This window comes from Sulfuricurvum sp. (assembly GCF_028681615.1).
GTDB lineage: Bacteria > Campylobacterota > Campylobacteria > Campylobacterales > Sulfurimonadaceae > Sulfuricurvum.
Window position 1 is genome coordinate 228184 of the sequence record NZ_JAQUHV010000001.1, and the last position, 115343, is coordinate 343526.

Genomic DNA, 115343 nt, shown 5'->3' on the forward strand with positions numbered 1-115343 from the left:
TCATCCACTCCAGCAATTTTCCGTAAAAGAAACTGTATCCCGGCAATTCGACATCTTCGCCGTAGCGCATCAGCATCCCGTCCCGTCGTAAAAATGAAGCGATACGATAGGTATCCATCAATCCGCCTTTATCAAACGTATCAATCGGAATAAGGGTAGAAGAGAGCCCTTTGGACGAAGCACCCCAATTTTTCTTCTGGCTGATTTTTCCAGCCCCCTCGATGCGGAGAGAACAGTCGTTATACGCACCGAAAAACTTCGGCGTAATAGCGGTTACATTCCCCTCACCATCGTAATCAAGATCGCAAATAAGTGCTACTTCAGGTTCAGGTTGAACATTGCACTCTTCATTCGGGAGGGTAATCGTATCGGCACTGATCGGGTAAATACCGAGTTGGCCTTCACGTTCTGGGATATAGAAAGGGAAGATTCCTTTCGGACCGTTTGGGTCTTCGGTTAGAATATCTTTAAAATCGGCACTCTCACCGGCTTGTTCGAGATGGAGAGCAAAATTGCCCGCTACCCCTAATCCGATAAAGTTTTTATACTCTTTCATCCATCCCTCCGTTTAATTTATAAACTTCCGCTTGCTTTCGCTTCGGCAAACTCTTCATACGTACCTTTGAAATCGGTATAACTTCCGTCGGCATGGAGTTCGATAACACGTCCGGCAAATGCATCGAGCAACTCACGGTCATGGCTCACACAGATTACGTTGCCTTCAAATTCGTACAACGCCTCACCCAATGCGATAATCGCTTCGAGGTCGAGATGGTTGGTCGGTTCATCAAGAACGAGGAAATTTCCCCCCTCCAGCATCATTTTTGATAGCATCATACGGTGTTTTTCACCCCCGCTGATTTTCTCGATACTTTTCTCCTGCTGTTCGCCGTTGAAAAGCATACGTCCCAAACAGTTACGGATTTCCGAGATCTCACGTTTCGGATCAAATGCGCGGAGCCAATCGTACAGCGTCTCGCTTCCTTTGATACGGTCAGCCGTATCTTGCGGGAAATAAGTCGGTTCGATCGTAGCCCCCCATTTGACACTGCCGCTAGTCGGCTTGATCTCTTCCATGATGATTTTGAGCAAAGTTGATTTTCCGACACCGTTGGCCCCGATCACGGCAATTTTCTCACCCGGAACGATTTTAAGATTGATGTTGTGCAATACGTTCAAATCCCCGTAGCTGTGTGATACATCAAGCACATCAAGTGCTTCGTCCCCCATTTGGCGTTTCGCTTTAAAAACGATACTCGGGTCACGGCGGGAAGATGGCTTGATGTCATCAATCGTAAGTTTATCAAGTTGTTTTTGACGTGAAGTCGCCTGTTTTGCTTTAGATGCATTCGCCGAGAAACGACGTACAAACGCTTCAAGCTGCTCTTTTTCTTTGAGTTTTTTATCCCGTTCCAACTGCGCTTGGTTCGCCATAACGGTGGATGCGAGATACCAATCGTCATAGTTTCCGGTAAATTCGCGGATTTTTTGGAAATCGACGTCGAGGATATTGGTCACAACGGCATTGATAAAGTGACGGTCATGCGAGATGACGACCATGGTCCCCTCGTGGCGTTGAAGCTCGTGTTCCAACCATCCGATCGTATCGATATCGAGGTTATTCGTCGGCTCATCGAGGAACAAAACGTCCGGTTTCGGATACAGAACCTGTGCAAGAAGTACTTTAAATTTTTCCGACGACGGAAGAGTCGACATCAAATCGTTATGATGCTCAGCCGGAATTCCGACGTTTTCGAGAATTTTCGCGATCTGGACATCGTATTCGTAGGTCGGATCTTCTTCCACACAGATCATTTCCAGTTCAGCCAGTCGATCGTTGACTTTGTCGTCTTCAAAATCTCCCGTTGCATAAAGATGCTCTTTCTCTTTGATCGCATCATACAAGCGTTTATTACCCCATAAAACCGCATCTGCAATCGTAAAATCTTCAAACGCGAACTGATTTTGTCCCAAAACACCCACTTTGAGACCCGGTTCGATGGAGATATCCCCCTCGTACTCTTTGATCTCACCGCTGAGAATTTTGAGAAATGTTGTTTTTCCGGCGCCGTTGGCTCCGATGAGACCGTAACGTTTGTTGCGGTCGAGTTTGAGGTTGATCCCTTCAAACAAAATCCGACTTCCGAAACGCATTGTTAATTTCGTGACTTGTACCATTGCAAAACTCTTTATATACTAAAATTTCGCGATTATATCCAAATTCTGATTATGCTTTCCTAACATAGAATCAAAGGAAAATTTAAACCATAACAAATTATAATATCACAAAATAATCACGTTTAGGATTCAATGCAAACCGAAGCCCCTCTTTACGATGTACTAAATTATCTTCCGGAGGGAATTTTAATGGTTGATGAACGAGGGGTAATCCTCTTCGCCAACGAAGCATTTTCCGAGATGGTAGGGTATGAAAACGATATTCTCTTAGGTCTCAATATATTAAGCCTTTTAGCAGATATTGATGTTTTCACGGCATGCATTGCAAAAGTCATGAACGAGGGGAAATCCCTTGATGCCGAAACCGACTTTCTTCATAGTGACGGAAGAATCATCCAGGCGATCAAAAGCGTACGGATGATTCGCCATAATGAGCACATCCGTTTCTTTGTAAACATTCGCAACCTCTCCGATATAAATCGTCTGAATAAAGAGTTACGCCTCTCTAAAGAACTCATAGAATATCAGGCTCACGAACTCTCAACGCTGCTCAATTCCAAAAATCAGGAACTTGAAGAGATTTTGGGCAGTATCGACGAAGTGATCTGGTACATTGATAATCAGACCCTCTCACTTCGCTATGTCAACAATGCCGTAGAAGGAGTTTTCGGCTTTACCAAAGAGACGTTTTTAGCCGATCCTTCTCTCTGGCAACAACAGATATATCCCGATGACCGCGAATTGGTTAAAATGTTTTTTGAAACACTTCGCCCCGGACAATCGCAAGAAATTCGGTTTCGAATTCTCCGTAATGACGGTGAATCGCGATGGCTTAACAGCCGTATTCATCATCATCCGACACTCAAACTCTTTATCGGTATCACCTCCGATATCACCTCATCAAAAACACAAAGCGACGAGATTGCATTTTTAGCCTATCATGACCCGCTTACACTCCTTCCCAACCGTGCCAAATTAAAACTCCAGCTTGAAAACCGTTTCGAGCACTCGTCTTCGACCCCTTTTGCCCTGCTTTTTTTGGATTTGGATAATTTTAAAAACATTAATGACACGATGGGGCATGAAGTCGGCGACAAGATCTTAATCGAAGTGAGCCGCCGTATTCTCGCAACTGCGGGAGAACATGACTTTTGTGCCCGTTTCGGAGGGGATGAATTTGTCGTTTTACTCCAAGATACCGACATCTCACACGTTAACATGTTTGCCGAGCGTATGATTCAAATGTTCAAACGCCCTTTCCGGGTCAAAGAGATCGACTTTTTTCTCTCCACTTCTATCGGAATCGTCCTCTACCCGCAAGATGCTCAAAACGGGGAAGATTTGATCAAACATGCCGATACGGCCATGTACGAAGCCAAAAATAAAGGCAAAAACCAATTTGTTTATTATCATTCATCCATGCAGCGCGCTATCCATAACTTTTTATACATCGAATCGTTGGTCCGTGACGGACTCAGACAAAATCTTTTTGAACTCTATTTTCAGCCGCTGATTGATAGCAAAACGCTCCGTTTGGAAGGGTATGAAGCACTTATGCGACTGCCCCATCCGACAGAAGGGTTTGTTTCTCCCGATATTTTTATTACGGTTGCCGAAACCAACGGGGATATTCTTCTAATCGGGGAAGTGGTATTACGGCAAGCCTGTGATTTTATCACTTCAGTACGACAGCTATGCTCACAGCCGTTTTTTGTGGCAATCAACATTTCATCCAAACAGCTGCATCAAATGCATTTTGCCCAGGATCTTTTGGACTATCTCAAAGAACGAGATATTCCTCCCTCCTTTTTAAAAGTTGAACTTACCGAAAGTGCCGTTATGGAAAACATCGATATCGCCGCCGTTCAGCTTAATAAGCTTAAAGAAGGAGGGGTACGGATTGCATTGGATGATTTCGGAACCGGATATTCGTCTTTTGCCTATTTAGCCCAGCTTCCAATCGACACTCTAAAAATTGACAAATCGTTTATCCTTACCCTGTTTGAGGTCAATTCGAATCGCCATATTGTCGAAGCCATGTCGAATCTCGCCCATGTGCTCGGGATGAGTGTTACGGCTGAAGGGGTCGAGGAGAGTGAGCATTTTGACTTTTTAATCCAGAATAAAATTGACACCCTTCAGGGATATCACCTCTCACGGCCACTTCCGCGAAACGTTATCCTCCAAAAACTTCAAAATTCCGATCCATACTTTACGCCCCTCCCCTTATAAGACAAAACGTGAGATATGCGAGTAAGGCGATACACCCTGTTTTGGCACAGTGAACCTGCTCAACCCATTTTTGTAAAGATATGTCACGGTGACGATATTAATAACGGAAATACAATTATTTTTAACATTCCCATAAGATTGTAATGGTTAAAATGTGTCAAGGATTATGCTGGTTATAGTTCGATTTTTTCACGGAGCACAATGTGACACAAATTTATGTCGGGAACATTCCCTACGGCAAAGACGAAAACGATCTTAAAGATCTTTTCGGACAATATGGTGAAGTTAGTTCAGTTAAATTCGTAAATGATAAAGAAACAGGCCGTTTCCGCGGTTTTGGTTTCGTTGAAATGGCGAACAAAGACGAAGCTGACAAAGCGATCACTGCCCTCGAAGGTAACGATTTCGGCGGACGTACACTTCGTGTAAACGAAGCTCGTCCACGCGCACCACGCCCTCCACGCGACCGCTGGTAATCACTCCCATGAAGCCCTCACGGGCTTTCATGCCACTCTAATACAATTTCCCTTTTCTCAAAAACAATTTCTCTATAACTCTTATTTAAAGATGCACAATGACCTATACACTCACCGAGCCTTACATCGAATTGCATAAACTTATTAAACTGTTAGATCTCGTCGACACCGGCGGACAAGCCAAAGTATTAATCGAAAACGGACATGTATTCCGCAACGGTGAATGTGAAACCCGTAAGCGGGCAAAAATCACCAAGGGAGAGACGATCACAATCGGTGATGTGGTTATCGAAGTGATCTAATCCATTGTTTATTAATCGACTTTTGACTATAATCACGTAATACAAAAAGCTTGGAAAAATATAGATGAAAAATATCAAAATGATGGTTGTCGGCTTTGCCAGTGCGGTTGCCGTAACTGTCGCTCTTTCCACCACGCTCTTAGCCAAAAGCGATGCTCCTGTTGTTACCGAACCCTCTGTTGAAGCATCCCGCTTACAGTCGTTAGCCAAATTCACCAAGGTTCTAGGAATCGTTGAGCAATACAATGTCGACGGGCTGAGTATCGATCAGCTGATCGATAAAGCGTTGCAAGGGCTTTTATCCAATCTTGATGCCCACTCGACCTATATGGACAAACAAAGCTATGAGAGCCTCAAAAGCCAAACGGACGGTGAATTCGGCGGACTAGGGATTACTGTCGGTATGCGTGACAACGCTCTTACCGTTATTGCACCGATCGAAGGGACTCCTGCCGATAAGGCCGGTATTAAAGCGGGTGACATTATCCTAAAAATCAATGATAAATCTACGCTAAGCATGACCATTGACGATGCGGTCGGTATCATGCGCGGAAAGCCTAAAACGCCGATCGATCTCACAATCGTCCGTAAAGGTGAAGCGGAACCTTTGAAATTTCATATCATCCGTGACATTATTACCGTCGAATCTGTCTATACCCGTAAGATCGATAACAATATCCTCTATATCCGAATTACCAGTTTTGATAAAAAAGTAGCGGCGGATGTGAGAACGGCAATCAAGAAAAATGCCGCTACCAGTAACGGAATCATTATGGATTTACGGAATAATCCAGGAGGTCTTTTGGATCAAGCGGTTGAATTGACCAACTTATTCGTCAGTGAAGGTGTTATCGTATCGCAAAAAGGGCGTAACAAAGCGGACGATGTCTCGTACAGTGCAACCAAAAGTGCAAAAATTACCGATTTGCCGCTCGTTGTTCTCGTCAATGAAGGGAGTGCCAGTGCGTCAGAAATCGTCAGCGGAGCGCTCCAAGATCTCAAACGCGGTGTTGTGGTCGGAGAAAAAACATTCGGTAAAGGCTCCGTTCAAGTCGTAATGCCGATTACCGAAACCGAAGCGATCAAACTCACGATTGCCCGCTATTACTTACCGAGCGGACGTACCATTCAAGCGGTCGGCGTTATCCCTGATATCGTCGTCGCTTCAGGTGAAGTGAAAAAACATGAGAACCAATTTAACATTAAAGAATCCGATCTCAAAAAACATCTGGAGAGCGAACTCCAAAAAGACGGCGGTATGATCGATGTAACCGAAGTAAATGCCAGCAATAAAACCGTTATCACCCCTGAGCAGTTGGATAAAGACATTCAACTCAAAGAGGGCGTCGATATCATCAAAGCTCTTATCATAGTCAAAGGAAAGTAACAATGGAAAAACGTGATCTCATCTATGAAGGCAAGGCTAAACGCCTCTTTACCACAGACGATCCGAATCTCGTCATTGCCGAGTTTAAAGATGATCTTACGGCGTTTAACGGAGCTAAAAAAGATCAGGAAGCCGGTAAAGGTGCTCTGAACAATAAGATCTCAACCGAACTGTTCAAGATGTTAGCCGCAAACGGAGTGGAGTCTCATTTCGTAGAGATGCTCGATGACAACAATATGCTCTGTAAAAAAGTGGATATTATCCTTATCGAAGTAATCGTGCGCAATATCGCGACCGGAAGTCTTAGTAAAAACCTTGGTATTCCTGATGGAACCGTACTCCCATTCACCCTCGTCGAATTTGATTACAAAAACGATGCACTCGGTGATCCGAAACTGAACGATCAGCATTGTTTGATCCTCGGACTTGTCAAAAATGAAGCCGAATTGGATCAACTCCGCGCTATGGCACGTGAAATCAACTCTATCCTTCGCCCTTATTTCCATGAAAAAGGGCTCAATCTCGTCGATTTCAAACTTGAATTCGGTCGTGACAAAGACGGAAAAATTATCTTGGCAGATGAAATCAGTCCGGACAACTGCCGTTTTTGGGATTTAGCAACAGGTGAGAAAATGGATAAAGACCGTTTCCGTCAAGGTCTCGGCGGGCTTAAAGTAGCCTACGAAGAAGTATTAAATCGAATATTGGGGTAATGATGAAAGCAATAGTAAATGTATTTTTGAAAAACGGTGTTCTTGACTCTCAAGGCAAAGCAGTACATCATGCTCTTAGCGGCCACGGTTTCGGAAGTGTCAGTGATGTTCGCGTCGGCAAACAAATCATTATCGAAATGAACGAGAGCGATGAAGCGGTTGCAAAAGAGAAAGTTGCCCACATGTGCGAAGAGTTGTTGGCCAACACGGTTATCGAAGATTACGAGATCGAGATTCAAGCATGAAAGTAGGTATTGTTCAATTCCCGGGGACAAACTGTGAATACGATACCCAGCATGCGTTTGCCGCATTGGGATGCGAAACACAAATTCTTTGGCATAAAGAAGATACGATTCCGGATGGTACCGATCTTGTTGTCGTTGCCGGCGGTTTCAGCTACGGTGATTACCTTCGCAGCGGCGCGATCGCCAAAATGTCTCCTATCATGAAAGCGTTAAAAGTGTATGCTGATAACGGTGGAAAAGTACTTGGTATCTGTAACGGTTTTCAAGTCCTTACCGAAACAGGGCTCCTTCCAGGTGCACTAAAACGTAATGAAGGTCTCCATTTTATCTCCCGTCATCACCACCTCAAAGTGGTCAATAACGACAATGATTTCCTTCGTCATTGTACGGTCAATCAAGTCGTCAATATTCCGATCGCCCATCATGACGGAAATTTTTATATTGATGAAAACGGTTTAAAAGAGCTTTATGCCAACCATCAGGTATTGCTCCAATACACAGACGCATCAGGGAATATAGATAATCCGAACGGATCAGTCGACAGTATTGCAGGAATTTGCAACAAAGCAAAAAATGTTTTCGGTCTCATGCCGCATCCTGAGCGTGCAATGGAATCTCTTTTGGGTTCAGATGACGGCCGAGCTATGCTTGAAGGGTTTATAAACGCTTGAAAACGCTGATACTTTTCTTTCTCTTTGCAGGATATCTGTTTGCTCTGTCCGAGCCATCCGTACTGACAGATCCTACGCCTCAAGAAGATACTGCTGCGGCACAGGCTCCTGCAACTGAGCAAAACAATGAAATAGGTTCCCTCTTTTCAGGTGTCTCTTCCACACTTAAATTGCAATTCAATGCTCTTCCAACACATCCCTACGTCGGTGAAATCATTGCCGTACCGGTCAAACTGACTCCGGTTGACATCGCATCCGGAAATATTGAGTACACATTGCAAAATGAAGAAGGAGTACGTATTTTCAGCGACACTCCTCGCCGCAGCGTCAAAGAAGACGGTGTATACGATACTTTCTATTTTTTAGTGCAGTCACCATCGATACGACTTCCGGATATTACCGCAACATTGAGCGCTACCGGTGCCAATTCTGAAACTTTGGTCGGTACGTCGCTAAGTGCAACGCCTCTTAATCCGCCATCAACCTTTGCAAAAGTCTTGGCCGATAAATTTGAAATCATCAACTATAAGACTACCCCGTATAACAGCGAAAGCAATGTTGTTATTTTCACCGTAAAAGCATCACGATGTAACATCGGTGATTTTACGATCCCAAATGCCATCAAGCAAGGGTTTGAATCTAAACTTCCGAATGTCGGCGAGTCGCAAATGACCTATTATGCGATTATCCCTAACACCGAGCAAAATCTCAATTTTTCTTTCTTCAATCTTAAAAAACAACGCTTTGAATCGCTTGTGATTCCCATCATTGTTGATGATGATACCGTTTCCACACAAAGCGATCTTTCACCGACCGATTCAGCTCATACCGAACTCAAAATAGGTGCTGCATCCGTTGTCAGTATTATCCTTTTCGGTTTATTCTACTGGAGACGGCAAAAAGGGTATTTGTACGCTTCCGTCGTCCCAATGTTCTATATCGTCTATGCCTTATTACCGAACCAAACGATCTGTATTAAAAAGGATGCATCGATTTATCTGCTTCCAATCAATAACGGAACCATTTTTGAAACAACGACGCAGGAAGAACATTTAGAAGCAGAAAAAGAGGTGGGTGATTTTACTAAAATTCACCTATCTAACGATAAAGTAGGATGGGTTAACAAGCGTGATATTTGCTCGAATTAAATGGATTTACGCGGTCATAGTCATCTTTTCGGGAATGACGCTGATGATCACGATATTCCCTTTCGTCCCTAAACCCTATGCGCAAAAAATCAGTGCATGGTTTATCCGTTTACTGATTTTTACCCCGATCAAAGTCCATGGAACTCCCGATCCCGATGTACAAATGTACCTCATTAATCACCAAAGTGAGCTGGACATCGGTATCATGGAGACAATCACCCCTAAGAATCTGGCATGGGTCGCTAAGAAAGAGCTCTTCAAAGTCCCGTTTTTCAGCCTCGTACTCCGTTTACCCAAAGACATTGCTCTCGAGCGTGAAAGTAAAACGGCTCTTGTCAAACTGATCAAAGACTGCAAAGACCGCCTCGACCATGGGCGCGTCATTACCATATTTCCCGAAGGGACCCGTACTGAAACCGGAAAAATGAAACCGTTTAAGCCGGGGGCGAAAATGGTAGCGGACAAATTTGCCCTCAAAGTTCAGCCGGTTGTTTTTATTGCAACGGCCTGGCATTTCAGCAATAAACGAAAAGACTTCCATCCGGGAACGATTCACGCCATTTATCTGGATTCTTTCATAGCCGATAAAAGCGATCCGGATTGGCTTAAAAATCTCCAAATCAAAATGCAAAAGGCGTATGACGATGAGCTGGCAAACCATCCTCGCTATCGGTAGCGGTGCCTTTATCGGTGCAGTTCTTCGAGCCTATATCAACGGGGTCGTAAATCACCATTTTCCCCACACTCTCCCATTCGGTACTCTCTCGGTTAACTTGATCGGAAGCTTTTTAATCGGTGTATTATTCGCCTATTTTGCCTATACGACATTCTTTAGCATCCATATGAAATCGTTTCTAACCACCGGCTTGTTGGGTGGACTCACTACCTATTCTACATTTGCGATGGAAACCGTTTTCTTGCTCGGCGGAGGAAATATTCTACTGGCTGCGGCCAATATGGCCCTGAATCTTTTCGGTTCGGTTCTTATGGCAGGAGGGGGATATTATCTCTTTCGACATTACCTAGGGTAATAATCTCATCGGCACACCAAGCTGCCAAATCACCGTCATGGGTGATCAATAATACTCCCATCCCCTTGATTTCCTTCACGATCAGTTTCATGATATCGAGCTGATTGAGATTATCCAATGCGGAAGTCGGCTCATCCAGCAGCAATAATTTCGGTTTCATCAACACTGCCCGCAATATCGAACACCGCTGTAATTGTCCGCCTGAAAGCTTATGGGGAAGCGAATCCAAATGTGCTTCTTCTAACCCCATCTCTTCCAACAACGATTCATACCCTTCCATCGATGTCACCTCGCGGATTTGTTCGCGTATCGTATAGGTAGGATGAAATGAGCTGTACGGGTCTTGAAACACCTGTGAAAAGGTAGAGGATCGGATGGACCCGGATGAGGGTTTTCGGTGTCCCAGGATCAGTTCAAAAAGGGTCGATTTCCCGACACCGCTGGGGCCGACAATCGCTTTGATCTCCCCTTCTTTGAGTGAAAGGGAAAAATTATTAAATATTTGGATATCTTTTGTATATCCAAAAGATATATTTTTTATATCTAATACAGAGTTCAACGAATCTGACCTTTTCCGTACACTTTATATTTATAGGTAGTCAGACCTTCTACACCCATCGGTCCGCGTGCATGAAGTTTGTTCGTACTGATCCCTACTTCTGCACCGAAGCCGAATGCGCCTCCGTCGGTAAAACGGGTAGACGCATTGACATAGACACACGCTGCATCGATCGCATCCATAAAGCGCTCTGCCGTCGTAATGTTTTCGGTAATGATTGCCTCAGAGTGACCGGAACCGAAACGGATGATATGGCTGATTGCACCCTCTACTCCGTCTACTACCCGGATATTAAGGATATTGGCCAAATACTCCGTATCAAAATCCTCTTCGCTCGCAGTCGAAACATTGATGATTTCTCGTGTCTGTTCACACCCTTTTAATTCCGTATGCGCCCGATCAAATGCATCTTTTAAGACCGGTAAAATCTCAACCGCAATTGATTCATCGACTAACAGGGTTTCCATCGAATTACATACGCCCGGGCGCTGTACTTTGGCGTTAAGGGCAATCGCAATCGCATTCTCTATATTGGCCGCTTTATCGATATAGGTATGGCAGAGTCCTTTGTCGTGTTTAACAACAGGAACACTGGCGTTTTGGCTCACAAAACGGATCAACGCCTCTCCGCCGCGAGGAACGATCAAATCGACGTACTTATCCATCTTGATCAGTTTTGCTACCCCTTCGCGTGTTGCATCCGGCAAAAGAGCGATCAATTCATGCGGTAGATTATTACGGGTTAAAACCTGCTGCATGACATCGGCAATGATCTTATTGGAGTGCTCCGCTTCTTTGCCCCCTTTGAGGACACAGCCGTTGGACGTTTTAAAGCACAGCGCTGCCGTATCGGACGTAACGTTCGGACGCGATTCATAGATGATACCGATCACCCCGATAGGGATACTGACTTTCTCGATTTTAAGTCCTGCTTCGGTGACCCATCCCTCGATGACTTTTCCGATCGGATCTTTGAGTGCGGCAATCTCTTCGATCGCAACGGCCATCGATTCGATCCGTTTTTCGTCCAAGAGCAGACGTTCTTTCATTGATGAAGCGAGATTACTCTCTTGCGCATTGCGCATATCGATTGCATTGGCTTCGATGATGTTCATCGTATTTGCACGAAGTGCTTCCGCCATTTCTCGCAGGATCCGGTTACGTTCGCTTCCGCTCATAGTCGCCAAAACACGGCTTGCAGATTTGGCTTTTTCTAAAAAATGTTCCATGATAGTTCCCTTTTAATAGGGATATTATAACAAATGCGGATTAATGCAATACCCCGCTCAAAATTCTCTTTATAGATACGCTCTAATATCTTGCAATAATCTATCCAGTTGAGCTCTGTACTGATCGTAAAGGCTAAAATAGCTCTGTTCGTGATTATCACTGAGTGCTAGTTTCATATTCGAAGCAATCTCAGCGAGCGGATGCGCCCCGATGTTTTCAGTAACACCGATAATATCAAGAAGCAATGCATCGGCAGCTTGGAGATTGTGAGAGCGTAAAAACTCTCCCAATTGATTAGAAGAATTGCCATAGTCAGTAATGAACTCCGCTAAGATTTCACGGTAAAAACCTTCATCTTCTCCACACGTTTGAAGCCCTTTTTCAATATCTAGGGGTTTTCTACTATGCGCTTCTGCCGACTCATTTTTCTCGGCTCCTTTACCTGTATAGGCATAGAGAACGTCATATAGGGAATCCATTCTCAAAGGTTTTTCCAGTTGCTCCGCCATTCCCGCATTTTTCATTTTTTGTATGTCATCCGATGCAGTGTCTCCACTGAGCGCAACGACTAAGATATGATCGTACTTAGGATTTTCCCGAATAATGCGTGTTGCTTGGAAGCCATCCACTCGCGGCATGTGCGCATCCATTAAAATCATCAAAAAATTTGTGTCATTTTCTAGTATATCCAGGGCTTCCTGACCATCATTCGCCATGACTATATCGATACCGCTTCCGGCTAAAAGACCCATAATAACTTTTTGGTTGATAGGGTTATCTTCCGCAACCATAATTCTCTCACCCGCAAATTCAGAAAAATTTTGTTTTGTAATTTTTCCATGTTCGGGAACAGATCGTTTCGGGATTGTCTTGTCACTTTTTCTTCTGGACGTTAAATCTTCAGGTACGACTTCATGAGCCGATGGTATAACTTTGAACTCTTCTTCTTTTTCTGGTAGGGAAATTTCCGGAAGCGGCTCTATTTTTGGTTCTTCTTTTATCTCAGGAACTGCCTCTATCTTATCATTGGCATATTCTTTCGTTCTATCATGTTTTTTCGGTTCTTCACTAGGAATTTGCGGGGTTGATCTTCTTTTTAAAATAAAGTAAAAAACTAAAAAGCCTGCCGCTACCACTACGATAGCTAAAATCTCTTGTAGAAATTCATTCACCATTAGATACTCTTTTTTTCTTTAATCATACAATATTAACTCGACTTTTGCACATAAATTCTTATAAATCCACAAATATTAAAAGCAGATTGGCTACTTTATTCTCCATTTCGATGGCGATATTTTTGGATTTAATGCGTGACATAGCGTAAGAGCAAAAGCTTTTGTCTGCCATACCGACATCATAATGTGAAGAAAAGGGAAATGAGTTAAGAGGGGGAAACTGGATCCCCGATCAAGTCGGGGATGACGTAGGAAAAAATTACTCGATTTCAGCGTCGATGACGTCGTCATCTTTTTTCGCTGAGCCGGAAGCAGCTTGACCGCCTTCGTTTTGTTTGTACATTTGCTCTGCCATTTTGTGGCTCGCATCTGCCAATTTTTTCGTTGCCGCTTCGATCTCTTCTTTAGAAGCATCAGTATTTTTGAGTACCGCTTTAAGCTCTTCAAGTGCCGATTCGATCGTTGCTTTTTCGCTTGCGTCGATTTTATCGCCCATCTCTTCAAGAGATTTTTCGGTTTGGTTAGCCAACGCATCCGCTTGGTTACGAAGATCTACGATCTCTTTACGTTTTGCATCTTCTGCTTTGTGGTTTTCTGCGTCTTGAACCATTTTATTGATCTCTTCTTCAGAGAGTCCGCTCGAACCGGTGATTTTGATCTCTTGGGTTTTGCCGGTACCTTTGTCGGTAGCGGATACGGTCAAGATACCGTTCGCATCGATATCGAATGTTACTTCGATTTGAGGTACACCGCGGCGTGCCGACGGGATACCGGTAAGTTCGAACAACCCGAGTGATTTGTTATCACGGGCAAACTCGCGCTCACCTTGGACAACGCTGATACTAACTGCCGGTTGGTTATCTTCCGCAGTTGAGAACACTTGCGATTTTTTAACCGGGATTGTGGTCCCTTTTTCGATGATTTTCGTCGCAACACCGCCAAGTGTTTCGATCCCGAGAGATAGTGGTGTAACATCGAGAAGAAGAACGTCTTTTACGTCTCCACGTAGAACCCCACCTTGGATCGCCGCACCGGCTGCTACTACCTCATCCGGGTTTACCCCTTTGTTCAACGTTTTACCGCCGAACTCATCTGAAACCATTTTTTGTGCGATCGGAAGACGTGTTGAACCACCGACCATGATGATTTCGTTGATCTCGTTTTTGCTAAGACCCGCATCTTTCATCGCTGTTTTGATGTGAGAAATAGTTTCTTTTACAAGCGTATCGATCATCCCTTCGAATTTCGCACGGGTCAATTTAACGACCAAGTGTTTAGGACCGGATGCGTCTGCGGTGATAAACGGAAGATTGATCTCTGTTTCTTCCGCAGATGAAAGCTCTTTTTTCGCATTTTCAGCCGCATCTTTGAGACGTTGAAGCGCCATTTTGTCCGCTTTCAAATCAATCCCGTGGTCGGATTTGAACTCAGTCGCGAGGAAGTCAACGATTTTGTTATCGAAGTCATCCCCACCGAGGAACGCATTCCCGTCGGTTGAAAGAACTTCAAATGTTCCTTCAGAAATTTCAAGAACCGTAACATCGAACGTTCCGCCCCCTAGATCGTAAACGAGAACTTTTTCATCCCCTTTTGAATCCAAACCGTATGCCAATGCTGACGCCGTCGGCTCATTGATGATACGAAGGACGTTAAGACCTGCGATGGTTCCCGCTTCTTTGGTCGCTTTACGCTGTGCATCGTTGAAATACGCCGGAACGGTAATAACTGCATCAGTTACCGCTTGACCAAGGTAGCTCTCCGCATCCGCTTTCAATTTTGAAAGGATTTTTGCAGAAATTTCTTGAGGGGTATATACTTTACCCGCTACGTCAACCGCTGCCATACCGTTTTTATCAACGATTTTATAGGTAACTTTATCGTGAGCTTCTTTTGCTTTTTCTTCGTTCATCATAAGACCCATGATACGTTTGACCGAGTAGATCGTTTTATCCGGGTTTGTGATTGCCTGACGTTTCGCCGGATCACCGACAAGGATTTCACCTTTGTCTGTAAACGCTACAACGGAAGGAGTTGTATTTTTTCCCTCTTTATTAGGGATAATTTTCGCTTCGCCGCCTTCATAGACAGCAACACATGAGTTTGTAGTTCCTAAATCGATACCAATAACTTTTGACATATTAATTCCTTTATTTAAATTTAGTTTGCTATTACGACCATTGCATCGCGCAATGTTCGCTCTTTATATCGAAACCCTTTTTGAAAAGTGTTTACGATTGCTCCGCTTTCATGATCCGGACTGTCCACACGCTGTACCGCGTTATGAATATTCGGATCAAACGGCTCTGATTCATCCACCGGAGTTACTCCGTGTTTTTCGAGAACACCGAGAAGCTGTTTCATTGTGAGTTCAACACCCTCTTTTAGCTTCTCCAAAAGAATCGCAGGCTCCGCTTCGATCTCCGCCGCACCGATCGCCATGGAAAGCGAATCGACCACAGGGATCAAATCTTTCGCAAATTTTTCGTTTGCGTACTCAAGCGCTTGGTATTTCTCCCGCTCAAGACGTTTTTTGATATTGTCGAAATCGGCATGTACGCGGGCGTACTTATCTTTAAAAGATGCCAATTCGGCTTGAATAGTTTCTAATTCGTTCATGCTCTCAACGATTTCGCTTTCGCCCTCTTGTGTAGGGGTCTGCTCGTCGCTGATCACGTCTTCATTTATTTCATTAGACATAAGTTATACGACTCCTTTTTTGAAATCCGGTGTTATTATAGTACATTGAGTCAACTATTGTCAAGTGGTATATGATAATTTTTATGCAGAATAGTTGAGTCTATTCATATCAAGTATATATACCGACTCTAAAATGCTATAATAAGCCTAAAAAAAGGGGAGTGAGTATGTCACCGAGAGTTAAACAGCTTATCCCCGTACTGTTGCTAGGGATTTTTGCCCTAATCTTGTGGTTTACCCCTCCACCGCTTGCCATTACCCCGAAAGCATGGCAACTCTTCACGATTTTCCTGACAACTATTATAGCTATTTTAGGTAACGTACTGCCAATCATCGCCGCATCGGTCATTGCACTCGCTATCAGTGTCTTATCCGGGGTCATCGAGCCTGTAAAAGCCTATGCGGGGTTTTCGGAAAGCTTCATTTTAATGATCATTGCGGCTTTTTTAGTCTCTCACGCCGTTCACAAATCTGGGTTAGGAAAACGGCTTTCGCTCCACATCATTCGCCGTTTCGGCCACTCTACTCTGGGGCTCGGATACAGCCTCATCGCCACTGATATCTTGATTGCTCCCGCCTTTCCGAGTAATACAGCCCGAAGCGGTGTTCTCTATCCTATCGTCTACGGTCTGGCACACGACTGCGGCTCAAAGGTGGGTGATAATACCCAACGTCGTGCGGGAAGCTATCTGATGATGACGTCTATGGCGGGTCTTACTATCTCGTCGGGTCTTTGGCTTACAGCTATGGCAGTTAATCCCGTCGGCGTCGGTATCGCGGAGACTATGGGAATCCATATCACGTTCGGCAGCTGGCTGCTCTATGCACTTCTCCCGACTCTGATCGCATTTGCCCTCATTCCGTGGATGTTGTATCGTATTTATCCTCCCGAACTTCGCTCAACTCCCGATGCTCCTCAAAAGGCAAAAGAGGCATTGGAACACATGGGACGCATCAGCCGGAACGAGTGGATAACTGCCGGTGTTTTTGTCTCGATGCTGACACTTTGGGCACTTTCGGGAATACTGGGGGTCGATAAAGCTGCCGTTGCATTCGGGGGACTTGGAATTTTGATGGCGACACGCGTTTTCGGCGTTGAAGATTTTAGAAGCCAAGGCGAAGCGCTCAGTACCCTGATATGGTTTGCCATTCTCTTTGCACTCAGTACCCAGCTCGCCGAAATGGGATTTATGGGTGCCGTCGCGAACCATTTTACCCTCTATCTCATCGGACTCTCTTGGATGTGGGTTTATTTACTCTTGATAGCCGTATATGTACTGATTCACTATCTCTTCGTTTCGCAAAGCGCTCATCTTTTAGCCCTCTTCGGTATCTTTTTAGCCGTCGGTGTAGGGGCCGGTGTTCCGGGAGAATTGATGGCAATGATGCTGCTGTTTGCCACCAACTTTAACGCCACGATCACCCCGCAGGGCTCTTCGTGTAACGCGATCTATCTCAGCTCCGGCTATATCAGTGCTCGGGAAATCTATATCTACGGCGGGGCAATAACGCTGCTCAATTTCGTTATCTTTTTGGCAATCGGTACCCCGTGGATATTAGCGGTGGCACATTTATGAACCGGTTAGCTTTTCTCCGCAAAACCCTTTTTGGAAAAGTCTCCCTATCCGTATTGGGTGTTTTAGTACTGCTGTATATTCTCCTCTTTACCCCATTGGGAAATCGTATGATGACCCCAATCGTTGAAAGGTCTCTCAGTTCCGCCCTCTCCACACCCGTTGCGTTGAGAGAATTCTCACTGCGCCACAACCGTTTTCATGTGATGATTCAAGATACATTCGGGAATACCCTCTCCACCCAAGGTGGATTTTCACTCCTGACCCTTCGACTCTATGCCCATTATCGTTTGGAATGTTTCCATGAAAAAGGGTTGAACCCGATTACGGAACCGTTCAAAACCGAAGGTGCCCTTAGCGGAGGAATCGCGGCATTCGACATTCACGGCAATGCAACGATTTTCGGAGGAGATGTGCTGTATCAAATCGAATTGCACCGTTTTCACCTCGCAATACTCGAACTTAAGCTTCATAATATCGCGTATGAACCGCTTCTTCATATGCTGGAATACCCCTCAAAAACTGATACGATCCTCTCTGGTGACATTGCTCTACGCGGATTTGATCGACGCGATGTGGACGGTCTTATTCATGTGAGTACCCAAACCCATCGTTTTACACCGACCCAGATAAAAGAAGATAATAACGAATCGTTTGATCTCAAATCACTCCTGGCGGATAAATTCGGACATATCAAGCCCTTCGATGTGAATATCACCATTGATGCTTCGCTTGAGCATGCCGGAATTTTGGAACAATTTGTCGGAATCCCCCTGGGCGGAAGTGCGGAATTCAGTTCTACGCTAAGCGGAGACGAAAAACTTCTCACGCTGAATGCCCATACCGATGTCGCTGAAAGTAATACAACCCTGTTTGTGTCGATCCCGAATTTGGAACCGGCCTCCGTAACGTTTCATGTAAATCATGCTGACTTACAAGAGACATTTGCCCTCTTTGCACTGAAAGCTCCCGTAACCGGAAGCGTCGACGGAGCGGGAGAATTTACGACCAAAGGCGCAATAGTGTCGGTTAACGTTACAAAAGGCTCGACACTTCCGGACGTGCTGCATCAAGAGTACAATATTACACAGCCGCTCATCCATTTCGATGCCGCCATCCGTGCCGATATCACCTCGAAAGGGGTCCATTATCGAGGATCGTTCAAATCCGATTTGAACCGCATGGAGATCGATACGACGACAACCCATGACCAAATGCTTTCCGGACTCTTAAAAACCCTGCGCTGATTTAAAAGTATAGGGGAATTTTATCCCCTATAGCTGACAATCCCCCCCATGAAAAATATTACAACCGTACTTGAATATCACGACCGAACCAAACACCGTCCCTCTCGCTATGCCGCCAGTCTGGGTTATATGGACTGGGCAACACAACCCAATCCCTTTCGTCGATACGAAGGGACAGAGCTCATTCCCCTGAAACTTAACACGATCACACCTCCCTATCATCTTTTGTTTGGAGAAGACCTTCCCTCTGCACCTTTGTGTTTGGAATCCGTTTCCCAACTGCTCCGATACGCTCTCGGACTCGCAGCATGGAAAAGCCACAGCGGTTCACGCTGGGCACTACGGTGCAATGCCAGCAGCGGGAATCTCCAACCAAGCGAATGCTATATCCTCGCTCCCGCACTCGAAGGAATCAGTGACCATCCGACCCTCTCTCACTATGCCCCAAATGAACATGCTCTGGAGATCCTTCATCAGTTCGACACACCGTTAAAAATTGAAAACGATACGATTCTGATCGCATTAAGCTCAATTTTTTGGCGTGAAGCCTGGAAATACGGTGAACGGTGTTGGCGTTATTGCCAGCTCGATGCGGGACATGCGTATCAGGCGATAAAGATCAGTGCCGCGGCACTGGGATGGGAATGCACCATTTTAAGCGTCGACAGTGGGGAAATCGGGCACCTCTGCGGATTGGATCAGCTCCGCCGCTTCGATCCGCATGAGCTAGAGAGTCCTGATATGCTGCTGCGCCTATCGCTCTCATCCCATGAGATTTCCGATATCGATTTGCCAGCCGTGCCGCCGTTGGACAGCCGTGCCAATCTCCTCAGCCCATCCCATCATGATTGGCCGATTTTAGAGGTTATAGATACGGCGACTCAAGGGCTCTATCCCCTAACACACCCTCTGACACAATCGCGAATCACTCCGCCTCCCTCTAAAAGTGCCGGAGAGATCATTTTGAAACGGCGCAGCGCTCAAATGATGGACGGCAGTTCCATCACCGAAGAGCAGTTTCGCCGACTCCTCAATGCTTCACTGTTTTGTCGCGAGACGAGTGATGTTCATTTTGCCCTTTTTGTCCATCGTGTAGAGGGGCTGCCTAAAGGATTGTATACCTACGTCCGAAATACATCCGATTTAGAGTCTCTCAAACAAGCGATGGACACGACGTTTGAATGGAAGGATTACGGAGAAGGGCTGTATCTGCTGCGTGAAGGAGACTATCGCGGAGCGGCTCAGATGATCTCCTGCAATCAAGAGATTGCAAAAGACGGAGCCTTTAGTTTCGGTATGCTTTGCCGCTTTGGAGAATCGCTCGAAACTTACGGTGCCATAGGATACAAAAATCTCTACCACCAATGCGGTGCCATCGGTCAGATGCTTTATCTCGAGGCAACGTCACTCGGACTTAGCGCAACGGGGATCGGATGCTTTTTAGACGATGAATTCCATGCTCTGTTAGGCATGCACGACTTGAAATATCAATCGCTTTACCATTTCACGATCGGACGAGCTATTATCGATACCCGTATCATGACGCTTGAACCTTATACTCATTAAAGGATAACTCCTTTATAATCGACTCTTATTCTGTCGAGTAGAGGAATGGTCTTGTGCACAATGAAATATTTTCAAAAGAGGTAGACGCACTCTATCGAGCGCTTCCTGTCCCATTGGCAGCAAACCTTTTTAATGCGCTCATTATTATTTTTGTTCTACACGGACACATAGCCGACACCATTCTTGGTCTATGGATGGGCGCAAATATTTTAGTTCTCTTACTCCGTTTCGCAAACTATTATAAATTTCGTTTTTCAACTATCTCTTTACCTATCTCCACCGCCTATAACTTCTACATGTTCGGTATCATCGCATCAGGTCTCTTATGGGGATCAAGTGCCTTTTATCTTCTTCCGGATTCTGCCAACCACGCAGTGATCTTAATCATTATCGTCGGAGGAATGGTCGCCGGTGCAGTCGGATCGAGTTCGTATCGTCCGGAAAGTTACATAGTTTATAATCTACTCGTCCTTACTCCGTTTGCCGTTCATTTTGTAGTGAACAATGCAGATGCATCATGGCTGATCGGAATTACCATTCTATTATTTTCACTCATGATGATTATCTCAAGTAAAAAATTTCATGCAAACTTTAGTGAAGTTATCTTATTGCAGCTCAAACAACAAGAATTACTGGATCATCTTAAAGAAGAGAAATACTACACCGAGCATCTCAATGAAAATCTCCTTCAAGAGATGATCGAAAAAGAGCAATACCAAACCGATCTTATAAAAGCGCTCGAAGAAGCACGCCAAGCTTCTATCGCCAAAGATGCTTTTTTTGCGACCATGAGTCATGAACTCCGAACTCCTCTGAATGCAATCATCGGCTTTTCCCAAATTCTAATCCATCGACCCGACACCCCAAAAGAGTTGTCTTCAACCATTGAAAAGATATTGCTTTCAGGAAAACATCTTTTAGAGTTGGTCAATACCATCCTCGATTTTTCAAAAATGAAAGCGGGAAAAATGGAACTTCACTACACCGTTTTTTCAGTATCGGAATTATGTAAAGGGATTTCTATAATCGTTGAACCTCTCGCGAGCAAACGCTCCATTCAGATTCATTATCCTGCACTGAGAGACGAATCACTGAGAGGAGATCGACAAATGATTCAACAGATCTTGATCAATCTCTTAAGCAATGCAATCAAATTTTCGCCTGATCATGCATCTATTGAAGTGAGATATCAGCCGGATTTAGAAAACCGATTTTCTATTTGTGATCACGGAAAAGGGATAGCAAAAGAAAATTTGGAAACTATTTTCGATCCTTTTATTCAAATTTATGCTCATAATAATGAAAGTTTAAAAGGGACAGTGTTGGGTCTTGCGATTGTCAAAGAGATGGTTCAAGCACACGGTGGCCGTATTTGGGCAGAAAGCACGATAGGTGAAGGAAGCTGTTTTTATTTTACCATACCGTCGAATATCACATAAGTGTCATCTGTTTTCTGCATCGCTTAGAGTAAGGCAAAAAAGCACTTTTTTTCCCTGTGCATGGAGAATCTCGGCAGCTTCGCTCAGTGTTGTCCCCGTAGTAAAGCCGGGTTTAAAATTTTAACAAAAGTCATATTATCTATTTTCTCCCCTATTTTAGGGATTTTTAGAAGATTATGTATTAATCAATAAGTATCATACTATTTTACTATTGAAGTATGATTAAGAATTGACGCTTATACCATTTAATCATTAACAGGAAGTATGATTAATGATCATAAAATCAATGAATGTTTACTGTTCTTCAAATACGGTTGTTTTCATTTGAGAAGCCAAGCATAACCGTTTTCAGTTAAGATCAGTGTACTGTCTAATTCTCGCCGGATAAAATATCCATCCTCGACAATCTTGGCAATGGCTTGCTCTATTGCAACATTGACATCATCACTGGCATTAGCCTCGATACTTATCATAGGAATAGAAATCTGATGGAAAATTTCACGATCTATAAAAGCATGGCCTACCTCCTTCCTGTCTTCAATACAATACTTTTTTATTCTAAGCAAGGCTTCTGAAGTTAGTTTGTCGACCGGTGACGGTTTTGGTTGATTCGCTATTTGTTTTTTTAACTCATCTATTACACCCATAGTGTTATATCCCCTTTTGATTGTTAATGTCGTTAATATTTATACTGTAGGTATCCGGCTTGCCAAGTCGTCTGGATGGCCTGAAAAATTCGCTCGTATGTGCCATAGAGCGAAAGAACGCCTTACTGTCATCCGTAAACGCATCGATCTCAATATAAAAATTATCAGGATAGATGGAAACCTCTTTGCAGAAAGATCGGAATAGATCTTTTCCGACTCCTCTACGCTTGGTCCTTGCATAAATAGTATCTAGAATAATACAATCCTCTTCGACGACATACGACAGTACACCATCGGGAACATCAATCCAATGCAATTTATCATATCTGTATTGATCAATTAGCGGAAATTCATTACGGCCATCGCCTTCATAGGCGGAACTATAGGCCTCCACCATCGCAGATACTCTGAGACTTGGCAATAGATAAAAAGGGGTTTTGAATTCATTGTCAGCAAAGTTCTTCTCAAAATCACTATTACCTAGAATAGTCACGAGTGTCTCACGATCAGGGTAAACCCACTCTGCCATGACTTCATCGTTATCCGACACAACAAACTTTTTTTCTTTCAAGGCTATCATCGCTGATTCTCTTGAAATATATACATGTTTCTCTTCAAAATAATCAGTGAACTTTTCTATGGTATGCTTGAGCCCGTAAGGGGTACATAGCATTTTATTCCCATGCACCATAAAGAGTCCAATGCACTTTTTGGCAATTTCTATTTGTTCTGCATCATACATACAATACCTTTTTTATCCCTTTTCGTGCATGGCGAACGCCTCTACTGGAATCACCATATCAATAGCTTTATCCCCCATCTTGAGGACCAGATCATAAAACATCCCAGCATAAATACTTCTTGGAAGATTGTAGTTTCTGCTATACCCTTTCACGTCCCATCCTTCAGCCACAGCACGGTCCATATCACGCTGCATGGAGCCTGGAATTGAATTGAGTGCATGCTGTTTGGTAACACGATCCTTCTGGTAGTAAGCTGCCGCATTCTTGGCAGCTCTCCAAATAAAATTAAACATCTGCGAAACGGAAAAACGCTTCAATCCCTCATAAATTACAGCTTTTGTTTTTGGACCAATGTCATCGGGAAGATTATATTCATGAAGATGATAGACAAGATATTCAAAACATTCCGCCTGTGCTATCTCCAACCATTGATCATACATAATGACCGGATGCGTATTACTCAAATCCGGATTTGTGAGCGCCGTTACCCCTCCAAAATCATCAACAAGATTGAGCCTGTATGTTGTTTTTAGGGGGACATATCGGGTGATTTCCCCGTCTTCGATAGTAAAACATGATTCTTTGCTGTCTTCGCCAAAACGAATCCAATTGGATCTTTTTAGAGTAGAGATGATTTTAATGCTCATGTCTGGTGTAGGTGAAAGCTTATTTTTTTGTTCCAAAAACACTGGTTTGATCAATTCAAGATCGTGCTCGCTCTGGCCGCTTCTAAGAAGTGCAGCTATCATCAATTTGGTGTATTCTGAGGTTGCCTCGTATTCGGCATTTGATTTTGCATGCTCAATTGATGTTGAAATGTCATTATTTAAGATGTCTTCAAAATAGTTCTGGCATTCAGCACAGTCGCATTTTAAGTTGGGATTTTTTGGATCTATTTTATGGCCACACTGATAGCATTCCCGAATCATTTTCACATAAATATTTCCATCTTTTTCAGATTTAGAACCAACCGAAAATGCAAGTTCAACGCAGTATGGACACATATGTTGGCTCGTGAAATATGGAAGGCATGAAGCAAATTTGTTGACACTAACTTTTACATCATATTCCTTTAAAAGATGTGTTACTTTTTCACCATCATAATACCTGTGAATCAGATTAGTAAAATCTACCTCACCAAGATGCTCAAAGACATGATTGCGGAGTGGGTATATAGGTTTTGGTTTTTCTGGATATAAATATGTTGTTTCCAAATAAATCCCCTTAATTTTTGTTCAAAGCAACAAGTACAATAAAATACATAATATAATGATATGAAAACTACAAAAAGCATCATTTTTTAAATAAGCCCATTATATTTTCACGTGAGAGAATGAATGTTTTCAAAAATCTAATGATATGCACCCACCCTAAGACCATAAGTATATTATTATTTGACAATAATTTGCTCTGACACAAACTCTCCATATAATTTATATTGTCAAATATTGTTTATCTTGATATTATATGTGATTTTTATTAAGGCGCTTACTATGGCAAAAATTATTTCAATGTTTAATCACAAAGGTGGTGTGAGTAAAACAACATCAACTTATCATCTCGGCTGGATGCTTGCCAACATGGGAAACAAAGTCATTCTTATCGATGCTGATTCACAGTGCAATTTGACAAATATCGTTTTAGGTGATGATGGTTTTGAAGAATATTATGCCAATGATGGAGCTAATCTAAAAAGTGCAATAGCCCCCGTATTTGAAAATGAGCCTGTTCCCATACAGGCTTTTGAATGCTTACAGGTAAAAACGAACGAAAACCTTTTGCTTATCCCTGGTTCATTTGAATTGTCTGAATATGAGGTATCACTAGCTGTATCATTTACTATGTCTGAGTCTTTTAGCGCTGTAAAAAACTTGCCAGGTTCACTTTTTAAATTAATGGAAACAACAGCACTTAGATATGAAGCAGATTATATACTGGTTGATCTAAACCCGAGTCTTAGCGCTTTTAACCAGCTATTTATTTGCTCAAGTGATTATTTTATTGTACCTGCATCACCCGATAAATTTTCAATCCTAGCATTGAGATCATTGGCAAATATATTACCTAAATGGGAATCCTGGGCGATAAGAGCCAGAGAAGCATTTTCTAATGTGACATATCCCCTACCTGATAAAAAACCAAAGTTTCTTGGAACAATTATGCAACGCTTTAATATTCGTTCGGGTAGACCAACTCAGGCCAATCAAAGAGTAATCGATCAATTTGATGAGGTAATTACAGCATCGTTTGTTCCTGCCATGGCCACAAAAGACATGCTACTAAATAGCTATGAGGGTATAGAAAATTATAGTTTGGGACAAGTGCCAGATTTTCAAACTTTAAATGCCCAGTATCAACAACATGGTTATCCAATTTTTGCTTTAACAGATGAGATGTTTGGGGTCACAGGAGTAGTCCGAGATCAGTATAGAGACACGCGCGCGAGATTTAATACTCTGTATACCAACATGGCAACGAAAATAGAACAATTAACAAATGCTTGAAAATCCACTTAAACAATATCGTTTAAACCTGTCAAGTGTACAGGATTTAGAAGCGGTTTATATAGCATTAGAAGCTTTGACCACAAACGTAGTCCCAAAGGGTGAGTTATTGAGAGCCGAGCTTGTAGCAATGGTCAGTGCACTTGATACATATGTGCATGATATTGTCAGAGAAGGCTTAAAGCATCAATATACTAATGGCACACACAATATGCATCTTAACCACATAATCAGCACCAATCAGATTACATCAAGTACAAGCTTAGACAATAAAATACGAGAGATAAATGGGTATAAAAGTTTTCAAGCTCCAAAAAAAATAAAGGCCGCATTTGAACAGATTGGGATTCTTGATATTTGGGCAAAGGTTGAAACAGCATTACCTAATGCAGAAGACACAGTAAGCCGTATTGTTGATAGACGTAATTTGATTGCCCACGAAAGCGACATTAATCCAGCTAATGGTTTAGGCGAAAAATGGCCCATCACATTACCTCATGTCCAGCAAGTAGTAACAAATATTGATCGAATAGTTAATATCCTTGATTCCATAGCACAACAAGAACTATAGATAAAAAATATTCGCATGCTGCACAAAATCCAATGCATAAGTGTTTTAAAGCGATTCCCTTAATATAAATTACATATAGTAAATACTAATAATCTACCGCAAACCCCTGTTTTATAGCAAATTTGATCATATCATACTTCTCCTCATCAAATTCATACCCAAATTCCTCAAGAGCTTTCTCTAGTAATAATGATTGAACGCTTTTATTATATTGAATAGCAAGAGGAGTCAGCACCATCATATTTCCATGCTTACTCTCTTTTCGAGGTTGGAGCTTATACGCTGTCATTGTATATCTGAGTGTGCTTTGAGGGCTTGCATGACCTAGTTTATTCATCAACACACCCATAATCATCGGGTGCGGTTCAGCACCAATAATGCCAAGGGCTATTTTGTTCTCCTCTGAGAGCTTGATAACAAGCCAGGTTGCACAGGTATGTCGTAGATGATGCGGTGTTATGGGGTTATGGATTCTATGCATGGCCCTAGACGCTTCTTTGAATGCTCTTTGAACATCCCGATAGAATATTTTTTTACCATCTTCTCGCAACCACAAGGGCTCATCATCGCCATTCCAATCCTCTTGATAGTGTTGTAGCCGTTTGTTGTAGTGGCTTGCACGATAGAGCTTTTGAATCTCATGAACTGTATTGAGGGAGATTTCGCATACCTTGGTCTCGCCTCCCTTGTTGGTATATTTGACAGGAATATCGTCATGAAGGTTTTTCCCTCCCATATTCAAGTGCTTCATCCACCCTGAAAAAATGCTCATGTCGAACTCCAAAGCTGCATCAACCCTCAATCCGGTGTCTACCATAAGCAATGCTATCACCTCATAGACGATATCAATCTCACGCAGTCGTGTTCTAAATGCTTCAAACTCCAGCTTGGATAGAGCGGGATAATAAAGCTTCCTGGGCGATGGGCGGACCATCAGATTCCATCTCTCAACCATCTTGAACCGTTCTCCATGACGGGTTCCGTTGACATGCTGTAAGAAAGCATCTGGTAACCAAGCCTTGACAATCTTAGTCCCCATCACCATGCGGGTATTTGCTTCCATCCAGCGCTGATGTTTAAAGAACTTCATCCATACCGAAAGCTTTTGATTCATGGTGTCGTTCTCGATCGGCTCATGGTCGTAGTAGTCATAGTCGGCGTTGTTACTCATATCCCAACATAGCATACGGTTTCGGATGATACGGATATCCTCTTCTTCGGCTTCTGACCACTTCAATCCCAATAAGTCAAGCTCACGGTAGAGTTCGATGATCTTGTATGCTCTACCAATATGGGTCATTTTCCCAGAGACGCTTCCGCTTTTTCCACCATTTCTCGCTTCATAGACTAGAAATGAGAAAGATGGAAGATCCAATTCATTGTCGATATAGATGATGGTTATCTTGCGTTTTTGCAAGCTTGGATGAAATATCTGCCGCGTCTCATACTGACGCTTTATAGGTGATCGTTCTTCAGCCATGTTCATACTTCCGTCTGAGCCTATACACTTCATCTGCATAAATACTCCGTTCTTCTTCTATCTGCTGAATGATCCGGTCTTTGTTTTCAAGCCTTGCTTGAAGCTCATGGACTTTCTCTTGAAGGAGAATAACGGCGGCCTCCGCACTGGCAAGCTTGGAATCAAAACTTTTTAGCTTCTCTTTGCTCCGGTTTCCAGCTTTTTCCGTATCGGCTTTGAACTCTTTGATAAAGGTATTGACCGCTTCTACGATAGGGGTGTAAACCGATCCTTTGGCTTTTGTATAGACGCTCTTTTCCCCGATATCGGTACCAAACTCTTTCATCCGTTCATCTTGATTGGCCAATTCGATGACCGCTTTCATACTGACAAGGTTTTTTCTCTTAGACTCATTTTTGAGGGTTTCAAAGGCATCCCATAAGCACTGTGCCTTTGTCTGCCGCTCATGTAAGCTGATATTAGCCATGTTGTTTCTCTTTTTGTTGTTTTTTCTGTTCAAACTCTTTGATGACATTTCCGTAGGTCTGCTCGAAGCTGTTGGCAATGTAGTATCGATTCCCTTTGATAAGTTCGAGTAGATCATCTGGATAGTGTTCTTCCATCTCGTTAGAGAGCCGTTTCATCTCCTCGACCTTCGGTTCGGTATAGAGCCTGCATCCACAGCTTGTCTGGCATTGTGCCGATACCACAGGGACATTGATGAAGTCGTCTGTAACGAGTCCAATATGACAGGGTGCTGGTGCAGGATCAGTAAGGTCACGCACGCAGAAATGTGTTGGATGCTCCACGATTGCCAGCATCCCACGTTCAAGCAAAAGCCTTTGGCTCTTTGCAAAGAACACTTTCCCCTCATTGGTCAGACTTCCCGCAAACTCAACCCCCTGCAGGAGCCGTTTGACAATAGGGCCTGATAAAGGCTTGTCGTTTTCCACGGCAGCGATGATCTTCTCAAGGGCTTGCGAGGACTGCTCTGCCTGAAGTTCGGCAACCGCTTCTCTGATCTGGACGTTTTCATCAAACATCACACCAAACGTTTCAAGGATCACTTGTTTGTAATGCCCCATATATTTCTTTGTCATTTCAGTTGATTTATGACCTAGCAACGTCATCGCAAGCTCGATCCCAATATCATCATTCAAGAAAGCAACCAAGAAGGCCAATGCATGACGCAATTGGTGGGGTGCAGGAGGAGTGATATCAAGATCGTCGCAGAAGCTTTGGATAAGATAATTAATCCGTCCAGCATTATTTATCGCTTTACCATAGTGCAATGTCATCAAATTGATAAGGCCTTCGCGTTTTCCATCACCGATCTCGCTGATACGAGATAGTAGATTAAGGGAATGGGTAATAATCTGTGGTACTGCAATGGGGTGAAGCTCTCCCTGATCTGTCTCAGCAGTCTTGTAGACCAGGCGCTCCAGTTTAATACTGCCGTCAAGTTCGTGATGCGCCGTCTTTTTTGTTCTCGGGTAGCGCATCATTATCCCTAGTTCCCCTTTTCGCATCGCTGTCAAGATAAGTACGATGATAACGCAGGCTGCTTGAAGTTTATGAATGGAAGTCAAACAAGCTCCTACAGGACCTATCCCTTTGTTTTTGGGCATGGATTTCCATTGATTATTTGGAAGCGAGAGCGCATGGTGCTGCACCGTCGCCAGAAGAGGCTCGCTAAAACGGTGATTGATAATTCGGAAGTGTTTTGTAGCGTACTTCATAGTTACAGCTTGCCCTCGATTCTGTGCTTCGAATTCCTTGTATAATTGTGCCGCGATCACACAATCCTCGGCATAGTTATCAATGTAGTCGATCGCCTCTGTGATGATAATGACCCATTGGTCCAGCGGATAAGGCTCTTTAGAGCCACCTAAGCCATTTTGATAATCAAGTTTTTCCTTGCTTGAGCCCTCTACAACCCTTTCCCATTCCTTGCATGACATAATGAGATCATGAGGCAACCGTAAAAAGAAGGGGAACAGATGACCGTATGCCAACCATTTTTCAAAATGAAAGAGTTTGGTGCGAATCGTGCCTTCAGTATTACCTGATTTACGTTGTGCCACAATATACGCATCAAGTATCTTTCCTGTGAGCTGTGAAGGCGTATCGAAGTTTCCGTATTCTTGTAACTCACGTATAGTTCGCAAGAAATTACTTGCAGTACTATAATTCCCACCATTGACCGGAGCACTTCCTGCCTCCCCATCCAGCCGAAGGTATAGGAACGTGCGGTATGCCAATCCTATTAAGCCTAATGGTGGTGTGACTGGAAAAAATGCAAGAGCGTTTCTTCGGATAAAGAGAGTCTCATCCCCGAAGGCGGAGTTATTACTGTTGGTATAGATTTTATTTTTCATCAATGCCCAAACTTCGTCCTCATGAACGCATTTTTTGAGTTCTTCTGTATAATCAAGCATGTTCCTTCTCCTCTTGACTTAATCGACGCGACTTTTGTGAATTCAAAACTTCACGACGTATGAAATTCAACCGTCCCGGTTCATTGGCTCTTTTCTCGCATTCCGCTTTCTCTTCTTGAGTGAAATGACATGCTTCAAGGGTGGCCTCTGCCGCCTGGTCATCAATCAAGAACATCCGCTCCCACTCTTGCGGATTGGTATAAATCGAGCGCAGTTCTTCCATGACGATACGCCATGCCATAATATTTGGCCCATGAACGCTTTTTACAGGCTGGCATTGGCTGCAACCGCTAAGGCATTTACGCCAATTCGAACAGACATCCCCATCATGTAGCTCTTTTGCTCCAATATAATCAGGTTCGAAGGGATTTTGGCAATGGGCAAGAGGTCCTTTAAAGACTTTGAGTTTTGGGATTTCCTTTTCGCTTACCCTTCCCCTAATAAAGTCCAATAGTTTGTTTAAAGTCTTAGCGATGCGGTGTTGTTTTTCATCCTTGAAGCCTACTGTCTGCTCATAAGAGATACCTGTCTCTACATTTTTATGCCCTAGCCCATATTGGCGTTCCCAATCTGTTTTTCCCTGTAGGTATTCACTGAGATTTTTTACCTTGCGGAGTTGATTGTGATCGATGCTATAGATGCGTTTTTGTTGATATGTCCCAGCGGGTTGTATTTCAGTATCCATGATGGGATAGTTGTAGAAGAAATGAGTGCTTCCTGTAAACATATCTGCAAGTGAATTGCTATTCCATGTCGATATTTTGGATTGGGATTTTTTGTTACCACTATTACCTATATATTGAAAGAAATAATCATTCTTTGAGCGTTCAAACAAAGGGGTCAGAAACTCACAGAAGAAATCCACATAACGGCAATGCTGCTTATCAAGCGCAGTAGTCTGTATCGTATTACCCCGCGATTTGAAACCGTCTACAAGTCGTCCCATGCCCGAATCCTCGCCAAGGAAATACTTGCCTTGCCCATCTTTCTGTACCCTCCAATCTTTTATAGGTTGCTGATTCAGCCCACTTCGACATAACGAGAGTAAATAGAGTGGATAGATGGACTCCTTGCTAGGGTATATTCGACGGTTGAATCGCTTCAAGGTAAAGTTGCTTTTATATGCTTGTGCATCTTTCCAACTTTGAAATGACTTATACAAAAATGAATATTGAGGTAACAATGTAGTGCCGAAGAGGGGATCGTTGACAATGATCTTGTGCCAAAAAGCAAACATCCTTTCATCCCTAATGGTAATGTTAAAGCCTCCTTCGCCTTGTTTCCTAAGAAGCGACATCCTTTCATTTTCTTCTTTATTGGGATGACTTGTTTTATTAATCTTCAGTTCGATTCCGTAGAGCGCAAGAGCAGCGCTTCGGATAGAATCATTAATCCCACTAGAACCTTTACCATATAAATTTATATTCTCGAAATATGAAAAGATAAGATTTTTTAGTGTGAAGATTCCTCCATGTTTATCGAGTTCTTGTTTTGTAAAAGTGGCTTGGATCATTTCAAGCTCATACATCCACTGTTTGTACTCTTGGACAAGTTCTATGGTCGCATCCAACTCTTTGCAGGCAAAGATGTCAAGCTGCCACGATACCGCCAAAGAGAGTTCTTGCTTTTTACCCATGTTGACTACGCCATAGGATACTAATGAAGGGACTTCAAGCTCTATGCCATAATATGTACAAACAAGGCGTAGAAATTGGGTGCAACATTGAAGTATATGTCGAGTGTATGTATTCTCTTTGGCATCTTTTACCAATACTTTAAAAGTAATTCCATCGATTTCACTCAAGGATGTCAAAGATATATTGAGCTTTTTATGCACCATCAAAAGATGGCTAAAACCTTCAAGTAAGGACCTTATAGAGCTTCGTGAGCGCCCTTCATCTACCAATGTATACAATGTACTAACGATCATATCTTGCTGCTTTGGGAATAGACTCATCAAATGTGTAGAAGCCATACCAAATTTTTTTTGATTTTCGATGATAGTTATATTTTCTTTGCTTGCTTTGAGAAATTCAATCATGGCTTGATGATGTATATACTGTCGGTTGTGACGCATCCTATCACTGCGGTTATTTTTTACAACAAGGTATTTTCCATAATGTTCTTCTGCAAGAATAGGATTTACCGTATCAAAATGTTTTCTGGCTCGGTTTGGAGATAGAGGTTCCAAAGAACCTCTTGGAAGTTTAGTGGTAACAGTTTTTGTTTTTCCCACAATATATCCTTTATGATACTTATTGCGATTAAAACATAAATCCTAAAATAATCAAATAATATGACTAATTGACATTAATTCATAAAACGATATCGTCGACCAAGATCACCTCTTCATGATCAAAAGGGAGATAGGTAAATCCTCTCGGATTCAAAAGCCGCTCCTCTACACTTTTCCCGGCATATTTATGGTCGTTTGTAGCACGTAACTTTCCGTAAACCGGTGTTATACGAGGTGATTTTAAGGCACGGTTGAGGATTGCCGTGTGACTGTATCCGCTTTTTGCATTATCATCGATTCCGATAGAACTCACGCGATTTTCATACTGCCACTGTTCTGCAAATGCACCAAGAGAACGTTTCGCTAAAATCGTATAAATATAATATCCGACATCGGTGTGTTTGGTCAAAAGAAGCGGTTCAACATCATCATAAGGGAAAAAAGAGAGGACCTCGATCGAGCCGAGGATTTTTCGTTTATGCAGTGTAGGGGTGAGAAACGTGGTTTGACAGGAAGGGCAAATGTGTGAAAGAGTGAATCGTTCGCACATCATGCAGCGCATGTCAATCCATTTTGAGGACGGACATGAACGCCTCTTGGGGAAGCTGAACCTTCCCGATCGCTTTCATCCGTTTCTTACCCTCTTTTTGTTTATCGAGGAGTTTACGTTTACGGGAGATGTCCCCGCCGTAACATTTGGCGGTTACGTTTTTCCCCATCGATTTGACCGTTTCACGGGCGATAACGCGGTTTCCGATAGAGGCCTGGATCGCCACTTCGAAAAGCTGACGCGGAACGATCTCTTTCATATTGGTAACGAGTGCCCGACCGCGAGATTCCGCACTCACGCGAGGGACGATGACGCTCAGAGCATCGACGACGTCTCCGGCTACGCGGACATCGAGTTTGACCAGATCACCCTGACGGAATTCGATCGGATCATAGTCGAAACTCGCGTACCCTTTCGAGGTTGATTTGAGTTTATCATAGAAATCGACGACGATCTCGTTCATCGGCATGACATAAATGAGCATAACCCGTGTCTCGTTGAGATACTCCATTTTCTCCTGCATCCCACGCTTCGCGGTCAGGAGAGTGATGATATTCCCCAAATAATCGGTCGGGACGATGACTGTCGCACGGACGTAGGGTTCTTCGATACGCTCAATATTCTGTGGTTCAGGGAGTTCGCTCGGGTTCTGAACTTCCACCATGCTGCCATCGGTTTTATACACTTTATACACAACCGAGGGAGCCGTTGCGATCAGATCGAGATTAAACTCTCTCTCCAACCGTTCTTTGACCACTTCCATGTGAAGCATCCCCAAAAACCCGACACGGAACCCGAATCCAAGTGCGATCGAGGTTTCCGGCTCATAGCTAAGTGAACTGTCATTGAGTTTGAGTTTATCGAGTGCATCCCGCACCGATTCAAACTCATCGGTATCGATCGGATAGATCCCCGCAAATACGAACGGTTTTGCCGGAGCGTATTCGCCTACCGGTTCTTTTGCCGGATTGCGCGCATCGGTGATCGTATCGCCGACACGGATAGAGCCGACTTCTTTAACGCCCAAAACCACGATTCCGATCTCTCCGGCTTTAATCGCCTGCGTTTTCTGACGACGCAGCGGATGAGGATATAAGAGCTCAAGGACTTGATGGTTTTCATTGTTATGCATCAGCTTGACCATCTGTCCCGTCTTAATCTCACCGTCGAATACCCGCACGAGTGCCATTGCACCTTGATACGAATCAAACCATGAATCATAAATGATCGCTTTGGTCGTCGCTTCCGGATCTCCTTTAGGAGGGGGGATACGATCGACGATCGCATCGATTAGCGTCCGAATACCGACACCGGTTTTTGCCGAAATCATCACCGCATCGGTCGCATCGATCCCGATCGTCGTTTCAATCTCTTCGGCGACCCGTTCCGGTTCAGCGGCGGGGAGGTCGATTTTGTTAATCACGGGAATAAGGGTAAGGTTGTTTTCCATTGCCATATAGACATTGGCAATCGTTTGTGCCTCGACACCCTGCGCCGCATCAACGATCAATAATGCACCGTCACTGGACGCGAGTGATTTGGAGACTTCGTAGCTGAAGTCAACATGGCCCGGAGTGTCGATTAGATTGAGAATATAGTGTTTACCGTCTTTGACATAATCGAGACGGACACTTTGCGCTTTGATCGTGATCCCACGTTCTTGCTCGATATCCATTGTATCCATCATTTGTTTGGTCAGTTCACGGTCACTGACCGCCCCGCACTCTTGGATGATACGATCGGCCAACGTACTTTTCCCATGGTCGATATGGGCGATGATTGAGAAGTTGCGAATATTATCCATTAGCTGAAAAGACTGTTGACACTTTCATTATGATAAACGCGGCGAATCACTTCGGCAAACAGCGGAGCAACACTCAAAACCTTAATTTTATCGCTTTGACCGTTCAATACCAAGGTATTCGAGATGACCAACTCATCCAGTTCACCGCTGTTAAGATTTTCATATGCTTTTCCACTAAGGACGCCGTGTGTCGCACACGCCATAACCGATGTCGCTCCGCGTTTTTTGAGGGCTGCTGCAGCTTTAACCATTGTGCCTGCAGTATCAACCATATCATCGATCATAATGATATCTTTACCGGCAACATCACCGATGATGTTCATGACTTCCGATTCGTTCGCTTTTTCACGGCGTTTATCGACGATAACCATGTCCAGACCCAATTTTTCGGCAAAATAACGGGCACGTGTTACACCACCGATATCCGGTGAAGCAATTACAGGATTGGCAAGGTTTTTAGAGCGAATATACTCTTCAAAAATAATCGCACCATAAAGATTATCAACAGGAATATCAAAGAAACCTTGGATCTGACCCGCATGCAAATCGATCGTTACGACACGGTCAATCCCAGCAGTTTCGAACATATCGGCAACCAATTTTGCGGTAATAGGAACACGGGGAGCCGCTTTACGGTCTTGTCGCGCATACCCGAAATACGGGACGACTGCCGTAATAGAACTTGCAGATGAACGACGAAGTGCATCGGTCATAATCAGCAATTCCATCAAGTTGTCATTCGAAGGAGCACCCGTACTTTGGATAATAAATACATCGCGTCCGCGAACACTTTCGGAGATTTGAACGTTAATCTCTCCGTCACTGAAACGTTTAACTGAAGCTTTGGAGAGGGGAACATCGAGGGTTCTGCACACTTCCGCCGCAAACTCGGTACATGCTGAACCGCTGAAAATTTTATATCCGCGCATGGGTCTTCCTGTTGCCTATAAATTATCGCGATTATAGCAACAGCTCACTTAGTAGATGCTAATACAAAGAGAAAAAAAGCACACAGGTGCGCTGAGCCCTCTGCTGAAGAGAACCCGGTTAAAAAAACTTACGTGCGATAATCCGCGTTAATTTTGACGTATTCGTGCCCCAAATCACATCCGTAGGCAATAAATTCGCCGTCTTGAAGCCCGATATCGCAGTGGATCGTAAAGGCGCTTTTTTGCATAACCGCAGCCGCAACCGGTTCAAGTTCTTCGTTAAAAAGAAGTTCCCCTTTTTTATAAACGCATACATCATCAAACCAGATGCTCAAAAAGGCTTCATCGCACATAATGCCGCTTGCACCCACCGTAGATGCGATACGTCCCCAGTTCGGGTCTTGCCCGAACAATGCCGTTTTGACCAACAATGAATTTGAAAGCGCTTTTGCCGCTATCTCCGCTTCATGGGCATTGATCGCTCCGGTCACTTTATACGTTACAAGTTTCGTCGCCCCTTCACCGTCACGAACCATCTCTTTTGCTAAAAAGAGCATCATCGACTCCAATGCTTCTTTAAAAGCAGCCGCATGAAATGCTCCGCTTTTGCCGTTTGACATAACCAATACCGTATCGTTTGTCGATGTATCCCCATCCACACTCGCCGCATTAAACGTCGTGTGGACACATTCATCGAGGATCGCCTGCATCGTCGCTTTATCCGCTGACGCATCGGTCGTAATAAAACAGAGCATAGTGGCCATCGCCGGATTAATCATTCCGGCACCCTTTGCCATAGCGCCGATTCGAAACGACTGCCCGTTTTCCAAAACAATCTCATACGCAATACGTTTGGCAAACGTATCGGTCGTCATAATCGCTTCCGATGCACGAATCCCTTCCCGTCGAGTTAAATCAAGGGTTTTAGCCCCCTCGATGATTTTGGCTTTCGGCAAACGCACTCCGATGACCCCCGTCGAACTCATAACGGGGTTTTGGATCTGTGGAAATTGCTTCTGGACGGCACTCAAAACTTCATCGATATCATCGATTCCGGCGCGCCCCGTCATCGCATTGGCATTTTTTGCGTTGATAAGGACAAAATTTCCCTCGAATTCACCTTTCGCACGGAAATGGCGAATCGGTGCCGCTGTCATTTTATTGGTGGTGAAAACCGAAGCAATCGCGCAAGGAGTCTCGGAATAGATAAAGGCCAAATCATACGCCCCCTCTTTTTTTAAACCGATATGGATTCCATCGGCAAAAAACCCCTCTGCAGCGCAAACACCGCCGTCAATACGATTAATAGTATACATGTTTATATGCTCCTGAAAGGATATTTAAATAATAGTAATATTATAACCTAGCTCAAGGTTAAAACTGTGTTTTTAAAATGTAATAAAGGGAAGTTTTATGAAAAGTGAAAGTGGGAGTAAACTCCCAAAATGCGTGGGACTCCACGCGGGAGGTTACGAATCTTTTTTAAGAGTGCGAAGCTCAGAAGCAGCGATTTTAAGTTTTTTAGTTGTACCGTCTTCGAGTGTTACACGAACAGTGCGAAGATTTGGTAAAAAACGGCGCTTAGTTCTATTTTTCGCATGAGAAACGTTGTTCCCGCTCATTGGGCCTTTACCGCTAATAGCACATTTTCTTGCCATTTTGAGGCTCCTTGCGTAAATTTAGGTTGCGAATTTTATCTCAACCAACCCAAAGTTTACCTTAAGGGATGGATAAAACTCCATCTTTCCCTTTTCTTCTTCCTCTACTTAAAGGCGCCTTTAATCTATACGCCATTACAATATAGACAACTTTATTAAATAAGATCGGATGCCCTGATACGTGATCACCCCTGAACAAATCACCCTTTATATCCAAACTATTCCTCCTACCCCTGAAGTTGTGCGTCAGGCTTTGATGTATGTACGTGCCGGTGATTTGCCCAAAGCGGCAAAATGTGCCGAAGATGATCCGGCACTAAAACTGTATCTTCGTACCCTCGTCAATCGCCCTATCTACAGTTTTCGAAACGAAGTGACAGATATAGCCCAAATTTTCGGGATTTTAGGGACGGCTACGGCACAGCAAATCCTCTACAGCTACCTCATGAACTTATTGGCACCCAAAGAGTGGTCCCTGTTTGCCCTTTCCAGTCATGCGTTCTATGATTTACAAGCTTCTCTCGGACGCAAATGGGAACGAATTTTGAACCATTTGGGGCTTCACAGCCGTGATAATGAGAGTGCCATAACGCTGCTGCCTGCCAGTATTATTGTCTGCGATGCCCTTTTCAAAGACCATCTGGACGAAGTCAAACAGCTGCGGAGTGTCAAAGCATTGGATTACAACACGATCCTTCAGCGTCTTACCGGAAGCACCTTATTTGATTTGTGTGCACAAATTGCCGAAAAATGGGAAATTCCCTCAAATGTATCCGATATCGTTTTGGCTTCCTCCGGAACCAATACCTCTATAACCGGTGAAACAAAAATTTTAGGACAATGGATGCACTTATTGCTCTTTTATGAACTGTCACAAAGCGTTTACGTCAGTGCAGGGGTAAACGAATTTATCGATTTTCAAATCGAGTTTGTCCAAGATATTTATGAATCTTTTATGCAAGTGGTGGGGAACGATGAGAGCAACAGTTAAAGGGCGCGTCGCCGTTTTCAGCCCACAAGGGTTTTTGGATGGAAATAATGCACCTGCATATCTAACAATCGAAGATATTAAAGCCACCGAAGCACTTAATGTCGATATGCTTTTGGTATCACTCAAAAAGGTGATTTTTTTCAATAAAAACGGGTTAGACGTTTTTATCAAACTTCTTTTATCCATTCGAACTCAGAAACATATAGCCGTCGGCCTATGCGATTATGACCATAAAAAATTTACGACAATCAACAGTTTTTACGGGGGCAGTCTGAATTTCTCTCTCTTCCTGACCGAAAAAATTGCCGAGCTTTTCGCTCCGACCAATAAAAGTGAATCTCGGACGGTTTTGCTCTATAACGATGACCCTTCGCAACGCTCTGCCATGGCAATCGAATTGTTCGATTACGGACACAATCCCATCATTGCCCAAAGCAAAAAAGAATTTGACGAAAAGAAAAAGAGCCCTGATCTTTACTATGCCATTATCGAAGATACGTATCTCGGGCTTTTCGGTCAAAAAATTGCCACACGTGTTACCGGCAATGCCATTATTTATACGATTGCCAATTTTTTGGATGCCGAAATCGGAAATACTTTTAATATCGCATACCATAACAACTCCCTGAACGTCGGATTCCGTCTCTTTATCTTCGATGCCTATAAAGTCGTTTCGATGAATGTCCATGCGCTGAATTTTTTCACAAAACTCGCCTCTTCTGCCGCAGAGTACAACGCAACGATCTGTTTTGTGGGCTTAACCTTCGAAAAAACCCCGGTCAGTTTCAAAAACGATCTTGAAGATGCCGGAATCCTCTTTTTTGACAATATGGATGATATTCTCAAAAACAAAGAGCTCCTTCAAGAGCTCGGCGGAAGCAGTGCAGCTGCATCCAAACAGGTTCGCACCCTTAATAAAGCGCTGGTAAACGAGCTCCCCCACTTTATCGATGCCACCGTCTCTACCATCGCCATGATGACCAATGCCAAAGCTTCCAAAGAGTCGATGAACGTTCAAACCTTAGAGGTCAAAAACACCCAAAACCAATTTGCCAGTTCCATCGGGTTTTACGGCGATTTAGACGGAATGATTATCCTTGTCTTTCCGAAAGATATCGCAAAAAAAGCCTGTGAACTTCTCATCGGTGAAGCAACCGAAGACGAGGAGGCGATTTTGGACTCTCTGGCCGAGTTTGTCAATATTATCGGAGGACGTGCCAAGTCCCTTTTGGGAGAGAAAAAACATCATGTTGATATCACCCTTCCGCGTACCTATCATGATGTCGCATCCTTGATGGAAATGGCACAGAATAAAAAAGGGGTTCAAGTCAACTTGGTCTTTGAGGGAAGTAGTTTTATCTTCTTTTTGACACGTTAAAAACGTATCTGAAACGACAAAGCTATCTACAAATCTTTTTCGCTAAAATATCGAAAATATTTACTCAAGGTATAACCCATGCTCGTTGCTCCTAGTGTCCTCTCTGCCGATTTTGGAAATTTAGCGCGTGATGTACGTGCCATCTGTGACGCAGGGTGTGACTTGGTACACGTTGATGTGATGGACGGGCACTTCGTTCCCAATCTCACCATCGGGCCTGTCGTTGTCAGTGCCATCGCAAAAGCGGCAACCAAACCGCTCGATATCCACCTCATGGTGGAAAACAATACCTTTTTTGTCGATTTGTTTGCCCCTTTGAAACCTGAATATATTTCGTTTCATATCGAAGAGGAAAAAAATCCTCATCGTCTGATCCAGTATATCCGCTCCCTCGGGATCAAACCTGCCATTGTATTAAACCCTCATACCCCTGCCGAAGCGATCGAATATCTCTTAGGCGATTTGGATATGGTATTGGTCATGTCGGTTAATCCGGGATTCGGAGGACAGAAATTCATCCCGACCGTTGTTGAAAAAATCCGTCGTCTGAAAGACCTGCGCGACCGTATCAATCCGAACTGTCTTATTGAAATCGACGGAGGGGTCGGAAGCTCCAATATCGAAATGCTCAAAGATGCAGGAGTAGATATCTGTGTTGCGGGAAGTTATGTTTTCGGAGCAGCGGATTATAAAACCGCGATTGACAGCCTAAAAGTATGAGAGTCAAAATCTGCGGGATTACCAATCTTGATGATGCTATGAATGCAATCGCATCAGGGGCGGACGCTTTGGGGTTTGTTTTTTACCCTGAATCTCCCCGCTATATTTCCCCCGAAAATGCAAAATCGATTATTTCAAAACTCCCTCCATTCATCGAAAAAGTGGCCCTTTTCGTTAACGAAACACCAGAGACGATCCGTTCCATCTGTCGTGAAACCGGATCTACCCTTGCACAAATCCATTTCGATGTCAGTGATGATTTTTTCTCCGAGTTAGATTTCCCCTCTTTGCGTGTCATCCGTGCCAAAGCACCCCAAGATGTTCTCCTCTATCCGGATGAATATCGCCTTATCGATGCCTATTGCGAAGGATACGGCGGAAGCGGCAAACGTCTTAACATCGAATGGTTCGAGAATGTCGATTGTTCTAAAATCATCCTCGCAGGAGGACTTGATCCCCATAATGTCGGCACTCTTAAAACGTACGGCTTCTACGGCGTCGATGTCAGCAGCGGTGTAGAAAAAAGCCACGGACTCAAAGATCACGAAAAAGTCAGCGCGTTTATACAACAGGCAAAATCATGAAGGATTTTGATCCGAAAACAATCAATCGCCTTTCCAAAAACGGGATTTTAAAAGAGGAATTCGAGTCCTCCCTTCCTTACCCTCCCGAACTTTCCCTTGAACTTCTTGCGGCTCGCGGAATGAATCTCGTATTGAGCAATAATCACTATCGCTTTGCAACGGCCGTAAGCTCTGTGGATGATACCCTCTTTTGTATCGTCGATATCGAAACCAACGGCTCGAAACCTTCTCATCATCAGATCATCGAGATCGGTGCGGTAAAACTCCAAAATGGACATATCATCGATACCTATGAGAGTTTGGTCTATTGCACCGAAATCCCTTCTCTCATACAGGGGATCACCGGGATCAGCGTAGAACAGACGCTGCATGCACGTCCTCTAAAACAAGTAATGCAGGAGTTCCGTCTCTTTCTCGGAGATGCCGTATTTGTAGGGCATGCCGCAAAATTTGATTATACCTTCGTATCCGCGATGATGGAACGTGTCGGACTTGATAAGCTCCTAAACCGTTCATTATGCACTATCGATTTAGCGGAGCGGACGATCGAAAGTGAGCGTTACGGCTTGGCCTATCTTAATGATCAACTTGAACTCTATAAAGATGCAACACACCATCGTGCCCTTTCCGATGCCATGACAACAGCAAAGCTTCTCAAACGAACACTCGTCCTTATCCCTAAAAACATTAAAAATACAGAAGAGTTAATTGCGTTTTCCAAAGAGGCCAAACGCCTTAAACGTTCAAAAGTAAAAAAAGAAGAATGTACGGAAACAGAAGAAGAATAAGAGTCTATCGGAACCTTCTTCCGATAGCGTTTACAAACGTTTATTCGGTATAGCGCCCCATACCGACAAGTCGACTGTAACGTTTTTCAAGACGTTCCTCATCGCTAAGTGCGCGGAGAGTCGTGATCTCTCCTAAAAAATAGTTTTTGAGGGCAGCAACGGCACCCTCTTTGTCACGATGTGCACCGATAAGAGGCTCATCGATAATGTCATCGATCAGATCAAGTTCTTTTAAATCGGCACTGGTGATTTTAAGCGCATTGGTTGCCGCTTCAACTTTGGCAGGATCGTTCCACAAAATAGCCGAACATCCCTCAGGAGAGATAACGCTAAATACCGAATAACGCATCATTGCAAGACGATCGGCTACACCGATAGCAAGCGCACCTCCGCTTCCCCCCTCGCCGATAACGACTGAAACCGTAATGGTATTAAGGTTTGAGAGTTCGAGAAGATTGCGGGCAATCGCTTCACTTTGATTACGCTCTTCTGCACCAAGTCCCGGATAGGCGCCCGGAGTGTCGATCAGCATTAAAAGCGGAAGATTAAACTTCTCTGCCATTTTTGCGGCACGAAGGGCTTTGCGATACCCTTCAGGATGAGGCATACCGAAATTGCGTTTGAGCTTGTTTTTAGTTCCTCGCCCTTTTTGCTCACCGATAACCATAACACGTTCATCACCGATAGTACCGATATAACAGATGATAGAGAGGTCGTCTCGGAAATGGCGATCACCGTGAATCTCATATTTTTTATCTAATAAAAGATTGATGTAATCAAGCGCGTACGGACGGTCTTGGTGACGTGCAAGCTGAAGTTCTTGGTAAGGAGAGAGATTCGTATAGGTTTTATGAACCTCTTTGTCCAAATTCTGCTTGAGGATTTCTACTGCATGGTGATCGTAGCGCACTTCGGCTGCTATGATCTCCTCTTGGATTTGGCGAATATTCTGCTCGAAATCTAAATAGGTAGCCAACGGCTTGCCCTCTTATATTTTTTTGAAAATAACGACACCGTTGGTGCCGCCAAATCCAAATGAGTTAGACATAACGATATTCAATTCCGCTTTACGTGCTGCATTAGGGACAATATCCAAATCGCAGTTTTCATCCGGTGTCACGTAATTAATGGTCGGAGGGATAATACCGTCACGCATTGCCATGATACTGATAACGGCTTCGATACCGCCCGCTGCTCCGAGACAATGTCCTGTTTGACCTTTTGTCGAGCTTACCGGAGGACAGTTCTCTTTAGAGCCGAATGCAATTTTGAGTGCTGCCGTCTCATTTTTATCATTCGTAGGGGTACTCGTTCCGTGTGCGTTGACGTAATCGACTTTCGGATTTCCTGCCATTCTAAGTGCCGCTTTCATTGCACGAAGCGGCCCTTCAAGACTTGGAGTCGTAATATGGTTTGCATCACCGCTCTCACCGAAACCGATAAGCTCTGCGTAAATACGTGCCCCGCGAGCAACCGCTGCATCATACTCTTCGAGTACCAATGCCGCAGCACCCTCACCCATAACAAACCCGTCGCGGTCTGCATCAAACGGACGTGATGCGTGTTTTGGATCATCATTTCGGGTACTGAGTGCTTTCATCGATGCAAATCCGCCGATACCGACACCGGTAATCGCCGATTCAGCCGCGACAACGAGCATTTGATCCGCACCGCCGATCATGATCGTTTTTGCCGCTTCGCTGATTGCATGGGTCCCTGCCGCACATGCTGTTACGGCTGAGAGATTCGGTCCTTGCAAACCGTGATCGATCGAAATAAATCCGCCGAGCATATTGACCAATGCCCCCGGAATAAAGAAAGGAGAGATACGGCGTGCACCTTTGGTTTCCAGAATGATTGAACTTCGCTCAATTGACGGAAGTCCTCCGATCCCGGCAGCTGCATCGATACCGAAGCGCTCTTTATCAAAATCCTCAGGAAAATTGGCATCTGCCATGGCTTCTTGTGCCGCTTTTATTCCAAGATGGATAAATCGGTCCGCTTTTTTAACCTCACGGGCATCCATAACGGTCTCAGGATCGAAATTTTTCACCTCTCCGGCAATTTGTGCACTTTGTGTCGAAGCATCGAAGATCGTGATCGTATCGATCCCGCACTCGCCTGCACAAATCGCTTTGAATGAGCTCTCTTTATCATGACCAAGGGCATTGATCATTCCCATTCCGGTTACTACTACTCTTTTCACATTCTCTCCTGATGGTGGATGGTCTGAAACTTTGGCTCCGTTAAGCCAATCTCTTAGACCATAATATAGATTTTAGGATTTATCGAGGTGAAGCCTCGATAAGGGTTTTTAGTTTTTGCTTTGGATGTAGTTGATTACATCTTGAACAGTTTGGATTTTTTCCGCTTCGTCATCAGGGATTTCGATATCGAATTTTTCTTCAAGAGCCATTACCAATTCAACAACATCAAGGCTATCTGCACCAAGATCTTCTACGAATTTAGAATCCTCTTTAACTTCGTCCGGGTTAACGCTCAATTGCTCAACCACTACTTCTTTAATATCTTCCAAAAGTGCCATAATAGCTCCTGTTCCTATGAATAAAATCGCGAAATTATAACATATTTTACTTAAGAGGGAAAGTTTTCCCTTTAAGGGTCTGTTACATGAACATTCCGCCGTTTACTTTTAGCGTCTCACCGGTGATATAGCTGGCATGATCGCTCAATAAAAATGCCGTTGCTTCAGCGACTTCTTTAGCTTCTCCAAAACGTGCCATCGGAATTTTCGATGTAAATGAGGCTTTAACTTCCTCTTTGAGTTCATCGGTCATATCGGTCGCGATAAAGCCCGGAGTAATACAGTTATACCGGATACCGCTCGTAGCCGCTTCGATTGCAAAGCTTTTGGTCATAGCGATCATACCGCCCTTGCTTGCCGCATAATTGGTTTGTCCCGCATTACCGGTTTCACCGACGATGGAAGCCATATTGACGATGCTTCCGAATTTTTGTTTGCGCATCGCTTTCATCGCTTCGCGGCACCCGATAAATGCCGACGTCAAGTTTGCATCCAGTACACTCGTAAACTCTTCCGCTTTCATACGCAGCGCCAATTTATCATTGGTAATCCCTGCATTGTTTACCAAATACGAAAGTGCGCCGTCCGCATCTACAATCGTTTTGACCGCATCCACAAACGCCGCTTCGTCACTCACGTCGAACCCGATAACCGCCGCTTGGCCGCCGGCAGCTTCGATCTCGGCTTTTACCGCATCCGCCGCTGCTGCTCCGCTGCGGTAGTTGATCCAAACTTTCAAGCCATAGCTTGCCAATACTTTTGCCACTTCCGCACCGATTCCCCGACTTGAACCTGTTACCAATACGTTTTTACCTGTGAATTTCATACGCAATTTCCTTAACTTTAAATTTTGTCATTGCGGACTTGATCCGCAATCTTTTAGATCCTGAAGCAAGTTCAGGATGACGAAGATTATATTAGTGGCATATCCATTTCTGAGGGGATTTCTAACCCCATCAGTTTCAAGACGGTCGGCGCTACGTTGTTAAGAGCGCCGGGGTGAACTTCATTGACCCCATCCGCCATCACGAAACACCAGACTTTTCCTACGGTATGATTGGTGAGCATATTCCCCGCATCATCACGCATCTCTTCGCAGTTGCCGTGATCGGAGGTCAGAACCATTGCATAACCGTTTCGTTTCGCCGTTTCAACAATTCGGCCCAACTGTTCATCGACCGCTTCGACCCCTTTGACCGCCGCTTCGAAATTACCGGTATGTCCTACCATATCGCCGTTGGCAAAGTTTACTACAACAAAATCATACCCTTCATCCATCGCTTTGACGACGACGTCTCCCACTTCCGGAGCACTCATTTCGGGTTTCATATCGTAGGTTTTGACTTGCGGGCTCGGAATCAATACCCGAGTCTCGTTTTCATACGGCTCTTCGATACCTCCGTTGAAGAAAAAGGTAACGTGTGCGTATTTTTCCGTCTCCGCCGTATGCAACTGTCGAAGTCCTGCGCGGCTGATCACTTCAGCCAGAGTATTTTTCGGTGCATCTTTGGGAAATAGAACCGGATACGGGAAGTTTTTATCATACTGCGTCATCGTTGCCAAATGGGTCGGGATAAAAGTACGTTTAAATCCGTCGAAATTTGGATCTCCGATTGCATGTGTCAGCTCCCGCATCCGATCGCTTCGGAAATTGAGCGTTAAAACCGCATCTCCCTCTTTAAATCCTTCATATCCTTCGAATGCGCTAGGGGTGATAAATTCATCCGTCTCCCCGGCTGCATACGCATTTTCGACGTAATCGGCAACGCTTTGTTCGCTTTTTGGTGTGGCGCACACGATGGCATCGTACCCTTTTTGGACACGTTCCCAGCGGTTATCACGATCCATACCGAAAAATCGGCCCCCAATCGAGCCGATTTTGACATTAGGGTATCCATGAGCATTTAATGTATGCAAAAAGAGATTTGCCGATTTCGGAGCGACATCCCGTCCGTCGGTAATAAGATGCAGCCACACCTCTTTGCCTTCTTCCGCAGCGATCTCCGCTACTCCGATCAAATGATCGATATGCGAGTGGACTCCCCCGTCGCTTAACAATGCAATCAAATGGAGTCGTTTGCTGGTTGTGAGCAATGAAGCAAAAACCTCATTATCCGCAAAAGTCCCTTCTTCGAGGGCAAGGGAGATTTTGACCAAGTCCTGATACAATACCCTTCCGCTGCCGATTGACATATGTCCCACCTCGGAATTGCCCATCTGCCCTTCAGGAAGACCGACGCTCAAACCGAAGGTATCGATCAGAGAATGAGGAACCTCACGAAACAAATGATCGTACGTCGGCTTATGAGCTGTATGGAAGGCATTATATTCACGTTTGGACGAGTACCCGATACCGTCAGTAATGACCAAAACAGTTTTTTTGCTCAAATTGGCTCCTTTGATTAAACAAACTTTGGGGGGATTATATTAAAATGTCACTTTTGCATTGCTTTTAAATTTTATCTTAAAGAGTTCATAGAATGTTATATTGGTTTCATAAGGCCCTTGGTATTAATCTGTTTCAGTATATTACGGTCCGTGCAGGTATCGCTTTTTTCATCGGTTTGCTCCTCACTCTCTTTATTATGCCCCGCTTTATCGCTTGGGCACAGCGCTCTGCACGCGTGCAGCCGATCAACGAATACGTCAGCGCCCATCAAGGCAAAGCCAAAACACCGACGATGGGGGGAATCGTTTTTGTCATCTCTACCGTAATCGCTTCCCTGTTGACCGTCAATGTGATGAACCCTTTTGTCATCGGCGGCCTTTTAACCCTCATCTTTTATGCTTACATCGGGTTTACCGACGACTGGGGCAAAATTCGCGGTGCCAACAACCTCGCAGGGCTCAGTGCACGGGCAAAACTTTTCTTGCAGATCATTTTCGGTGTTGCGATCGGTCTATTTTTGATCTACGTCGCGAAATTGGATACCGGTTTTTACGTTCCGTTTATCAAATCAAGCCTTTTTGATATGGGATGGGGCAGTGTCGCATTCTGGGTCCTTGTCATGATTGCGACTTCCAATGCCGTCAACCTCACCGACGGACTCGACGGGCTGGCTACCGTACCGTCGATCTTTGCCCTCCTTTCTTTGAGCATTATCGTCTATATCGTCGGGAACGCCGCCTTGGCACACTATCTTTTGATGCCGAAAATTCCTGCCGGAGAGGTAGTCGTCATCGCTGCGGCATTGACGGGATCACTCATCGGATTTTTGTGGTTCAACTGCCATCCGGCGCAAGTATTTATGGGGGACAGCGGTTCTCTCACAATCGGAGCTTTTATCGCGTATATGGCGATTATCGGGAAAAGTGAACTGCTCCTGATCCTCATCGGCCTTATTTTCGTTATCGAAACCGTCTCGGTTATCTTACAAGTCGGCAGTTACAAACTCCGTAAAAAAAGGGTCTTTTTAATGGCACCGATCCATCACCATTTTGAAATGAAACAGTGGGCAGAGAACAAAATCATCGTCCGTTTCTGGATCATTTCGCTTCTCTCTAATATTTTTGCACTCATTACCTTGAAGATCCGATAATGGAAAAACACAACATCGCCTGTTTCGGATACGGCAAAACAACCCGGGCAATTGCCAAACTTTTAGGTCCGTGCACTTTTTTCGATGACAAAGTGACAAAACCTTTTACCGATGACGAGGGAAATTCTCTCAAACCCGTCAGTGAATTTGACACCCGTCTCTTCACCCATGAGATCCCATCACCTGGATTTCCGCCGTCTCATCCTCTCATTCAGCAGGCATCGCACCTCATCAGCGAGTATGATTTTTTTGCCCCCCAAATGCCGTTTTCGATCTGGATCAGCGGTACCAACGGCAAAACGACCACAACCCAAATGGTAGAGCATCTGCTCAGCGATAAAGGGGCGATCAGCGGCGGAAATATCGGCACTCCGCTTGCAGACATGTCCCCTGATGCCCCAATCTGGATTTTAGAGACCAGCTCATTCAGTATGCATTACAATACTATCGCCCGTCCGAACATCTATGCTCTTCTTCCTGTGACCCCTGATCATGTCAGCTGGCACGGAAGTATGCAGGCCTATTATGATGCCAAGCTCAAACCGCTTAGCATGATGAAAGAGGGAGAAGTGATCATCCTCCCAAAAATGTTTGCCGATGCCCCGACCAACGGATTCAAAATCATCTACGAAAATGAAAAAGATTTGGCAGAGTATTTCGGTTTTGATACCGGTAAAATCAAATTTAAAGGGGCATTTTTAATGGATGCTCTGATCGCAATGGGGATCGATAAAATTCTTTATGACCGCTGTGATTATGACCGTATCAATGCCTTTATCCTCGATCCGCACCGTCAGGAAGAGTTCCGTGATTCTCGTGACCGTCTTTGGGTCAATGACTCCAAAGCGACCAACATCGATGCGACCCTCGCCGCTTTGCGTACCTACAGCGACCATAAGATCCATTTGGTTTTAGGAGGAGATGATAAAGGGGTAGAACTCGAAGAACTCTTCACGCCGCTGAAACGTTACGATGTAGACGTCTATGCCATCGGTTCGAATGCACTCCGTCTTGAAGCACTCTGCAAGCAATACAATATCCCCTGTATCCTATGCAATACTCTCGATGTTGCCGTAGAGCAAATCAGCAAAAAGCATAATCGACATAGTATCGCTATGCTCTCCCCTGCCGCTGCAAGTTTGGATCAATTCAGCTCTTATGCCGAACGCGGAAATCTATTTAAACAATACGCGATCGGAACTTGTCCCGATTCACAACGCTAACGCTAAGTTTCCTTCGGCAGGAAGCCCATATTTTCTATTTTGAGTTTTAAAAAGCGGCCAAATTATCGCTTTTTACCTCTTAAGCTTGTTTTTAAGCTTACCTAGCTATAATTTCGGCCTCACAAAAGTGGCCAATTAGCTCAGTCGGTAGAGCAGTAGATTGAAAATCTGCGTGTCCTTGGTTCGATTCCGAGATTGGCCACCACCCACTTTATTTCAATACCCACCCAACATACAAATCAAATAACGTTATTCATGCAATGTATCTTGCTTATAAAAGTTCCAACAAAATTGCTTAAAAATTAATCGTTTAATCCCCTTTTGATCGTCATAATTTCACTATAATTTTTTCATGTAGAAAATTCAGGGGGAATATATCTCCCAATATTGTCAATAATATGGATGCTAGGGTTCCGACTGAAAAGTGCTGGTCCGAGAGCATCCGGCCTCGTAAGCGGCTACACGGAGGGATAAAAGCCCGGGAGAGAGATATTTCTCCCCGTTTTTTCTCAAAAACCGTTTAGGAGTCATTATGAGAGTTACAAAAATAAGTTTATTGGCGTCGTTGTTGTTATGTACGTCATCTTTTGCTATCGACAACATAGAAGTTACCGGAGCCGGTAAATTCTTTTACGGCACTGTAGACGGATCGCCGGATGGGACGAACCGTCCTAATCTATTTAACAAAGAGGGTGCTTTCGCACAATTCGGGATTGATATGGGTGTCGGTGCCGAACTCGGGGCCGGATTCAAAGGAAAAATCGCCGGTACCGGATTAGCAACGGCGAATATGGGCGGAAATATCGCCAATGCACCAAGGGCAACCGGGATGATGGGAAGCCAAGTCTGGTTAAGCGAAGTGTATGTCAGTAAAAATGTATTGGATAAAACTGCAGTAACTCTTGGGCGCCAGAGCCTTGATACCCCTTTTGCTTTTACCGAACTTTGGAATATCGCGTCTAATACTTTTGATGCTGTCTTAGTTGAAAATACCGATTTATCGGATACGACACTTCTCGGAGCCTATATCGACAAAGGAAACGGAGTGAATGGTTTCGCATCCGTCAATCCGGCTATTACCGACTCAGGAAGATTAAAAAATCCATTCAAGAAGTTTTATGAAGGAGCCTATGTCGTAGGTGCCAAAAACAAATCTTTGAGCGGCACTGAACTTCAAGCATGGTTCTATGAACTCAAAAATACGGCTAAAGCGTACTGGATTCAAGGAGACACGGAGTATTCCGGAATGACTTTTGGTGCTCAGGCAGCCGTATTGAACCCGGATAATACACTCGCTACGTCTGCTAATTCGAAAGCATTTGCAGCTAAAATCGGATATACCGGTATTGAAAACCTCACGTTAAGCGCCGCTGTTTCCCAAACGGATAAAGACGGATCGGCAAACTTTCAAATCGCCAACTTGGCTACCGGCGGCAACGGCGGTGCACAATCAAAACTTTATACTGAAGCATGGTGGAATTTCGGCTATGTAGGTGCAGCAGGGGCGACCGCCTATAATGTAACCGCTCTTTATAACATTCCTGATATCGTTGCTCTCGGGTTCTTTTATACCGATGTTAACCAACGTGCAGAAAACGGTAATAATGATATGAGCGAATATACGGCAACTGCAGCTAAATCATTCGGTTCACTGGACACAACCCTCGCGTATGTCTACTCTAAAGCCAATGACTATAACGATGCAAAATACTACAATAACATTCAAGTGTATCTAACGTATAAATTTTAATCCAACTTCTTCAGACCGCTTCGGCGGTCATTTTAATCTTTATACATATCTAAATTATATATAAAGTATATCTTTTATATATGTATATATAAGTGTTTAAGAGAATAGTGAAAAGAGAATTTTTTTGCAGCTACAGCAGGCTGGATAAACAAACCTGCTGATGAGAGTTTAGAATATGGGACTTTTTATTTTAAATAATTTCTCCATCCGCCTAATGCCGTGATCTCCTTTGCCCCGTCAACCGCGTATCCCTCGCAAAGGAATCCTTTGACGACTGTGCCATCGGCCAATATCAGGCTCCCCAATGATAATGGCGGCGGAACTCCGTTAAAAAAGGAGCCGAACTGTTCAGAGGGGATATCCCAAAGTTCAACTTCAATGTGAGACCCCCCTTCGCGTACATGGATCAGACCGGGACGCGGAGGGCTAAAACTTTCCAGAGCAAAAAAGCGGTACTGCGGTGCGGTGGAAGCTTTCTTCACCATTTTTGCCCCACGACCGGTCAATTCATGATTCAAAGGAAGACCGGACATGTGCGCTCCGCAAACAGCCAATGTCACTGTTTTTGGCTTGCACGTTTCGATCAGGCCGCTTGTATATCCTGACGATGCATGCAGTTTTGCACCGACACTCAATAGCGAATGTTCATTCCAAGCCGGTGCGGCAAGGGTCACGCCAAACGGCAATCCCTCAGGGGTAAATCCTGCAGGGACAGCGCATGCGCTCAGATCAAGCAGATTCATAAAATTGGTGTAATAGCCGAGATTCGTATTCAAAGCAAGCGGCTGTTCCCGAATTTCATCCCGGCGGTAAATTGTTCCGGCCGTAGGAGTCATGATCATATCAACTTCAGCCATGATGTGATCGCTCAATTTCTTGAGTTCACTGAGGCGGTAGAATCCTTCGAACGCGTCTATCGCACTCGGTTTGGTACCTGAGAGGATAATCCCTCGGGTCACGTCCAGCATCGCGTCGCTCTGCGTTTGTGCAAACTCTTTGATTCCGCAGTAGCGCTCAGCGATCCACGGTCCATGATAGAGCAATTTTGCACACTCCATAAAAGGGGAAAAATCGATCTCGTATCGGACTCCTCCTAATGATTCGAGTTTTTGAACACTCTCCCAAAACAGGGATTCATAGGCACCATTCCCAAAAAATTCCAGTTGATCCTCTCTCGGTACCCCAAAGCGAAACGTCCCTCCGAATGGAGTGATACAGCTTTTCGGACGCGAAAAGGAGTCCTCCTCATCAACGATACTGCACAGATCATAAACACGCCCGGCATCTTCACAGTTTTGTGCAAATATGGCGACACAATCGAGACTTTTACATGCGGGAACAACGCCTCGGATACTCAAGGCGCCCCGTGTCGGTTTTAATCCGACGATGTTTCCGAACGCGGCAGGGACACGACCCGAACCTGCCGTATCGGTACCCAGTGAAAATGGGACAATTCCCGCAGTCACGGCCAACGCGGATCCGGAACTCGATCCTCCGGAAATATAATCGGGATTAAATAGGTTGATCCCTTCCCCATAAGGGCTTCGTGTCCCGACAAGTCCTGAGGCAAACTGGTCCAGATTGGTCTTTCCGATCGGAATCGCACCGGCTTGGATCAACTGTTCAACCACAAACGCATGTTCACTCGGGAGGTAAGAAAATTCTGCACATCCCGCCGTTGTGTTCATCCCCGCAACATCAATGTTGTCTTTGACGGCAAACGGGACGCCGTACAACGGCAATGAATTAGGATCCCGCGATTCCAAACGGAGGAAATACGGTTCAAGGAATGATGCATCCGCTTTTGTAATCCAAATATTTTTATCATCGTAGTGTTTAGAACTGTCGAGGCAGTTTTGTATTACCTCTCTGACAGAACGGCCTTTTACCCGATACTGATGCAGATAATCACCTATCGTTTTCAGTTGTCTCATCCTAACCCTCCTTGTGAACTGCGTTCCGCAAAATGCAGGCCCACGACTCCAAGCCCGATCATTGCAATGCTGGCCAGTTTAACCGGGTTGGAAGATTCACTGAAATAGGCAATCCCTATTACCGTCACCATGACCGTCCCTGCACCCGTCCAGATCGCATAAACCGTACTCATCTCAATTTTTTTCATCACAAACGGCATTAAGACAAATGCCATTGCATAAAAGACAAAAATCATAACCGTCGGAAAAATCTTTTGCATTCCATCCGACAGTTTCATCGACGTCGTCCCGGCCACTTCCAGTAAAATGGCTAACGCCAGTAAAATCCAGCTGTTCATTGCGCACCTTCAGTTTTTATAATGACAAGAGTATGTCCGGTATGAACGGTATCGCCTTGTGTGCATAATATTTCGACCACTTCTCCAGTGACAGGAGACTCGATCATCACTTCTGATTTCATCGCCTCGATGACGACAAGGGTATCCCCTTCCATCACACGGTCGCCGATTTTGACCGAAATTTCCCATACATTGCCCGATAGAAAACTCGAAACAGCTTCACACCCCGCAGGAACTTCCGCGAAATCGCTCTCATCATTCGTCTCGAGCGTTTCGCTCACATAAGCCGAAATCCCCGACGCTTCCCATCGTTCGCGTTCTTCCTTGAAGGACTCCTGCTGGACTTGTTTGAATGCGGCAATCGATTCGCTGTTCGCTTCCAAAAATCCGAGATACTCCGCCAAAGAGAACTCTCCCTCTTCGATTCTCAATGAGAAGGTCCCGTTGATAAAATCTTTTCTCATTTGGACCAGTTCGTCTTGGGCAACCGGATAGAAACGGATACGGTCGAAAAATTCCAATAGCCACGGTTTCCCCGGTTTGAAATCAGTTGTCGATTTATACCGGTTCCACATTTGTACGGTCCGTCCGACGAACTGGTATCCGCCCGGACCTTCCATACCGTAAACACACATATACGTACCGCCGATTCCCACCGCATTTTCCGGTGTCCAGGTGCGTGCCGGATTGTATTTGGTCGTCACCAGGCGGTGGCGAGGATCGACAGGAACGGCGACGGGAGCGCCCAAATAGACATCTCCGAGGCCCATAATCAAATATTCTGCCTCAAAGAGAACATTTTGGACATCCTGGATACTTTCCAGTCCGTTCATCCGTCGGATGAACTCGATGTTGCTCGGACACCACGGTGCATCGTTACGAACCGACTGCATGTACTTCTCAATCGCCAGTTTCGTCGAGGGATCATCCCACGAAAGCGGAAGGTAGACCGTGCGGCTTGGGACGACGATATCCCGGGTAGTCGGCATGTGTGCAAGTTCGTCCTTGATTCGACTCAATAACTCACTCAGAGGGAGTTTCTGACTGTCATAGTGAACCTGCAGCGATCTGATTCCCGGAGTAAGGTCTATCAATCGGGTATCCTCCGCGGCTTTGAGACGGCGCATCAGTTCATGCACTTGAAAACGCAGCGTCAGATCAAGTTCCATAGGACCAAATTCGATCAGAATGTTATGATCTCCTGACAAACGGACCCGAACCGTATCATGGCGATCATTTTCAGCAATTTCCGCTACGATCGGATCGACAATCGTTGGCGCCGGAAGAGTCGGCAATGATCCATTCAACGTTGCGATCTTTTCTTCCAGTTCATGTTCCATTAAAACGGCATCATCATACGCCATCGGAACGAATCGGACTCTGTCTTTTGGTCCCAACTGCCCCATTTTCCACAATTCCGCTCCGATAATCGTTACCGGACAGACAAAACCGCCCAGACTTGGACCGTCAGGGCCTAAAATGACCGGCATATCTCCCGTAAAGTCAACCGTTCCGATTGCGTAGGCGTTATCATGCAGATTGGAAGGATGCAGCCCCGCCTCTCCGCCGTCTTCTCTCGCCCAAAGAGGCTTTGGTCCGATGAGACGGATTCCTGTACGGTTCGAGTTATAGTGCACTTCCCAATCGATTGCAAAGAAAGTCTCGATGTATTCCTCTTTAAAAAAATCAGGCGCTCCGTGCGGTCCGTATATAACCCCGATTTTCCACTCTTTGGCCATTTGCGGGCGCAGTGCGGCATCAAGGACTGCCGGAGTTTTCTCCGTATCACTGCCATACGTACTCAGCTGATCCCCGATCTGCAAGATACGCCCGCCATGACCTCCGAACTCACCCAGGGTAAATGTCGCCGTGCTTCCAAGATATTCCGGTACCTTAAATCCACCGTCAATCAGCAAATAGGTACGGGCGCCCTCTCCCTCGATGATCCCCATTTTCAGGACATCGCCCTCAGCAATATCGATCGTTTCCCAATAAGGTACCTCTGCTCCGTTGAGCTGAGCCTTCATCACGGCTCCAGCAAGGACAATCCGTGTCGGAAAATGAAATTTTAGCGTCGATCCCGTCACCGTCATTTCGAGGCCGGGAGCTTTGTCATCATTCCCTAGGAGACGATTGCCCAAACGAAATGAGAGTGAGTCCATCGGACCTGAGGGCGGTACACCGATATCCCAGTAGCCGATCCGTCCGGGAGCCGATTGGATCGTTGTATGGGTCCCCGGTTTGATCACTTCGACGATATCAGGCGAATAGCTGAGTGTTCCCAGATACTTCGTCGTCTGCTCCCCTTTCGCAAAGACCTCCTGTCCTAATACAAAATCCAGATATCCGAGGTTCGTTACAATCCCATACAGAGTCGTTTCTCGAAGTGCCGAAATCATCGATTCTATCGCTTCGGTACGTGTGGATGCATGTACGATAAGTTTGGCGATCATCGGATCATAATACGGAGAAATGGCACTTCCGCGTTCGATCCATGTTTCGCAGCGTACCCCCTCAGGCCATACCACTTCGCTCAAAATCCCGGAGCTTGGCTGGAAGTTCTTCAGCGGATCTTCCGCATAGACACGGACTTGAATCGAGTGGCCGTTAGGCTCAAAATGTTTTGTCAACGTATCACCCAGTTCTCCGGCGGCTTCGAGAATCATCCACTCGACCAGATCCACACCGTAGATCTCTTCCGTTACCCCATGTTCGACCTGCAATCGTGTATTGACTTCGAGGAAATAAAATTTTTCTTCCGTCGTGTCATACACAAACTCGACCGTCCCCGCAGATTTGTACGATGCGGAACGTGCCAGATTCACGGCAGCAGTGCGCAATGCATTTCTAATCTCCTCGGATAATCCCGGTGCCGGCGTCTCTTCGATCACTTTTTGGTTACGGCGCTGGAGAGAACAGTCACGTTCTCCCAGTGCGATCACATCCCCTTTCCCGTCACCGAAGATCTGTACTTCGATATGGCGGGCGGAGGCTACGAATTTTTCGAGGTAAATTCCCCCTTGAGAAAAATTGCTTTTGCTGAGACGTCCAACCGATTCAAATCCGTTTTCGAGCTCATCGGCGCTGTAGCACAGCTGCATTCCGATTCCGCCGCCTCCGGCAGTGCTTTTGAGCATTACCGGATAGCCGATCGTTTCGGCCGCGTTCAGAGCATCTTGGACGTTTTCGAGCAGTTCAGTCCCCGGCAGCAGCGGAACGTTTTGGGCTTTTGCCATAGAACGCGCCGTATGTTTAAGACCGAATTCTTCCATATGCCGAGGTGTCGGACCGATAAAAGCGATCCCCTCTTCCGCACATCGGCGTGCAAATGCCGCGTTTTCACTCAAAAAGCCGTACCCGGGATGAATCGCTTCCGCTCCGGTATCTTTGGCCGCCTGAATGATTTTATCAACATCCAAATAGCTCTCTTTGGCTGGCGGTTCACCCAAACATACCGATTCATCGGCCATCATCACATGAAGCGATCCGGCATCGGCATGCGAATAGACCGCAACCGAACCGATCTGCATTTTTTTAAGTGTACGGATGATGCGGCATGCAATCTCCCCACGGTTGGCAATCAGCACTTTTGCAAACATTTTTTTTCCTCACATGAAAAATTTATCAATTCTTATCAAACAGGTTTATAAATACTCAATCGAACAGGACTCGGATTAAAGGCATTGCACGGGTTATTCAATTGCGGGCAATTGGAGATCAAAACCAAGGTATCCATCATGGCAAACAACTCAATCGTACTTCCCGGACTCGATATCCCATCGATGATCGCCAATGTCCCGTCTGCTTCGACCGGTACATTCATAAAAAAATTGATGTTGCTCACCAGATCACGCTTATCCATCCCCATCTGTCCCAAGGCCAAAAGGTAATTATCCCGGCATGAATGCATATCGAGTTTGTCCAGCGCATAGCGGACGGTATTGCTCTCGGCACTGCATGCGCCGCCCAGCGTATCGTGACGCCCGCAGGTATCACTGATCACTTTCATCATTGTATTTCCCAGATTGGAAACCAGCTCTGTCCCGGTTTCGACAAAAATATTTTTTTGTCGTACGATCGTTTGCGGAGCGCTGTAGCGTTCGGTTACGTCGTTAGCATTGTAAAAAAGGGTATCCACCGCCTGGCATCCTTCCAAATCGACGATGTGCAGTACTTCTCCCGCTTTGACAACACGGTACCACGGTTCTCCGGCAGGAATGGTTTCATCATAAATAGGTTCGTTTATAGTCAAATCGACCGTAATCATCTCAGACATTTCTGCCCCCTTGGATAAACTGTTTCATATAGTTTTTGGTATTTACAAATGCACGCTCGCTTCGTTCCGAGTCGATCACACACATGTCATCGGCTGCCGCCTCTTCGCCCTGATACACGATCAGATTGACCGGTTTGACATCATACGATTGATTCGTACTCAACACATGCACCGTATTCGAAAGAATGACCAAGACATCCATCTCTGCACGCAATTCGATAAAACTTCCCGCAGGTACCGTATCCTCACGATAGATCAGCTCACCGCCCTCACCGATTCGAGCATCGGAAAAAAGATTGAGACACGGCATAATGTCGCGGCGCCCCATTCCGTATTTACCAAGTTCCACCAAAAAATTATCGAAATCGTTTTTGTAATAACAGTTACGCTTGGTCTGATAGTTTCCGATTCCGCAGAGTTTTTCGACATCGGCAGCCATTGTGTAGCCGCAAACCGTATCATGGGTTTCACAGCTGTCGGCAACAATCGACATCAAAACACGTCCCATATCCGAATAAAGCGCTTTGCCCTCTTTGAGATAGGCATTGTATTGAATCTTGACCGTATCGGCGGCGTTATACCGCTCTGTCCGTTCATGCACATTATAAAAAAGTGCGGATAAACCGCTGGTAGCCTCTGTGTTGACGATACGCAGAACCTGTCCTTTTCGGATGATTTTACTCCAGCGCCCGCCTCCGACAAGTACTTCATCAAAGAGGACCGTCTCAGGCAATAGTGGTTTCATGTTTTTCGACATACTCTTCTCCTTTATTATTTCGTTTGTTTTTATCCAGTTTAATATCATTGACGACTGTAGCACCGTATGCGTTCGGTGCCTGAGGATCGTGTCGGACTTTATCAAAGACCAGCAACCGAGTCCCCAGTTCAAATGCCTCTTTTACGTCATGCGTGACCATAAAAACGGTCAGACCATACGTTTTCCATAATCCCCGGACAAGCTCTTGCATGTCCGCTCTGCTTCCCGGGTCCAATGCGCCGAACGGTTCATCCAGCAGCAAAATCTTGGGTTTTTTTACCAACGCCTGAGCGATTGAAAGACGCTGCTGCATCCCGCCGGAGAGTTCGGATGGATATTTGAGCGCCGATTGCTCCAATCCGACCGATTTCAACATCTCCATTGCTTCCTCTTTGATTCTGCGGCGTGTGCTGCCGAAGACTTTGCCCAGAAACGGAGAGTGTTCCATTTCCAACCCTAACATCACGTTTTCCAAAGCCTTCAGGTGTGGGAACAGCGTGTATTTTTGAAATACAACTCCACGGTCGCTCCCCGGCTCTGAGGAGAGTGGTTCCCCCTCCAGCAGAATCGTTCCGCGTGATGGGGAATCTTGTCCCAACAGCATCCGTAAAAAGGTACTTTTACCGCATCCGGATGGTCCGATCAGAGTACAAAATTCCCCTTTTTCGATTGTAAAGTTGAGTTTTTCAAGAATGACATTATCATCGTACGTTTTCCATACATTGCGTATTTGCAGATAACTCATCACTTCTCCTTCCGATACCATGGAAATGCTTTACGGATAATCACTGCGAGTATCCAGTCCATCAAAAAGGCCAGCAGCGTAATCCATGCGACATACGGCAAAATCACATCCATCTCCATGTAACGGCGCATCAAAAAGATCCGGTAACCCAACCCTTCCGATGAAGCTATCGCTTCCGCCGTGATCAGGAAAAGCCATGCCGATCCCAATGAGAGTCTCAAAGCATCCAAAAGGCGAGGCATGACATGCGGTAAAACCACACGTACAATAATCTGCCATGTCGACGCACCAAGCGTTTGCACTTTGATTAACAGCTCTTCGGAAAGTTCCATAGAGCGCTGTTGCGTGTCACGGATCAAAAACGGAGCGACTCCGATCGCGATCAGCGCCACTTTAGCCGACTCTTCCATACCAAATAACACTAACAAAATAGGCAATATCGCAATCGGCGGTATCAACGATACTGCCGAAGAAAACGGTGAAAGGAGTGCGCGAAACAACGGCAACGTCCCTTGAATAATCCCTAAAACCAAACCGACAGCAGCCGCAATTCCCAGACCCTTTGCGATCCGGGTAAGACTTGCTATCGTATCGGTGTATAAAATCGGCTCTTCCGTCAGTTCGTCCGGCTCCATCACCATCGTTTTGATGGCATCTCCGAGTGCTTCAAATGTCGGGAGAAGCTTGTCATCCGGGTTCAATGCATGACGTGCATCCGCAGCAATCCAATAGACCAACCCGATAATCACAAACGGCAGTATCTTTAAAAGCGGTGTAAACCGTCCAGCGTTCAGATTGATCATACGCATGGATTACAGTTTCCCTTCTGCCGCTTGTTTCATATACTCCGAAGTAAATCGAAGTTTTATATTTTTGGTGTTCCCGAGCGTTTTATTCGCCGGGAATGTCATCCCGATAAAGCCTTCATTTTTAGCTTTGCTTCCTAAGAGCCCATGGGCAAATGAAAATTTGCTCACATCTCCCATCGTCGTGATGAGTTTAGGATCTTCCGTAAACTTTTGGGCTTCAGCGGCCGTATAAAACATTTTCGTGGTTGTGAGCTGTGATTGATAATCTTTGAGCGAGGCCCCTGAAGCTTTTGCCATCAACGTCCGTGCTTCAACCCCTTTGGCATCGTTTTTAGACATAATGCCCATGATCTCATACCATGCACCGGTCAACGCTTTACCCAGTTTTGGATTGTCTTTGAGAGTTTGAGTGTTGACGACCATCATGTCGATGATCTCTCCCGGGATTTTGCTTGAGTCAAATAAGAGTGTCGCATTCGGAACTTTTTTGACTTCACTTAGTTGAGGATTCCATGTCACAACATTTTTCATTGAAGGTGAATTGAACGCCGAAACGATATCCGCATCAGACGTGTTGATCGTCTTGACATCTTTGGCACTTAGCCCTGCAGAAGCCAATCCGCGCTCCAAAAGATAATGCGAAACCGAATACTCGACCAGATTGATCTTTTGACCTTTGAGATCTTTCATGCTTTTGGCACTTTTGGATACGATCCCGTCATTTCCGTTTGAGTAGTCTCCGATAATAACGGCTGTCGAATCTACCCCTCCCGCGGCAGGGATCGTCAATGCGTCCATATTCGTCATTACGCATCCGTCGAACGATCCTGCGCTGTATTGATTGATCGATTCGACATAGTCATTAAGCTGAACGACATCGATTTTAATACCGTATTTATCGGCCCATTTTTTGACGATCCCTTTTCGAGCACCGTAATCCCACGGCATCCAGCCGGCATAAATGGTCCATGCAACTTTAAAGTGGGTTTTTGGAGCGGCAAACGCGGCAGACGATGCAACAGCAAGCGCTAAAACGGCCAGTGAAAGACGAGTAGAGAGTTTTGGTGATGTGTGTTTGATTGAGCCTGCAGCAGATGTGCACTGAGTGAATGAATGTGTCATAAAATCCTCCTAAACGGTATATCGAGAAAAAACGGGGAGAAATATCTCTCTCCCGGGCTTTTATCCCTCCGTGTAGCCGCTTACGAGGCCGGATGCTCTCGGACCAGCACTTTTCAGTCGGAACCCTAGCATCCATTTATTGAACAATATTGGGAGATATGTTCCCCCCGATTTTTCTACATGCAAGAATTATAATAAAATAGAGAGGGTCATGATGGATAACACTGATTAATTTTTAATCAGTTGGATACAAGTAGTAAAATTCTATTAGTTTTGTCTCTATACTACACCTAGCATCTGCATAACATTATTTAATAAATTTTTAACTTAAAAAAAATCAGCCTGAGAATTAAGAAATAATTGAATATCATTATTTCATGCAAATTATCCTTTTATTATTATTTTTCTGCTTTGTATTTCACCTAGATTCTATATTTGTATCTATTAGGGTTATTCAAGATGCCTAAAATATGTAGTATTCCTAAAAAAACAAGCTTTAAGATGGAAGAAGTTTCAATATTTTGTTCGGTTAGATTGATAGACTGTCATAAGAGTGTCGCTACGCGTTTTAAATTTGTCATGATCATTTTTGCAACCATCCTTCTTTATCAATGTTTTCACCTTTTTAGACAGGGACAAGAATATTTAAAAATTACAAAAAAAGATACATTCCAAAGACAATACTCATTGGAGAATGCATGAAGATTTTTGTAACAGGTGGTGCCGGATATATTGGTTCACATACCTGTGTTGAACTTCTAAATAACGGTTATGATGTAGTCGTCTATGACAATCTTTCAAACAGTTCGGCAGAAGTATTAAAACGTGTTGAAACAATTACCGGAAAAACCGTACAGTTGATTATCGGTGATACCCGTGATGAAATAAAAACAACAGCTGCAATGGCTGGATGTGACTGTGTTATACATTTTGCCGGACTTAAAGCGGTTGGCGAATCGGTTGCAAAACCGCTTGAATATTATGATAACAATGTCCAAGGGACATTATCACTTTTACGCGCAATGCGAACCAACGGTATTAAAACGATTGTCTTTAGCTCCTCTGCAACGGTATACGGAAACCCTGAACGTCTTCCGCTTAGCGAAGACCACCCCCTTCGCACTACCAATCCTTACGGGCAGACGAAGCTCGTCATCGAAGAAATTTTACGCGATCTCTACCGTTCAGACCCATCATGGTGCATAATGATTTTACGTTATTTCAATCCTGTAGGAGCACACGAAAGCGGTCTTATCGGAGAAGATCCCCAAGGGATCCCAAATAACCTTATGCCTTTTATTACACAAGTAGCAATCGGCCAACGTGAAAACTTAAATATTTTTGGAGGTGATTATCCTACTCATGACGGTACAGGTGTAAGAGATTATATTCATGTTGTTGATTTGGCTGAAGGACATATAAAAGCGCTTCAGGCATTAACTGTATCTCAGTGTACCGCTGTAAATCTTGGTACCGGCATAGGATACAGTGTTTTAGATGTAGTAAAAGCATTTTCAAAAGCAAGTGGACAATCAATCCCTTACGCAATTGCCTCACGACGAGAAGGAGATATTGCAGCGTGTTACGCTGATTCAAAATTAGCAAAAAAAATCATTGGATGGAGTGCCAAACGAAACTTAGAAACTATGTGCCGTGATTCGTGGTATTTTCAATCTAGAAACCCAGAAGGATTTATTTGAAACAATTCTCATTTTATTTAAAATACGTCCAAAAGTGACCAAATGGTATCATTACGCAAAAAGTTTGAAATAATGGTGTAATGAAAAATTCGAGTTGCTGAAAACCTTATGACACTACGCTACAATCGGTATTTATAAAAGGTTTTTTAAAATGGATTGTAAAAAAGCACTAAAAAGTGCCCAACCTGTAAAAGTTTAGAGGTCAAAAAGAACGAGAAAAAAAGGAATGTCTAACGAAATTATTCAAGATGCCAAATACAACATATGCTTTAGATACTGAAGCATTCTCACATCTCAAAAAACTTAGCAAACTACATCTGGGATTAACTAAAAAAAGGAAGGTGAAATTGATAGATGAATTCCTAGATAACTATAATAAAAAAATGATTTTTTTGCAGCCCGAATTTTTCATTATGCCCAAAAGTACACTAACTATAAACATTTGAACAAATACTTTTGTTATATTTTTGAATTATATAAGTTCGTCTTTTCGCATCCTTTCTTGAAGTGCTATTAGTATATATGCGCTCACTGTTCCTCCATGAAATTCACGAATTTTATCTTCCCATTCTACTGGTATAGTAATGAGCTTTTTTTTCTTCATTTTGTCGTTTCTCACACTTGTTTCCCGCTCGCTCATAGCTGCAGAATTTTTCACTTTTTCAATGTTTTTTAGAAAACTATTTTTTGCCATACCATATCCTTTATAAATATTTTAAATATTTATTTTATATTTAAAATAGATTTTACTTCGTTGAAAAGTTCATCCATTTCCTGATCGGCTTTACCGAATATCCGATATTCTTTAATGCTTTTCCCCTCACCGACCGAATGGGCAATATCGACACGTTGACGCAGTACAGAGGTAAGGAGTTCAAAATGCTCAGACATACAGATGAATTCGATCAGATCACCAAAGCGTTTCATTGCCGGGTTGATGTTATTAAACAAAATATGAGTTTTTACGATTGCACCTTGAATATCCGAAAGACTTTTCAAAATCTCTTCATATTTTTGCAATCCCATCAAATCGAACGGTTTATCACTCACAGGTGTAATCAATAAATCTGAAGCTATGATCGCTACACGATTATAGGCACTGTCAAATCCACCTGAATCTATGATCGTCAGAATGTCGTCCGAATCATTTTGGGCATATTCCGCTAACTCTTCGGCTGTATTGAAATGAAGCATTGCAATAGGATTTAATCCCTGCTCTTGTCGCAGGGCATTGGTCACAGTTAGAGAGCGTTGTGTATCGAGGTCAACAATCCTGACATCAATGATTTTCGAAAAAGAAACCGCTAGATTCCATGCAACGGTTGATTTTCCGACACCCCCTTTTTGATGCGATAACGTAAGAATCATAGATATACCTTATATATTAAAAAAATATTAAAAGTATATACTTTACATACTTAAACAAATAAATACAGAAGAAAAGTATAAATAGAAAAACGATTTACTAATTTATATAAAAGAGGTGTATAATTGGCATTATCGCGAAAGGAGCAATAATAATGAGCGATCAACAGCTACTTACTTTATTTGTCGGGATTATCGCGATATGTATGATGTTTATTACGCTTGTTATTGTTTTTATCGGAATCAATTCGATCAAAACAATGCATAAAATACATGAGTTTATCGGTCATGTAGAAAATGAACTTAGTTTCATTTCCGGTAAAGCGGTGGTCACATTACAGGATGTGAGCGAGTTACTCGGTCAACTAAAAGGTGAAACACGTTCAATCACTGAAAAATCATTAATGTCGTTGCATGAGCTGCATGCATTAATCGCATTTCTTCATGATGAAACGAAATCTCTTGCACTTAAAGCTTCAAACGGAATTGCAAAAGTAACGCTGGGTACACTTGCTATCGGTGCGCTTTCACAATTTTTCAAGAAAAAATCCAACTAACAAAGGAATACCAATGAACCAACAAAACACACTTCTAACTTTCGTAGTCGGTGCTGCCATCGGGGGTGCAGCTGCATATTATGCCTATAAACATAAAGATGAGATTTTAGAAAAAATCAATGATATGGAAGACAATCTACACTTTGATCAGCACGAATGGATTGAAAAAGCAAAAGATCAGCTCGATCATTTGACACATACGTTCCAATCTGCTGTTCAACGCTATTCTCATTCTTCGAATGAAGAAACATCAAAAGAAGATGAAATCGCACGTCTCACCGAAGAGCTCAACAACCTTCGCCAAGAAATTCAGACACTTAAAGCCGTCTAATCGTTACGTTCCTCTCTTTTAAGGGAGGATGATACGATTCGTTTTTCGCATTGTGCGCAGTGTAGTCACTGCAAAAGCGACAATAGCAGGTCCTAAAATAACTCCCCAGAACCCGAATGTAGCTAATCCTCCGACTATCGCAAAAAAGATCACAAACTCATTGATACGGCGTTTCCCCCGACTGAGAGTACGGTTTACAAAATTTAAAATCACAAGTTTTACAATGTTATCGATAAAAAACGCCATCATTGCATAAGAATAAAGAGAGATAATAAGAACATTCATAATATTTCCCTCGAGATACTCATGTATAACGATGGGAACCCAGACCAATGCCGTACCGACTACCGGAATAATCGAGGATATACCGGTAAGAAAACCGAGTAATAACGCATTGTATCCATCAAAAAAAGCGATGAAAATTCCGAATGCCAAACCTTGAGCAATCATAACTCCTACCAGAGTATAAAAAACGACTGCAATCATCGTTGTCATCTCATCCAAAAACTCCCGCTTTACAGAACGTTTTAAAGGAATTATCGGAAGGAGAAAAAGGGTTATATTTCGGCCGTACCACATCAAAAAAAAGAAAAAAACAACAATCATCGCCATCTCGCCGAGCATCGCCATAAATGTTTTTAACCCATTCCCCATCCATCCGGCTAAGAATTCGATAATCTCGTCTTTGTGTTGTTTGGAAAGTGCAATCGCGTTATCAAGCGGATCTTTTAGCCAAGACAAATAGGAAGGGAGCTGACTACTGATCGAATCAACTTGATTCGTAAAGGTACGAATGAGTTCCATCGTATTTGAAGGATGATCGATCACTTGAAACAAGAACAATGCAATAGGAACAAAGATGATCAGTGCAAGCCCCAATGTAACAATAGCAGCTGAGATCACGGAAGCAAAATTGTTTAATCGTTTATAGGTAGTGATTTTATCTCTAACAATTTTATTGACTGGAGAAACTGCCATAGCAAGGAGTAATGCGACAAAAAAACCTTTTAAGAAAGGTAAAAATAGCCATAGGATGAGAACAAATGCCCCACCCCCGATCCATCGTAAAAAATTATTTTGCCGCATCTAGCTATCCTTATCCGTGTTGAGAATGTATAAAACGCTTATAACTGCCATCTTTTGCTTCTAAAACTTCACGCGTTCCCTCTTCGAGTATGATACCGTTTTCCAATACATAAATATAATCGGCACGTGTCACCGTACTGAGACGATGGGCGATGATAATCACTGTTTTTTCTTTTAGAAATGTCTCCAGTGCCTCAAACAATGCACTCTCGGTATGAACATCAAGTGCCGAAGTAGATTCATCAAAGATTACTACTTTCGGGTTAGCCAACACCATCCGAGCGATACTGAGGCGTTGACGCTGTCCTCCGGAGAGACGAATACCGAATTTTCCTACTTGGGTTTCCAGCCCCATCGGCAAAGTTGCGACAAATTCGCTAAGCTGAGCAATACGTAACGCTTCACCTATCAATCCGTCATCGATCGGATCGCCCATCGTAAGATTAAATCGAAGCGTTTCGTTAAACATCAACGGCTGCTGCAATACAACAAACACTTCATCGCGTATATGTGAAAACCCGATTTTTTCCACATTCACACCGTTATAAAGGATATCCCCGGATGTCGGAGGATAAAATCCGACCAAAAGTTGCGAGAGGGTACTTTTGCCGCTTCCGCTCGCTCCGATAATGGCAACGGTGCTGCCGGATGGAATATCGAGGTTCAGCCCTTTCAACACCGCTTCATCCTCACTGTATCCAAAAACCAGATCACGCGTTTGGATAGAGAGCGATTTTGTCTCCTCAAACGGCTCTTTAGCAGCAGTAAAAACCGGTTCGGAAGGTAGAGACAAAAGTTCATTCAAACGTGCAAGAGCATTTTTAGCGTTTGCAAAACTATACTGCATCGAGAGCAAATCCTGCACTGGTGTCATCATAAACCACAGATAGCCGAAAATCCCAAACATCAATCCAATGCTAAGATCGGAGTAGAGAACCATCACCAGTCCTAATGCACGGAAAATTTCAAATCCGCTCAAAAAAAGTGTGTACGAATATCGCTCTCCCATCAACGCTTTGACACCATACTCACTCGCACTTTGACGCAGCCTTTTCGACTGATCGATAGCATTATGAATAAAACGTTCTTCTTTATTGCTTGCACGTATCTGTCCAAAGAGATCACACATCTGAGTCAATGTATCGGAGAGCTCGCCGATCGTACGGTTTTGCTCTTTTTTAAGCACACCGACTCGGCCTGAAATTTTACGAGTGACAATCATAATGACAGGTTGAAAAATGAGAATAAGTATCCCAAATAGCGGATTTATCCAAATCAATACGGTAGCGACTCCGATGAGAGTCGCTACCGAAACGATAAATTTGGAAAGTGCACTTCCCAAAAACTGCTCGATAGTATCGATATCGGTAATAAGATGCGTAATGACCTTGCCGCTCCCAAGTCTCTCATATGCACTCATCGAAACATGTTTAAGATGTTCCAGCGCGCGGACTCGTATCGTGAAACTCAATTCCTGAGAAAGAGTAATGAAAAAGCGTTGGGATACGACACTGAGGATGAAAAAAACAAATCGTAAGCTTATCGTCACAGCCAGTACGATACCGATGTAAAGTATCGGCTCGTGAGCAGGGGTGAACCAGTCGATGGCTTCAGTGACTTTTCCCCCTTTTTTGAGGAGGACCTCATCTACCATCAGAGGAATCAGCAGAGGAATAGGAATCGATATCAGGGTTGCCAGGATTGCTATGATGTTTCCCCATATCAGGGAGCGTTTGTATCTGAACATCATGGAAAAGAGATTTTTAAAGGTTATCATACTGCGATTATATCGAAAGCTGGTATATCGTTTACAAGTGTTCTTCTAAATAATAAAAATTATCCTTTAGAATTTTGAGTTAACTTTTTGCCTCTCAGTTTAATTAATCTTTGTGTGTTACAATTTCCGCATATTACTCAAAAACCACACAAGGAAATCACATGCTCGTTACAAAAAAAGCTCCTGACTTTACTGCCACTACCGTTCTTGGGAACAACCAAATCGTTGATAACTTCAACCTATACGAAAACCTCGGCGAAAAAGGTGCCGTATTGTTCTTCTATCCGTTGGACTTTACTTTCGTTTGTCCTTCAGAACTTATCGCGTTTGACCACCGTCTTGATGCGTTCACAGAACGCGGAATCAATGTTATCGGTGTATCGGTTGACTCACAATTCAGCCACTTCGCATGGAAAAACACTCCGGTAAACCAAGGCGGTATCGGTCAAGTTCGCTATCCGCTCGTAGCCGATTTGAACAAACAAATCTCACGTGACTACGATGTATTGTTCGGTGAGTCGGTTGCACTTCGCGGATCATTCTTGATCGATAAAGACGGAACTGTTCGTCACGCGGTTATCAATGACCTTCCACTAGGCCGTAACATCGATGAAATGCTTCGTATGATCGATGCAATGTTGTTTACAAACGAACACGGTGAAGTTTGTCCTGCTGGTTGGGCAAAAGGTGACGCAGGTATGAAAGCAAGCACTGAAGGTGTTGCTGAATATCTTGCCGCTCACGCAGAAGAATTATAATTTTCTTTTTCCCTCTCGGGGGAAATCCTATTCCCCTCCTACTCTCTTTTAGCTATTTTTAACAACTTTTTGAAAAAACTATTACTTTAGTATGCTATGATAGACTATTTTATAAATAACCGAGAACAATGATGCAATCGAGAGAGATTAAGTACAGTTTTACACAACATTATCTAATCGCCGTCGTATTACTCGTAATCCTTTCAAGCACTACATTTTATATCCTTACCACAGCTCTTAAAAGCAGTGAAACCACCGCATTTGTTGTTAATCTGTCCGGAAAACAAAGAATGCTTTCACAACGCATTGCTTTATATTCGCAGCTTTATATAAATGCAATCGATCAAAAAAATAATCGTAGAATCGTCGGTATACAAACGGTATTGGAAAATGCCGCCGATGAGATGAGGCTTGAGAATGAGAGGCTCTCATCCGGGGAAATATATCCTGAAAAAAAAGTGGCGCTTTCAAATACACTCCAAAAGCTTTATTTTGAAAAGAATCATCTCAAAGATCGGGTTAATGCATACACTGCCTTAGTCGAAGAACTAATACGTTCCAAAACACGTAAAGAAGCCGAAGCAATTTCCGATAAGATCATCAAATCGTCCAACGCTCTATTAGGTGATTTGAATATGGCAGTACTGCAGTATCAGATAGAGGGTGATACCAATATCTCGAATGTTCAAACAATGGTATTGGTAGTTTGGATAATCACTTTGTTTACTTTGTTACTTGAAATCGTATTTATCTTCCAACCTATGGCTCATAAAATGGCGACGCTTTTCCAGAAAATCGTATGGCATGAACATAATCTTCAAGAAGAGATCAAAATACGGACAAACAGTTTGACGATAGCAAATGAAAAACTTGCTCATTTAGCATCCCATGATCCACTTACCGGATTGAAAAACCGTCTGAATATGGAAACAGAGCTCCAAGAACTGATTGATCATCAAAATATCTACAAAAGTTCCTATGCCGTCGTGATGCTCGATATTGACTGGTTCAAAAAAATCAATGATACCTACGGACACGATGCGGGAGATTTTGTATTATGCGAACTTTCTAAAATCTTTTTGGATACCGTTCGTCCTCAAGACAGTGTTTATCGTGCCGGCGGAGAAGAGTTTGTAATCATATTTAACCGTATTACCAAAGAACAAGTGATTGCTAAATGCGAAAAAATTCGTCAACGCATCCAAGAACATCATTTTGACTATAATGATCTTACTTTTCATATTACGATCAGTATCGGTATCTATCATCCTGAAACCGTACTGGTTAACAGCGTTACTGAAGCACTCAAGCTTGCAGACAATGCCCTCTATGAAGCAAAAAGAGCCGGACGAAATAATGTTGTCGCGATTGACAACTAGCCTTAAACCAGAATAAACACAAAGCAGATCCTATGCAATACTCTTTTTTAGCCTCATATCTTCTTATTATCTTTGCTTTATGGTATTCACGCCGCGAACAGTTCGGTCTGGAAAAGATGATTCTCACCAACTCGATCCTCGCGATGGTGCAATTGGGACTTCTCGGTTATGCTCTCGTCTATCTTTTTCAGATGAAACACCCTGCTCTGCTCTTTTTTGTACTGCTGGGAATGGTGACCTTCGGAGCCTATACCGCCAAGAAACGTGCACCTCTGGGCGAGCACAGTTTTAAAATCGCTTTTTTTAGCCTCGGAGCCTCTTCGGGAATCGTCTTTCTATCGATGATGGCATTCGGAGTTATTCACATGGTACCCAATGAGATGATTCCGATCGGGGGGATGATTATCGGCAATGCTCTTAATGTCTATTCTCAGAGTATCGAGCGTTTTCGTGCCGAGGTGAAAAATACGATTGAGACGATCGAGGGGATGGTGGCTCTCGGTGCACCGATGAAGGAAGCTCTCCGTCTGGCTTCCAAAGCTTCCGTAAAAGCTTCGATGATCCCGACGCTCAATATGCTCCAAACGGTCGGCATCATCCATATCCCCGGTATCACGACGGGGATGCTCCTCGCGGGTGCCGATCCGCTGAGCGCAATCTCGTATCAGCTCGCCGTTATGTATATGATGGTCGCCGTGGCACTGCTCTCAGCCGTGTTTAGCGTGATGTTCTCCTATCGGATCATCATCGGATCGGCATTCACATCGAAGCAATAAATTGTTTCGCTTTAGGGTGAACGAAACAGAGCTTTTCCCACCCTCTATGAGGTTTAATCAATGTTACGCGGTGCGCTGATACGGAGCGCGATAACGCCACATAAAACTGCGAGGGAGCAAATATCTCATTGGTTTCGATAACATAATCGGCTAAACTCATCCCCTGCGATTTGTGGATCGTGATGGCAAAGGCTAACGTGATCGGAAACTGGCTGAGGGTAATCAGTTTCTCTTCACTCGCCGTGCTCCCTTTTTCCACCCACCGTGTTTTGGTGGTATCGACCCGCTCCACTTTGACATTCACTCCGTCTGCTTTTTTTACCCAGATGACATCTTCTTCGATGGAGGTGATACTTCCCCTCTCACCGTTGTAATAGTTCCATGCATTACGGGTAAAAAGGATCGGAGCACCCACTTTCAATGCCAATATAGGTTCAATACGGCTCTCAGCCATAAACCGCTCGACATCACGTTCCTGCATCTTTTTATCATGGATCGTCACATAGGTGGAGAGTTCGACAATCTCACCGTGCAAATGCTCCAACTGGGAGCGGTTATGGTTCTGGGCACTGATATTTTTACCGAACAACAACGTAACCGAACTCATATCCTCACTCAGCGGTTTAACCAATTCATCCAGCGCATTGATCGCCTCTTCATCGATACGTGCATGACGCACCTGTTCCAAAAGGGTCAAAAACTCCGCTTCATGGGTACGATATGAACCTTCCAAATGGATCGTCTCAAAACCAAAACGCTCCCAGCTCGGAGACTCAAACGCAAAGTAGATCGGTTCATTCCCCCGCGTCACTGGTGGAAGCTGCAAAAAGTCCCCTACGACGATAAGCCGTCCGCTAAATTCCGCTTGCAGCAATCGCAGACGGATCATATCGAGCAGCGGTGCTCCCACCATCGAAATCTCATCGATAACGATGATCTGCATGGAACGGATCAGTTTGATGATCTTTTTGGCAGGTTCGAGTTTTCCGTTGCGCTCCAGCTCACCTTGCGAATTCGCGATCCCAAGATCAAAAAAGCTATGAAGCGTCTGCCCCCCGATGAGTGTCGCTGCCATCCCCGTGGAGGCGAGACGGGCCACCGATTTTCCCTTTTGCACAGTATCCCCGATCAAAGCGCGGGTCAACGTCGTTTTCCCCGATCCCGCACCTCCGGTGATGAAAAGATTGGACGTTTCTAAAATCTTTAGCGCGTTTTCAACCATTCTCATCCTTTAATTCGATCACACGGCCAAACGGCACATCTACGCGTTGCGGTGCGATCCATAGTACCTCATACAGCGGTTCATAGGGGGGAAATTTTCCGTCCAGATCGGTAAAATACAAAAGAACTTTCGGACGCTGCGTCCAAGACTCTATTATCTCGAAAACCGGGTTAAAATCGGTTCCCCCTCCCCCATTCAAAACATATTCGATACCCTCACCGTTTTCAAACCGTGTATGGCTTCGTATCCTATCATCACACACCATTAAGTCGATAGTGTACGAGCCGAATGTCTCCATAATCGATTCCACCTCGGCGATGAAACGTGAGAGCAGTACCTCATCCACCGATCCCGAACTGTCAATCGCGATAGCGAGGTCCAGATGACGGGACGATGACCCTGGCAGATATATCCCCTCGTAGAGAAGTTTTTTTGAGGGTGGGATGAGAGTGTAATCGCTGATGTAATGCCCGCCGATACAATCGCGCAATTCGCTTCTCCAATCGATCCGGCTTTTCGCCTGTAAACCGAACTGCCGCGAAAATGCTTCAGAGAGAGGATCGTCTTTTTCCATCGCATCGTGTGTCCGGCGTTCACGCTGAGCACGGGAGAGCTTTTCATCGGCACTCTCTCCGTCTCTGCGATCATCCGCATCTCGATCGTTCTGTTCCTGATCCAAAAACTCGAGTGAGAGTTCCGCATAGATCTCTTCGGCACTGAGGTTACCGAAACGTTTGTCATAGGTGATTTTCGGAGGGGGAGTAAAACCGTTGTCAATCAAGAGAGTATTGATTGCATAATCGCATGCCATTGCCCACAACCACGGGCTCCGGTTTCCGCGTCGAAGTGTATGGGAGAGCGCTTCATGCAATGCTCCATTGCACAGGACAAACAACCGCTCATCATTGCTAAGAGGCTCAATATAGGCTTCGCGGTACTCGATCGTATTCTCCCGTGTTGTGAAGCTTTCGATATTGTCGTTGAGTACCATCTCCATCCCTGATGCAATCGTCCCGAAAAAGGGGTACTCGAGAAGAAGTTTGGCTTTAAGGGGAGAAAAATCGATCATAACAGATAGGCGTACGCCTCAACCCATTCGCCGAACGCATCAAGATGTTCCATCACGACCCCTTGACGTTGCAGGTCTTGAACAATCATCACCGCAAACTCGTTTTTGAGTTTCAGAGTATAGCGCAAAACATGTGAGACTGCTTCATCGGAAGGAGCTGTCAGTATACGCGTTACCAGAGCCGATGAGAGCGCGTAGAGAGTAGAAAGATCCGTAGGCACTTCACTCTCCTCTCCGAGTAAAATTGCATCCACATCAGGAAGTTTGTCCATGACCTGCACAAACCCTAAAAAATCAACGGCGGCATCTTCGCCCACCGCACCAGCGATCGCTTCCAGCCACAGCGTTTTGGACAACGCACTGTTCACAATCGTATGCACCGCTTCCCAGCTGCGCGGCGTGGCAAAACTCCGCTCATTTTTCAGCGGATCGAATCCGAACAGCGCACTGTTTTTAAATCCGATGTAGGCGACAACCCGGACATCGATTCCTCTGCTAAGTGCCCAATCGCGCCAATCGGAAGCATTGACTTCCATCTCGATATGGACAAACCGATTCGCCAACGGAGAGGGAAGACGATAGACGACCCCGCGGTCTCCCTCGCGGTTACCCGCCGCGACGATCGCCCACCCATCAGGAAGAGTGTATTCCCCCACTTTACGATCCAAAATCAGCTGATATGCCGATGCCTGTACCGCCGGAGCGGCGGAGTTGAGCTCATCGAGAAAAAGAATTCCCTTCCCCTCACGCGGCAGAAACGACGGCGGTGCCCATAACGCACTGTGAGAATCTCTCTCGTAAAACGGTATCCCTTTGAGATCGGTCGGATCCATCAGCGACAAACGCAGATCGATGCATTCAATGCCGTTTTCACGGGCAATTTGTTTGATGATGGACGATTTCCCGATCCCCGGAGCTCCCCACAGAAATGTCGGTATCTTCGAATCGATCATAGATCGCATCGTCTCTATCGTATCTTTGGTGCGCATCAGCTCCATCCTATGTTGTGAGTTTGTATATGTTTTCCGAACGTCGGATTCGTTTTAACGCTTCGCTCAAACCTCTGATCCAACGAGAGTTGATACAACACATCGATCGGTGTAGAGGGATTGGCAGCCAGTGCCCCTAAAACAGAGGGATCATTGCTTTGGGACAACTCTTCTAAAATCGTATCCGGCAAAGAGGGGTTAGCTGCCAATGCCCCCGAAAATCTACCTAGAGAATAAAGAAAAACACATCGTTCCGGGCTCAAAGCGCTGTTGGATGCCAATGCATTCATCACCTCATCATTATCACTCCGGATCAGTTTCTCTTGCATCCATTCGGTAAGTGTGGGATTCGATGCCAGTTGGAGAGGATATACAGCGGCAAAGCGTTCAAACCACCCTTCATCCAAAACAATGTGTTTGGCCAAAAGCTCACCTGCCGTATCGGCTAACAACTGTGCTCCTCGATGGGAGAGTGATTCATTCTGTGCCAAAATCGGGTGAAGTTTTTCGACTTTCAACAGCTCCTCTTCAAGCGAAAGGGGAACCCGATGCGCCAAAAGCTCAGACCGCTCTTTAATCAACAGTCGAAGCAGTGATTCGGGAGTATCGGGGTGCAATGCAATCGCATCCAGTACCCCGTGATAGGAGCGATCGGTAGGATTTTTGATTTCATGCGCTATCGGAGCAAGTTGCGATATTGCCTCGATCAACTCTGCATTGCCGTAACGCTCGATCAGATGCGCCAACCCGCTCATCGCATACTGGACATTATGATTTCGCTCCAGATCTGCATAAAAACGCCCGATGATCGAAGCGGTTACGTCCCGATTTGTGTCATTATCAAACAACCCCTCATTCTGCCAATCATAGAGTTTGAGAAGTTTGAAAAACAGTTCATCCGTTATGTAAGGATTTTGCAAAAAATCGACAAGCCGTTCCTGATTACGGGAAAGTTTGAGACTCATTAATAACCGGTTAGGTTCAATGGATCGGCATAACCACTCTTCTACGCCTGAGAGTTCGACGATAGGGCAACTTTGCATTTCATACAGACGTGCCGATTCTGCCTGTTCGTACGGGTTCATCATCCGCCCCTCAATGATCAAAGCGACCTCATCATTGTAACTGCCGATACGCTCAATTTTATGGAGTTTCAAGAGAGTATCAAACTCCTCCATATTCAAAGCACGGGTTTTACCTAACAATAGAATCGATTTTCCGCTTAGCTCATTGTAGTTCATAACGCGTATTATATTCACTCACTCTAAAAAACTCACACAAAGGTATAATGTCATCAATAGTTTAAAAGGATTTTAACGATGGAAGAACTTTACGAGGGAATTGCCGCTTACGATGCGGGAGACTTTGAAAAAGCCTACAAAATACTTCACCCTTTAGCTGCATACAAACGTAATTCAGAAGCGCAGTTTCATATGGGGATGATCTATTTTTACGGCGAGGGGGTCGAAAAAGACATCGATCAGGCAATGGAGTGGTGGAAAAAAGCGATGAAAAACGGTCATGTCGATGCAGCGTACCGCCTCAGCGAAATCGCAACATCAACAAAAACGACATTTTAACCTAAAACCTTCCCGATGCTGTAACGCATATCTTCATCGAGACTGTCCATATTGCCGAGCATCCAAGTGAGATACCCTTTATCCGCTTCGGCAATTTCGGTCAAGGTTTTACCTTTATATTTTCCAAATTTAAGCGGCCTTGTATAAAATACCGGTGTCTGAGTCAACTCGACCATCTTATCGATCGGATTAGCCCCCTCAAACCGCTCTTGCAACCGTTTGCGAAGCTCACTAAGAAATAATTTTAATACCAAAACATCACCGATCGCATCGTGGGCTTTTACTTCAATCCCCAAAGCATCTGCTTCGGCTTGTTCGACTTTATACAACCCGAGACGATATCTAAAATACTGCAATCGATGGGCTTCTTCATCCTCAAATAGATGACGTGCACACCGTAACGTATCAATCAAACGCATCTGCGACGTAAAATCCTCTTTGGCCAACATCCCTAAATCGAAAGGGGCATTATGGATAATAAGAACATTTTCGGGAGCATTCAGAGCACATAATGCTTGAAAAGCAGATGTTTCGGTACACGGCGGTTTTCCTTCAATCATATCGGGAGTTATTCCGTGTACTTCCATTGCTCCGTATCCGATAGGCAGAGGAGCTGAACATAAATCGTTATGAACTTCGACGTTTTTGCCGTCCAAAACCATAAAACCGAGCTGGATGATTCGATCCGAATCTCCGGCCCCTGTTGTCTCAGTATCGAGTAAAACGTATTTTGCCATTAATACTGATCGTCTTCAGCATCAATATCGAACTCATCATAGTCGTCTTCGTCTTCCTCGTCCTCGTCATCGTAGAGCATATCATCATCCTCATCCCCCTCATCGCTCTCTCGCATAGAGGTAAGCTCGGTATAAAGCTGCTCCGCTTCTTCTTCATCAACGTCACCGCTTTGGATCTCTTTGAGAAGCTCTTTATACTCATCACGAAGTGCTTGCATATCTTCTAATTGTGCGCGTTCTTGGGGAGTCGCATCTTTCTGCGACGCTATAGATTCAAAAATATCGTCAATATGTTCTTCGACATCAGGAATCAACTCGTTTTGAATCAAATGTTTTAATTGTGCAATATAGGCCATTTTTTATCCTTATGATTTGGATATATCATTATACTTCAAAAATTCCTCAAATTTTTCTTCACTGAGTGGTCGGGCGTATATATATCCCTGTCCCTGCTGACATCCGCATTCTTTCAGTGCACTCGCCTGGATCTCATCTTCTATTCCCTCAGCAATCGTCGTAAGCCCAAGTGCATGGGCCATAGCTATGATCGCTTTGACAATTGCACTGTCTTGTTCGTCAGAGGGGATGCCGCGAACAAACGACTGATCAATTTTCAGTTTATCGATCGAAAAACTTTTGAGGTAGCTCAAACTTGAATAGCCTGTACCGAAATCATCGATTGCGACCTCAATTCCGAGCGCCTTTAATGCTATGAGTTTTTCTCCTAATTCCTTCGGATCGCTCATCAAGACACTCTCTGTAATCTCCAACTCGACAAACTCAGGTGCCAACGTGCTTTCGGTGATTATCCGATGGATCGTTTCAACGACATCGGGACGTTCAAACTGTTTTCCCGATACATTAACCGATATTCTCCCTTTAAATAATCCCTGTTCAATAAGGCGTTTAACCGCTGCACACGCTTGAGCCAATACCTGTTCACCGATAGGGATGATAAGACGGTTGGATTCGGCCAACAGGATAAACATATCTGGCCGTACGATCCCGATCGACGGGTGCTGCCATCGAACCAATGCTTCCGCACCGATCACCTTGCCGCTTTTAAGATCAATCTGCGGCTGATAGTAAACGATAAATTCCTTTTCTTCAACTGCACGATGGAGTTCCCGCTCCATAAGTACCCGTTCGAATAATTGGACACTCATTTCCTGCGTATAAAAATAATAGCTGTTTTGTCCGCTCTCTTTAGCACGGCGCAACGCGATATCGGCATTTTTTAGAAGCGTTTCTCCATCTTCCGCATCATCAGGATAAATAGTAATCCCGATGCTTGCCGTCAATTTCAAATCACCAAATGACGTATCTATCGGTTCTTTAAAAAGATGCATAATCTGATTCAGCGTACGTTCACATTGACTGATCTCTTCTATCTCTTCAAGTATGATGACAAACTCGTCACCCCCTACCCGCGAAATCGTATCTTCCTGACGTATCAGCGTTCTCATCCCTGAAGCGATCCGTTTAATAACCAAATCCCCTACATTGTACCCGTACGACTCATTAATGTCTTTAAAATTGTCAATATCCACATACAACACGGCAACCTTTGTTTTCTCACGTTTTGCCCTCTGCATCGAGTGTTCTAACCGTGCTCCTAAAAGTAGACGATTCGGCAGATTGGTCAATACATCGTAATGTGTCACCCGCTCGATTTCACGCTCCGATTCTCGGATTTTGGTGATATCCTCCCCCGAAGAAAATGTCCCGATAATCTCTCCGTTGCGATCTTTTAACAGTGCATTGTGCCACGCTATGACTCGAGTATTTCCCTCTTTGGTATATACCTTATTTTCATAATACTCTACTACATCCCTTTTTCCGGAGACAACGTCTGCAAACAGTGTTTTTGTCATCTCTCTGTCTTCGTTGGATGTAAAGGTTTCAAACCAATCTTTCCCGATTGCATCTTCCTGAGTGATTCCTAAAAGTTGACACCCTTTTGGATTAATCAGGTCGACTTTTCCCTCTTTGTTCAACGCCAAAAACATGACCGATGCGACATCCAGATAGAGCCGGCTTTTCTCCTGTTCAAGCTCGATCGTATATTCCATCGTTTTGCGCAACTCTTCACCCAACCGAACCAGCTCGCTTATATCGTTTAAAAAAAGTTTCATGATAGGCTGATTATTGACCTCAGCTTCGATCAGTGTTACTTCATATACGCGATCATTAATTTCAATCTTCTCTTTATCCACGCCACCCTGTGTCCGCAAAGTGAGTAAAAGTGTCTGCCAAATCTTATCCGGAAACATTTTGGATACGCAGTCATCGATTTTAACCTGAAAGGTCATCATTGCTTCGGCATTCAGCCATTTTATAATCTGCTGTTCTCCCAAATCAATGATTTCACAAAATGCAAGCCCCAATAAATTATACGTTGCTTTGGTATCGCGCAATTTTGATTCGAGTTTTACTTCCAAGGCCGTGTTGTAATTGAGAACCAAATCTTTTTCAGACAAGAGATACATATCGTTCTCTCTTCCTTTGACCATCAAATGATGGACACCCCGTTCTCTCATCATATCAATTGCATCATGGACTTTCTCATTCATCTCCACAGTGATGATGGGAAAATGCATATAACGGGCGATTGGTTCACTGCTTGATATTTCCCGATACGCCAATTCTAAGACATCCTGTTCTGTTACGATTCCGACAGGAGTATTGTTTTCCAGCACAATAAGGACATCTCTGTTTTCACTTTGGAGAAGGTTAATCGCTTCTAAGATACTAGCGTCATGGTGTACCGACACCGCACGGTTCCGGCGGTTCAGACACTGGAACACTTCTTGGGCTGTATGGACTTTATTCTCATAGTAAGTAAGAATGTCACTCTGAAGCAAAGTGGAAATATAATTCTCTTTTTCGTCAATCAGTACCAATCTGCGTACATCATAATCGATCATCAATTCAATCGCCATTTCTACAGGGCGGTCATTATGAATCGAAAGGACAGGATAGCTCGCAACATCAATCGCTTTGATATCTCCATCAGTTCCATTCCGATAGAACTCAATTATATTTTTAAGGGTAAGAATTCCGATGGCTGAGTCATTCTCAACGACAATAACATGGCTGATCCCCTCTTGACCCATTCTGTCTATCGCATCATTAAGCGTTGAATCAATACTGATGCAATCGTTTTTATACGTAACAAGATCACTGAGAAGCATAATTATTATCCTAAAATCAATTAGAATGATTATACACCATTAAAGTAAGGATCAATGAAGAGGGATTGAGGTATGTTCTTTAAAATTTTGAAGTTTATATTATTGATTTAAAATGAAGGATGGTGCGGACGGGGGGATTTGAACCCCCACACACGTAATGCGCTACCACCTCAAGGTAGTGTGTCTACCGTTCCACCACGTCCGCGTTAAAAAAGAAAGTGATCAGCCGAAGCTGATCAGAAGAAAAGTCGAAACTTACGCAGCCAAATATGGGTTAGCGTAAAGAGCGATAAGAGCGATAACAAGTGTATAGATAACTTGTGCTTCGATCATTGCAAGAGCGATGAACATAGTAGTCATCAATTTACCGCCAAGACCCGGGTTACGAGCTGTACCTGCGATAGTTGCAGCAGCAGTGCTACCCATACCGATTGCTCCACCAAGAGCAGCCAAACCAAGACCAACACCGGCAGCGATCATAGAATACGCTTTCAATGTTTGGTTAGCAACGTCTGCAGATGCAGCAGCTACAGCTGGAGCAGCGTCTACAGCAGTTTCAACAACAGCTGCAGCTTCGTCCGCACCGAATACAGAAGCTACAAGAGCAAGCAAAAGAAAAAATACTTTTTTCATGAGTAATCTCCGTGAATAATATCAAAGTCCGTTCGGATAGTGTCCCTACTTATCACTTTGTGGCTGGAAGTATAGTGAGGATGAGCTAAAAAATTACTTAGCTCGCCCTAATCCGATCTTATTTCCTTTGAATTCGACGATTTCTACCATCAATTCGTCCCCTTCTTTCAGCACATCACTAACACGGCTGATATGTCCATCGGAAAGTTTAGAGATATGAATCAATCCGTCTACCCCGCCCGGGAGTTCGATAAATGCCCCAAAGTCGACGATTTTTTTCACTTTTCCTTTGACAATGTCACCCACTTTGTATTCCACTTTTTCAACCGGAGTCGCACCGCTGACGATTCCTTCGATATGATCGCGCGCTCCGCGGAGCCCATCACGGTTTTTACCGGTGAGTTTGACAGAACCTTTTTTCTTATCGATATCGATCGTAACGTCAAAACGTTCAATGATTTCGCGAATCGTTTTACCCGCCTGTCCGATAATATCACCGATAAAACTCGGATCGATATGGAAAAGATCGGTACTCGGCAATGTCCCCTCATTGAGCTCAATATGCTCTTCACTGCTCATCATGATATCAATAATGTGTGCACGGGCCTCTTTTGCCTGATAAAGAGCCTCTTTTAGGACATCTAAGCGGATACCGCCGAGTTTAATATCCATCTGCATAGCTGTGATGCCCTCTTTCGAGCCTGCTACTTTGAAATCCAAATCACCGTCATGATCTTCCAACCCCATGATATCCGTCAAAATCGCGTGACGATCCCCTTCTGCAACCATTCCCATCGCAACACCAGCAATCGGGTCTGCCATTTCGATATCTCCGGCACGCAGTGCCATATAACCGCCGCATACTGTCGCCATAGACGAAGAACCGTTGGATTCGAGAATTTCTGACACCAAACGGACCGTTTGTCCGTTGCTGACACATACCCCTTCTAACGCCCGTTTCGCTAAATTTCCGTGACCCAGTTCTCGTCGACGCGGCGCTCCGATAGGGGAAGGCTCACCGACACTGAATCCCGGAAAATTGTAATGAACCATAAAAGCTTCATTTTGGGTTCCGCTGTCTGTGAGATTTTCATACATTTGGGCATCTTTTGGCCCGCCTAGCGTCAACACGACCAATGCCTGTGTTTGACCGCGCGTAAAGAGTGCGGAGGCATGAGCACTCGGCAATACGTTCGTCTCAATTTTAATCGGGCGTACTTCAGCAAGCCCCCGACCGTCCGCACGCACTTTATCGTCCAAAATTTGAGATCGAACCATAGTACGTTTTACCGATTCAATCGCTTTTTTTAACTCATGTTCATTCCATTCCGGTTTTTCTTTTAGAATGGATTTACGGATCGTTCGCAATGCTGTACTGCGCTCCGTTTTTGCCATTTGGCTGATGCCCCGTTTGATATCATCCGTATGATGTGTGCGAACATACTCAACCATTTCAGCATTGATTTCACTGATAACGTATTGAAGTTCAAACGGTTCGCTTGCAAACGGTTTAAAAGCCTTTTCGTAGGCACTGTTCGCTTCAAAAAGGGCCTCTTGAGCCTGAGACAGAACACTAATCAACTCATCTTCAGGAAGTGCATTGCTCTTGCGTATTGCAATTGCGGATGAGCCCATAACAGGATCCACCATCGGATCAATCATGCCGATATCAATTATCTCCATCTCGTTTGTTCCGAGTGCTTGCATTTCAATCATCAGCATATCGTCTTTGCTTCCGGCCAAATACAAATCAAGCGTACTGTTTTCTAATTGACTTCTCGTAGGATTAAACACGATCTCATCATTAATTTTCCCTACACGAACGGCACTCACCGAATTGAAAATATCAACGTCTGAAACGTACAATGCCGCAGATGCGGCGTTGAGTGCCAAAACTTGTAAATCCGCTTCACGGTCGGCGCTGAGTACCATAATAGTGATTTGGATCGGATTCGCAAATCCTTTTGGAAATAAAGGACGTAATGAGCGATCGACGATACGTGACGTCAATGTTTCAAAATCACTCGGTTTGGTTTCCCGCTTGATAAAACCGCCCGGAAATTTTCCGGCAGCATAACTTTTTTCGATGTATTGTACGGTAAGCGGTAAAAAATCTTCATCCACAAAATCGGTCTCATCAATAACAACGGTTGCTAAAATAACGGTATCTCCGCATTTAAGCCACGCAGCTCCGTTGGCTTGTGCTGCTACTTGACCGAATGCGTATCCTTCTTTTTTGTTACGTAAGTCAAGTTCTACATTGTATTTCATTATTTCTCCATTTTTTTTATCGTTTCATTGAAGAGGCGCCGCCGATAACGTATTTCAAATCGTTATCGATAAATCGGAGACCAAGACCCAAATAAACATTTTGTGAACCCGGATTGAGGAAATTATCCCATCCGCCATATAGCTCAAGATGTTTCAACATCTGATACCGAACCTGTGCTTTAAGATGTGCACTTGTAGACCGGAAGTCGTTAATTGCATTAAAATCAAACGCTTCAGCGGTAAATTTCAACTTATCATGATTCATAAAATAATCAACTCCGACACCGCCGGTCGATTCAATCGCACCGAAACGAAGCAATGTATTATCAAAACGTTTCCCGTATTGTGCCGAATAATAGGTTTTCCCTTTTTCATGCAGTGTCGGATTTCCCAAAGCTCTATTCGAGTTTTTCGAGTAGTCATCCGTACTGATCAAATCAAACATATAATAGGTTTCAGGATTCGGAAGATAATTAACCCCTAAATAAATTTTGCCGTATTGATCGCGCATCATGTAATCAGTATGCATTGCCACCTGTAGTTCACTAGCGGTAAAGCTTCCCAACATGGCATCCACTTTATTAAACGCTTCCTGACCGCCTTTGAAAAAATCGCCTGCCGATTGAATCGTATCTTTGAGAGATGCACGGTTCTCTACCAGAATCGTACTGACATTGTCTTCAATCGATGAAAATTTATCCACGGCATCCGGAAGCTTATGTTCGAGCGCACCGCTAATATTATCCATTCGTGTTGTCAATGAATCGATCCGTGCCATAATATTAGGCAAATCTTTATTCACCGTATCGGCAGTCGTCGCAAATCCGGCACTCATTGCTCTGAAATTGGCAATTGCATCATGCAGATCATCGCGATTATCGACAATCACACCATTAAGATTCGTTCCAACATTTCGGAACGCAATAATCGCATCCTGAATCGCTTTACGATGTTCATCATCCAAAGTCCCTCTTAAATCATGCAGAAGAAGTTCCAACTCTTTTGCGGCGGCATTGACGGAATCACTCGTCTGATCAAACGATGCATAACGCTTACTTTGGGCAAGTGTTCCACCGGAACCGAGTATTCCTGTAGAATCCCCTACAATAATATTGATTACTTTAGATCCTAATAGCGATTCTTGTGTAACGATTACCGATGAATCATCCGGAATTTTTATCCCATCATCAATCAAAAGGGTTAGCTTTACCTGTTTTCCTTCGATTGTAATTTTTTCGACATCTCCGACCGTTACTCCATTCATCAATACGTGCGTATGCTTTTCGATACCGGACGCATCTTCCACATACGCTTCAATTATATAGCCTTTACTTCCCCATTTGCCCAGGGATGTAACCTGAGTTGAGAGAATCAACAATGCACTCAAAGCCATAACGACAAAGAGACCGATTTTTGCTTCCAGTTTCATACTCTACCCTCTTTAATTGGTTAGTTTGTAATTAAATTCAGACCCACCGATGGGTTTGAGAATAATGGTAATAAAAATATACGAATCATCCACAGAATCCGCTCCATTGGCATTGGTCAAAAGAGGACGTCGATTTTGGACATATCGAATACCGAAATCAAGACACCGTTGCGTGTGTAAAAATCCGATTTCACTTCGTTTGAGCAAATTTTCGTGGTAATCATACGCTACGAGCCCAAAAATCCGATAATCATGATTGTATTGATATGCCGCATCCGCTGTCCAATAGCTTGCATACATAGGACTATTATTACGCAGCTCATCTGAATAATAATGACTCACACCTGCCGTTACGATTCCATCATTATACCTAACTGTATTTTGTTCTTTCGTTATAAGGTTACGATCATGGTTGAAAGCAGTTTGATTGTAATAGGATATGGCACTGCTTATTTCCCATTCTAATTCATTTTGTAACTCCCCGTAATAGCTTCCCTGTTTATCATAACGAAAATTTTGGGAAAGTCTATCGACAAGAAATTGTTTATTTCCTTCAAAAAGATAGTTATTGACGCCAAAAGAGAGGGTATTGCTCGGTTCATTCAAGGTATAAAATTCGCACGCAGGATTTGTACTTCCAACAATGCATTCACCGTTTGTACGATACGTATCATAATATCCGTGATAGTACCGGTTGCCTGATGCACTATAACTGACAGAAGGGGTAATTACATGGGTCATCGTCTCATACGGATGAATCAAAGTCGAGGAAAGAGAAACAGTGTGATCGAGAGATGCATACAGACCTTGATTGTACAAATTTCCTGTTTCTCCCGGGAGTCCGTTCCCGTAAAAACCGATCACTTTAGACCTTGCTGTCGCGGTATAGCTGAGATCAAGATATTCATCAAATAAAGCCGTTTGAAGCGTCATAGGAACAGTAAAATCGCCTTGCACCGCATTTTTACCTTCAGGACGATAAAAATTTGTGGCTGTTGCATCTGCGTTGATAAGGAGGTGATCTGCGAAAAAACTCTCAAGATAACGATGGTAATGGAGACTTGGAAGAGTCTGGATGGTTTGTGCATTACTGGCTTTATTTAAATATTGATAATGTTTAACGTACATTCCAATATAATTTTCTTCACTGCTGTAATAGCCATTTACCCGGGATATAATTTGATTATCAGTAATATTTTGTGTCAAATCACTGTGTTGAAGATTCAGATAATCAACATCGTTCATCCAAGATCCTTTTACATATAAACCTGATTCTCCCTCTAAATTTATATCAAACCATTCCCTTAATGGGGCACTATGTTGATAATTAATAGCATATCCATAATGTTTCAAATTAGCTAGATCTTTCTCTTTTGCGTAACGTCCTTGTTCATTGAAATAGCCTCCTCCAATTGATCCTTTGGAAGATGGAGTATCTACAAATCGTAAATCTCCATAAATCCCCTCTCCACGCATTGTTCTGATCTGAGGACGTAATTCTAGATCCCACCAATTTTGCGGTGCAAAATAGATTGGTTGTTGGTAGTAAAATCCTTCCGAATTCGACCATCCGAATGTCGGGATCAATAATCCGCTGCGTCGCGTTTTATCCGTAGGGTATCCAAAATACGGGAGATAAAACACCGGTAGATCGTTAATCACCAATCGGGCATTATAGAGGTTCACCCACATATTATCGGTATTATAATCGGCACTGCTAAAACGTATTTTCCATAAAGGGTCTTGCGAATCGCATCCGGAAAGCGCACCGCTCGCTAAATCGATATCATTTTTACAGGTTTGCGCTTCAGCCGTATTGATCCACAAACCGTTCTCTTGATCAAATATATAATAAGGTTTTGAATAACGCGTATCATTTGCCAAATCGACACGCGAATAGTCACTCATCGCATGAAATTGATTTGCCTTGAAGATATTTACTGACCCTTTAGCCTCGATAATACTGGTATTGCGATCATATGTAAATGTATCGGCACTCAGTATTTGATCTTTATATAAAACAACCGGATTTCCCGTAACTGTTGCAATTGAGCCGTTTGTATCAGCCGTCGTTCCGTAGAGTTCAACGTGTTCATCGCCCAATAAAACGGTCGATGCGATCAGACTGATCCAGTAAAATTTACGCATTGATTACCAATGTACGTGCTGTGCGGTCATGCCAGCTGCGTCGATAAGGGTCCAGAATTGCCCAGACAAATCCTAAGTAGAAAAGAGCTTCGCTGATCACCCTGAAAACACTGCGATTAAAGGAACTGAGGAAACCGGGATTAGAGAGTGTAGCGATCTCAATCACACGGATTTTCATAATAATCTTGCCGATACTGCCGCCGTATTGCATCGTAAAAAAGGTTTGATAGATGATTTTAATGCTCATGTATTCGAGGAGAAAGCTGTTCGTAACCGAAATCATCGCTTCGAGCGTTTGAACCTTGGACATTGTGTCCCACAAAATGATCATCAATAATACCGAAAGAAGTACTTCATCAATCCCGAACGCTGCGGCACGCTGACGTATAGAGGCGAGTTCTAGATGTTCACGCTGAATCAGCGTATCGAGTTGCTCATCCATTATCGCAGTGCTTGATACGCAATATCGGTACGGAGTTTTTTACCGGCAAAATGGACTTGACCGCACAACATATAGGCACGATCTCTCGCCTCTTTGATACTCTCTCCTACCCCAACACATACCAGAACACGCCCTCCAGAAGCATAGAGTTTACCGTCTTCCTCAATCACACCGGCATACGCAATATGGGTATTTTGGGCAATTTCATCATGATGGATCTCATCGACGATAATCTCTGCCGGTTCCGAGTTATCATACGGGTAGTTACGGCTTGCCATGACAATACCGACCGCATACTTGTCATGAAACTCGACATTAAGAGTATCGAGTTGTTTGGTTGCCGCTTTGTAAAAAAGTTCACTGGCCGGGGTTTTAAGAAGCGGCATAAGAATTTCACATTCCGGATCTCCGAAACGAACATTAAATTCCAGAGTAATCGGTTCACCGTTAACGATCATAAGACCGATAAAAAGAACCCCCTCAAACGGAGCCCCCTCTTCCTGCATCCCTTTTAGGGTCGGACGGACGATGCGATCTTTTACTTTCTCATAAATGACATCGTCTACAAGCGGTGTCGGAGCATAGGCACCCATTCCACCCGTATTGGGACCTTCATCGTTATCCAAGAGGCGTTTGTGGTCCTGTGCCGCCGGAAGCAGGATAAAATCCTTCCCGTCGCACAACGCAAACATTGAGAGTTCATAACCGTCCAGAAACTCTTCGACGACAACCCGTTTACCTGCATCCCCGAACGATTTTCCGCTAAGCATCTCAGAGACGGCTACTTTTGCTTCTTCATGGCTCATCGCGATGATGACCCCTTTACCGGCACACAAGCCATCTGCCTTTACGACAACCGGAGGGGTAAGAGATTCGATAAATTTAAACGCATCGCCGATATGATCGGTCTCGATATAGCGTGCCGTCGGAATGGCGTATTTGGCCAAAAAGTTTTTCATATAGACTTTTGAACCTTCTAACTGTGCTGCTGCTTTTGAAGGACCGAAAATAACTAACCCTTTGGCTTTAAACACATCGACAACACCGTCACTGAGCGGCCCTTCCGGCCCTACAATCGTGAGATCAATTTTATTTTCTACTGCAAAGTCCGCCAATTTTTCATAATCTTTAATCGCAACATTTTCGCCCAACATCGTTGTCGCACCGTTACCCGGAGCAAAATAGAGCGCTGTAACCGCAGGGTCTTGTTTCAATACTCTCCCGATCGAAAATTCGCGTCCGCCGCTTCCGATTACCATTACTCGCATAGATCACCTTGAGAAAAAATTTAATTATCTTATCTGAAACACGTTAACGCCTCTCAAATAAGGTAAAAGCCCGGGCGGGCGTTTCGCAGTAGCTTCGGTTCTCAAAGCCGAATAAAGCCACTCGAGCGTCTCTTCCGGCGACAATCTCTCATACTTGCGTACTCAAACAAGATCATCGGCACCCAAAGACGACTACGGCTGTGACTAATTGTATATGTAGAACCCTCAAAATGCGGTTACTCGCTTCACCCAGATAAAACAATTATAGCTTTAAAAGCTTAAAAGGGTGATGAATTTTGCGCAATTTCTTGTGCCAGCTGTACGGCTGAAGCGACACTGGCTTGGGGACTTACAAAGACCTCTTTCGCATTTTGAAAAGCACTCTGAGTCGTTTTTCCTATAGCGACAATGCTATGTGTCGGCAGGATAGAATACAATGCGCAAAAGCACTTAATCGATGATGGCGATGTAAAAACTAAAACGGCATCTTTTTCAATGTGATATGTATTTGCCTCTTTATTGCAGGTTGTTTCATACACAACGGCTTCATCAATAGGTATTCCCTGCCCTCTGGCCGTTTCAACCCATTCGGATGCAATCACTTTCGGACGAAGATAGAGCCATTTGCCATTGCGTTTTTTTGCACTCAACATACCCGGAATCGATTTTCCGTAACCGTCACCTGTCTCTACATGCACGGCACCTGCTTGTCGCGCCGCTTCAGCCGTACTTTCTGATACACAGATACAGTGTAGGGTATCCCATGTAAATGTGTACTTTTCTAAAGCGATTAGTGCTTGTTTGGAGGTGAGAATAATCCCCTCATACTGGGTAAAATCGATAGTAGGATTTAAAAATGAGATCGTAAGGATAGGGATATGGATGACGCCCTCATAGGGAGTCTTGGAGATGAGATAAACAGGGCGCAAGAGAGCGCCTTATTCCCACTCGATCGTTGCAGGCGGTTTGGAACTGATGTCATATACGACACGATTTATCCCGTCCACTTCGTTGATGATACGACGACTGATACGCTCCAACAACGTATGAGGAAGATGGGCAAACGTTGCCGTCATACCGTCCACCGCTTCGACGACACGGACACATACCGTGTTGTCATACGTACGGTTATCGCCCATAACACCGACTGATTTAACATTAAGAAGAACTGCAAATGCCTGCCATGTTTTAGTGTAATAACCGCTTGCTTTCAACTCATCGAGCAAAATCGCATCGGCTTCGCGAAGTAAATCAAGATCCGGTTTGTTCACTTCACCCATAATTCGGATTCCAAGACCAGGCCCAGGGAACGGATGACGGTTAACAAGCGAATCCGGCAGACCAAGTTCAAGACCGAGTTTACGTACTTCGTCTTTAAAGAGATCGCGAAGAGGTTCAATCAATTCAAAATCCATCCAATCCGGCAATCCGCCAACATTATGGTGTGATTTGATAGTTACGGAAGGCCCGTTGACCGAAACCGATTCGATAACGTCCGGATACAATGTCCCTTGTGCAAGGAATTTGATCCCGTCGTGTTTTTTTGCTTCCGCTTCAAACACTTCGATAAAGGTATGTCCGATAATTTTGCGTTTAGTTTCCGGATCGGTTACCCCTGCTAATTTTCCAAGGAAAATTTCCGAAGCATCTGCTACAACGAGAGGAACTTTGAGATGCACTTTGAAAATATTCTCAACCGAATCACGCTCTCCTTTTCGAAGAAGCCCGTTATCGACAAATACAGGAATCAACTGATTCCCGATTGCTTCGTACAATAATGCCGCGACAACAGATGAATCAACTCCGCCGCTGAGAGCACAAAGAACTTTTCCTTCTCCGACCTGAGCACGGATTTTGACAATTTGTTCTTTGAGGAAATGTCCCATATCCCATTTTTCGGTGATACCGCAGATTTTACGGGCAAAATTACGAAGCATCAAGTATCCCTCTTCCGAGTGGTTAACCTCAGGGTGATACTGCATCGCGTAAACCATTTTTGCTTCATTGGCAATTGCCGCGTACGGAGAATTCGGCGAATAGGCGATCGGAACAAAACCTTCCGGCAATACATCTACTTTATCGGAATGGCTCATCCATACAACACGTTCGTCTTCACACCCTTCAAAAAGGACAGAGTGCTGTGTCATATCAATGGTGAGTTCCGCTTTGCCGTATTCGTGATGATCACTTCGGATAACCGAACCGCCAAAGTCAACGGCAATACGCTGCATACCGTAACAAATCCCTAAAACAGGGATTCCAAGAGCATAGACTCCTTGATCGACTTCATAAGCATCTTTGTTATACACCGATGAAGGACCGCCGCTGAGGATAATTCCTTGCGGATTTTTCGCTTTGATCGCATCAATTTTCGTGTGATAAGGAAGGACTTCACAATAGATTTTGTCTTCGCGCAAACGGCGAGCGATCAGCTGAGTGTACTGGGAGCCGAAATCGAGGACGATGATACTGACATCTTTCACGGGTAAGCCTTTAGGTGCAAGATTTGGATAGTTTAAAGTGTAAAAGGATACTGTAAACATGTTTAAGATTTAATACAAGAGTATCTTAAAACTATAAAATCAGTATTTAAAACCCTAAAGGAATCATAAAGATGACCAATACTGAAGAACACCGTTTTTGGTTAAATGCCAAAGCGATGCTACGGGAACGATTAAGCCTTACCGATGATAAGGCCGAAGATACGGTAATTGATGAGCGTATTCGAAGTGATGTACACATGAAAGGGGCAAACTTATGGATTTTAATGTTTGCTATTTTTGTTGCATCGATCGGGCTCAACGTCAATTCTACCGCTGTTATTATCGGGGCAATGTTGATTTCACCGCTTATGGGACCCATCATGGGGATCGGCTATGGCGCCGGAATCAATGATTTTACCCTTATTCGTCAAGCATTTAAAAATTTAGCAATTGCGACGCTGATCGGTCTGTTGACATCAACGCTCTATTTTTTGATCTCACCCCTGGATACGGCCCAATCGGAACTTTTGGCACGGACGACACCGACCGTATGGGATGTATTAATCGGCCTTTTCGGCGGATTGGCAGGTATTGTTGCGGCAACCCGAAAAGAAAAAAGCAATGTTATTCCGGGGGTTGCAATCGCAACGGCACTGATGCCGCCGCTCTGTACGGCAGGGTTTGGACTGGCAACAGGACATTGGAACTACTTTTTCGGAGCATTCTATCTCTATACGATCAATTTTGTCTTTATCGCTTTATCCGCATTTTTAATTGTCCGTGCTTTTAACATAAGCGAAAAAAAATACGTTGATCCGGATGTGGCGAAACGGGCACAACGCTATATCATCGTTGTAGCCATTTTAACCATCATTCCAAGTTCTTATTTAGCGTATCAACTCGTCAGTAAAGAGGTTTTTAAAGCCAAAGCAACCGCTTTTGTGAATGATCAACTGAATTTTAAAAATACCAATGTGGCACAGGTAAGAATTGATCCGCAAACAGAAGAGGTAAAAGTTTTCTTGATAGGAGACTATATTCCGCAAAGTGAACTCAACAACATTAGTGCACGTCTCGCAAGCGCAGGGTTAGAAAAAGCCAAACTGAAAGTTTATCAAAACGGTGAGCAAGAGGGGATTGATATGTCAACGCTAAAGGCCGATATTATTACCGATTTGTATCGAAATACAAAAGCGGACCTTCAGGAAAAAGAGAAAAAAATCGCTCAGCTAAAAGAAAAACTACAGCTTTTATCCCATAACCGCGAATACTATACTGCGATTCCAAACGAGCTTCAAACGCTTTTCCCGAAAGTCCATAACGTCATTCTTTCAGAAAATTACGATTCGGCTGCAGCAGAGCATAATATCAGTGCAACCCGTCTCATTCTCAATGCCGATGCCAAAAAACGGCTAACTAGAAGCGAACGTCAAAAAATCGAAGTGTGGCTGAAAATGCGAACAAAATCGGACAACGTGAAAATTATTATTCACTAAGCATTATTTTCTACCATAAAATGGACACCTATCGATTCGGTACGATTTAATGCTCCTTCAATAATCGATAGTGCACTCAAAAGCCGAAGACGCAACAATCGCCCAATCTTTTCACCGAGCATCGTTTCAACCGCCTCTTTGGCATGCTGTAAGCCTTTTTTGGTTCGCACAATAGAGACGTTATCCCACATGATATGGCGGAGGGCATCTTTTTTCTCTTTATCTTCAGGAAATTCAAGTACCTCTTCTGAAATTTCAAAATGGCCCTCACAACTCTTTAGCGGATGTGTTAAGATGGATTCTGCTGCTTTTTGAGCAAAAACGAGGCCTTCCAGCAAAGAATTACTTGCTAATCGATTCGCTCCATGCACACCCGTAGATGCCGCTTCTCCTGCGGCATAAAGCCCTTTAATACCCGGTATGCTTCCGTCAATATTTGTTTTAATCCCACCTACCGCATAATGAAAAGCAGGGGAGATCGGAACCCGATCTTTCGGCAGATGAAACCCCATATCGTTCAACGATTTATAAATATTCGGAAAACGCTCTTTAAAATACTCGCTTTCAAAATCTTCGCATGAGAGATACACCTGTTTTCCACTTCGCTGCTTGTAATCATAAATCGCTCGGCTGACGATATCACGGGGCGCGAGTTCACCGCGAGGATCATACTCAAATAAAAAACGGTATCCGTTTTCATCGACGACATGTGCCCCCTCTCCCCTGAGTGCTTCGGAGAGGAGCTGTTTGCGTGCCCAGTTATTAGCGACAAAAACGGTCGGATGAAACTGCATCATTTCCATAGATTCAAGTTCAATCCCTTTCTCAATACAAATCCCATGCAAATCACCGCTGATTGTCGAAGCGTTGGTATGGTATTCATACAGCGATCCGACACCGCCACTGGCAATAACAACATTATCCGCATAAATCAGTCGACGTTTTCCTTCGTTGATCACTTCCACACCGCAGCATTGATTGTTTTCGATCAATAAGTCGACGACTGTTGCATCACTGAGCATCGGATGGGGGTTTTGGTTTAAAAGAAAAAAGTGTAAATGACGTCCGGTAGCATCTCCACCGGCATGGAGAATACGACTCCGTGAATGGGCAGCTTCTTTGGTATAGAGGAGATTTCCTTCTTCGTCTTTATCAAACCCGAAACCGCGATCGATCAAATCATGGATTACCCCTTGCGAATGCTCACTCATCATTCGAACTGCCTGAGCATTACACATCCCTGCACCTGCGTCAAGGGTATCGTGTATATGAAGCTCGATATCTGCATCATCGTACGCCGTCGTTACACCCCCCTGGGCATAATAGGTATTGCATTCCCACGGATAGGATTTATTGATAAGCAGAACTTTCATCGTTTTTGGCAGTGCAATTGCCGTATACAGCCCCGCTACGCCCGAACCGATAATTACTACATCATAACGCACCGGAGGAGTTCTCTTTCGGCTGAGGTTTCGTATAATACGGAGGGGCTTTATAGCCACATCCGCCAAAAAATGCCGCGATTGCGACGGCACATAAGGCAATAGTTATTTTTTTTGCCATTTGATCCCCTCATCTTCTTCTATGGGGATGTTATAATAGCTTGAATAAATTACTCATTAAGAGATTCGCTATGCTTGATCAAATTCGCTCTCTTCCGCATCAAGCGGGAATTTATCAATACCTTGATGAAAAAGGGAGAATTCTCTACATCGGAAAAGCAAAAAATCTCTCGAAACGGGTTAAAAGCTATTTTAATCTCACTCCGACACTCTCACCTAAAATGACATTATCATTACGAATTCAAAAAATGCTTTCCGAAACAGTAGGATTGCATTACATCATTGTCGAAAATGAACATGACGCCCTCATCCTGGAAAATTCTCTTATCAAACAGCTCAAACCAAAATACAATATCCTTCTTCGCGATGATAAAACCTACCCCTACCTCTACGTCGATATGGAAGAACCTTACCCCCGATTCGAACTCACCCGCAAAATCATCAAGGGCAAAGGAGTCCGCTATTTCGGCCCTTTTTCTGTAGGGGCACGGGATATTCTCGATTCTCTTTACGAATTGCTGAAACTGGTACAGAAAAAAAGCTGCCTAAAAGGGAAAAAGGGGTGCTTGTTTTATCAGATGGAACAGTGTCTTGCCCCGTGTGAATTTCCTATCCCTCGCGAAACCTATCTTCCGATGGTCATGCAGGGGATCGAGTGGATACAAAACAAACGGCGTCTTATCAAACAACTTGAAACGAAAATGGAGTTTTATTCCGAGTCGCTCCGGTTTGAAGAAGCACTTGTGTTGAGAGATCGGATCGAACGGATCAGTAAAAGTGAACTTACTTCCCAAATCGATATGGCTTCGAACGAAAACTATGATGTATTTGCCATTGCAATGAATGAAACACGAGCCTGTATACTCCGACTCTTTATTCGCGGGGGAAAAGTCGCTTCAAGTACCCATGATTTTCTCCCTCTAAGCCTCTCGTTTTCTCTTGATGAAGCGTATGAACGGACATTAATAGGATTTTATGGAAATGAAAAACCTCCTATAATCGCACCTATCCTAACCGCTCATCCGTTTGAATCCCGTGAATGGGTTCATGAACATCTCACTGCTCTTTTCGGAAAAAAAGCGTCCATTGAAACACCTCAACGAGGAGGGAAAAAAGAGTTGATCGATCTCGCACTCACCAATGCCCACGAGCTGCTGCGGACACAACAGCCCTCAAATGAATCGCTTCTCTATACCCTTCAAGAGCTGTTCAAACTCGAGATCCTCCCAAGAAGGATCGAAATATTCGATAACTCCCATTTCGGGGGTACCGCTACTGTCGGAGCTATGGTAGTCTATGATAACGGGCACTTTGATAAAAAAGGGTATCGCACCTTTCATCTGCATGTGAGGGATGAATACGGACAAATGTCAGAGATGCTGCGTCGTCGTATCGAAGGATTTGCCGATAATCCTCCACCTGATCTTTGGGTGCTTGACGGAGGAGAAACATTACGGGCTTTAGCGGTTGATTTGTTGAAATCCCATGGAATTCATCTCGACGTCATCGCTATCAGCAAAGAGAAAATTGATGCCAAAGCACACAGGGCAAAAGGTTCCGCACGCGATATTCTCCATACCGATGAAGAGACATTACGACTCGAAAGTACCGATAAACGGCTGCAATTTGTCCAAATGCTTCGTGATGAAGCACACCGAAGCGCCCTTACATTTCATAAGAAAAGCAAACTAAAACTCGATCAGCACTCCAAACTCCTTTCGACACATGGAATTTCTCAAGCAAAAATCCATAAACTTCTTGAATATTATGGGACATTTGAAGCCATTGCAAAAAGCGATTTTGAGACACTTAGAGAACTTATCGGGGTAAATGATGCAAAAAATATCCAAAATTGTTATCAAGAAGAGATGTCTAAGTAATCTTTTATGGAGTTTATGCCATATTCCACGGATTGTGTTTTCAGCAGTTTTTTAGCTAAGGGGTCAAATAATGGAAAAAACAATTCCAATCGACGAAGAATATCTTTTTGAAGGGCGTGCTATTGTTAGTGAAACGGATCTTAATGGGGTCATAACATTTGCCAATCGGAAATTTTGCGAAATCTCTGGCTACAGTGTTGATGAGTTGATCGGTCAGCCACATAATATCATTCGACATCCCGACATGCCTAAAGCGGGGTTCGAACAAATGTGGAAAACAATCCAGGCCGGTACTATTTGGCACGGGTTGGTTAAAAACCTCAGAAAAGACGGTCGTTATTATTGGGTCGATACAGAAGTAAGTCCTATGTATGACAGTAAAGGTCAGCTAAAAGGCTATATGGCTGCTCGAAAACCTGCATCACGAAAGAATATTGAAGAGACGTCGGCGTTATACAAAAAAATGCTTGAACAAGAGCAATAGGAGGTATGAGTGTTATTTTATAATCATAAACACGAATTCATGGGTATTGATGAAGAGGGGTTAAAGCTACTTAATTACACTACCTTAGAAGATTTATTAGAAGTTTGCAACGATGTAGCCGACTTATTTGCCCAAGAGCCAGGTTATATCCATAACTTTAAAAGTTTCAGTTGGATTGATTTTTTACTTCATGCTGATTCTGAAGCCCGTTCTGCTATAGTTCACGGCAATGGACGCACCTTTTCCTGCACTCTTCAAGTGTACAATGTTTACTTTTGTTCTGAACCTTCTCAAAACAGCTATATGATCGACATGACCCATATACAGTCGATCAATGGTGATGAGGTCAAACCTCATACCATTACACCGAAACCTCATACCATTACACCGAAACCTCAGCCTGCAACTCTGATAATACCGCACGAAGAAAAAGCTCCTATTATTCCGGCTATTTCTTCGTCTTTACCTAACTATACGCACATTACACCTACTTCTCTTAGTGAACCGGGGACATTGGATATCCCTTCCTATGCCGAAAACCGTTTTGAAGTACCATCTGAACCAGTAGAAGATTTATATGCAAAACTGACTCTTCCCATCGCAGATACAAAATTAGATCGGGAGACGGAAGTTCCAACCCCTCCTGCCAGAATACCGGTAGAGCAGCCTATGCTTGGAGATGTTCATTACAGCAAAGCCGAAAAAGAGTTTATCGACAATCTTAAAGTTGATAAATCATATCGTTTCGATCCAAATGTTGCAGCAAATGAATTAGGCCTTCCTGTTGATCTAATTTTAGAGTTTATTGGCGATTTCATTCAACAGTCTTATGAATTTAAAGATGAACTTTTTGAAGCAGTTTTAAAAGGGGATACAAATAATATTAAAATTCTCTCCCATAAACTTAAAGGAGTTGCAGCTAACCTTCGTATTGAAGACGCGTTTGAAACACTCAGTATCATTAACACGTCAAGCGATCCGATTGAAATAGAAGCGAATCTCAAATATTTTTATGCCATCATTAATAAATTAGAGGGAAAAGAACCTACAGCAATTCAAGAAGAGGTTTCAGTCAAAGTGCCTAGTGAAGAAGAGATCATTAAACCCCCTCTAGCTACTGACTTATCATCAGATGATGATATTTATGAATTTACCTTTAAACATGACGAACCGTTATCTATTACAGAAGAAAATCTTGTAATGTCAGACTCTACAGATGACACAAATGCACATGTAATTACAGAGTATGAATTCTTAGAAGATGCAAAAGAAGTAGATTTAACCTCAGAAGAAGTAAATAACGAATATACTTTGACAGAAGTTCCAATCCAGTCTCTCCATTATGATAAATTTTTTATTGCTGGACAGCTCGGTATTGAAAATGATTTCTTTGATGAATTAATCAATGAGTACAAACATGATGCACTCAAAGCCGGAGAAGAAATTGCAGCCGCTATCAGTGCATTTGATACCCATTTATGGAAACGAACTGCCGCTCAACTCAAAGGGATCAGTGATAATCTCCGATTGAACGAAATTTCTGATGAATTGGCAATATTGTCGCTAACCAATGATGCACAGGAAGCCAAAAAAGCTTCCAAACGGCTCAACGGTTTTCTTGAACAACTATAATTTTAAGGACATAGAGGATATCCCATGCAATTAGGACTTAGAAATCGACTCCGTCTCATCAGTCTCTTACCGATTCTGATACTTTTCACCCTTGCAAGTTACTACGTTTTCAATGCGTATGTCAGTTATAAAGGGGCCGGACAGCTTCAAGTTAGACTTGAAGGAAATAAACAGCTTACCGAATTAATCAACAATCTCTCTCGTGAACGCGGAATGACCGTGATGTATATGGGAAATGCTTCTCCGGCAACCTTAAAATCACTCCATGCCCAACGTCTTATTGTTGACAAAAAAATTGCTGCTTATGAAAAATTTTTGGCGTCAGTAGGACACACAGCCAATGCTGAAAGTGAGAGAGTAGCCGCACTTAATGACGTTTTGACCAAACTTCAAAATCAGCTCAATCAAACACGTCCTATAGTGGATTCTCAAAAAGCCAAATTTGATCAAGTCTTTTCAGAAATTTATAGTAAATCCCAAGAAAAGCTAATTAGCGAACTTGCCGAATTGGCTGGGCTCCATTTCGATGAAGAGATAAATGCTTTCTCATCCACATATCTGTCGCTTGTTCGTGCCAGTGAATACAGCAGCATCGAACGTGATTATATTACCTATCTTCTATCTCGCGCGACACCTTTAAGCAGTGATGAGTTGGACAAATGGACTACTCTTATGAGTAAAGCCGATATGTTTACAATTGAGGGGATGAGTGATAAGAATATTCAAGCCAAACTTAAAGCCTCTTTATTCAGCGAAGACAATACTGAGCTGTATCAAGATATTACAACTGAACGAAGTGGCATTCTACAAGTAAGTGCCAGTGGAAAATATCCGACTCAATCAGGTATCTGGTTTGCAATGATCTCTGAAAAAATTGATGCCATTGACGGAGCTCAAAAAATTCTGATCGAGGCAATGGATAACCGGGCTTTAACCATTCAACAACATGCTGTTCAACTTCTTATAATTGCAATTTTCGTTTGGATATTAGCCGTTTTAGTTGCTGTACTGGGTTACTTCCTCTCAGCTGAAATTACCAAAAACATCCAAAACCTTGAGTCCGTTCTCAAACGCGTTGCAGAAGATACACATGATAGTGAGGCCGAAGCACTAAGCCATACCATCAATCTTGATACGGCTGAAGGTACCGCGCAAGCGTATGCATTGCTCGAACGTATCATTGAACAAACGCTTAATGATAAACAATACGCGATGGAAGCGTCCGAAGCTAAATCGATGTTCTTGGCGAATATGTCTCATGAGATCCGTACACCATTGAACGGAATTGTTGGGTTTACTGAACTTTTAAAAGATACCGAACTGCATGATGAGCAACGCGAATTTATCGATATCATCGAAAAAAGTTCTGAAAATCTACTCGAAATTATCAATAATATCCTTGACCTTTCTAAAATCGAAAGCAATAAACTTGAAATCGAAGAGATTGTCTTTAATCCGATGGATGAGTTTGAAAGTGCCGTTGAAGTTTATGGTGTTCGCGCATCTGAAAAACATATCGACCTTGCATGTTATGTTGATCCTAGTCTTGAGCGCCCGCTAAAAGGGGATCCGACTAAAATCAAAGAGGTCATTATCAATCTCCTCAGCAATGCCGTCAAATTTACTAATAGTGGAGGGGCTATCAGCGTCGATATTCGCCGCGTAGAGTGTGATACACTTAATCGTGCTCGTATCCGCTTTCAGGTAAAAGACAACGGTATCGGTGTAACCAGTGAACAAAAATCCCGGATTTTTGAAGCCTTCTCCCAAGCAGACACATCGATTACACGTAAATACGGTGGAACAGGATTGGGCCTTACTATTTCGAGCCGTTTCGTTGAGCTCATGGGTTCTAAACTCGATCTTGAAAGTGAGCCTGGCAATGGAACCACTTTCTTCTTTACCCTCGAATTTGAAGAGATCGAAACACTTAACGAACCGCTTAAAGGTTCATATTCTAATATCAATGCTGTTATACTTGAAAGTAATACCAAGAAAAAACTTCAAAATACTTACCTTAAAGAGTATTTGGATTACTTCGGTGTTAGCTATACAACTTTCCATGAATTGAGTGAGCTAAAAATACTTGAACGACAGGTTAATTACGATCTGTTGTTCATTGATAACGACTATACTAATGAGAACGATATCCTTGCATACTCTTCTGCGCAAGAACAGTTGGTACTTATTACAAAATCGTACTACATGAAAAAAATCGATTCCATGGGAATCGAGATTTTCAAAGTTCTTTACGAGCCACTAAATAGCTCTAAAATCCGTACAACGTTAGATGCCTATGATGCAGAAGCGTTCAGTAACCGTAAACAAAAAGCAACCCGACGTAAAAAATTCGATGAGAAAAACTCTAAATTTGCAGCCAGTGCATTGGTTGCAGAAGATAATGTCATCAATCAAAAACTCATCCGTCGCACATTAGAAGATTTGGGTCTAGAAATCACCATTGCCAACAATGGACTTGAAGCTTTTGAAAAACGTAAAAACGGTAATTTCGATATCATTTTCATGGATATCCAAATGCCGGTACTTGATGGGATTGAAGCAACTCAAGAAATTTTGGATTTTGAAGAGGATTATGCACAACACCATATTCCAATTATTGCACTAACAGCCAATGCACTCAAAGGTGATCGTGAACGATTCCTCTCTGCCGGTATGGATGAATATACTACCAAACCGTTAGTGCGTGCCGAAATCATTTCATTACTCAATAATTTTTTAGCGCATAAAATCATTGATATTAAAGCCGTTCCAAAATCGGTTGATGATATTCCTTTGTCTTCTGAATCTTCTTTAACTGATGAAAAGATCGAATCACAGCCAGAGGCTCTTATAGAATCATCTGAGGTATCCAACGAATCCTTAGCTGAAACTCTTGAGGAAAATAAAGATACAATTAATATAATCGCCCCTGAAATTTCTGAAGATATAGAAGCAGAATTAGATAAAGATGTGCCAACAAATATTGATGAATATGAAATTGCTCCAAGTACTGAAATGAGTTTACCAGAAATTCATCAATCGGCTTATGATGCAGATATATTATTGGCTAAGCAAAATACATTAGAGATGAAGCTCTTTGTACGTATTTTAGATGATTTGGGCTATACCTATAAAAGTGTTACTACAACTGATCAATTTATGAATGAACTTACAAATCATCACTATAAACTTGCATTATTTGATAAAACACTTCGAGAGCTAAATCTGAAGGATCTGTATGATATAATCAGATCGAAAGATAGTGACACTTCACTTGTAATGCTTATTGATCCAAGCGTAACAGCGGATGCGAATGATAGTATGTATGTACATGAAATAATCAAAAATATCGTTAACAAAGACTTACTCCGTCTTGTTTTTGAAAAATTTATTTAAGATTGGGGAAATCCTAAAATGGGTGAAAAAAAACTAAAAGTACTAGCGGTAGATGATGATATGATTAACCTCAAGTTACTTAAAACTATGCTAATGAAAACCCCGAATGTATCACAAGTTGTAGAAGCAAAAAATGGAGCAGATGCGATTGGTATACTTAAATCTCAAAACGATATTGATATTATATTGCTAGATATTATCATGCCTGTGATGGGTGGTATAGAAATGCTCAAAGTCATACGTGCGGATGAATCACTACGTCAACTCCCTGTCATCGTTCTCACAACAGATGAAACTAAAAAAGGGGAAGCATTGGAATGCGGAGCAAATGGTTTCTTAATGAAACCAGTCCGTGAAAAAGATGTTCTCGCAAAAATAGCACAACTCGCTCTCTAGTATTATTCCCGAATAATATCGGGAATCCTTCCACTTTGCTTTTTCTTCATCACAAGATAGTAAATTACTTTATTTACATTTCATTCTTTCTTCTATAATAAGGTAATTAACTATAACTTCTGCCATGAACGTTTGTGTACTCGTATCGGTTGTGTACTAATATTGTGATCGGTTACTGTTACATCCAACATCATCATCGTATCTTTACCCGTATTATCTGCTAAAATATTTGCACAATTAGGATTTTGATTTAAATAACGAAATGAATACGCATAAGAGATTGCTATATCGAACATCTCATTTCCATTCGCTGCTCCATTTGCATTATAGACCGTGATATTTAGATTATTAAGACAATGATTTCCTGTACGATCAAACCCTTGTGCTCTCATTACAGCAAATTCCGTTGCACTATCCGCCAAAAGCTCAGCTTGAGCCTGTAAATAATTATCTCCAATCGATTTAGATCCTGTTGAAGCGTTACGTAGTAGTAGCAAACCGCCTAAAGCTACAAGAACCACTACAAAAATCGCCAGTATCATCGCAAAAGCGGATCGTTTAGTAACGTACATAGACTCTCCTTTCACGGCATATCGTTTGTGTTTCATCATCACTTGTACTGAGATTAGCGTCAAGCCCTCTCATACACACCTTAAGCCGCCAAACAAGACCTCGGTCACTAACCCCTGGATTATTCATAAAATCAGTAGCATTATAATCTGCATAGAAATGGGCAACATTTTGCCCCAATAGATTGACCTTGTCAGCTCCTGAAAAATATCCATATCCATTATCCCATGGCCGGAAATTACTGTACATCCAAAAACTTCCATTGTCGTCGACTCTAAATGCATACCCAGTGCGTAATAAATATTTTCGGTGTCCATCGGTAGCATTATTTTCCGCATTCAAAGTAATTTGATTAGGATAGGCTACACTTGAAATTCTGTGATATCCTGCTTTGCCCTCTCCCACCTTATAATTAAAACGCGCACATGCATTTGCATCCAAACTATCGGCATCATAAATAGCTGAACCGCCTAAACTCGAAGATGGATATAACGCCCCGATAATCGTGTCCGCTATAGATAAATTAGCATCAGACATGTTGAGAACATTCCCAGTCAATAATTGTGTTTCTTCACTCCATCCAGGACGACTTCCAGAAATTCCTCTTAAACTATCGACATCAACGCCAATAAAAGCTACTGTAAAATCAGAAGGATTCTCTTGCGGAGGGCCATAACATGCTTGTACAGCTGGGTCGATGTTTAAATTGACGATCGAGCTGCTGATCGCATTTTCAAAATATTTGGAAAGCTGTTCAAGAATATGATCGGCTTCCGCTACCCTCTTACTATACTCCTGAGTTCGATAAATCCCCTCATAATATTGACGTATAGCTTCTAACGCTATCCCTCCGACGATACCTAACACAACAATTACAAAGAGAAGTTCAATCATCGTAAAAGCTTTGCGTATTGTATGACTTCTCATTTAATTGCCTTTGTTCGACTTGAAAAATGTCAACGTTGTATCAACACCCAAGGTTGCATCATAAAACCGTGTTACAACACGCTTCAGATGCGTCGGATTATTCAATGATCCATCGGGCGCCATATTGTTTGATGCTCCGAGTACCCAAGTAGCCGATTGGGTATTACCTAAAGTAGTTACACTAGAATTGACATAACGAACCTCATACGTTGCAGTAACAATATATGGTACACCACCAATCGGTGTAATACTTATTGGTTCACTTCCCCCATTCAGCATCTCAATACCTTTTGAAAGATTACCGTCTGCCTCTCCTACTCCACTTCCGGCTACTGATGGTATACCACTGGGTACTGTAGTCATACACTGCATTGAAGAGATATTTTCATCTGATCCCCAACGATATCCACCGGATCGTGTACAATTCAAATCGCCAGTATTTGGGTTCATAACCAAAGGCCCTGAACCTGAAGCGCTGTAGTTTCCATCCCACCGTGCCTGAAATTTATCCATCGTCCATCCTGCAAGACGTGCCATGACATCCTCATCTACCGCCATATTTTTAGATGCTTGATTCGCAACAGACATCATTGTAGGTATGGTAATCACACTGATAGCAATTATAACGATGGCAAAAATCAATTCGATCATTGCCATCCCCCCTCGCTTAACGCTCTTATTTTGCATTAACGGATCGCTGGAGCATAGTCGGTTGTACTTCTCCATGATCCCCCTCCTTCATCAGATTTCTTACTCGCTTTTTTATCTTCTGCGCCACCTTTGGCACTACCCGTTGCACCAATATCTGGAACAATATTGATATTAAAGCATGGATGAGTTAAACAATCAAGATGTGTTCCATCAGGATCCTGATATGGTAATGCATTCACTCCATACCACAGCCATGGAGCCGTTTGAATATGAGCTTTAGCACTCTTCGTTGGTGCTTCATGCGTGAATGAATAAATCTCTATCCCTTGGTTAGTAGGCATATTGTACGAGATTGGAGGAGCATTATTAGGCAAAGATGGGTTAATTACTGTGATATTTCCATCCCCATCCGTCTCATCCTCATGAAGTCGGTTAATATACCATAAAGCTTCATTTTTACTAGGATTCAAGATTGTTCCCTTAATATTTGGTTCATTATACACTTCGTACCATGCATTTGCCGTAAAAGGAACATCACCGAATACCCGTACATCACGAGGGATAATACGACCGTACACAAAAGTAGTGTTTCCATCTGCAGGCAGAACCACGGTGTAAGGAAGGTCCTGTATACCCGTCCCCAATCGTGAACCATTGATATCTGCTGTATGGTTCGGGGTAAAACTCGTATCTACATAATGTGAAGTTATAGAAATATTCAAATCACTGCCATTGACATCAAATGGATTTGCAGTTAAATTAACATCTCGTTGAAAATTGAACCGTAGATATTCTGATGAATTGGCATCCCAGCTAACCGTTTTGTTTCCATCAGTAAACCCAATTGACAAATTATTGATAATAGTTTCATTGGCATCAGGATAAATATAGGTTGATTTAACAACTACAGGAACTACTGTAACATTATTCTCCCATAACGGATCAGATGCAAAGTTATGGGTTACATTTCCATTTTTATTAAGTGAATGCATTGTTGTATTAATACGTCCAGCCATTTGAGTAATTTCATTTGCTATATACGTAAATGTCCCTGGATTACCATTATTGTTTGTAATATTCAAGTCACTAAAATCAAAATGATGGGGAATAAATGTTACATTTTTATCGCCACATACATAAGCACCGTTAAAAGTTCCGTTCGCTAAACAACTATGCGGGGATAAATCCCGAGGATTATTGATATCCACATAGGACCAATTTTGGTCTTGAATACTAATATTTATTTTACCAACGTCATCAAATGTAAATCCTGCGACATCTCCTACAATTCCTGATTTAACCGATATCCCATTTAGCATATCAAAGCTGTCTGCACTAAATGATGCTGTTCCTAGCATCCTTGGAACTGTGGTGCTATTTCGTTCTACGTCATTTTTATCATACATTTTAGTAACAATGGTGAAGATTGAATTAGCATTTGCAACATTATATGCAACAGTTGGTGTGGTATTGTCATAGTTATATGTATTAATCGACATATTGTAATCTTCAGCCGAACGCAGAAGATTAGGGAAAGCAGTATTAACAGAAGTAAGGCTGAAATAATTAGGACGTATTGCGAAATTATCGCTCGAACAATCCGGAAAAGCATTCAGAGTACACATCAAACAGCCAAGATCGTTATCATATAAAGGGTTATACCCAGGGCATGTGGTATCACCACCGCAGCTTTGCCCGTGATTAGCCGAATCACATGGTCTACCATTCAATACTTGACACCGTTCATATGAACTCAATCCAAAAGCATCATAATATTTATTAGCAGAGTTAACACATTGTCCAAGACCAGCCAAGTTACCTACCGTTGAACTGTTATAATAGCATTTGACTCCCGAATCAACAGCCAGCTGATTTAAATCTAAAAACGAAACCGATATACGGGCGTTTTTAGTCGCATACGCAGGAAAATTGATACTTTTTGTATCAATAGTATTACCATTAGTAATATTAAAAGTGGCAGGAAGTCCTGTAGTCGAATCATATAAAATTTCTTGGGTAGAACAAATTCCATCCGACAGGTAAGGGATTACCACAAAAGACAAGGCACTATCAGAAGTTGCATTAAATGGAGTTGCTTGAGCGCTACCGTCCAGGTGTACCGCCGTCATCGATACCCCGGTTTGTGCAGATATTTTCGTCCCAATCACCTTACTCGTGTCATTATTATAGGCTGTAATATCTGTCCACATAGCTGTGTCAATAACATCCGCATGTTCAGGCGGAGGTGTAACGGGGATTTCACCTCCCCCGCTTCCAGGTGATTTGACAATAACAGTTGCATTCGCTTCAGTGGAAGTTCCGTTGATCCTAACAGTGTTTATTAATGCAGAAGGATCAGGCGCTGATGGAGTCGTAATCGTATAAATGATACTTACCAATCCGGGAACTCCGTTATTCCCCGTTCGCTTAGGTACCGTTCCGCTACATGAAAAGGACGTGGCTTGGGGACTCCAACTACAACTAAACACATCCTGATTAATGATGGAGATATTAAAATCTACTCCTGTAACTTCACTTCCTACTGTTCCTGTCGTTAGATTATAGTCATAGATTCTCAGTGTATCTGTAAAACTTGCACTGATCGCCGAACTCGTTTCATTAGCAAGAGTAATATTATATGTCAACGTTTGATTGACATCCGAATAAAGTTTAGACGGAGTTTTTACAATCAAAAGATCTGATGCTGCACCCGGAGGCGATATCGTGATATTGAAATCATCACTGTTCGAATTACCTCCATCATTAGTTGCATAGGCACTGAAACTGTAGGTATTTGTTCCTGAAGTATTTGGCGTTCCACTTAGGACACCAGTCGATGTATCAAAGCTTAAACCTGTCGGAAGTGTACCGTTAAGATGGTATGATTCAATATCACTGCCACTCACATAGCTTGCAATATTCAGTGTATACGCTATGCCATTTACAATGTCTTGGTTTGGAATATCTCCCATGACGGGAGCTCCCGCATGAGTAATTGTCACTGCTGCTGTCGTATTAGAAATGGTCACATTCTGTGCAGAGTTTGTATTATTTGTCAAATTAATGCTGAATGAAACATTTGAAGCAATCACTGCATTGGAATGAACCGTGACTGAAAACGGCTTATCAACAGGCGCAACATTTTTACTAAACGTAATCGTTCCTGATGTCGTGTTATAGTTAGTAGGTGATATTGCTGTACCGTTCGTTGTCTGGTAGCCAATTACAACATCTTTCTGATCCGGAGCTGCAGAAATAGAAAGACTAAAAGACACTACAATATCACCAGATCCTTCTGATATACTCGTTGTCAATGGAGTAAATGTAACGGTTGGATTATTACTTGATGCTCCCCATCCCGTCACCGCAAACATCATTAAAATACCAAAAGACATAATCCATCGTACAAAAAATTTATTCAAATTCATCTTATCCTCCTTGGGATTTTTAGTACACACACAACCAGGGCTCGGTTGAAATTAACGATAATCCCGATTTCTTACATTTGACAATATCGACCATTGTCCCTCTTTTCTAAAACATTCTATAGAGGAGACGCCATGTTTTGATTGTAGTGCTATGTAGATTAAAGGATGATTAAAATACGTTAATAATTATTTTGCTTTTATTCGATTTGCTTTTGGTTTAAATGTCTTGACGTTTCATTTTTGTGTGTTATAATCAAACTTCCTTCACATATCAATACAAGGTGGGTCAATTATGAATATCTCTCTCGTCGGACGCCACATCGAGCTCAGCGATGCAATTAAAGATCATCTGATGCACTCAATCGATACTCTCAGCAAATTTCATCTCGACCTTATCAGTGTCAATGCCGTTGCCTCGGCTAATGAACGAAACAAAGGGGTGACAATCGAATTTACGATTAACATCGCCGGAAAAAATACCGTCGTCATTACACAGCGTGACGATGATCTCTACGCTGCGATCGACATTGCGATCGATCGTGCACAAAAAGCACTTCGCCGTTTGCATGATCGGATTTCCGATCATAAAAACGAAGGGCTTAACGAAGCTAAAAACGCTGCTGCAGCGTCAGTCGATCTGCATGCAGTCGGTGAGACGATGGAAGATGAAATCGTTCCGTCCGAACCGATTCTCTTTAAGCCTCAAGAAGTTGCAGAAGTAGTGGAAAAACTCAAAGAGAGTACCAAAGTATTCGAAGTATTTTATGACAATGACGGAAAAATGCGTGTTCTGTACAAGCGTACCGATGGGAAATTCGGACTGTATTAATAACTATTCATTCTTTTCTTTTTAATAAAGAAAAGAAGCAAAAGAAAAGCGCCCTCACACCAAAACGCTGACGGTACGCTTTTGCCCTACGGCAAGCGACCTTGCTCTAGGTGTGGTGTGAGGGCAGAATTATTTTTATCTAAATATTCTTTGACTTCTTTTACAATATTCTCATCTTCTCCAATATCTGCCCATCGAAACTTTTTACCGCTTTGGATACTTCCCTCTAACAAATCTCCCGACAAACGAAATTTCAAATCCAATGCGGCAATTTCAAATCCGCTGCGGCAGGAGCTAAACGCTTCGAGCCGCTCATTTTTACCGCTTTTGTTGGTATAAAGATAACAATATCCCTGTAATCCGGTGCGGCTTACCCGACCGCGTAGCTGGTGAAGCGTCGAGAGTCCTAACCGCTCTGCCCCGACGATCACGACAGTTGATAGTCGCGGGAGCGAAATCCCGACTTCGACTACGGTTGTTGCCAGGAGAATATTTCCCTTTTCCCGGAACTCCATCAGCACTGCTTCTTTTTCTTTGTCTTTCCCGTGAGTAACATAAACATTTTCAAAATTCTTTTCCCAATATCCCCGTGCTTCGTCGATACTCTGGTAATTGATACTCTCACTCATTTCTACCAAAGGATAGACGATAAGGACTTGGTGATGTTGTGAAATCTCAGAGCGGATATGTTCTAAGAGCTTTGAAAAATCACTCTTGCCGATGATACGTGTATCAATGTTTTTCGTAAACGGAGTTTGGACGATCAGACTCACATCGATATGAGCCGAATCGATCATCGCCTGTGTACGTGGAATTGGGGTAGCAGAAAATTGCAAATAATGGGGTGATGTATCATTGTCGGTCAATTTGGTGAGAGCATGACGTTGAGCGGTGCCGAAACGATGTTGTTCATCCACCATCACCAAGCCTGCTTCGGGTAAATCACGGTGAAGCAGCGCATGGGTACCGATAATAAAGTCATATGCTTCTAACGGTCCTTTTTTCGTGGCGTTGGTCACAAGGGTAATCCGCAAATCGGGAAGGAACTTTTGGGCTTCCTCATACAGCTGAGCAGCAAGAATCGTCGTCGGTGCCATCAAAATGGAGCGATACGGGCGCATAAGGACGACCGACGCTAAAATCACCATCGTTTTACCCGATCCGACATCGCCGACAATCATCCGTCTTGAGGCATACTCACCACTCAGGTCTTTTTGGATTTCACTGATCGCATTTTTTTGATCTTGTGTCAGTTCAAACGGAAGGGATTTGATCCATGTATCTATATTACCTTGCGCATGGTGGCGGGTAGTATGATAACGGCGCTTTAGACGAAGACGCCGCATGTATTCAAAAAGCTCTGCAAATTTAAGGGCATCAAGCTGCGATATATCAAGCGGTTTCGGATGTTCAGGGAAATGGATTTTATAGAGTTTCGAAGCGATTTTTTCCGGAAGCCCGTCATTGATCAGATTCTCAACACTTATCATCCTCTCAATCAAACGGCGCATGACATCGGCACGCAGCGATGTTTTGTAGATGGGGACAAGTGAACCGACGGCACTGATTTTGACCGGATGGACAATCGTCCATTTACCAAGATCCCACTGGGCTTTACCGTAATAATAACCCCGCTCGCTTTTAGGAAACTGATGAATCATATACGGTTTTGGATTGAAAATTATCCCCTCTATCACACAATCAAGGTTATGGGCAAAAAAAGTGATTTTGAGGGTTTTCGGAGTTCGTACGACGTGTTCTACCGTCGCATCAATAACACAGGTGGAATTATGTATCAGCTCACTGCTTAGACGACGATCTTCAAAAGATGTCGGGGCGATAAGCGAAAGTGCCGTGACACTTCCGACCCCTAAACGATGAAACTTGTCAGCATCCTCACTTGGTAACGATAGCATAGCTGAGATTACGGATTTCGCCGTGACGTTTGATGAAATCGTTCAGGTCATCAAGACTGAGGTTACGGATCGATTCCAACTCCTGTACACTTGAACCGAGCGGTTTACCGGAATAATATTCACTAAAGGTTCGCCCCAAACGCTGAGAGAGGGTTTCAACCCGAAGCGGTTCCGATCCCAAAAGAAACTTTTTCGCCTGATCAAGCTCACCTTGGGTTACTCCGTCACGAACAAACGTGTCAATTACTTCAACAACCGTTTTTTTTGCTTCCGCTTGCGATTCCAGTTTAGTTTGGAGATATCCGCTGAAGTAGGTATTTGTTTTCGCTACCGAAAGGCGTGAGTAGGCAGAGTACGCAAGACCCCGTTTTACCCGGATTTCTTCCATCAAGCGGCTTCCGAATCCACTGCTTCCCAGAATAAACATTGCGACACGGGATTTGTAGAACTCGGGATCTCCCTCACGCATCGCAAACGGAGAACCGAAATAGAGATAAGCCTGTTCGGTGTGCGGACGTTTGAGAATCGATTCTTTTGGTGTACTACGAGGCTCATAATACCCAGTGACACTCTTTTTCCCTACTTTCAAAACACTTAAGAGTTTTTCGATCTTTTTCTTTGCATCACTTATATTCAAATCTCCGCCCATTACAATCAGAGCATTCGACAAAACAAGATGCGATGTTTCAAAATGGGTAACGTCATCCAGTTTTAAAGCGGATATACTGGCTTTTGTCCCAATATTCGGAGAGGCCATCGGCGTACCTTCAAACAGTACCGCTTTGAGTTCATCCGATGCAACCGTATCAAAATCGTCCTCTTTGCGGGAGATACTGCTAAGGGTCATTGTTTTGATTTTTTCCAAGGTTTTAGGGGTAAAGTTGGGTTCGCTCAATTGCTCGCTTAGAAGTGAAAGACCGGTATCAAACTCCTCTTTTAAACTTCCGAGTTCGATTACAAATGTCTCATTCCCGGCATTAGCACTCAGTTGAATTGCCCGTGCATCAAGAGCATCGGCAAATCCGACAGAACCGCGTTTGAGGCTACCTTCATTCAACATTTTGGCTGTTACACGAGCCAAACCGATGTGTTTACCCTCGTCGATACTGCCGCTCCCGGTAAAAACCAATTGCATCGATACAATCGGGAGACGTTTATCCTCTTCGAAAATAACGGGTACTTTTACCCCTTTAACCTCAACAAAATCCAGTGTGCTTGCCATAAGTGCTTGCCCTAATAATAAAATCGTGAAAAAAAGAAATTTGCTAAAAGCGCGATTCAAACTAATATCACTCACGCAAATTTTTCCAAAATGTCGTAAGCCGTATTGCGAATTGCCGGTGTTTCACCGATGTCTCGGATTAGACGCACCATCTCGTCTTTTGCCATTCTAAATCCCGCACCCGCACTTCGGACAACATTCTCTTCCATCATCGTCGAACCTAAATCGTTGGCTCCGTAAAGCAGTGCCATCTGTCCGATGTACGGTCCTTGTGTTACCCATGAACTTTGGATATTCGGGAAATTATCCAAGAAAAGACGCGATACTGCCAAAAGGCGTAAATAACGGTTTGAAGATTGCTTCTCAATTTCCGGATACTCTTCCATAAGTTGAGTATTCTGACCTTGAAACGACCACATAATAAAGGCACGGAAGCCTCCCGTCTCATCTTGGAGATCGCGGATCAGGTTCCAATGCTCCACAATCTCTTCATCGGTTTCCACTGTACCGTACATCATCGTAGCCGTTGATTTGATCCCCAGCTTATGCGCTTCTCGATGAACTTCTAACCACACTTCACTGTCGATTTTTTTCGGAGCAATAATGTCGCGGACGCGGTCACTCAAAATTTCTGCCCCAGCCCCGGGAATCGAAGCCAACCCTTTGGCATGGAGGCGCGAAAGGCACTCTTGGATCGAAATATGGGAAACTTTGGCGATAAAATCGAGTTCGATGGAAGAGAAGCCGTGAATCGTGATTTGAGGATATTTTGTATGAATATGTTCTACCAGATCTTCATACCATTCGATTTTGAGTTTGGGGTGAACACCGCCTTGGAATAAAATCTGTGTTCCGCCGATTTCCAAAAGTTCTTCGATCTTTTGATCGATCTCATCAAACGTCAGAACATAGGCATCTTCATCTTTGCCGTGACGATAGAACGCACAAAATTTACAATCGACCCAACATACGTTGGTATAGTTGATATTACGATCAACCACAAATGTCGTAATCCCGTCCGGGTGAAGCTCACGCTTACGGGCTGACGCCATCTTTCCGAGTTCTTTTAGATCGCCGTTACGAAGTAAATCGAGGGCTTGTTCTTTAGTGAGACGCATAATAACCTATTTATCTTTGGAAATCGCGTCCAAAACGCCGTTAATAAATTTCGGAGATTGCTCACTTCCGAATGCTTTCATCACTTCGATCGCTTCATTGATAATGACCGCTGAATCGAGTTCGCCAAACATAATTTCATACGCTCCCAGACGGAGTGTCGCACGTTCGATTGATCCCAAACGGTCAAAATCCCAATCTTTGAGATGTTTGTCAATCGCTTCGTCCACTTGGGACAAATGATCAATGACACCTTTGAACAGATCAAGGGCAAAATCACGTTGTTTGTTACGGATCTTTTTTTCTTCGAGAATTTCGTCACTGAAATCAGCGATGCTTTGGTTTCCCAAATCATACGCGTACAAAAGACTGACTACTGCCATACGGGCTTGATGTCGTGTTGCCATTAGTTACCAATCTCTTCGTAAAGATCAAGCATTTCGATCACAACAGTCATTGCTTCGAACCCTTTGTTCCCAGCTTTGGTTCCCGCACGTTCGATCGCCTGTTCAATCGTATCAGTCGTCAATAATCCAAACGATACCGGTTTTTTGTGTTTCAAACTCACGGTAGCAATCCCTTTTGTCGCTTCAGCCGAAACATAATCGAAATGAGGAGTTGAACCGCGGATAACTGCGCCCAGAGCACATACCGCATCAAATTTTCCGCTGCTAAGAAGCTGTTCGATCACCATCGGAAGCTCGAACGCACCCGGTGCCAAAACGTGAGTCAACTCATCAGCGTTTCCACCGTGACGTGCATACGCATCTTTCGCCCCTTCAACAAGACGGTCCACGATGAAATGGTTCCATCGTGTGCTGACAATAGCTACTTTTTTATCCGTGCGAACACGAAGTTGTCCTTCTATTAACTTCATAAAATCAATTTCCTTTAACTGAGTCAATTTTTAACAGCGTTTCGCTTAACGCTTCGAGTTGTTCTAATTTTAGCATATTCGGCCCGTCACTCAAAGCGCAAGTCGGGTCAAAATGGGTTTCGAAGAAGAATCCGTCTACCCCTACGGCTGCTGCCGCCCGAGCGAGGTGAGGAACCATAGAACTGTCTCCCCCTGTTTTGCCTGTCCCTGTTCCCGGCATTTGTACCGAATGGGTCGCGTCGAAAATGACAGGGGCAAACTCTCTCATAATCACTAATGAACGCATATCGACGACAAGATTGCCGTAACCAAACGAAGAACCCCGTTCGCATAATAAAACACCATATTTTTGCGATGCTTTGTAACTTACCTCATCGCATCCGCGTGTTTTAAGAACTTTAGCCACCGAAAAACGCATATCGGCAGGGGTCATAAACTGCCCTTTTTTGATATTAACGATTTTATCGGTTTTTGCCGCCGCTACCAGCAAGTCGGTTTGGCGGCATAAAAATGCCGGGATTTGAAGCATATCGACAACCTCGGCAGCGATCGGGACTTGATAGCTTTCATGAACGTCCGTGACGATTTTGTACCCGAAATCGTCTTTCACTTTTTGCAGGATTCGAAGCCCCTCTTCGATCCCGGGTCCGCGATAGCTCTCCAATGAAGTACGATTGGCTTTATCAAAACTCGATTTAAAGTAAAAATCGAATCGGGAATCATTTTGATAGCATTCAAATGACTTTGCAATTTTAAAAATCGACTCTTCGCTTTCAATGACACACGGGCCGGCTAAAAGTATCATCCATACTCCTATGAGTTAATAGTGATATTGTACTGTGAAAAAATTAAAATCCCTTTCGGCATGGAGGTTTCTTTTTTTGCAACAGCTGAAGACCTTTCGCACATTGCAAATGGATTCGAAAACGATAGCTTCGCATCACGATCGTCTTGATCCAATAGCCTACCAATCCGTTGAACCGAATCCATCCCAGCAAAGAGACACTGGCATATTTTCCGCCCAAAGCGATCAGTGTCCCGCGCATCCGTAAATCAGAGGGAATCATTGCTTCATTCATCATAAGAGACAGGATATTTTTGGCCGCATGTTCAGCACTTCGTTCTGCGCTTTGAGCCGTAGGCGGAATCCTGTTTCCTCCTCGATCATGCAATTCGGCTATATCTCCGGCCGCAAATGCTCCTGCACAGGAGGGAAGAGAGAGATAATCATCAACGATTAATTGCCCTTTTTTGTTTTTCGGAATATCCAGAGTCGATGTCAATGTCGATGCTACAATCCCCCCTGCAAAAATCATAAAATCAAAGTGAACAGAGTCTTTATCGTTAAGAATAAGAGTATGCTCTTCAACCGACGTAATACGGGAGTGATTGATAATGTTTACTCCGAGTTCAAACAGCCGTTTTGTTGCCTGTTGCACCAAGTATTCTTCCATCCCGTCCAGGACGTTTTCATGGGGTATAATCAAAAAGATATGGATATTTTCACAGGTGAGCGTATTGTCTTTGTGAAATATCTTTACATAATGTGCCATCTCAGCAGCAATTTCAACACCGCTTAACCCTCCGCCCCCGATCACGATATTAAAAGGTTCGGTTCGCCATCCCCCCTCGCTTTCCATTTTTTCATACAAACGCTGTTCAAACTGCTGTTTGAATGCCAAAGAACCTGAAAGAGTTTTCACACCATGCGAATGTTCTCTTAAACCGATAATAGAACTATGATATGCGGTACGGCTTCCTGCGCACAGCAGCAGATAATCATAAGGGTGTCCCGAATTTTCTCCAAGTACATGTTTATTCTCAAAATCGATCTCGCGTACCGTATCTTTTACATACAGTACGTGCTCGCCGTAACTCAGGCAAAGAGCTACCAAATCGATCGAAACCATCGTCATGGAACACTCATTGGCAATCAATTCATATGCGTCGGTTTGTAAAAAATGATAAGGGTGCTGATCGATCAATACGATGTCGCAAAGGCCTGACGTAGCCAGAACATTAAGAGCTTTAACTCCTGCATATCCTCCGCCGACGATAACCACACGATGGCGTTTCATTGCATCCCTCACTTTATTAGCTTTGAAGACGATTATATCACTGTTTTATTATTGCATTGGAACACACGACAGCGGAACTAAATGCCCACTGAAAGTTGTATCCTCCCAGTTCTCCCGTCACATCCACCGCTTCACCGATACAATAAAGCCCTTTGACTTTTTTCGTTTCCATACTCAGCGGATCGATCTCTTCGCATGCTATCCCACCGCGACATGCTTCGGCTTTGCTAAAACCGAATGTTCCGGAAGGAGCCATCGCGTAATTGCGGATTAATGCCAACGTTGAACGTTCGACTTCAGATAAGCGGTTACAGGGCTTATCTTCCAACCCTACGGCATCCAGAAATGCTTTCATAAACCGTTTCGGCAACGGCAGTGCGGTACTGAGGAGCTTTTTCTCATTTTTGATCGTCCCCAAATCAAAATCGGGTAAAAAATCGATTACTATCTCACCGCGATGCCAGTAAAGCGAAGCCGAAAGGACGACCAGTCCGCTGATCCCTTTGTGCGCGAAAAGAAAATCTTCATCTAACGTTTTACCCGCGACATGGATACGGGCTGGAAAACTAACTCCGCTAAGCTCTTTCATCCAAAACTCTTTCGGCTGTAACGTGAGTCCTACCAAAGCCGGAATAAACGGAACGGTTTTGATCCCGTACTGTTGGGCGATTTTGAGACCGATATCACTCGCACCGAGTTCTTTATAGCTCGCACCGCCCGTTGCTACTACGACACGCTTCGCTTGGAATTTCCCTTTGTCAGTCGATACCGTAAACGGATT

103 protein-coding genes, 2 tRNA genes and 2 riboswitches (2 of these 107 only partly in view) are annotated in these 115343 nt (G+C 43.6%); of the genes, 39 read left to right on the forward strand and 66 right to left on the reverse strand.

What is annotated here, in order from left to right:
- Both PHE37_RS01235 and PHE37_RS01240 read right to left on the reverse strand, forming a co-directional pair.
- A protein-coding gene (locus tag PHE37_RS01235; RefSeq protein ID WP_299996524.1) for a DUF5718 family protein crosses the window boundary here: on the reverse strand, window positions 1-556 show its 5' portion. Its footprint begins 278 nt before the window's first position; the window shows 556 of its 834 coding nt (coding positions 1-556); its start codon is at window positions 554-556; the stop codon falls past the left edge of the window.
- 17 nt (window positions 557-573) lie between these two features.
- A complete protein-coding gene (locus tag PHE37_RS01240) occupies window positions 574-2178 on the reverse strand; it encodes an ATP-binding cassette domain-containing protein (RefSeq protein ID WP_299993597.1) in 1605 nt (534 codons plus the stop codon).
- Between the two features lie 132 nt (window positions 2179-2310).
- On the opposite strand from PHE37_RS01240, the gene PHE37_RS01245 reads away from it, so the two are divergent.
- From PHE37_RS01245 to crcB, 10 genes are all read left to right on the forward strand, one after another.
- A complete protein-coding gene (locus PHE37_RS01245; RefSeq protein ID WP_299993596.1) occupies window positions 2311-4410 on the forward strand; it encodes a GGDEF and EAL domain-containing protein in 2100 nt (699 codons plus the stop codon).
- 203 nt (window positions 4411-4613) lie between these two features.
- Window positions 4614-4886, forward strand: a complete 273-nt coding sequence (locus PHE37_RS01250) for an RNA-binding protein (RefSeq protein WP_013459257.1) — start codon at window positions 4614-4616, stop codon at window positions 4884-4886.
- A 98-nt stretch (window positions 4887-4984) separates the two neighbouring features.
- Window positions 4985-5188 (forward strand): RNA-binding S4 domain-containing protein, encoded by a 204-nt coding sequence (locus PHE37_RS01255; protein ID WP_299993595.1) that lies wholly within the window; start codon window positions 4985-4987, stop codon window positions 5186-5188.
- Between the two features lie 64 nt (window positions 5189-5252).
- Window positions 5253-6575, forward strand: a complete 1323-nt coding sequence (locus PHE37_RS01260) for a S41 family peptidase (RefSeq protein WP_299993594.1) — start codon at window positions 5253-5255, stop codon at window positions 6573-6575.
- 2 nt (window positions 6576-6577) lie between these two features.
- Window positions 6578-7288, forward strand: a complete 711-nt coding sequence (purC, locus tag PHE37_RS01265; RefSeq protein WP_299993593.1) for a phosphoribosylaminoimidazolesuccinocarboxamide synthase — start codon at window positions 6578-6580, stop codon at window positions 7286-7288.
- A gap of 2 nt (window positions 7289-7290) precedes the next feature.
- Window positions 7291-7533, forward strand: a complete 243-nt coding sequence (gene purS, locus PHE37_RS01270) for a phosphoribosylformylglycinamidine synthase subunit PurS (RefSeq protein WP_299993592.1) — start codon at window positions 7291-7293, stop codon at window positions 7531-7533.
- The gene (gene purQ / locus PHE37_RS01275; protein ID WP_299993591.1) at window positions 7530-8204 is read left to right on the forward strand and encodes a phosphoribosylformylglycinamidine synthase subunit PurQ; all 675 of its coding nucleotides are present in this window, start codon (window positions 7530-7532) and stop codon (window positions 8202-8204) included. Before purS ends, purQ begins: the two co-directional genes overlap by 4 nt.
- Window positions 8201-9352 (forward strand): hypothetical protein, encoded by a 1152-nt coding sequence (locus PHE37_RS01280; RefSeq protein ID WP_299993590.1) that lies wholly within the window; start codon window positions 8201-8203, stop codon window positions 9350-9352. The genes purQ and PHE37_RS01280 overlap by 4 nt, the downstream gene beginning before the upstream one ends.
- A 43-nt stretch (window positions 9353-9395) precedes the next feature.
- Window positions 9396-10028, forward strand: a complete 633-nt coding sequence (locus PHE37_RS01285) for a lysophospholipid acyltransferase family protein (protein ID WP_299993589.1) — start codon at window positions 9396-9398, stop codon at window positions 10026-10028.
- Entirely contained in the window at window positions 9997-10383 is a 387-nt protein-coding gene (crcB, locus tag PHE37_RS01290; protein WP_299993587.1) for a fluoride efflux transporter CrcB, read from the forward strand. The genes PHE37_RS01285 and crcB overlap by 32 nt, the downstream gene beginning before the upstream one ends.
- On the opposite strand, the gene PHE37_RS01295 is transcribed toward crcB, so the two are convergent.
- The 5 genes from PHE37_RS01295 to grpE all read right to left on the reverse strand — a co-directional run bounded on the left by PHE37_RS01295 (window position 10337) and on the right by grpE (window position 16044).
- Entirely contained in the window at window positions 10337-10942 is a 606-nt protein-coding gene (locus PHE37_RS01295) for an ATP-binding cassette domain-containing protein (RefSeq protein ID WP_299993586.1), read from the reverse strand. The genes crcB and PHE37_RS01295 overlap by 47 nt on opposite strands.
- Complete coding sequence (locus PHE37_RS01300; RefSeq protein ID WP_299993585.1) at window positions 10939-12171, reverse strand: glutamate-5-semialdehyde dehydrogenase; 1233 nt, start codon at window positions 12169-12171, stop codon at window positions 10939-10941. Before PHE37_RS01300 ends, PHE37_RS01295 begins: the two co-directional genes overlap by 4 nt.
- A gap of 69 nt (window positions 12172-12240) precedes the next feature.
- Window positions 12241-13347, reverse strand: coding sequence for a response regulator (locus PHE37_RS01305; protein WP_299993583.1), 1107 nt, complete (start codon window positions 13345-13347; stop codon window positions 12241-12243).
- 259 nt (window positions 13348-13606) lie between these two features.
- Window positions 13607-15484, reverse strand: coding sequence for a molecular chaperone DnaK (dnaK, locus tag PHE37_RS01310; RefSeq protein WP_300008110.1), 1878 nt, complete (start codon window positions 15482-15484; stop codon window positions 13607-13609).
- Window positions 15485-15504: 20 nt separating this feature from the next.
- Complete coding sequence (grpE, locus tag PHE37_RS01315) at window positions 15505-16044, reverse strand: nucleotide exchange factor GrpE (protein ID WP_299993582.1); 540 nt, start codon at window positions 16042-16044, stop codon at window positions 15505-15507.
- 167 nt (window positions 16045-16211) lie between these two features.
- Between grpE and PHE37_RS01320 the strand changes: the two genes are divergently transcribed.
- From PHE37_RS01320 to PHE37_RS01335, 4 genes are read left to right on the forward strand one after another with little or no spacing between them, the layout of a single operon-like run.
- Window positions 16212-17621, forward strand: a complete 1410-nt coding sequence (locus tag PHE37_RS01320) for a DASS family sodium-coupled anion symporter (protein WP_299993581.1) — start codon at window positions 16212-16214, stop codon at window positions 17619-17621.
- The gene (locus PHE37_RS01325; RefSeq protein WP_299993580.1) at window positions 17618-18865 is read left to right on the forward strand and encodes a hypothetical protein; all 1248 of its coding nucleotides are present in this window, start codon (window positions 17618-17620) and stop codon (window positions 18863-18865) included. The genes PHE37_RS01320 and PHE37_RS01325 overlap by 4 nt, the downstream gene beginning before the upstream one ends.
- Before the next feature lie 48 nt (window positions 18866-18913).
- Window positions 18914-20431, forward strand: coding sequence for a SagB/ThcOx family dehydrogenase (locus PHE37_RS01330; RefSeq protein ID WP_299993579.1), 1518 nt, complete (start codon window positions 18914-18916; stop codon window positions 20429-20431).
- A 53-nt stretch (window positions 20432-20484) separates the two neighbouring features.
- Complete coding sequence (locus PHE37_RS01335) at window positions 20485-21870, forward strand: ATP-binding protein (protein WP_299993578.1); 1386 nt, start codon at window positions 20485-20487, stop codon at window positions 21868-21870.
- Window positions 21871-22190: 320 nt separating this feature from the next.
- Here the strand turns inward: PHE37_RS01335 and PHE37_RS01340 are convergent, their stop codons facing one another.
- The 3 genes from PHE37_RS01340 to PHE37_RS01350 are packed head-to-tail and all read right to left on the reverse strand — an operon-like array spanning window position 22191 to window position 24474.
- The gene (locus PHE37_RS01340) at window positions 22191-22517 is read right to left on the reverse strand and encodes a hypothetical protein (RefSeq protein ID WP_299993577.1); all 327 of its coding nucleotides are present in this window, start codon (window positions 22515-22517) and stop codon (window positions 22191-22193) included.
- A 4-nt stretch (window positions 22518-22521) separates the two neighbouring features.
- A complete protein-coding gene (locus PHE37_RS01345) occupies window positions 22522-23259 on the reverse strand; it encodes a hypothetical protein (RefSeq protein ID WP_299993576.1) in 738 nt (245 codons plus the stop codon).
- Window positions 23260-23271: 12 nt separating this feature from the next.
- The gene (locus tag PHE37_RS01350; protein WP_299993575.1) at window positions 23272-24474 is read right to left on the reverse strand and encodes a hypothetical protein; all 1203 of its coding nucleotides are present in this window, start codon (window positions 24472-24474) and stop codon (window positions 23272-23274) included.
- A gap of 279 nt (window positions 24475-24753) precedes the next feature.
- Here PHE37_RS01350 and PHE37_RS01355 point away from each other — a divergent pair, with 279 nt between their 5' ends.
- Together PHE37_RS01355 and PHE37_RS01360 are read left to right on the forward strand one after the other, a co-directional pair.
- A complete protein-coding gene (locus tag PHE37_RS01355; protein WP_299993574.1) occupies window positions 24754-25764 on the forward strand; it encodes a ParA family protein in 1011 nt (336 codons plus the stop codon).
- On the forward strand, window positions 25757-26335 hold the full coding sequence (locus PHE37_RS01360; protein ID WP_299993573.1) for a HEPN domain-containing protein: 579 nt from the start codon (window positions 25757-25759) through the stop codon (window positions 26333-26335). Before PHE37_RS01355 ends, PHE37_RS01360 begins: the two co-directional genes overlap by 8 nt.
- Before the next feature lie 85 nt (window positions 26336-26420).
- Here PHE37_RS01360 and PHE37_RS01365 read toward each other — a convergent pair whose 3' ends face one another.
- From PHE37_RS01365 to rpmB, 9 genes are all read right to left on the reverse strand, one after another.
- Window positions 26421-27854 (reverse strand): site-specific integrase, encoded by a 1434-nt coding sequence (locus tag PHE37_RS01365; RefSeq protein ID WP_300008112.1) that lies wholly within the window; start codon window positions 27852-27854, stop codon window positions 26421-26423.
- Window positions 27808-28281, reverse strand: coding sequence for a hypothetical protein (locus PHE37_RS01370; protein ID WP_299993570.1), 474 nt, complete (start codon window positions 28279-28281; stop codon window positions 27808-27810). Before PHE37_RS01370 ends, PHE37_RS01365 begins: the two co-directional genes overlap by 47 nt.
- Window positions 28274-30232 (reverse strand): hypothetical protein, encoded by a 1959-nt coding sequence (locus PHE37_RS01375; protein ID WP_299993569.1) that lies wholly within the window; start codon window positions 30230-30232, stop codon window positions 28274-28276. The genes PHE37_RS01370 and PHE37_RS01375 overlap by 8 nt, the downstream gene beginning before the upstream one ends.
- The gene (locus PHE37_RS01380) at window positions 30225-32468 is read right to left on the reverse strand and encodes a hypothetical protein (protein WP_299993568.1); all 2244 of its coding nucleotides are present in this window, start codon (window positions 32466-32468) and stop codon (window positions 30225-30227) included. Before PHE37_RS01380 ends, PHE37_RS01375 begins: the two co-directional genes overlap by 8 nt.
- 79 nt (window positions 32469-32547) lie before the next feature.
- Window positions 32548-33030 carry a ComF family protein gene (locus PHE37_RS01385; RefSeq protein ID WP_299993567.1) on the reverse strand — a complete coding sequence of 161 codons (483 nt, stop codon included), beginning with the start codon at window positions 33028-33030 and terminating at the stop codon, window positions 32548-32550.
- A gap of 1 nt (window position 33031) precedes the next feature.
- Window positions 33032-34822 (reverse strand): translation elongation factor 4, encoded by a 1791-nt coding sequence (gene lepA, locus PHE37_RS01390; RefSeq protein WP_299993566.1) that lies wholly within the window; start codon window positions 34820-34822, stop codon window positions 33032-33034.
- Complete coding sequence (locus tag PHE37_RS01395) at window positions 34822-35751, reverse strand: ribose-phosphate pyrophosphokinase (RefSeq protein ID WP_299993565.1); 930 nt, start codon at window positions 35749-35751, stop codon at window positions 34822-34824. Before PHE37_RS01395 ends, lepA begins: the two co-directional genes overlap by 1 nt.
- A 128-nt stretch (window positions 35752-35879) precedes the next feature.
- On the reverse strand, window positions 35880-37067 hold the full coding sequence (gene argJ, locus PHE37_RS01400) for a bifunctional glutamate N-acetyltransferase/amino-acid acetyltransferase ArgJ (RefSeq protein ID WP_299993564.1): 1188 nt from the start codon (window positions 37065-37067) through the stop codon (window positions 35880-35882).
- 153 nt (window positions 37068-37220) lie between these two features.
- Window positions 37221-37409, reverse strand: coding sequence for a 50S ribosomal protein L28 (gene rpmB, locus PHE37_RS01405; protein WP_013459236.1), 189 nt, complete (start codon window positions 37407-37409; stop codon window positions 37221-37223).
- 181 nt (window positions 37410-37590) lie between these two features.
- Between rpmB and PHE37_RS01410 the strand changes: the two genes are divergently transcribed.
- From PHE37_RS01410 to PHE37_RS01430, 5 genes are all read left to right on the forward strand, one after another.
- Complete coding sequence (locus PHE37_RS01410; protein ID WP_299993563.1) at window positions 37591-38400, forward strand: HDOD domain-containing protein; 810 nt, start codon at window positions 37591-37593, stop codon at window positions 38398-38400.
- Window positions 38384-39778, forward strand: a complete 1395-nt coding sequence (locus PHE37_RS01415; RefSeq protein WP_299993562.1) for a chemotaxis protein CheX — start codon at window positions 38384-38386, stop codon at window positions 39776-39778. The genes PHE37_RS01410 and PHE37_RS01415 overlap by 17 nt, the downstream gene beginning before the upstream one ends.
- Before the next feature lie 78 nt (window positions 39779-39856).
- Window positions 39857-40498 (forward strand): ribulose-phosphate 3-epimerase, encoded by a 642-nt coding sequence (gene rpe / locus PHE37_RS01420; RefSeq protein WP_299993561.1) that lies wholly within the window; start codon window positions 39857-39859, stop codon window positions 40496-40498.
- The gene (locus PHE37_RS01425) at window positions 40495-41082 is read left to right on the forward strand and encodes a phosphoribosylanthranilate isomerase (RefSeq protein WP_299993560.1); all 588 of its coding nucleotides are present in this window, start codon (window positions 40495-40497) and stop codon (window positions 41080-41082) included. Before rpe ends, PHE37_RS01425 begins: the two co-directional genes overlap by 4 nt.
- Complete coding sequence (locus PHE37_RS01430; RefSeq protein ID WP_299993559.1) at window positions 41079-41870, forward strand: 3'-5' exonuclease; 792 nt, start codon at window positions 41079-41081, stop codon at window positions 41868-41870. Before PHE37_RS01425 ends, PHE37_RS01430 begins: the two co-directional genes overlap by 4 nt.
- Window positions 41871-41910: 40 nt before the next feature.
- Here the strand turns inward: PHE37_RS01430 and accA are convergent, their stop codons facing one another.
- The 5 genes from accA to gpmI all read right to left on the reverse strand — a co-directional run bounded on the left by accA (window position 41911) and on the right by gpmI (window position 46803).
- Window positions 41911-42846, reverse strand: coding sequence for an acetyl-CoA carboxylase carboxyl transferase subunit alpha (gene accA, locus PHE37_RS01435; RefSeq protein WP_299993558.1), 936 nt, complete (start codon window positions 42844-42846; stop codon window positions 41911-41913).
- Window positions 42847-42858: 12 nt separating this feature from the next.
- Entirely contained in the window at window positions 42859-44076 is a 1218-nt protein-coding gene (locus PHE37_RS01440; RefSeq protein ID WP_299993557.1) for a beta-ketoacyl-ACP synthase II, read from the reverse strand.
- A 108-nt stretch (window positions 44077-44184) separates the two neighbouring features.
- Window positions 44185-44415 carry an acyl carrier protein gene (gene acpP / locus PHE37_RS01445; RefSeq protein WP_299929955.1) on the reverse strand — a complete coding sequence of 77 codons (231 nt, stop codon included), beginning with the start codon at window positions 44413-44415 and terminating at the stop codon, window positions 44185-44187.
- An 82-nt stretch (window positions 44416-44497) separates the two neighbouring features.
- Window positions 44498-45241: a 3-oxoacyl-ACP reductase FabG gene (fabG, locus tag PHE37_RS01450; protein WP_299993556.1), complete on the reverse strand. Its 744-nt coding sequence runs from the start codon at window positions 45239-45241 to the stop codon at window positions 44498-44500.
- A gap of 86 nt (window positions 45242-45327) precedes the next feature.
- On the reverse strand, window positions 45328-46803 hold the full coding sequence (gene gpmI, locus PHE37_RS01455) for a 2,3-bisphosphoglycerate-independent phosphoglycerate mutase (RefSeq protein ID WP_300008114.1): 1476 nt from the start codon (window positions 46801-46803) through the stop codon (window positions 45328-45330).
- A 92-nt stretch (window positions 46804-46895) separates the two neighbouring features.
- Between gpmI and mraY the strand changes: the two genes are divergently transcribed.
- From mraY to PHE37_RS01475, 4 genes are all read left to right on the forward strand, one after another.
- Window positions 46896-47954 (forward strand): phospho-N-acetylmuramoyl-pentapeptide-transferase, encoded by a 1059-nt coding sequence (mraY, locus tag PHE37_RS01460; protein ID WP_300008116.1) that lies wholly within the window; start codon window positions 46896-46898, stop codon window positions 47952-47954.
- Window positions 47954-49177 (forward strand): UDP-N-acetylmuramoyl-L-alanine--D-glutamate ligase, encoded by a 1224-nt coding sequence (murD, locus tag PHE37_RS01465; RefSeq protein WP_299997372.1) that lies wholly within the window; start codon window positions 47954-47956, stop codon window positions 49175-49177. Before mraY ends, murD begins: the two co-directional genes overlap by 1 nt.
- Before the next feature lie 129 nt (window positions 49178-49306).
- Window positions 49307-49382, forward strand: a tRNA-Phe gene (locus PHE37_RS01470).
- 189 nt (window positions 49383-49571) lie between these two features.
- A riboswitch (guanidine-I (ykkC/yxkD leader) is annotated at window positions 49572-49664 on the forward strand.
- A gap of 45 nt (window positions 49665-49709) precedes the next feature.
- Window positions 49710-50927, forward strand: coding sequence for a hypothetical protein (locus PHE37_RS01475; RefSeq protein ID WP_299997369.1), 1218 nt, complete (start codon window positions 49710-49712; stop codon window positions 50925-50927).
- Window positions 50928-51112: 185 nt separating this feature from the next.
- Here PHE37_RS01475 and atzF read toward each other — a convergent pair whose 3' ends face one another.
- The 8 genes from atzF to PHE37_RS01515 are packed head-to-tail and all read right to left on the reverse strand — an operon-like array spanning window position 51113 to window position 60908.
- Entirely contained in the window at window positions 51113-52861 is a 1749-nt protein-coding gene (gene atzF, locus PHE37_RS01480; protein ID WP_299997366.1) for an allophanate hydrolase, read from the reverse strand.
- Window positions 52858-53199 carry a multidrug efflux SMR transporter gene (locus PHE37_RS01485; protein WP_299997363.1) on the reverse strand — a complete coding sequence of 114 codons (342 nt, stop codon included), beginning with the start codon at window positions 53197-53199 and terminating at the stop codon, window positions 52858-52860. The genes atzF and PHE37_RS01485 overlap by 4 nt, the downstream gene beginning before the upstream one ends.
- A complete protein-coding gene (uca, locus tag PHE37_RS01490) occupies window positions 53196-56798 on the reverse strand; it encodes an urea carboxylase (RefSeq protein ID WP_300008118.1) in 3603 nt (1200 codons plus the stop codon). Before uca ends, PHE37_RS01485 begins: the two co-directional genes overlap by 4 nt.
- A 35-nt stretch (window positions 56799-56833) precedes the next feature.
- Window positions 56834-57475, reverse strand: coding sequence for an urea amidolyase associated protein UAAP2 (locus PHE37_RS01495; RefSeq protein WP_299994222.1), 642 nt, complete (start codon window positions 57473-57475; stop codon window positions 56834-56836).
- The gene (locus PHE37_RS01500; protein ID WP_299994220.1) at window positions 57468-58232 is read right to left on the reverse strand and encodes an urea amidolyase associated protein UAAP1; all 765 of its coding nucleotides are present in this window, start codon (window positions 58230-58232) and stop codon (window positions 57468-57470) included. The genes PHE37_RS01495 and PHE37_RS01500 overlap by 8 nt, the downstream gene beginning before the upstream one ends.
- Window positions 58201-58977, reverse strand: a complete 777-nt coding sequence (locus tag PHE37_RS01505) for an ABC transporter ATP-binding protein (protein ID WP_299994219.1) — start codon at window positions 58975-58977, stop codon at window positions 58201-58203. The genes PHE37_RS01500 and PHE37_RS01505 overlap by 32 nt, the downstream gene beginning before the upstream one ends.
- Complete coding sequence (locus PHE37_RS01510; protein WP_299994217.1) at window positions 58977-59786, reverse strand: ABC transporter permease; 810 nt, start codon at window positions 59784-59786, stop codon at window positions 58977-58979. Before PHE37_RS01510 ends, PHE37_RS01505 begins: the two co-directional genes overlap by 1 nt.
- Window positions 59787-59789: 3 nt before the next feature.
- The gene (locus PHE37_RS01515; protein WP_299994214.1) at window positions 59790-60908 is read right to left on the reverse strand and encodes a putative urea ABC transporter substrate-binding protein; all 1119 of its coding nucleotides are present in this window, start codon (window positions 60906-60908) and stop codon (window positions 59790-59792) included.
- Window positions 60909-60955: 47 nt separating this feature from the next.
- Window positions 60956-61048: riboswitch (guanidine-I (ykkC/yxkD leader) on the reverse strand.
- A 558-nt stretch (window positions 61049-61606) separates the two neighbouring features.
- On the opposite strand from PHE37_RS01515, the gene galE reads away from it, so the two are divergent.
- Window positions 61607-62608, forward strand: coding sequence for a UDP-glucose 4-epimerase GalE (gene galE / locus PHE37_RS01520; RefSeq protein WP_299994212.1), 1002 nt, complete (start codon window positions 61607-61609; stop codon window positions 62606-62608).
- 472 nt (window positions 62609-63080) lie between these two features.
- Here galE and PHE37_RS01525 read toward each other — a convergent pair whose 3' ends face one another.
- Together PHE37_RS01525 and PHE37_RS01530 are read right to left on the reverse strand one after the other, a co-directional pair.
- Complete coding sequence (locus tag PHE37_RS01525) at window positions 63081-63302, reverse strand: hypothetical protein (RefSeq protein WP_299994210.1); 222 nt, start codon at window positions 63300-63302, stop codon at window positions 63081-63083.
- 29 nt (window positions 63303-63331) lie between these two features.
- Window positions 63332-63976 carry a ParA family protein gene (locus tag PHE37_RS01530; protein WP_299994208.1) on the reverse strand — a complete coding sequence of 215 codons (645 nt, stop codon included), beginning with the start codon at window positions 63974-63976 and terminating at the stop codon, window positions 63332-63334.
- A gap of 152 nt (window positions 63977-64128) precedes the next feature.
- Here PHE37_RS01530 and PHE37_RS01535 point away from each other — a divergent pair, with 152 nt between their 5' ends.
- Window positions 64129-64530 (forward strand): hypothetical protein, encoded by a 402-nt coding sequence (locus tag PHE37_RS01535; protein ID WP_299994206.1) that lies wholly within the window; start codon window positions 64129-64131, stop codon window positions 64528-64530.
- A 13-nt stretch (window positions 64531-64543) separates the two neighbouring features.
- The gene (locus tag PHE37_RS01540) at window positions 64544-64861 is read left to right on the forward strand and encodes a hypothetical protein (protein ID WP_299994204.1); all 318 of its coding nucleotides are present in this window, start codon (window positions 64544-64546) and stop codon (window positions 64859-64861) included.
- A gap of 18 nt (window positions 64862-64879) precedes the next feature.
- Here PHE37_RS01540 and PHE37_RS01545 read toward each other — a convergent pair whose 3' ends face one another.
- Window positions 64880-65947, reverse strand: coding sequence for an AI-2E family transporter (locus tag PHE37_RS01545; RefSeq protein ID WP_299994201.1), 1068 nt, complete (start codon window positions 65945-65947; stop codon window positions 64880-64882).
- A 10-nt stretch (window positions 65948-65957) separates the two neighbouring features.
- Window positions 65958-67724: an ABC transporter ATP-binding protein gene (locus PHE37_RS01550; protein ID WP_299994199.1), complete on the reverse strand. Its 1767-nt coding sequence runs from the start codon at window positions 67722-67724 to the stop codon at window positions 65958-65960.
- Window positions 67725-67885: 161 nt separating this feature from the next.
- On the opposite strand from PHE37_RS01550, the gene PHE37_RS01555 reads away from it, so the two are divergent.
- The 3 genes from PHE37_RS01555 (at window position 67886) to fetB (ending at window position 70637) form a co-directional block, all read left to right on the forward strand.
- Window positions 67886-68482, forward strand: a complete 597-nt coding sequence (locus PHE37_RS01555; protein WP_299994197.1) for a peroxiredoxin — start codon at window positions 67886-67888, stop codon at window positions 68480-68482.
- Window positions 68483-68610: 128 nt separating this feature from the next.
- Window positions 68611-69861 carry a diguanylate cyclase gene (locus tag PHE37_RS01560; RefSeq protein ID WP_299994195.1) on the forward strand — a complete coding sequence of 417 codons (1251 nt, stop codon included), beginning with the start codon at window positions 68611-68613 and terminating at the stop codon, window positions 69859-69861.
- Between the two features lie 32 nt (window positions 69862-69893).
- Window positions 69894-70637, forward strand: a complete 744-nt coding sequence (gene fetB, locus PHE37_RS01565) for an iron export ABC transporter permease subunit FetB (protein WP_299994193.1) — start codon at window positions 69894-69896, stop codon at window positions 70635-70637.
- Here fetB and PHE37_RS01570 read toward each other — a convergent pair.
- From PHE37_RS01570 to PHE37_RS01585, 4 genes are read right to left on the reverse strand one after another with little or no spacing between them, the layout of a single operon-like run.
- Window positions 70621-71859, reverse strand: a complete 1239-nt coding sequence (locus tag PHE37_RS01570; protein WP_299994191.1) for a DEAD/DEAH box helicase — start codon at window positions 71857-71859, stop codon at window positions 70621-70623. The genes fetB and PHE37_RS01570 overlap by 17 nt on opposite strands.
- A complete protein-coding gene (locus PHE37_RS01575) occupies window positions 71852-72928 on the reverse strand; it encodes a VWA-like domain-containing protein (RefSeq protein WP_299994189.1) in 1077 nt (358 codons plus the stop codon). The genes PHE37_RS01570 and PHE37_RS01575 overlap by 8 nt, the downstream gene beginning before the upstream one ends.
- Entirely contained in the window at window positions 72925-73917 is a 993-nt protein-coding gene (locus PHE37_RS01580; protein WP_299994187.1) for a MoxR family ATPase, read from the reverse strand. Before PHE37_RS01580 ends, PHE37_RS01575 begins: the two co-directional genes overlap by 4 nt.
- Entirely contained in the window at window positions 73917-75158 is a 1242-nt protein-coding gene (locus PHE37_RS01585) for a hypothetical protein (RefSeq protein WP_299994185.1), read from the reverse strand. Before PHE37_RS01585 ends, PHE37_RS01580 begins: the two co-directional genes overlap by 1 nt.
- Window positions 75159-75236: 78 nt before the next feature.
- Here PHE37_RS01585 and PHE37_RS01590 point away from each other — a divergent pair, with 78 nt between their 5' ends.
- Window positions 75237-75497 (forward strand): hypothetical protein, encoded by a 261-nt coding sequence (locus PHE37_RS01590; protein ID WP_299994184.1) that lies wholly within the window; start codon window positions 75237-75239, stop codon window positions 75495-75497.
- Here PHE37_RS01590 and PHE37_RS01595 read toward each other — a convergent pair.
- From PHE37_RS01595 to guaA, 12 genes are all read right to left on the reverse strand, one after another.
- On the reverse strand, window positions 75494-76234 hold the full coding sequence (locus tag PHE37_RS01595; protein WP_299994182.1) for an exonuclease domain-containing protein: 741 nt from the start codon (window positions 76232-76234) through the stop codon (window positions 75494-75496). The two genes, PHE37_RS01590 and PHE37_RS01595, sit on opposite strands and share 4 nt — an antisense overlap.
- Entirely contained in the window at window positions 76234-76590 is a 357-nt protein-coding gene (locus tag PHE37_RS01600; RefSeq protein WP_299994181.1) for a hypothetical protein, read from the reverse strand. The genes PHE37_RS01595 and PHE37_RS01600 overlap by 1 nt, the downstream gene beginning before the upstream one ends.
- Window positions 76591-76599: 9 nt before the next feature.
- Window positions 76600-79428 carry an EAL domain-containing protein gene (locus PHE37_RS01605; protein WP_299994179.1) on the reverse strand — a complete coding sequence of 943 codons (2829 nt, stop codon included), beginning with the start codon at window positions 79426-79428 and terminating at the stop codon, window positions 76600-76602.
- A 120-nt stretch (window positions 79429-79548) separates the two neighbouring features.
- A tRNA-Leu gene (locus PHE37_RS01610) sits at window positions 79549-79633 on the reverse strand.
- Between the two features lie 50 nt (window positions 79634-79683).
- Complete coding sequence (locus PHE37_RS01615; protein ID WP_299994177.1) at window positions 79684-80061, reverse strand: F0F1 ATP synthase subunit C; 378 nt, start codon at window positions 80059-80061, stop codon at window positions 79684-79686.
- A 93-nt stretch (window positions 80062-80154) separates the two neighbouring features.
- Window positions 80155-82332 (reverse strand): polyribonucleotide nucleotidyltransferase, encoded by a 2178-nt coding sequence (locus PHE37_RS01620; RefSeq protein ID WP_299994175.1) that lies wholly within the window; start codon window positions 82330-82332, stop codon window positions 80155-80157.
- A gap of 16 nt (window positions 82333-82348) precedes the next feature.
- Entirely contained in the window at window positions 82349-83761 is a 1413-nt protein-coding gene (locus PHE37_RS01625) for an MlaD family protein (protein WP_299994173.1), read from the reverse strand.
- A 12-nt stretch (window positions 83762-83773) separates the two neighbouring features.
- Window positions 83774-85909, reverse strand: a complete 2136-nt coding sequence (locus PHE37_RS01630) for an LPS-assembly protein LptD (RefSeq protein WP_299994171.1) — start codon at window positions 85907-85909, stop codon at window positions 83774-83776.
- Window positions 85902-86351: an RDD family protein gene (locus PHE37_RS01635; RefSeq protein WP_299994169.1), complete on the reverse strand. Its 450-nt coding sequence runs from the start codon at window positions 86349-86351 to the stop codon at window positions 85902-85904. Before PHE37_RS01635 ends, PHE37_RS01630 begins: the two co-directional genes overlap by 8 nt.
- Complete coding sequence (purD, locus tag PHE37_RS01640; protein ID WP_300008121.1) at window positions 86351-87619, reverse strand: phosphoribosylamine--glycine ligase; 1269 nt, start codon at window positions 87617-87619, stop codon at window positions 86351-86353. The genes PHE37_RS01635 and purD overlap by 1 nt, the downstream gene beginning before the upstream one ends.
- 278 nt (window positions 87620-87897) lie before the next feature.
- On the reverse strand, window positions 87898-88548 hold the full coding sequence (locus tag PHE37_RS01645) for a uroporphyrinogen-III synthase (protein ID WP_299997856.1): 651 nt from the start codon (window positions 88546-88548) through the stop codon (window positions 87898-87900).
- A 9-nt stretch (window positions 88549-88557) separates the two neighbouring features.
- Window positions 88558-90102: a glutamine-hydrolyzing GMP synthase gene (guaA, locus tag PHE37_RS01650; protein WP_299997859.1), complete on the reverse strand. Its 1545-nt coding sequence runs from the start codon at window positions 90100-90102 to the stop codon at window positions 88558-88560.
- A 131-nt stretch (window positions 90103-90233) separates the two neighbouring features.
- Between guaA and PHE37_RS01655 the strand changes: the two genes are divergently transcribed.
- Window positions 90234-91598: a TIGR00341 family protein gene (locus tag PHE37_RS01655; RefSeq protein WP_300008123.1), complete on the forward strand. Its 1365-nt coding sequence runs from the start codon at window positions 90234-90236 to the stop codon at window positions 91596-91598.
- On the opposite strand, the gene nadB is transcribed toward PHE37_RS01655, so the two are convergent.
- Together nadB and PHE37_RS01665 are read right to left on the reverse strand one after the other, a co-directional pair.
- The gene (gene nadB, locus PHE37_RS01660) at window positions 91595-93043 is read right to left on the reverse strand and encodes an L-aspartate oxidase (protein WP_300008125.1); all 1449 of its coding nucleotides are present in this window, start codon (window positions 93041-93043) and stop codon (window positions 91595-91597) included. The two genes, PHE37_RS01655 and nadB, sit on opposite strands and share 4 nt — an antisense overlap.
- The gene (locus PHE37_RS01665) at window positions 93033-93161 is read right to left on the reverse strand and encodes a hypothetical protein (RefSeq protein WP_299993930.1); all 129 of its coding nucleotides are present in this window, start codon (window positions 93159-93161) and stop codon (window positions 93033-93035) included. Before PHE37_RS01665 ends, nadB begins: the two co-directional genes overlap by 11 nt.
- Window positions 93162-93231: 70 nt before the next feature.
- Between PHE37_RS01665 and uvrC the strand changes: the two genes are divergently transcribed.
- The 5 genes from uvrC (at window position 93232) to PHE37_RS01690 (ending at window position 100948) form a co-directional block, all read left to right on the forward strand.
- Window positions 93232-95040: an excinuclease ABC subunit UvrC gene (gene uvrC / locus PHE37_RS01670; RefSeq protein WP_299993929.1), complete on the forward strand. Its 1809-nt coding sequence runs from the start codon at window positions 93232-93234 to the stop codon at window positions 95038-95040.
- A gap of 70 nt (window positions 95041-95110) precedes the next feature.
- Window positions 95111-95524, forward strand: coding sequence for a PAS domain-containing protein (locus PHE37_RS01675; protein ID WP_299993928.1), 414 nt, complete (start codon window positions 95111-95113; stop codon window positions 95522-95524).
- 9 nt (window positions 95525-95533) lie between these two features.
- Window positions 95534-97156: a hypothetical protein gene (locus PHE37_RS01680; RefSeq protein ID WP_299993927.1), complete on the forward strand. Its 1623-nt coding sequence runs from the start codon at window positions 95534-95536 to the stop codon at window positions 97154-97156.
- A gap of 24 nt (window positions 97157-97180) precedes the next feature.
- A complete protein-coding gene (locus tag PHE37_RS01685) occupies window positions 97181-100552 on the forward strand; it encodes a nitrate- and nitrite sensing domain-containing protein (RefSeq protein ID WP_299993926.1) in 3372 nt (1123 codons plus the stop codon).
- An 18-nt stretch (window positions 100553-100570) separates the two neighbouring features.
- Window positions 100571-100948, forward strand: a complete 378-nt coding sequence (locus PHE37_RS01690; RefSeq protein WP_299993925.1) for a response regulator — start codon at window positions 100571-100573, stop codon at window positions 100946-100948.
- A 110-nt stretch (window positions 100949-101058) separates the two neighbouring features.
- Here PHE37_RS01690 and PHE37_RS01695 read toward each other — a convergent pair whose 3' ends face one another.
- Genes PHE37_RS01695 through PHE37_RS01710 form a run of 4 tightly spaced genes read right to left on the reverse strand, consistent with a single transcriptional unit; the run spans window position 101059 to window position 106524 of the window.
- Window positions 101059-101520, reverse strand: coding sequence for a hypothetical protein (locus PHE37_RS01695; RefSeq protein WP_299993923.1), 462 nt, complete (start codon window positions 101518-101520; stop codon window positions 101059-101061).
- Window positions 101507-102445: a type II secretion system protein gene (locus PHE37_RS01700; protein WP_299993922.1), complete on the reverse strand. Its 939-nt coding sequence runs from the start codon at window positions 102443-102445 to the stop codon at window positions 101507-101509. The genes PHE37_RS01695 and PHE37_RS01700 overlap by 14 nt, the downstream gene beginning before the upstream one ends.
- A complete protein-coding gene (locus tag PHE37_RS01705) occupies window positions 102446-103171 on the reverse strand; it encodes a hypothetical protein (protein WP_299993921.1) in 726 nt (241 codons plus the stop codon).
- A complete protein-coding gene (locus tag PHE37_RS01710) occupies window positions 103132-106524 on the reverse strand; it encodes a putative Ig domain-containing protein (RefSeq protein ID WP_299993920.1) in 3393 nt (1130 codons plus the stop codon). The genes PHE37_RS01705 and PHE37_RS01710 overlap by 40 nt, the downstream gene beginning before the upstream one ends.
- A 292-nt stretch (window positions 106525-106816) precedes the next feature.
- Between PHE37_RS01710 and raiA the strand changes: the two genes are divergently transcribed.
- Window positions 106817-107353 (forward strand): ribosome-associated translation inhibitor RaiA, encoded by a 537-nt coding sequence (raiA, locus tag PHE37_RS01715; protein WP_299993919.1) that lies wholly within the window; start codon window positions 106817-106819, stop codon window positions 107351-107353.
- Window positions 107354-107439: 86 nt separating this feature from the next.
- Here the strand turns inward: raiA and recG are convergent, their stop codons facing one another.
- From recG to PHE37_RS01755, 8 genes are all read right to left on the reverse strand, one after another.
- Complete coding sequence (recG, locus tag PHE37_RS01720; RefSeq protein ID WP_299993918.1) at window positions 107440-109269, reverse strand: ATP-dependent DNA helicase RecG; 1830 nt, start codon at window positions 109267-109269, stop codon at window positions 107440-107442.
- Complete coding sequence (locus PHE37_RS01725; RefSeq protein WP_299993917.1) at window positions 109250-110491, reverse strand: pitrilysin family protein; 1242 nt, start codon at window positions 110489-110491, stop codon at window positions 109250-109252. Before PHE37_RS01725 ends, recG begins: the two co-directional genes overlap by 20 nt.
- Window positions 110492-110562: 71 nt before the next feature.
- Entirely contained in the window at window positions 110563-111609 is a 1047-nt protein-coding gene (locus tag PHE37_RS01730; RefSeq protein ID WP_299993916.1) for a dehypoxanthine futalosine cyclase, read from the reverse strand.
- 6 nt (window positions 111610-111615) lie between these two features.
- The gene (nusB, locus tag PHE37_RS01735; protein WP_299993915.1) at window positions 111616-112014 is read right to left on the reverse strand and encodes a transcription antitermination factor NusB; all 399 of its coding nucleotides are present in this window, start codon (window positions 112012-112014) and stop codon (window positions 111616-111618) included.
- Window positions 112014-112484, reverse strand: coding sequence for a 6,7-dimethyl-8-ribityllumazine synthase (ribH, locus tag PHE37_RS01740; RefSeq protein WP_299993914.1), 471 nt, complete (start codon window positions 112482-112484; stop codon window positions 112014-112016). The genes nusB and ribH overlap by 1 nt, the downstream gene beginning before the upstream one ends.
- Window positions 112485-112488: 4 nt before the next feature.
- The gene (kdsA, locus tag PHE37_RS01745) at window positions 112489-113289 is read right to left on the reverse strand and encodes a 3-deoxy-8-phosphooctulonate synthase (RefSeq protein WP_299993913.1); all 801 of its coding nucleotides are present in this window, start codon (window positions 113287-113289) and stop codon (window positions 112489-112491) included.
- Window positions 113290-113332: 43 nt separating this feature from the next.
- On the reverse strand, window positions 113333-114562 hold the full coding sequence (locus PHE37_RS01750; protein ID WP_299993912.1) for an FAD-dependent oxidoreductase: 1230 nt from the start codon (window positions 114560-114562) through the stop codon (window positions 113333-113335).
- A gap of 37 nt (window positions 114563-114599) precedes the next feature.
- On the reverse strand, window positions 114600-115343 hold the 3' portion of the coding sequence (locus PHE37_RS01755; RefSeq protein ID WP_299993911.1) for an aminoacetone oxidase family FAD-binding enzyme. The gene runs 405 nt beyond the window's last position; the window shows 744 of its 1149 coding nt (coding positions 406-1149); its start codon lies off the right edge, out of view; the stop codon is at window positions 114600-114602.

What these genes read in the sequence shown, in the direction of transcription:
- galE (WP_299994212.1), top strand. Translation starts at nt 61,607, where the DNA reads ATGAAGATTTTTGTAACAGGTGGTGCCGGATATATTGGTTCACATACC.
- PHE37_RS01515 (WP_299994214.1), bottom strand. Translation starts at nt 60,908, where the DNA reads ATGACACATTCATTCACTCAGTGCACATCTGCTGCAGGCTCAATCAAA.
- PHE37_RS01260 (WP_299993594.1), top strand. Translation starts at nt 5,253, where the DNA reads ATGAAAAATATCAAAATGATGGTTGTCGGCTTTGCCAGTGCGGTTGCC.
- PHE37_RS01695 (WP_299993923.1), bottom strand. Translation starts at nt 101,520, where the DNA reads ATGTACGTTACTAAACGATCCGCTTTTGCGATGATACTGGCGATTTTT.
- PHE37_RS01415 (WP_299993562.1), top strand. Translation starts at nt 38,384, where the DNA reads ATGAGAGCAACAGTTAAAGGGCGCGTCGCCGTTTTCAGCCCACAAGGG.
- PHE37_RS01255 (WP_299993595.1), top strand. Translation starts at nt 4,985, where the DNA reads ATGACCTATACACTCACCGAGCCTTACATCGAATTGCATAAACTTATT.
- purC (WP_299993593.1), top strand. Translation starts at nt 6,578, where the DNA reads ATGGAAAAACGTGATCTCATCTATGAAGGCAAGGCTAAACGCCTCTTT.
- uca (WP_300008118.1), bottom strand. Translation starts at nt 56,798, where the DNA reads ATGTTTGCAAAAGTGCTGATTGCCAACCGTGGGGAGATTGCATGCCGC.
- dnaK (WP_300008110.1), bottom strand. Translation starts at nt 15,484, where the DNA reads ATGTCAAAAGTTATTGGTATCGATTTAGGAACTACAAACTCATGTGTT.
- purD (WP_300008121.1), bottom strand. Translation starts at nt 87,619, where the DNA reads ATGCGAGTAATGGTAATCGGAAGCGGCGGACGCGAATTTTCGATCGGG.
- PHE37_RS01615 (WP_299994177.1), bottom strand. Translation starts at nt 80,061, where the DNA reads ATGAAAAAAGTATTTTTTCTTTTGCTTGCTCTTGTAGCTTCTGTATTC.
- PHE37_RS01635 (WP_299994169.1), bottom strand. Translation starts at nt 86,351, where the DNA reads ATGGATGAGCAACTCGATACGCTGATTCAGCGTGAACATCTAGAACTC.
- PHE37_RS01340 (WP_299993577.1), bottom strand. Translation starts at nt 22,517, where the DNA reads ATGGGTGTAATAGATGAGTTAAAAAAACAAATAGCGAATCAACCAAAA.
- PHE37_RS01600 (WP_299994181.1), bottom strand. Translation starts at nt 76,590, where the DNA reads ATGGCCTATATTGCACAATTAAAACATTTGATTCAAAACGAGTTGATT.
- crcB (WP_299993587.1), top strand. Translation starts at nt 9,997, where the DNA reads ATGAGCTGGCAAACCATCCTCGCTATCGGTAGCGGTGCCTTTATCGGT.
- PHE37_RS01580 (WP_299994187.1), bottom strand. Translation starts at nt 73,917, where the DNA reads ATGCGCACCAAAGATACGATAGAGACGATGCGATCTATGATCGATTCG.
- PHE37_RS01605 (WP_299994179.1), bottom strand. Translation starts at nt 79,428, where the DNA reads ATGCTTCTCAGTGATCTTGTTACGTATAAAAACGATTGCATCAGTATT.
- PHE37_RS01505 (WP_299994219.1), bottom strand. Translation starts at nt 58,977, where the DNA reads ATGAGTTATCTGCAAATACGCAATGTATGGAAAACGTACGATGATAAT.
- nusB (WP_299993915.1), bottom strand. Translation starts at nt 112,014, where the DNA reads ATGGCAACACGACATCAAGCCCGTATGGCAGTAGTCAGTCTTTTGTAC.
- PHE37_RS01300 (WP_299993585.1), bottom strand. Translation starts at nt 12,171, where the DNA reads ATGGAACATTTTTTAGAAAAAGCCAAATCTGCAAGCCGTGTTTTGGCG.
- argJ (WP_299993564.1), bottom strand. Translation starts at nt 37,067, where the DNA reads ATGTATACTATTAATCGTATTGACGGCGGTGTTTGCGCTGCAGAGGGG.
- raiA (WP_299993919.1), top strand. Translation starts at nt 106,817, where the DNA reads ATGAATATCTCTCTCGTCGGACGCCACATCGAGCTCAGCGATGCAATT.
- mraY (WP_300008116.1), top strand. Translation starts at nt 46,896, where the DNA reads ATGTTATATTGGTTTCATAAGGCCCTTGGTATTAATCTGTTTCAGTAT.
- PHE37_RS01500 (WP_299994220.1), bottom strand. Translation starts at nt 58,232, where the DNA reads ATGTCGAAAAACATGAAACCACTATTGCCTGAGACGGTCCTCTTTGAT.
- PHE37_RS01240 (WP_299993597.1), bottom strand. Translation starts at nt 2,178, where the DNA reads ATGGTACAAGTCACGAAATTAACAATGCGTTTCGGAAGTCGGATTTTG.
- PHE37_RS01365 (WP_300008112.1), bottom strand. Translation starts at nt 27,854, where the DNA reads ATGCAGATGAAGTGTATAGGCTCAGACGGAAGTATGAACATGGCTGAA.
- lepA (WP_299993566.1), bottom strand. Translation starts at nt 34,822, where the DNA reads ATGGATAATATTCGCAACTTCTCAATCATCGCCCATATCGACCATGGG.
- atzF (WP_299997366.1), bottom strand. Translation starts at nt 52,861, where the DNA reads ATGAGACAACTGAAAACGATAGGTGATTATCTGCATCAGTATCGGGTA.
- PHE37_RS01560 (WP_299994195.1), top strand. Translation starts at nt 68,611, where the DNA reads ATGATGCAATCGAGAGAGATTAAGTACAGTTTTACACAACATTATCTA.
- PHE37_RS01575 (WP_299994189.1), bottom strand. Translation starts at nt 72,928, where the DNA reads ATGATCGATTTTTCTCCCCTTAAAGCCAAACTTCTTCTCGAGTACCCC.
- PHE37_RS01320 (WP_299993581.1), top strand. Translation starts at nt 16,212, where the DNA reads ATGTCACCGAGAGTTAAACAGCTTATCCCCGTACTGTTGCTAGGGATT.
- fabG (WP_299993556.1), bottom strand. Translation starts at nt 45,241, where the DNA reads ATGAAATTCACAGGTAAAAACGTATTGGTAACAGGTTCAAGTCGGGGA.
- PHE37_RS01730 (WP_299993916.1), bottom strand. Translation starts at nt 111,609, where the DNA reads ATGCGTCTCACTAAAGAACAAGCCCTCGATTTACTTCGTAACGGCGAT.
- PHE37_RS01555 (WP_299994197.1), top strand. Translation starts at nt 67,886, where the DNA reads ATGCTCGTTACAAAAAAAGCTCCTGACTTTACTGCCACTACCGTTCTT.
- PHE37_RS01525 (WP_299994210.1), bottom strand. Translation starts at nt 63,302, where the DNA reads ATGGCAAAAAATAGTTTTCTAAAAAACATTGAAAAAGTGAAAAATTCT.
- purS (WP_299993592.1), top strand. Translation starts at nt 7,291, where the DNA reads ATGAAAGCAATAGTAAATGTATTTTTGAAAAACGGTGTTCTTGACTCT.
- PHE37_RS01570 (WP_299994191.1), bottom strand. Translation starts at nt 71,859, where the DNA reads ATGGTTGAAAACGCGCTAAAGATTTTAGAAACGTCCAATCTTTTCATC.
- PHE37_RS01305 (WP_299993583.1), bottom strand. Translation starts at nt 13,347, where the DNA reads ATGGTGAATGAATTTCTACAAGAGATTTTAGCTATCGTAGTGGTAGCG.
- PHE37_RS01485 (WP_299997363.1), bottom strand. Translation starts at nt 53,199, where the DNA reads ATGAACAGCTGGATTTTACTGGCGTTAGCCATTTTACTGGAAGTGGCC.
- rpe (WP_299993561.1), top strand. Translation starts at nt 39,857, where the DNA reads ATGCTCGTTGCTCCTAGTGTCCTCTCTGCCGATTTTGGAAATTTAGCG.
- PHE37_RS01630 (WP_299994171.1), bottom strand. Translation starts at nt 85,909, where the DNA reads ATGCGTAAATTTTACTGGATCAGTCTGATCGCATCGACCGTTTTATTG.
- PHE37_RS01345 (WP_299993576.1), bottom strand. Translation starts at nt 23,259, where the DNA reads ATGTATGATGCAGAACAAATAGAAATTGCCAAAAAGTGCATTGGACTC.
- PHE37_RS01655 (WP_300008123.1), top strand. Translation starts at nt 90,234, where the DNA reads ATGACCAATACTGAAGAACACCGTTTTTGGTTAAATGCCAAAGCGATG.
- purQ (WP_299993591.1), top strand. Translation starts at nt 7,530, where the DNA reads ATGAAAGTAGGTATTGTTCAATTCCCGGGGACAAACTGTGAATACGAT.
- PHE37_RS01545 (WP_299994201.1), bottom strand. Translation starts at nt 65,947, where the DNA reads ATGCGGCAAAATAATTTTTTACGATGGATCGGGGGTGGGGCATTTGTT.
- PHE37_RS01710 (WP_299993920.1), bottom strand. Translation starts at nt 106,524, where the DNA reads ATGAATTTGAATAAATTTTTTGTACGATGGATTATGTCTTTTGGTATT.
- PHE37_RS01595 (WP_299994182.1), bottom strand. Translation starts at nt 76,234, where the DNA reads ATGGCAAAATACGTTTTACTCGATACTGAGACAACAGGGGCCGGAGAT.
- PHE37_RS01360 (WP_299993573.1), top strand. Translation starts at nt 25,757, where the DNA reads ATGCTTGAAAATCCACTTAAACAATATCGTTTAAACCTGTCAAGTGTA.
- PHE37_RS01550 (WP_299994199.1), bottom strand. Translation starts at nt 67,724, where the DNA reads ATGATAACCTTTAAAAATCTCTTTTCCATGATGTTCAGATACAAACGC.
- PHE37_RS01665 (WP_299993930.1), bottom strand. Translation starts at nt 93,161, where the DNA reads ATGGCAAAAAAAATAACTATTGCCTTATGTGCCGTCGCAATCGCGGCA.
- murD (WP_299997372.1), top strand. Translation starts at nt 47,954, where the DNA reads ATGGAAAAACACAACATCGCCTGTTTCGGATACGGCAAAACAACCCGG.
- PHE37_RS01370 (WP_299993570.1), bottom strand. Translation starts at nt 28,281, where the DNA reads ATGGCTAATATCAGCTTACATGAGCGGCAGACAAAGGCACAGTGCTTA.
- PHE37_RS01700 (WP_299993922.1), bottom strand. Translation starts at nt 102,445, where the DNA reads ATGAGAAGTCATACAATACGCAAAGCTTTTACGATGATTGAACTTCTC.
- PHE37_RS01325 (WP_299993580.1), top strand. Translation starts at nt 17,618, where the DNA reads ATGAACCGGTTAGCTTTTCTCCGCAAAACCCTTTTTGGAAAAGTCTCC.
- PHE37_RS01510 (WP_299994217.1), bottom strand. Translation starts at nt 59,786, where the DNA reads ATGCGTATGATCAATCTGAACGCTGGACGGTTTACACCGCTTTTAAAG.
- PHE37_RS01425 (WP_299993560.1), top strand. Translation starts at nt 40,495, where the DNA reads ATGAGAGTCAAAATCTGCGGGATTACCAATCTTGATGATGCTATGAAT.
- PHE37_RS01625 (WP_299994173.1), bottom strand. Translation starts at nt 83,761, where the DNA reads ATGAAACTGGAAGCAAAAATCGGTCTCTTTGTCGTTATGGCTTTGAGT.
- PHE37_RS01750 (WP_299993912.1), bottom strand. Translation starts at nt 114,562, where the DNA reads ATGAAACGCCATCGTGTGGTTATCGTCGGCGGAGGATATGCAGGAGTT.
- PHE37_RS01620 (WP_299994175.1), bottom strand. Translation starts at nt 82,332, where the DNA reads ATGAAATACAATGTAGAACTTGACTTACGTAACAAAAAAGAAGGATAC.
- PHE37_RS01705 (WP_299993921.1), bottom strand. Translation starts at nt 103,171, where the DNA reads ATGGAGAAGTACAACCGACTATGCTCCAGCGATCCGTTAATGCAAAAT.
- PHE37_RS01725 (WP_299993917.1), bottom strand. Translation starts at nt 110,491, where the DNA reads ATGGCAAGCACACTGGATTTTGTTGAGGTTAAAGGGGTAAAAGTACCC.
- PHE37_RS01375 (WP_299993569.1), bottom strand. Translation starts at nt 30,232, where the DNA reads ATGCTTGATTATACAGAAGAACTCAAAAAATGCGTTCATGAGGACGAA.
- PHE37_RS01395 (WP_299993565.1), bottom strand. Translation starts at nt 35,751, where the DNA reads ATGCGCGGATATAAAATTTTCAGCGGTTCAGCATGTACCGAGTTTGCG.
- PHE37_RS01475 (WP_299997369.1), top strand. Translation starts at nt 49,710, where the DNA reads ATGAGAGTTACAAAAATAAGTTTATTGGCGTCGTTGTTGTTATGTACG.
- fetB (WP_299994193.1), top strand. Translation starts at nt 69,894, where the DNA reads ATGCAATACTCTTTTTTAGCCTCATATCTTCTTATTATCTTTGCTTTA.
- grpE (WP_299993582.1), bottom strand. Translation starts at nt 16,044, where the DNA reads ATGTCTAATGAAATAAATGAAGACGTGATCAGCGACGAGCAGACCCCT.
- uvrC (WP_299993929.1), top strand. Translation starts at nt 93,232, where the DNA reads ATGCTTGATCAAATTCGCTCTCTTCCGCATCAAGCGGGAATTTATCAA.
- rpmB (WP_013459236.1), bottom strand. Translation starts at nt 37,409, where the DNA reads ATGGCAAGAAAATGTGCTATTAGCGGTAAAGGCCCAATGAGCGGGAAC.
- acpP (WP_299929955.1), bottom strand. Translation starts at nt 44,415, where the DNA reads ATGGCACTTTTGGAAGATATTAAAGAAGTAGTGGTTGAGCAATTGAGC.
- PHE37_RS01385 (WP_299993567.1), bottom strand. Translation starts at nt 33,030, where the DNA reads ATGCGCTGCATGATGTGCGAACGATTCACTCTTTCACACATTTGCCCT.
- recG (WP_299993918.1), bottom strand. Translation starts at nt 109,269, where the DNA reads ATGCTATCGTTACCAAGTGAGGATGCTGACAAGTTTCATCGTTTAGGG.
- PHE37_RS01330 (WP_299993579.1), top strand. Translation starts at nt 18,914, where the DNA reads ATGAAAAATATTACAACCGTACTTGAATATCACGACCGAACCAAACAC.
- PHE37_RS01355 (WP_299993574.1), top strand. Translation starts at nt 24,754, where the DNA reads ATGGCAAAAATTATTTCAATGTTTAATCACAAAGGTGGTGTGAGTAAA.
- PHE37_RS01675 (WP_299993928.1), top strand. Translation starts at nt 95,111, where the DNA reads ATGGAAAAAACAATTCCAATCGACGAAGAATATCTTTTTGAAGGGCGT.
- PHE37_RS01590 (WP_299994184.1), top strand. Translation starts at nt 75,237, where the DNA reads ATGGAAGAACTTTACGAGGGAATTGCCGCTTACGATGCGGGAGACTTT.
- PHE37_RS01690 (WP_299993925.1), top strand. Translation starts at nt 100,571, where the DNA reads ATGGGTGAAAAAAAACTAAAAGTACTAGCGGTAGATGATGATATGATT.
- PHE37_RS01495 (WP_299994222.1), bottom strand. Translation starts at nt 57,475, where the DNA reads ATGTCTGAGATGATTACGGTCGATTTGACTATAAACGAACCTATTTAT.
- kdsA (WP_299993913.1), bottom strand. Translation starts at nt 113,289, where the DNA reads ATGATACTTTTAGCCGGCCCGTGTGTCATTGAAAGCGAAGAGTCGATT.
- ribH (WP_299993914.1), bottom strand. Translation starts at nt 112,484, where the DNA reads ATGAAGTTAATAGAAGGACAACTTCGTGTTCGCACGGATAAAAAAGTA.
- PHE37_RS01245 (WP_299993596.1), top strand. Translation starts at nt 2,311, where the DNA reads ATGCAAACCGAAGCCCCTCTTTACGATGTACTAAATTATCTTCCGGAG.
- PHE37_RS01535 (WP_299994206.1), top strand. Translation starts at nt 64,129, where the DNA reads ATGAGCGATCAACAGCTACTTACTTTATTTGTCGGGATTATCGCGATA.
- PHE37_RS01585 (WP_299994185.1), bottom strand. Translation starts at nt 75,158, where the DNA reads ATGAACTACAATGAGCTAAGCGGAAAATCGATTCTATTGTTAGGTAAA.
- PHE37_RS01685 (WP_299993926.1), top strand. Translation starts at nt 97,181, where the DNA reads ATGCAATTAGGACTTAGAAATCGACTCCGTCTCATCAGTCTCTTACCG.
- PHE37_RS01430 (WP_299993559.1), top strand. Translation starts at nt 41,079, where the DNA reads ATGAAGGATTTTGATCCGAAAACAATCAATCGCCTTTCCAAAAACGGG.
- PHE37_RS01540 (WP_299994204.1), top strand. Translation starts at nt 64,544, where the DNA reads ATGAACCAACAAAACACACTTCTAACTTTCGTAGTCGGTGCTGCCATC.
- PHE37_RS01285 (WP_299993589.1), top strand. Translation starts at nt 9,396, where the DNA reads ATGATCACGATATTCCCTTTCGTCCCTAAACCCTATGCGCAAAAAATC.
- PHE37_RS01530 (WP_299994208.1), bottom strand. Translation starts at nt 63,976, where the DNA reads ATGATTCTTACGTTATCGCATCAAAAAGGGGGTGTCGGAAAATCAACC.